We start from the raw sequence: 115,343 nt of genomic DNA, 5'->3' as shown, positions 1-115,343 counted from the left end.
CACGTGCTTCACCCGATGATTCGACCTACTTGCCGAACCAGGCGTTGAGGATCCTCAGCGTGGACGTGTTGCCCTGCCGGTCGGTGACCTCGGCGGAGAGCGAGACGGCACTGTCCTTCGCCGGGTTCCGCACGGAGATCCGGCCGTCGACGACCGGCACCGACTGCCAGGTCTTGCCGTCGTCGTAACTCACCGACACCGTCAGCGACTTGAGGTTGCGGCCGGCCGCCGAGCCCTGCACGGTCACCGGGACGAGGACCGTCCTGCCGGCGGGGGCACGGGTGGAGAGGTCGACGGGGGCGGCGAAGCGGACGGTGGAGACCGGGAGCGCCGTGGTGGCGGCGACCTGCTTCGAGCGGAAGGTGAAGCCGGTCTCGATGCGCGTCGAGACCGGGGAGGCCTTCACCGGACGCTCCACCGTGGTGGTCAGCCGGTACTCGGCGTCGGCGGCGCCGACCGCGAACGGCTGGGAACCGCTCAGCGGGTCGTCGTTCTCGGCGACCTTGACCCCGTCGCGGTACAGCGTCGACGTGACCGAGGTGAACGGCACGGTCCCGACGTGACCCTTGCCGTCGGCGACCAGCGGCACGGCGCCGACGAGGTGCTGCTCGCCCGTGACCGGGTCGGGAGCGGTACGGAAGACGCCCATGCCCTTGCCGAGGCGCGGGCCGAAGACACCCGCGCCGAAGGTCTCCCGGTACGTCCGGCCGGCCTCGTAACGCTTCGGCGTGACCATCTCGTAGGCGCCCTCGAAGGCCGGGTAGCCCCACTCGTCGCGCTCGCCGAGCTGGTTGACGCGGGTGAGCCAGGTGGCGCCGTCGGCGGTGGAGACGTAGAAGGTGCGGATGCCGGGGGCCGGCTGCTGGTCGGAGAAGCCGTTGCCCTCCGGTGCTCCCGGCAGGTGGGCGTACGGGGAGGCGAGCACGGTCTTGCCGGGGGCGGGGGAGCCGAGGGCGACCTTGACGGTGGCCAGTTCGCCGGCCTTCACGTGCCGGGTGTAGCCGGTCGCGATCGTCCGTGTCTTCCCGCCGAAGGCCACCGCGTACTGGCTGGTGCCGTCCTTGACGAAGTGCGCGTCCCAGGTCTGCAGGAGCGAGTTGTCGGTGACGGCGGGACCGAGGTGCGCGGTGCGGAAGCCGGTGAAGCCCCGCAGGACCCAGCCGTTGCCGACGCGCCCGACGGCGGAGTCGACCTCGTAGTAGGTGCCCGCGTAGTCCGCCTTGTCGATGCCGGGGACGGTGAGGTCCACCGGCTTGGTGGTCCGCGCGTCGGCGACGACCGTGGTGTCGGCGGAGACGTCCAGCTTCGGCTGCGCGATCCAGTCGGTGCCCGCCGCGTAGTCCGACGGGTCCTGGTAGACGGCCGTGTTGAAGGTGTAAGTGCCCTTCGGGACCCGGATGGTGTGGGCGCCCGGCTGGTCGTCGACGCGGGCGCCGAAGCCCGCGGCGAGGCCGCCGACGCCGGTCAGCGTGCTGGAGAAGTTCACGGCGTCGGCGCCGTCACGGCCGAGGGCCCGGATCGTCAGGTCGTACGACTCCGCCTCGCGGACGGCGACCGCCGCGGTGCGGACGGACTGGCCCGCGCCGGTGGCGGTGACATAGCCCGAGTAGGCGCCGTCGGCCTCCCCGATCCTGGTGTCGGCGGTCAGGTCGACCTCGGCCGTGCCGCCGGCGGGCACCGTCACCTTCGGGGCGCCGACCGTGAAGAACCCGGCGGGAGCCGGCTTCCCCGAGGGGTCGAGGGTGGTCACCGACAGGTCGAGGGTGACGTCCGCGGTCCCGACGTTGCGGTACGTGAGCTTCCGCGTGACGGTCTTGTCGTCGGCGTGCGGCCACAGCGCCGTACCGAAGTTCAGTGAGGCCGGCTCGGCGACGACGCTCTGGGAGAGCGCCTTGTCGACCTGCACCCGGCCCGTGCCCTGCTGGAACGCGGTGTACGCGCCGCCCTTGGCGGAGCCGGTCAGCGCGCCCTTGAGCTCGGCGGACTTCCAGGCGGGGTGGCGCTGCTTGAGGAGCGCGGCGGCGCCGGCGACGTGCGGGGTCGCCATCGAGGTGCCGTCGATCTGCAGGTAGCCCGGGGCGGGGTGCGGCGTGCCGGGGCGGGTGTCGATGAGGCTGCCCGCGGCGGCGGCCGCGGTGATGGCGACGCCGGGCGCGGTCAGGTCCGGCTTGACGGCGCCGTCGCCGACGCGGGGCCCGATGCTGGAGAAGGACGCGAGCTTGTCGTCCTGGTCGACGGCGCCGACCGTCAGCGCGGAGTCCGCGCTGCCCGGCGAACCCACCGACGAGGCGCCGTACGCGCCCTCGTTGCCCGCCGCGATGGCGAACAGGATGCCCTTCTCGGCCGACAGCCGGTCGACGGTCGCCTCCAGCGGGTCGACGCCGGGGCTGTCGGGGCCGCCGAGGCTGAGGTTGACCACGTCGGCGCCCTCGGCCGCGGCCCACTCCATGCCCGCGATGACTGCCGAGTCGTCGCCGTACCCCTCGTCGTCGAGGACCTTCCCGCTGATCAGCTCGGCGCCGGGGGCCACGCCCTTGAACCGGCCGCCCGAGGCGGCGCCGGTGCCGGCGGCGATCGACGCCACGTGCGTGCCGTGCCCGACACGGTCCACCGCGTCGGGGGAGGACGAGAAGTTCTTCTCGCCGACGACCCGCGTCCTGAGGTCCTCGTGGGTCCTGTCGACGCCGGTGTCCAGGACGGCGATCTTCACGCCCGTCCCGTCGAAGCCGGACTCCCACGCCTTGTCGGCGCCGATCTGCCGGACGCTGCGGTCCAGGCTCGCGCCGCGCACCCCGTCGAGCCACACCGTGTCGATCCCGGAGGCCGCGACGCGCGCGCCGGTGGCCCGCCGGTCGGTCAGCGCGTCCCACACCCGGGCCACGTCGTCAGGGGACGTACGGATGGCGTCGGCGTTCAGCGTCGGGAACGTGCGCCGCACCTGTGTGTCGCCGGCCGTCCGCACCTCGGCGCGGGCGGCGGCGGCACCTCCGGCGTACCGCACGATCAGTTTGAGCCCGTCCCGGTGGCTCTCGCGCAGCCGCGGGTCGGTGAGGACGTCGAGGTCGAAGAGCCGCTGGTCGAGGCGGCCGGTGGCGATCAGGCGCCGCGCGTCGGCGGGCACCACGAGGGTCCTCCCGCCGGTGCGTTCCACCTGGACGGGTATGTGCTCGCGGCCTTCGGCGGGCTCGAAGCCCACCATCCGGCGCTGGGCGTCGACCCTCACGTGGTCGCCCGTGACGAGCGGGACGCTGAGGTCGCCGTCGAGCGGCGCGGTCCGGGGTGCGGTCGCCGTGGTCGAGGCGATCGCGGTCGTCGGGCCGGTCATTCCCGCGACCAGGGCCACCGAGGTGGCCAGGGTGATGGTGAAGGCGCGTGCTCGCTTCACATGTGCGCGCAAGTCTCCCCCAGGAGCTTGGGTCGTGATCGAGTGGTCGAACCCGGGTAGGCGGCGCGACGGCGCCCGCCTCCGGGTCAGCGCAGTATGTGAGGCGCCGGGTGCGTGATCAACGGCGGTCCGCGCCGGCGAGGCCGAGCCGCCTGGTTTCCGGCCAACTTGCCGCCCCGTTGTGTGATGGGACGACGACAGCGCTGTGACGGCACCACGACACCGCGACGATCCTTCCGCGACGGCGGCGCGGCCCGGACCCTCCGGACCGGGCTCCGCTCCAGGCCCCGCACGGCTTCCGGCGACCGGCGGAGCCGCGGTCGGAGCACGCCCCTCCTCTTGGCCGTATCCGCACCCCCCTAGACTCCGGACCTGTACCCCACCCAGCTCAGGAGCCCCGCATGCGCCACTTCGATGTCGAGACCCTGGCGGCGGGCCGCTGGCGCAACGGCGGTGGGGCCACCCGTCAGATCGTGTCCTGGCCGGCGGGCGCCGAGGCCTTCGCCTGGCGGGCGAGCGTCGCCGACATCGACCGGGACGGGCCCTTCTCGGCCTTCCCCGGCGTCGACCGGACGCTCACCCTCCTCGCGGGCGACGGGGTGCGGCTGACCGCGCCCGGCGTGTTCGACCGGCTTCTGGAGCGGGCGGGCGAGCCCTTCGCCTTCTCCGGCGACCTCGCGCTCGACGCCGAACTGCCGGGCGGCGCCTGCCGGGTGCTCAACCTCATGGTGCGGCGCGGCGGTCCGGCCGTCCGGGTGGACCGGGTCACCGGACCGGTCGAGCCGCCCGCCGGTCACGCCGGCGTGCTCTACGTCCTGGACGGCCGGTGGCGGTCGGAGGGCGACGGGCACGTCATGGCCGCCGGCCAGGGCGTGTGGTGGGCCGGGGACGACGAAGCGCCGGGCGGAGCGTTCGTACCGCTCTCGCCCGACGCCGCCGCCCTGTGGGCGGATGTCGCCTCCGCGTGACCCCTCGTCAGTGTGTCGACGCCTTCGTGAGCGTGCAGACCCCGTCCACGCACTGACGCTCAAGGCGTCCCCGGGACACGGTCTGCGCGAGGCCCACCATCCAGCAGGTGGGGCAGCCGCGGAACGCGATCAGGGCCAGTGGGGCCGCGAGCAGGGTGACCGGTCCCGCGACCGGCACCAGGGCGACCGAACCGACGATCAGGCCGAAGCCGATGGCACCGCGCAGGAGGTGCCGGGCGAGGGACTTGCTGGCGAAGTCGGGGCCGCCGGTGGGCTTCACGGTGTTCATGGTCCTGGGATCCCTTCGGTCGTCGTCAGCGCGTGGCGCAGGGAGATGCGCGCCCGGTGCAGGCGCGACTTCATCGCGGCGGTGCTGAGACCGAGCGCGTGCGCGACGGTCCTGCCGGGCAGCCCCTGCACGTCCCGCATGATCAGGACCTGCCGCTGTTCACGGGGCAGGGCGCCGATCGCGGAGGCGATGCGCTCCACTTCGAGGCGGTGGAGGACGGCCTCCTCGGCCGACGGTTCCGCGCCGCTGTCGCGGCCCTCCGGCTGCTCGCCCCCCGCCACGAGCAGCCGTACCTGCCGCAGGCATTCGTTGCGGACGATCCGGAACATCCAGGAGGCGAGCGCGCCGGTGGCCCGCAGGGTGCCGATCTTCCGGTAGAGGATGATCAGCGCCTCCTGAGCCGCGTCCTCCGCGTCCTGCGGAGACGCGCACAGCGACAGGGCGAACTTGCGCACATGAGGCTGGGACTCCAGGACGACGGTGGCGAGCGAGGTGACGTCGCCGTCCTGGGCCGCCTTGATCAGCCGGTCGTCGGGCCAGTGAAAACTCGGGTGCATGGGTGTGTTCCTCGTGTCCGGACGGTTCCGCGCGCGGGTGCTCGTGCTCGTCAGCTTCGGCTCCGGTAGCGCCGCGTCAGGTGCCAGGCGCACGCGCCGACGAGCAGGGCCCCGATCACTACGATGCCGGTGATCATCATGATTACGTCCTCCGGGTTCCGCCGGCCCTTCCGGCCGGTACACGCATAAGAGCCGGGGAGGCCCCGAGAGGATTCGCCTCCGGCCGGTCCTTTCGCCGTGTCACTCCGGATCGTTCCGGATGCCGGGCCCGGCGCGCCCGCCACTACCTTGTCGACGGCCTCCGCAGCGGCACGCCCATCGAGGTACTCGCGACAGAAAGGCTCGTCATGGCAAGAGTTGTGTTACGGCGCGCGCTCACCAGGCTCGCCGTCCTGGCCGGTGTCTGGGCGGTGGTCCTCGGGTTCACCGCCTCGGCCGCCATGGCCAAGGGCGCGCCGGTCCCGGTGCCCGGCAAGGACCGGTCCGGGGTCGCCCGGTACTTCGCGAGCGCGGAGGGCTTCGCCATCCCGACCGTGCCCTGTGACCCGGCGGGGCCCTCGGCGGCCGACGGCGTCATGGCGGACCAGCTCAACCCGCAGCTGAACTCGAAGATGGCCGGCTACCTGGACGCGTACAAGATGTCGTGTGCCCGGATGGTCACGCAGACGGTGAAGGACCGGGGTCTCAACCCGAGGGCCGCCGCCATCGCCCTCGCGACGATCATCGTCGAGAGCAGCATGAACAACTACGCCCAGGCCGTGGACTACACGAGCCTAGGCCTCTTCCAGCAGCAGGACTGGTGGGGCAGCCGCGAGCAGCGCCTGGACCCCGTCTACGCCACCAACGCCTTCTTTGACGAGGTCGAGAACCAGTACCCGGGCGGCTCGTGGAACAACGCCCCGATCGGCGACGTGTGCGCGAACGTGCAGCGGCCCCGGGAGGACCTCCGCTACCTGTACGGCGTCGAGGCCGCGGACGCGACCGTCATCGCCAACGCGCTGTGGGCCGGGACGAGCGCGGGACCGAAGCACCCGTACGGCTCCGGCCGCGTGGTGTCCGGGCGTTCGGCGGACGGCCGCCTGGAGGCCTTCGCCGCCGGTGCCGACGGCGTCTACCACGCGTGGCAGACCGAGGTGAACGGCGGCTGGTCGACGTGGCGGTTCGAGGGCGGACCGCGCGGCGCGCAGCTGGCCGTGGCGTCCAACGCGGACGGCCGGCTCGAACTGTTCGCGCTGTCGGGCAGCACCTTCGACCACATGTGGCAGACCGGGCCCAGTGCCGGCTGGTCCGGCTGGGCGAACTTCGGCGGCGGCGGCTACCGGCTCGCCGTCGGCAACAACGCCGACGGCCGCATCGAGGTCTTCGCCTCCAACTCCAACGGCGTCTTCCACCGCTGGCAGACGGCGCCGAGCGGCGGCTGGGCCAACTGGGAGGGCACCGGCGGCGGTCCGGCCAACGCGCGCCTGGCCACCGAGAACGCGGCCGACGGACGCCTCGAGGTGTTCGCCCTCTCGGACTCCACCTTCGGCCACCTCTACCAGACGGCCGTCAACGGCGGCTGGTCCGCCTGGGAGGACTTCGGCGGTGGCGGCCACGACGTCGCCGTCAGCTACAACCAGGACGGCCGGCTCGAAGTGTTCGCCTCCAATGCCACCGGCGTGTTCCACCGCTGGCAGACCAGCCCGACCGCCTGGTCCGCCTGGACGGGAACCGGCGGCATCACCGACGCCGAGCTGACCACCGCCCGTTCGGTCGACGGCCGGGTCGAGGTGTTCGCGATCAACGCCACCACCGCGAGCCACGCCTGGCAGACCGGCCCGAACGCCGCCTACGAGCAGTGGGAGACCTTCGGCGGCGGCGGTACGGAGATCGGCGCGGCCCACAACGCCGACGGCCGCATCGAGGTCTTCGGCACCAGCCACGCGGGCGTCTACCACCGCTGGCAGACCGGCTTCTCCAGCTGGTCGAACTGGGGCTGGCTGAACGACGGCGGACCCGCGATCGACTAGGGCCCCGTGGGACCGGCGGCGGATCAGGGCCGTGGGCATCTCGGCAGCGCCGGCCGGTCCTTCGTCCGCACGGCCGGCAGCCAGGCGGCCGGGTAGGCCGAGCCCCGGGGGAGCAGGACGCGGAACCAGAGGGTGGACTGGAGGTCCTCCTCGTCGATGACGGGCTGGCCGTCCGGCAGCCGGCAGTCGGCGGTGAGCTCGTCGCCGTGCCACACCCGGGTCGGTACGACGTTCCCCGCCGCGTACGGACGCCCGGGATCGATCGCCAGGCCCAGGCTGCACTGGGGGTCCCGGTCGGCCCGGTCCTGGCAGCCCCGCTCCGCGTTGAACACCCTGACCGTGCCCACCGCCCCGGCCCGCCCGGGGAACGCGGACGCCCCCTCCCGTACCGCGTCCGACCCCAGGGCCGCGCCCACCGTCCCGCACAGCGCCGCGGCGAGGACGGCCGTACGGGCCGGGCCCCGCGTCCTTCGCCTCCCCGTGCCCTGCGCCTTCTCCCCGGCAGCGATGCGGGCGATGAGGCTCTCGGCCGTGTGCGGGGCACGTGCCGCGTGGGTCGGGGCGAGACAGTCGGCGGCCAGCGCGCGCCAGAACGGCGGCACCGCGAGGTCCATGCGCAGCGGGGCGCGCCCCTCGCCGTACTCCTGCACGGCGGCGCCGCGCGCGAGGGGTGTGGCGCCGGGGAACGGGGAGGCGCCGGAGGCGAACACCTCGTGGATGACGACGCCGAGCGCCCAGATGTCGGCGCTCGGCCTGACCTGCACGCCGAGCTCGCCGAGCGGGGCGCGCCACCGCTCCGGCGGCAGGTAGTCGAGGGTGCCGAGGGGCGGCACGTACCCGTGCGTCCCGGTCAGCTCGGTGGCGAGGCCGAAGTCGGAGAGCCGTACGGAGCCGTCGGCGGCGAGCAGGATGTTCTCCGGCTTGAGATCGGCGTGCACCCAGCCCGAGCGGTGGAGATGGGCGAGGCCCTCGCAGATCCCGGCGATCAGCCGGCCGCGATCGGCCTCGGGGACGCCCGCGTCGAGGAGTTCGCGCAGGCTCCCCTCGGCCCGCTCCATGACCAGCACGATCGCGCCGTCGACGGCCGGCAGGTCCGGGGCGGACAGGACGAAGGACTCCCGGAGCCCGATCAGGCGGGGATGCCCGGCCCTGCGTCCGAGTTCGACCTCGCGGTGGGCGGACTCCACGATCCTGCGGGCCTGGCGCGGCGCGAGCCCGGCGGTCGGCATCACCTTGAGCGCCACGCCGGTGTCCCCGGCCGGCCGACCCGCCCGGCCGCGGTCCCGCCGGTCCCGGTGGCCTGCGGCGGGCCCGGCCGCGTACACCGTGGACCAGCCGCCGGACCCGATGAGCTCGGTGACCACCCAGTCGCCCACCCGGCGGCCGGGCGGGAGAAGGTCCGCACGGTCGTGCTCCGCGGTGTCGTCCGGGCCGTGTGCCGTGGTCATCACGACCTCTGCCGCTCCCGCCCGCCGCTCCCGGACAGCGGCGGAAGGAGCGCGAGGTGTTCTTCCCGTACGAGCCCGAAACGCAGCGCGAGCCCGACGATCTCCTCCCGCTTGCCGTTGCGCCGGTCGCCCTTGCCGGGCTCGTGGGCGTCCGGGACGCCGATGCGCAGCTTCTCCTCGGCGAGGTAGTCGATGTGCGAACTGATCGCCCGCGCGGTGGGCGCCCCGCCGGGCGCGTGCCCCTTCAGCCGCTCGACGATCTGCGGGGTGGTCGGGACCGCCACGCGGGACTGGTCGCGCAGCCGGGGCTCGCAGAGCGCGACGAGGACGAGGAAGTACGTGGCCGACTCGTCCAGGGAGTACGCGGTGACGGTACGGCTGCCCCAGGCGCCGCCGGTCGCCTCCGGGTCCAGATAGACGTGGTCGGGCGCGAACACCTGGAAGGACACCGTGAGTTCGCCACGGGTGGGCAGCACCACGCGGGAGAACTCGAAGGGGACGGGCGCCCCGACGCGGCGCGGCGAGACCCGCAGGTACTCGCCCGCCCCCTCCGGGTTCTCCACCAGATAGCTGTGGGTGGTGCTGTGGTTCGTCAGCTGCCAGTGGTCGTCGGTCACCCGGATCTCACCGGCGAGCCGGGAGATCGCCGGATCGTCGAGACGCAGCTCGACCGGGGTCGACGCGGAACCCCGGCCGAACCGGGCGACCTGGCCCGGCCCCAGCCGCAACGTCACCGGGCCGCCCCCGGGTTCGCCGTTGCCGGCACCACCACTTCCGCTCGGCAGATGGACGACTACGCCGCTCACCGCTCCCCCTCGTTCCGTCCCGTCGCCCTTGTCGGAAGTGGAACGATACTCACCAGTCACGTGAGTTCACCGGCGCGCTTCGGCCACTTCGGCCGAGACCCTCCACGGCGGGCCTCAACCCGGCCCCGCGCGCCTCCGAAGACGCCGTACGGGCCTCCCGGGACCTGACGCGCCGCACGTCGCGGCGGTGCGCCGCGCCGTGGCGGGGACGTGGCCCCTTCTCGCAAGGTGGGCAAGATCACCGTGGCCGGAGGGGGGTAAGGGGCGATCCGGGAGGTTCGTGAGGGGGCTCGAACCTCCCCTTCGGCCCCCGTACTTGGCGCAATCCGTACGGAGAGCCGCCGCGCCGGTACTCAGAGTGCGGGCCTGCCCGACACGAGCGGGGCGACCGGCCGGTCGCCGAACGCGGTCCAGGAGCGCCAGCCGCCGCTCGGCCGTTCCTGCACCCGGGTCCGTACGAGACCCTCGGCCGTGACGGCGAAGACGTGCAGCCGCCCGGTCGCGTCGAGCGCCACCGAGGGCGTGGCCGCGTATCGGAGACCGGGCTCGCCGAACTCGCCGCCGGGAGCCCAGCCGCCGCCCGGGGACAGCTGCCAGCGGTGCACGAGCCGCTCACCGCCCGGGGACAGGGAGAACGCCTCCAGACGGCCGTCGGCGTTGGCGGCGAGCGCCGGGGCTGCGGCGCTCCAGTCGAACAGCGGCTCCCAGCCGTCCCAGCCGCCGCTCGGCACGCTCTGCCGGCGGGCGAACGTGCCCACCCCGGACGGGCCGATCGCGGCGACGGTGAGCCGCCCGCTGCCGTCCCCCGCGACCCGGGGCGCCGCACCCGCCGCCGTACCGAAGGCGTACCAGGCACCGGTCCAGGCCCCGCCGGGGGACTCCTGCCAGCGGTGCCGGACCGCGGTGCCGCCGGCCGCGAGGACGAACACCTCAAGGCGGCCGTCGGCATTGGCCGCGACGACCGGGGGTGCGCCCGCGGCCCCGCCGAAGCCGGGCTCCCAGCCGTCCCAGAGGGCCGCACCGGGCGAGGACTGCCGCCGCCGCGCGAAGGAGGCGGCGCCGGGGCTCGCGGCGAACACCTCAAGGCGGCCGGTGGCGTCACGGGCCACGGCGGGCGCGGCGCCCGCCGGGCCGCCGAACTCCTCCCAGTCGCCCCAGCCGCCGTCCGCCCGCTGCGCGCGGTGGTGCAGGTTCACCCCGCCCGGGGCGAGCGAGAACACCTCAAGCCGTCCGTCCGCGTTCCGCCCCAGCGTGGGAACCGCGCCCGCCGGACCGCCGAAGACCTCCCACTCCGACCAGGTGTCGGTGTCCGGGGACAGCTGGACGCGCCGCAGCATCGAACGGTCGCCCGCGTCGAGGGCGAACACGGTGAGCCGGCCGGCGACGTCCAGGCCCGCCGCCGGGTTGTCCGGGCTCTGCCACGGCGGCGGGGTGTCCCGCCACTGGAGGGGAGCCAGGTGCAGACCCCGCTCGAACCAGCCGGCGGCACTCGCGTACCAGGTCTCCCCGTCGGCGAACACCTCCACCGCGTGCCCGGCGACATGCCCCGCGGCGCCGGTGAGGTCGAAGCGGAACGGGTCGCGCGAGGCGAGCACGTCCGTGCCCTCGTAGCCGCCGCGCGGCCCGATGAACAGGTAGTACCAGCCGTCCCGTTCGACGACGTACGGGGACTCGGTGACAGACACGGTCGCGTCCGTGCTCGCGTCGGTGAAGGCGACGCCCGGCTCGCCCCAGCGCAGCAGATCGGACGACCGCCGGTACGCCACGACATGGTGACCGCCCGGGGCCGACAGCTCCGTGTAGTACATGACCCACTCGCCGCCGATCCGCACGACCATCGGGTCACGGGCGGCGAGGCCCCGGAACAGCGGGCCACCGGGCTCGCGGGTCCAGGTGAACAGGTCCGTGGAGGTGGCGAGGTCGATCGCGGCGCCGTCCCGGCCGCCGGCCGCGTAGAACATCCAGTACCGGCCGCCCGCCTCGACGACGTGCGGCGCCCACAGGTGCTCCTCGCCGAAGTACGACGGATCGAGGGTGAGCGCGTCGGCGTGGGCGGTCCAGGGCCCGCGCGGATCGGGCGCCGAGGCGTGGGCGAAGGACACCTCCGCCGCGCTGTCCGGGGCCTCGCCGGGCGGCGCGCCGTCCCCGACGATGCCGAACAGGTGCCAGCGCCCCTGGGCCTTGATCAGCGTGTGGTCGTTGAGATAGCGCGGACCGGTCGCGGTCGAGGGGTCGTACACGCGGGCGAAGGGGCCCGCGCCGATCCACCGAGGGGGCGGCACGGGACCGGCGGCCGCGGCCACGGCCCGGGCGGTGCCCGGTACCGTGAACGCGCCCGCCGCGGCCGCGCCCCGCAGCAGGTTCCGTCTGCTGATCGGGAACATGATTCTCTCCAGGGGGACCGCGGGGCCGTCAGCCGAGGCCGGGGCCCGCGGTGTTGTTGACCCAGCCCCAGGGGGACCAGGAGGAGAAGCCGGTCTGCCAGATGTGGAACGTGCCGGTGGGGTTGGTGCCGAAGACCTCGATCCGGCCGTCGGCGTTGGAGGCCGCCGTGACCTCGGTGCCGCCCCCGCCGAACGGCGTCCAGGCGTCGTAGGGCGCGTTCACCCCGGTCTGCCACATGTGCATGGCCGTCTCGCCGTTCATGGCGAAGACCTCGACCCGGCCGTCCGGCGTGCGCTCACTGCTGAGCTGGGAGTTCGCCGGACCGCCCGTGCCCTCCCACCCCGACCAGCCGGTGGGACTCGTCTGGTACCGGTGGAACACCCCGACCGGCCCCGAGGCGAAGACCTCGATCCGACCGTCCGCGTTGTGGTCGACGGTCAGGTCGCGACCGCCGCCGCCGAAGTCCTCCCACGCGGACCAGCCGCCGTTGACGGCCGTCTGGTACAGATGCTGGAAGGAACTGTCGCCCAGGGCGAAGACCTCCAGACGGCCGTCCGGCGACTTCTCCATCTCGACCCTGCTGTCGGCGGGGCCGCCCCCCGTCGGCTCCCAGCCGGACCAGCCGCCGTTCGGGGCCAGCTGGTAGCGGTGGAAGAGCCCGACCGGGCCCGAGGCGAAGACCTCGATCCGGCCGTCCGCGTTCACCCCGGCCGCGAGGTCACGACCGCCGCCGCCGAAGTCCGCCCAGTCGGACCAGCCCCCCGAAGGGGACAGCTGGTAGCGGTGCTTGAACGTGCTTCCGTTGATCGCGAACAGCTCCAGGCGCCCGTCCTCGTCGGCCGCGATCGCCAGCTGGGCGTTCCCGGGCCCGCCGAGCCGCTCCCACTCCGACCAGTCGCGGTTCGCCTCCCGCTGCCAGGCGTGGTGGACACCGTCCGCTCCTGCCGAGAACACCTCCAGGCGTCCGTCCGCCGACCGCGCCGCCACCACCCGGCCCGACTCCGCCGGATACGCCAACGCCTTGGGCCGCGGACCCGTGCCCGGCTCGCAGGGCAGCGTCACACCGCCCTCCGCGAGGTAGACCTCGGGGTCGATGCCGTACGAGAACGAGTCGTCCGCCCAGATCCGGAGGTGGAGGTGGGGGCCGTCGGACTCGCCCTCGGTGCCCACCAGGGCGATCTGCCGGCCCGCCGTGACCCTGTCCCCCTGGAAGACGTCCCGACGGCTCATGTGCCCGTACTCGGAGACCCTCCCGTCGGGATGCCGGATCTGGATCCACTGGCCGTATCCCTGGGCGGGTCCCGAGTTGATCACGACGCCGTCACCGACCGCGTGGATCGGTGTGCCGATGGGTGCCGCGATGTCGACGCCGTTGTGGCCGGAGTGGAACGGCTGGCTGACGAACCCGGTGGTCGGGCACGCCACACCGGAGCCGGCGGCCCCGGCCTCGGCCGGGGCCGCGACCGCGAGGACCGGCAGGAGGGCGGCGGCCGTCACCGCGAGGACGCGCCGCAGCACGCGGCGGGGGAGTAGTGACACTCTGCTCACGCCTTGCGGAGCCGGTCGATGATGCCGTCGATGTCGCGGCGCATCAGGTCGTGGCGGATGAAGTGACCGCCGGGCTCCTCGTACCACTCGTGCCCGATGCCGGCGTTGCCGAGCAGGGAGCGGAACTCCCGCTGGCCCGCGAGGACCTGCGTCTCGTTGAACGTGTCGAACCAGTTGACCGGGTCGGGGCTGGTGCCGGCCACCAGGAACACGCGCTTGTTGCGGTAGCTCTCGATCCGCTGCACCGGGTTGTCGGCGGTGACCCGGGCCTCGTCCCAGAACGGGGCGCCGTAGACCGTGCCGCCGCCCAGGTCGACGGCGGCCGAGCTGGCGTTGGCCCAGTGGACGACCGCGCCGCCGTCCCGGCGCAGGCTCGCCGGCCCGGAGTGCGAGCTGACCGAGGCGAAGTGGCCCCAGTACTTGGCGGCGTACTTCAGCGCGCCGAAGCCGCCCATGGAGAAGCCGGACACGGCGCGGCCGTCGTACTCGGCGTAGGTGCGGAAGTTCGCCTCGACCCACGGGAGCAGCTGGTTGATGTGGAAGTGCTCCCAGTTCCGGGGGCCGACGTTGGAGCTCACCGGGTTGGAGTACCAGCCCGTCTGGCCGCCGTCGGGCATGACGACGATGATCGGCTTCCCGGCGGTCCAGTCGCGGACGCCCTCGCGGTCGAAGGTGATGAAGTCCTGCTTGCCGCCGTGGAGCAGGTAGAGCACCGGGTAGGTGCGGCCGCTCCAGTGGTAGTCGTCCGGCAGCAGCACGTTGACCCCGGGGTTCCAGCCGATCGCGCTCGTCTGGAAGCGGTAGTACCACATGCGCGCGTCGGCCTCGTTGCGGTCCACGATCCGCAGGCCGAAGCCGTCGCCGGCGGCGGAGGCCGGGGCCGCGGAGCCCAGGACGCCACCGGCGCCCAGGGCCATCGCGGCCGTCAGGCCTCCGGCGGACTTGAGGATGTTCCTGCGAGTGGGGTGCTGCGCGCTCAACGTGGCCTCCAGGTCGCGTGCGTGACGGATCGTCCGGCAGGCCTGGAACGTAGCAACGCGGAGGGGTCCGGGAGACTCCGGAAGATTGCGGACTGACAGGCGGGGGAGGGTGGGCTAGGAGCTCGCTGTGCGGAGGCCGTCAGCGGTCAGCGGTCAGGCGTCAGCCGTCAGCCGTCAGCGGTCAGGCGTCAGCCGTCGACCGGGCGGCCTTCGGCGTCGACGACGATCGAGCCCCAGTAGTGGTCCCACTCGTCGCCGACGTACTCGGGGACCTTGCCGGCCGGGTAGCGGACCCAGCCCTCCGTGGGTTCCTGGCCGTCGGCGACGCAGTCCTGGCCGTCGGGGTTGCCGACCGCCTTGACCGGGTAGTGGCCGGAGCCGCAGACCCGCTCCTGGCCCGCGCAGCCCGTCGCCGTGAGGAGGAGGGCGGCGGCTAGGACGCCGGCGGCGAGGCCGGGGAGGGCGGGGCGGGCGGACGTCGCGCCGGCCGTGGGGCGGGACGGTCGGGGGCGTCGGGTGTGCGGCATGGATCGGGGACCTTTCTCGTCGGTCCCCCCAGTCTCGTCACGGGCGAGGGCCGCGTGATGAGTACGCGTACTCACCCGTCGGTGAGTCGTGCCAGGTGCCGGCGTGGGGTGGCCCCACCGGGCGCCGTGGCGGCGGCGACCGATGGGGCCGGGGGTGTCACGGCTTGGGCAGGGCGCAGCCGGCGCGGTTGAGGTCGATGACGTTGCCGGGGCCGATGCAGGGGACGAGCGTGTAGGTCTGCTGGGCGTAGTTGATGCCCTGGCGGACGGTCACGGTGCCGTTCTGGTCGACCTCGCAGGGGTTGTTGACCGTGCAGCTCTCGCCGCTCTCGTTGCCCGTGTTGTTGACGGCGACGACCTTGCCGGTGGTCGTGTCGATCACGGGGGAGCCGGAGGTGCCGCCGATGGTGTTGCAGGCCGAGGTGTAGCGGAGCGAGTCCTTCCAGGTCCAGTCGCCTTCCTTGAGGCGGTAGGCGAAGCCGTCGACGTTGCAGCTGTAGATCCGCTTCCAGTAGCCGGAGACCACCTTGATCGACGAGCCCTGCACCGGGTGGGCGTCGTCGAGGGTGAGGGCGCTGATGCCGTACTGGCTCTGGATCTGCGCGTAGGTCTTGGTCACCTGGTAGACCGACATGTCCGTGTCGGTCATGGTGGCGTACGCGATCTTGCTGGCCCGCAGCGTGGCGGCCTTGGTGCCGGCCGAGTTGAGCAGGGTGAACGAGCGGCTGGACCGCTGGTCCTTGATGACCTCGCCCGCGGCCGGGAAGCCGGTCTCCAGGCAGTGGCCGTTGGAGAGGACGAGCGCGGGGTCGCTCGGCAGCGAGCCGGGGGCGCGGACGAGTGAGCCGGAGCAGTTGCTGAGCGCGACCGTGCCCGCGAAGTCGACCGTCACGGCGGTCTGTTGCGCCGCGGCGGGGGTGGCCGTCGCGCCTGCGAGGAGCAGGGTGAGCAGGGCGCCGGCGAGAGGCTTGTTCATGTGGGGGTTCCCCTCTGAGGACCGTGCAACCGAAAATCCTTCGGTTGTCATGAGCATTCTTAGAAGGAACCCGCCCCAACCGGCAAGAGGGCGTCACGAGTTGACCGTGAGGTCCGGGTTCCCGAAGAGGTCCACGCGAGCCCTGGTGACTCGTACATGCCAGCGAGTTGATCACTCGTTGGTGAGTTCCGCCACCCCCGCCGACGGCCCGGCCCCAGGCTGGCGGCGACTGATGCCGAAACTGCGGGTTGGGGAGTGGTGTGACGCGAGAAACGGGATCCCGCGAGGGCCTGGACGAGCGTGCGGTGCTGGTGGCGGCGGGTCTCGCGGACCTGGCGGTGAGCGCGGTGGGCTCGGGGATCGGGATCGTACGGGGCCTCCTCAGACGCTCGGACGCCGCCGACCTGGCCACCGACGCCGAACGGGACCTGGAGGCGCGCGGACGCCTCGTCCTCGACAAGTACGCGTCCCCGCCGCCCGCCCACCTGGAGCTCCTCGCCCGGCAGGCCCTCGCCCGACGGGCCGGCGCCGGTGGCTGAGCGATGGGAGGCGGCCGCCTTCAAGGCGCGCGTCGACGAGGTACTGCGGCGGTACGCGGCCGATGAGGCCGACGAACTCCTCGCGGTGGACCCGGCGTTGGCGCCGGTGGCCGAGCAGCTGGAAGCGGCCGTCGCGGACGGTAAACGGCTGCGGGCGGCGTTCTGCTACTGGGGCTGGCGAGCCGCCGGCCAGCCCGACAGCGAAGCGCTGCTGCGCGCCGCGGCCTCCATGGAACTCGTCCACGCCGCCGCCGTCGTCCACGACGACCTCATCGACGACAGCCCCCTGCGCCACGGCAGACCCACCGCCCACCGGGCCCTGCGCGGCGCCGTGGCCCACCACCCCCGGGTCTCCTCTGGCGCGCGGTCCCTCGCGATGCTCGTCGGCGACCTCCTCATGTCGCTCGCCGGGCAACTGTTCGTCACCAGCGGCCTGCCCGCCGCCTACCTCGGCCGCGCCCGACCGCTCTGGGCCGCGCTCGCCCGCGACCTGATCGCGGGCGAGTGCCTGGAGATCCTGCACACCGGCGCCGCCCCCGACACCGACGCCTCGCTGAAGGTCATCCGCTACAAGACCGCCAAGTACACCGTCGAACAGCCGCTCCTGATCGGCGGCGCCCTGGCCGGCGCCGGACGGCGCCTGCGCGAGGGCTACACCGCGTACGGACTGCCCCTCGGCGAGGCCTTCCAGCTGAGGGACGACCTCCTCGGCCTGTTCGGCGACGAGGAGACCACCGGCAAGGCGGGCGCCGACGACGTACGCGGCCGCCGCCCGACCACCCTCCTCGCCGAGACCTGGCGGCTCGCCCACGACGAGGACCGCGACCGGCTGCGCGCCCTCCTCGCCGACCCCGACCAGGACGGAGACGCGCCGGAGGCCGTACGCGAGGTGATGCGGCGGCTCAAGGCACCCGAGCGCGTCGAAACCATGATCGCCGCGCGGGTCGACGAGGCCCTGAGCGCGCTGGACGAACTGAACCTGCCCCCGGCCCCCGCCACCGCGCTCACCGCCCTGGCCCACTCGGCCGCGGTCCGCCGGTACTGACGGAGAACAAGGAGCCCCCCATGACCCACACCGAGGCGTCGATGGACGCCCTCCGGCAGACCGGCGACGCCCTCGCCGACGCCACCGTCGCCACCCTCTTCGAACGCGGCGAGGTGGGCACGTTCAACACCCTCATGCGGTACGTCTCCACCGCGGGCGCCCCGCTCCCGGACGGCCTGCCCGACGTGGCCCGCGCCTACCTGGACGCCACCAGCACCCCGCCGTCCTGGGTGGACTGGGGAGAGATGGAGAAGGCCCGGCTGTTCTTCATCGACAACAACGTCCACATCTCCACCGCCCTCTCCTTCGCCTCCATGCCCGCCTGCTACGTCGTCCCGCACGTCGCGCGACTCCTCTCGGCGACACACGGCCTCAAGTACCCGTCGAAACGCATGGCGGAGACCGGCCAGTTCACCGTCTACCTGATGCAGCCCGACGCCTTCGAGGCCGGCAGCCGCTTCATCCCCGCCGCCCAGAAGGTCCGGCTGCTCCACGCCTCCATCCGCCACCACCTCAAGCGCGAGGACCGCTGGGACACCGCCTCCCTCGGCGTGCCGATCTGTCAGGAGGACATGATCGGCGGGCAGATGTTCTTCTCCATGCTCGTCCTCGACAGCCTGCACCGCCTCGGCATCCACATGTCGACGGAAGGAGCCGAGGCCTACTACTACGCCTGGCGCGTCGTCGGCGCCATGCTCGGCGTCGACCAGGAGGCCGTCCCCAAAACCCTCGACGAGGCACGGCGGTTCCTCGACCTCTACATGATCCGCCACATGGGCCCGTCCCCCGAGGGCGCCCACCTCACCCGCCAACTCATCGACCTGTACGAGGAAGTGGTGCCCGGCACCCTCTTCGACCCGGTCGTCTCCGCCCTCATCCGCTACCTCGTCGGCGACACCTGCGCCGACTGGCTCGACGTGCCCCGCACCCGCTGGGACACCCTCGTCAAGGCCGTCCCCCACCTCCTCGGCGTCCTGGAGACCATCGAGGACCGCTCCCCGCTCGGCGCCTGGGCCCTTGACCGCCTCGGCCACCTGACCACCGTCCTCGAACTCTCCTCCCTCACCCGCGGCCGCGTCATGCACTACGCCATCCCCGAGGACCTGCGAAAGGACTACGGGGTCCCGTCCGGTCCACCGCGCACACGACGCTGGACGCCACCGGCCGTGACGGTCACGCCGTGACGGTCACGCGGTGATAGTCGCGCGGTGGCGGTCGCACGGACACAGGGCGAGCGGGCACAGGGCGAGCGGGCACCTACCCGGCATTAGCCCGGCGTCACGGCCTTCGGTGGGGTGTCCGAGGGCCGGACCGGCGGTAAAGCGCGGGAAAAGTCCGTGGGGGTGAGCTGCGGTTCCCGCACGGAGCGTTTTCGCCGTCTTGACGCGTTCTTGATGCCCCCGGCGTCCGGAGAGGCGTATCGGAACAACGGATTCCGCAGCAGGTGGGCCATTGACCTGCGGTTCTGCCCAGGCTTCCATTCAGCTCGGGAGCCACGGACCCAACCTGATCACCGGCCGCCTCGGAGGCGATACCGCTCCCGCACGGAAACACCTTGCTCACCGATCGGAACCGTCTGATGACCGACACCCTCAGCGCGCCGCACGCGTTGGCCCCGCAGACCGGCCCCGTGCCGCAGAAGCTCAAGCGTTCCATCGGTGTCGTGGGCGGCACCTTGCTCACGCTGTCGTGCGTGACGCCCGCCTCCACCTTGTTCGTGGTCGTACCGGACCTGTTCGACGGGGTCGGCACCTACGCCGCGCTCACCATCGCGATCGGCTCGCTGCTCTGTATCGGCGTGGCGTTCTGCTACTCGGAGCTCGGCACCCTCATCCCGAGCGCGGGCGGCGAGTACGCCATCGTCTCCACCCTCGCGGGCCGCCTCGCCGGCTGGCTGGTGTTCGTCCTCTCGCTGCTCGTGGTGATGATCGTGCCCCCGGTGATCGCCATGGGCACCGCCGACTACCTGGCGCCCCTGGTCCACATACCGGCCCCGCTCGCCGGCGCCGGCGTCATGCTGCTCGCGACCCTCGCGGGCCTGCTCGACCTGCGGGCCAACGCCTGGATCACCGGCATCTTCCTCGTACTCGAGGTCGTCGCGGCCGGCATCGTCGCCGTCCTCGGCTTCTCCCACTCCGAGCGCGGCGTCGGCGCGCTCGTCCACGGCCAGGTCGCCGGCGAAGGCGGCACGCACTCGCTCGTCACCGGCGCCATGGTGGTCTCCGGCCTCGCCATCGCCCTCTTCATCACCCAGGGCTTCTCGACGGCCGTCTACCTCTCCGAGGAGCTGGAGAACCCGCGCAAGAGCGTGGCCCGCACCGTGCTCGCCACCCTCGCCATCTCCACCGTCGTCATCCTGGTGCCCGTCGTCGCCATCACCCTCGGCGCCGCCGACCTGGAGACCCTCACCGGCGGTGACATCAGCGCCATGATCGCCGCCTGGTCCAACTCCGCCGTCGGCACCTTCATCAGCCTCTGCGTCGCCCTGGCCATCATCAACGCGGGCATCGTCATGGTCATCCAGAACTCCCGCGTCCTCTTCGCCTCCGCCCGCGACAAGGCCTGGCCCGAGCCCGTCAACAACGCCCTCTCCCGGCTCGGCCGCTTCGGCTCCCCCTGGGTCGCCACCCTGCTCGTCGGCGTCCCCGGCGCCGCCCTCTGCTTCGTCAACCTCGACACCCTCTACGGCGTCACCGGCGTCTCCGTCACCGGCATGTACCTCCTCGTCGCCGTCGCCGCCCTCTTCAGCCGCCGCGGCACCCACCGCGAGGTGGCCGCCTGGCGCATGCCGCTGTGGCCCGCCGTCCCCGTACTGCTCATCGGCGTCCTCGCCTACGTCCTCTGGATGCAGGACACCGAGTACCTGCTCTGGACCGGCGGCATCACCGCCGTCGCCACCCTCTACTGGGCCCTGTACCTGCGGCCCCGCAAGGACACCCGCTGGCTCGTCAGCATCCCCGAGGACGAGCAGGCCTGATCCCCTCACGACGACGCGTTCCCCGGGGGGGGGGGGGGGGGGGGGGGGGGGGGGGGGGACGGGGGGGGGGGGGGGGGGGGGGGGGGGGGGGGGGGGGGGGGGGGGGGGGGACGTCCNNNNAACAAAACACAAGAACGAGCCCCCCCCCCCCCCCCCCCCCCCCCTCCCCCCCCCGCCCCCCCCCCCCCCCCCCCCCCCCCCCCCCCCCCCGGGGCTTGTCCGCCGGGCGCCCGCCCCTGCAAGATCGTTCCGTGCACGACCGGTGCGGGGACACGAGGGGAAGGAACGGTACGCCGTGGGGGAGATGACCAAGGGCGGCAACGGCTACGTGCCGACCGTGCCACTGAGGATCGCCGTACACGGCGGCGTCGACGCGATGGCGCTGCTGCTCACCGAGAACGGGGTGGTCCGGGGCGACCCCGACGTCGTCTTCCACGGCGCCCCCCTCCACCCCTCCGGCTCCGTCCGCCTCACCGCCGCCGGCGGCGGCACCTCCTGGCTCGACATCGCCCTCCCGACCGTCGAGGACCGCATCACCCGCCTCCTCGTCATCGGCTCCACCGACGGCACCCCCCTCCGCCACACCACCGGCCTCGCCGTCGAGGCCTTCGCCCCCGACGGCACCTCCGTCACCCGCTACGACGTCACCGACGCCGCCGACGAGACCGCCATGGTCATCGCCGAGCTCTACCGCCGCGCCGGCGGCTGGAAATTCCGCGCCGTGGGCCAGGGCTACGCCAACGGCCTCGCCGGCCTGGCCACGGACCACGGGGTGGACGTGGCCGACGAGCACGACACGTCGCGAGCGCCGGGCCCGGGGTCGGCCGTGCCCGCGCCTCCGCCCGCTCCCGCGGCGGCCCCCGCGCCGGCACCCGGGCCGCCCCCGGCTCCGGCGCCCGCGCCGCACTTCGCGCCTCCGCCGGCTCCTGCGCCTGGTCCGGCTCCTGCGCCTGGTCCGGCTCCTGCGCCTGGTCCGGCTCCTGCGCCGCAGTTCGCGCCTCCGCCTGCTCCCGCGCCTCCGCCTGCTCCCGCGCCTCCGCCTGCTCCCGCGCCTCCGCCTGCTCCCGCGCCCCACTTCGCGCCTCCGCCCGCGCCCGCGCCGGCCCCCGCACCGGCTCCGGCGCCCGCGCCGGCCCCCGCACCCGCACCGGCTCCGGTACCCGGGCCGCCCCCCGCTCCGGCGCCCGCGCCGCACTTCGCGACCCCGCCCGTTCCGGTGCCCGCGCCCGGTTTCGGGGCGCCGGTGACGAAGGGCTTCGGGGCCCCGCAGGCTCCGGGGGTGGGTGCGCCGCCGCCGTTCGGGACCCCGGCGGGTCCGGGCTTCGCGCCTCCGGGGGTGCCCGGGGCGGGGGCTCCCGGGATGCCGGTGACGCCCGCCGCGGGGGCGGGGTGGTGGTCGTACGGGCCGGTGTTCGAGCCGTATACGGAGACGGGTCGGGACAATGACGTGATCACGGTCGAGGGGCTGCCGCAGGGGCCGGTGGTGGTCCAGCTGGATGTGGAGGGCGACGGGTACACGGGGCTCGCGGTCCTGAACCGGCGCAACAAGGAGACGGACTCCCTGGTCAGCAGCACCGAGGAGGACTTCAAGGGCCGGGTGCTCGCGCAGGTGCCGAAGAACGGGACGCTGCGGCTGAAACTGGAGGCGGAGGGGCCGTGGCGGGTGGAGGTGTCGCCGCTGGCGTCGGCCCGGCGGCTGACCGAGCAGGAGGCGGACTTCCGGGGGCCGGAGGTGCTGCTGCACACGGGCGGTGTCGCCGACCTCGCCATCCACTACCGGGGTGACGAGAACCTGATCGTCAACGTCTTCGAGCTGTACGGGCACGACGACCACACCGCCCTGCCCGACGACGACAACGTGGTGAACGAGATCGGCAAGCGCCGCGAGACCGTTCCGCTGCCCGAGGGGCCGCTCGTGGTGCAGTTCGAGATGGCGGACGGCCCGTGGCGGGCCCATCTGAAGCGCGTACAGCCGCCGACCCGGCAGGGCCGCTTCAGGTGAGGGTCGGGTAGTCGGTGTAGCCCGTCTCGCCGCCCACGTACATGAGGTGGGCGTCGCGGATCGGGTTGAGGGGCGCGCCGAGGCGCATCCGGGTGACCAGGTCGGGGTTGGCGAGGAAGGAACGGCCGAGGGAGACCAGGTCGGCGCCGGCCGCGAGGAGTCGCTCCGCCGCGCTCCGTCCACCGTCGACCGGCAGGGGGCCGGGCCAGGGCAGGGCAGGGTTCGCGATGAGCGTGCCCGGCCAGGCGGCGCGGAGGGTGTGGAAGAGCGGCCGGTCGGGGTCGGCGAAGACGACGTGCAGATAGGCGAGGTCCAGGTCGCGCAGGGCGTCGAGGAGGGCCGGGTAGACGGCGTCGACGTCGTCCTCCGACATGCCGTTGGCGGTGACGCCGGGGGCGATGCGCACGCCCACCCGCTCGGCGCCGATCGCCTCGGAGACCGCGCGGACCACCTCCACCGTGAAACGGATGCGGTGCGCGACCGAGCCGCCGTAACCGTCGGTGCGCCGGTTGGTGGCGCTCGACAGGAACTGGTGCAGCAGATAGCCGTTGGCGGAGTGCACCTCGACCCCCGCGAACCCGGCGTCCACCGCCCGGCGTGCGGCGGCGGCGAAGTCCGCCACCGTTTCAGCAATCTGATCCTCCGCCATCTCCTCGGGCACGACGGCCTCCTGATGCCCGGAGGGAGTGAAGATCGTGTCGGGGAGCGGCACCGGCGACGGCGCCACCGGGTGGTGCCCGGTGGTCTCCGGGTGCCCGACCCGCCCACCGTGCTGCAACTGCAGGAACATCTGCCCACCGGCCTCCCGCACCGCCTCGGTGACCTGCCGCCAGCCGGCCACGTGCGTGTCGTCGTAGATCGCCGGGATGTTGGGGTACGTGGCACCCACCGCGTTCGGCGTCGCCGCCTCGGCGATGATCAGCCCCGCCGAAGCGCGCTGCGCGTAGTACGTGGCCATGATCGGCTCCGGCACGCCCGTCGCGCTCGCCCGGTTCCGCGTCATGGGCGCCATCACCAGCCGGTTCTTCAACCGCAAGTCGCCGAGGCGGGCGGGCTGGAACAGCGGGGAGTCCGTGTCCTTCGGGTCGAGCGTGTTCGTCGTGGTCGCGGGGGTGGCGGTGGCGATGGCGGTGGCGGTCGTGGTGAGGCTCATGGCCGTGCTTCCTCGTTCCTTTTCCTTCGGGGCCGTGTGCCCCGATGGAACGAATGTCGCGCAGGCCGCTTCGGGATCGCTGACGGTCCGCTGACGGTCCCGGCCCGGAGCCTGATGATCATGGTTGTGTAGGGTTCCTGCCATGAGGTTCGGGGTGCTCGGTCCGGTGGCGGTGTGGGACGCGGACGGCGCGCCGGTACGGGTTCCCGAGACGAAGGTGCGCGCGCTCCTCGCCGACCTCCTCGCCCACGAGGGCCACCCGGTCTCCGTCGACCGCCTCGTCCACGACATCTGGGGCGACGCCGTCCCCGGCAACCCCGCCAACGCACTCCAGGCCAAGGTCTCCCAGCTCCGCCGTGCCATCGGCCGCGACCGCGTCACCCACCAGCCGGCCGGCTACCGCCTGCGCCTCGACCACGACGGCGACGCCGACGGCGACACCTCCGCCGAGGTCGACGCCGACCGCTTCCGCGCCCTCGCCGCCCGCGCCCGCCTCGAAGCCGAACCGCACACCAGGGCCGCCCTGTTCAAGGACGCCCTCGACCTGTGGCGCGGCCCCGCCTACGCCGACTTCGCCGACGAGGAGTTCGTACGCCCGGCCGCGCGGCGCCTGACCGAGGAACGCCTCGCCGTCGTCGAGGAACGGGCCGAGGCGCGCCTTGAGTTCGGCGACCCCACGCTCCTCGGCGAGATCGCCGCGCTCGTCGCCGACCACCCCTTGCGCGAACGTCCGCGCGCCGTGCTGATGCGGGCCCTCTACGCCGCCGGGCGGCAGAGCGAGGCCGTCGCCGCGTACACCGAACTCCGCACCCTCCTCGCCGACGAACTCGGCCTCGACCCCAGCCCCGAACTGGCCACGCTGTACGAGGCGATCCTGCGGCACGACACGGGGCTGAACCCCGTGACCCCGGATCCGGATCCGGCCCCGGCCCTGGCCCCTGCCACGGCCCCGGCCCTGGCCCCGGGCCTGGCCCCTGCCACGGCCCCGGGCCTGGCCCCGGGCCCCAGCCTGATCCCGGGCCTGGCCTCGGCCCCCGGCCTGGTCCCGGGCCTGGCCCCGGCCCCCGGCCTGGTTCCGACCCCGGCCCCGGACCCGGTTGCGGCCGAGGCTTCGCCCAGCCCGCCCCCGCAGGCGGCCAGCCGGCAGGTGGCCGGTCCGTACGCCACCGATCTGCGGGCGGCCGGTCGGCAGGCGGCCGGTCCGTACGCCACCGATCTGCAGGTGGCCGGTCGGCAGGCGGCCCGTCCGTACGCCCCGGACCCGCACGCGCCGGACCCGCACGCGCCCGACCCGCACGCCCCGGCCCCGTACGGCTTGCCGCGCCAGAACCTGCCCGTGCCCGCGACCGGGCTGGTCGGCCGGGAGGCTGAGCTGGGGGAGGTCGTCAGGCTGGTCGGGGTCGAGAGGCTGGTCACGCTGACGGGGCCCGGAGGGGTGGGGAAGACGCGGCTGGCCTTGGCCGTCGCGGAACGGCTCGTGCGGGATCAGGTCGGTGGGACGCCTGATGGGGTGTGGCTGGTGGAGCTCGGGGGGCTGCCCGCGGGGACGGCCGGGACCGCCGAGCTCGTCCAGGCGGTGGCCGTTGCGCTCGGGGTCCGGGACTCGGTGTCGCCGGGGCGAGGTGCGGCCGGGCCGGTCGAGGCGCTGCGGGCGGCGCTCAGGGGGCGTGAGGCACTGCTCGTGCTGGACAACTGTGAGCATGTGATCGATGCGGCTGCCGAGTTGGTGGGATCGCTGTTGCACGGCGCGCCGGGGCTGCGCGTCCTGGCCACGAGTCGCGAGTCCCTGCGGCTGCCCGGGGAGGTGGTGTTCGCGGTCGATCCGCTCGAACCCGAGGATGCTGCCCGGCTTTTCGTCGAGCGGGCCATGGCGGCGGCGCCAGGGTTCACGCCGGACGCCGAACAGGGGGAGGAGGGCGGAGGTGGGAGTGACCGCGACGCCATCGCGGAGATCTGCCGTCGTCTCGATGGCCTTCCCCTCGCCCTGGAGCTTGCCGCCACGCGCGTACGGGCGGTGGGGGTACGGGAGTTGGCGGCGCGGCTCGGGGACAGGTTCCGGCTTCTCGCGTCGGGGCGGCGGGGGCTGCCGGCGCGGCAGCAGACGCTGCGGGCGGTGATCGACTGGAGTTGGGACCTGCTCGACGAGGAGGAGCGGGCCGTGTTGCGGAGGCTGGCGGTTCCGGCCGGAAGCTGTGCGCTGGAGGCGGCGGAGACGGTGTGCGCGGGCGAGGGCGTCGCTCGGGAGGACGTGCTCGACGTGGTGGGGCGTCTGGTCGACCGTTCCCTGGTGATGACGGTCGGGTCGGCCGCAGGGCCGCGCTACCGGCTCCTCGAATCGGTCGCCGTCTATGCCCGCGAGCGGCTCCACGAGGCCCGGGAGTGGGAGAGCGCGGCGGCTCGCCACGTCGGGTACTACCGCGACCTCGCCGAGCGCGCGGAGCCTCGTCTGCGGGGCGCCGGGCAGCGCTCCGGGCTGGCCGGTCTGGACGCCGAGTCCGCCAACACGCGCGCGGCCCTGGACCACGCCCTGCGCACGGGTGACCTGCTCAGCGCCGAGCGACTGGCCGCCGCGCTGTGCCACTGGTGGCTGTTGCGCGGGCGCCTCCACGAGGCGCGCCGTACCCTCGCCGCCGTTCTGGACGCGCACCCCGACGGAGGCCCCGCGGAACTGCGGGTGCTCTACGGGGCGTTCGTGATGATGACCGGGGGACGCGCGCCCGAGACGGACTGTCCCGAGGCCGGCATCGTCGATCCCGTACGGCGTGGCCGGGCGCTCTGGCTCTTCGCGTACAGCAGGTATCACGCGGGGGATCCGGTGGGCGCGCGGGACGTCAACGCCCGTGCCCTCGAACGGTTCGCGGCGGCGGCCGATTCGTGGGGGATCGCCGCGAGCCGGGCTCTGCGCGCGCACACGGAGTTCCTCGCCGGAGAGCTGCGGACCGCGCGGGAGGAGGGGATCGGCGCGGTCGAGGCGTTCAGGGAACTGGGTGACGGCTGGGGTGAGTTGCAGGCCGTTCCCGTTCTCGCCGCGCTCGCCGAGGTCGAGGGGGACTACGCGGCCGCCACCGCCCGGCAGACCGACGGGCTCCGGCTCGCCGAAGGCCTGGGGCTGCCCGTCGAGGCCTCCGCGCGCCTCGCGGGCCTCGGCCGGCTCGCGCTCCTGGACGGGGAATGGGAACGGGCCCGTGTGCTGCACGAGCGGGCGCGGCGCGCGGCGGCCGAGCAAGGCCACATGTTCGGCGAGGTGTTCGCGCTGATGGGGCTCGCGCTCGGTGCGCGCAGGTCGGGTGACCTCGACGCCGCCGAGCACCATCTGCGGACGATGCTGGACTCGTACCCCTCGTCGACGGCCGGAAAGCACCTGATCCACGTGGAGCTCGGCTTCACCGCCGAACTCCGGGGCCAGGCCGAGCGGGCCGCCGACTACCAGGTGCGGGGCCTCGCCTTCGCCCGGGAACTGGCAGAGCCCCGCGCCCTCGCTCTCTCCTTCGAAGGGATCGCGGGCGCCGCCGCCGCCACCGGCACCGCCCCGGGCTTCACGCGGGCCGCACTGCTCCTCGGCGCCGCGGACGCGGCACGCCGCAGCGCGGGAGGGCCGCTGCCCCAGGCCGAGCGGGGCGATGTGGACCGCGTCGCGGCGGCCGCCCGTGCGGGCCTCGGGGACTCCTCGTACGAGCAGTCCTTCGGCGAGGGCGCCACCTTGTCCCTGGCGGAGGCGGTGGAGCGGGCGGCGGGGGTCTGAACCGGGCGGGACCCGAGCGGGAGGGAAACGGGATCGGAGGGTCCGACCCTGACGGAGTAGTTCTCTGCATGAGGAGTCTCCGATGAAGCATCCCCCGGACCGGATCGACGTGGCCGAGGGGCTACGCCACATCCTTCAGGAGCTGTCCGCGATCGAGCGGTCGGTCGACGCCGACCTGCCCGAGCGGACGGCCGTCCCCGCGGACGTGGAAGAGCCCTGGGACGGGCCCGAGTTCGTGGTCGAGACCGTGAGCGACAACAGCATGCACACGGTCGTCGACATCAGAGCCCGGCGCGGCCCCGCCCAGTCCCCGCCCGACCGGGCCGGTCCGGACGAGGCCGACATCGCCGCCATGCGCGCCACCGTACGCGCGCTGCTCGACCTCGCGGACGTCGGCTCCGGGCGCGTCAGTACCACCGTGGTCCTCACCAAGAAGGGCCCACGGGTCAGCAGTTGTCGGCTCGGCAGCGGAGCGACCGTCTTCGCCCGGGAACAGGAGTCCGTCACGGAGTGATCGAGGTGTGCCCCGGTAGCCCGCTGCACGTGGGCTGACCTGGCGTTCCCTTTCGCGTTCCCGTGCCGTCCCGCCGGGCGGTATCGGCTCGGGAACGGTCCGGGAACGCGTCCCCGGAAGGTACGTGGTGTCGGGAAGCAGGAACCACGAAAACCACGCAAAGGGGATAGGTCATGGGACGCAAGTCGACTGGGATCGTCGGGATCGTCGCCGCTGCCGCTCTGGCCCTCGGCCTGGGAGCCACGGCCGAAGCGGGACTCTCCCTGATCCAGCCGACCGCCGTCCAGACCGTGGCCGACGACCAGGGCCCGACCGTCATCGGCAAGGGCGGCGTGGTCCAGGCCGGCGCCACGGATGACCAGGGTCCGACGATCATCGGTAAGGGTGGGGTCGTTCAGGCCGGGGCCACGGATGACCAGGGCCCGACCGTCATCGGCAAGGGTGGCGTGGTTCAGGCTGGGGTCACCGACGACCAGGGTCCGACGATCATCGGTAAGGGTGGGGTCGTCCAGGCCGGGGCCACGGATGACCAGGGTCCGACGATCATCGGTAAGGACGGAGTCGTTCAGGCCGGGGCCACGGATGACCAGGGCCCGACCGTCATCGGTAAGGGTGGGGTTGTCCAGGCCGGGGCGACGGACGACCAGGGTCCGACCGTCATCGGCAAGACCGGTGTCACCGTCCTCGCCGCCTGATCCCCCACGGACGACCGGCTTCCCCCCCCGCAAGCCACGGTGCCCCGCATCGGGTCTCGGAAGAGACCCGGTGCGGGGCACCGGTGTGTGCGGAGCGTCAGGTGCGGCGGCGGTCGGCGGGGACGCCCATCTGGTCGAAGAGGTCTTCGGCGGAGCGTTCGTTGCGGGAGGCCGCGTCGGTGAGGCCGAGGGCGGCCTGGGCGTGGGCCATGCCGGAGAGGGCGTAGGCGATCTCGATGCGGAAGTCGAGGGAGTCGGCCACTTCGTGGGCGCGCTCGTGGAGGTCGAGGGCGGCCGCGTACTCCTTGCGCTTGTACAAATAACGGCCGACGGTGTTTTCGACCTTGGCTCGGCGCAGTAGAGAAACGTTTGGCCCAATGGTTTCGATGGCGCGGGCCGCGTAGTGGGTGGCCTGCTCGTCACGGCCGAGCCGTTGCGCGACCTCGGCGAGGAGGGCGAGGGCGAGGGCCACCTGGCCGGGGTCGCTGTTCTCGCTGCAGAGCTCGCGCGCGCGGGCGAGGCAGGAGTCGGCCTCGTCGTCGTCGCCGAGGCAGGCGTGGGCGAAGGCGAGGTCGGTGAGGGCGACCAACTTGCTGGCGTGCTGGCCGAGTTCGTCGCAGAGGGTGATGGCGCGGCGGGCGGCGGATGCGGCCTCCTCGTGGCGGCCCCACTGCTCGTACAGGGTGCTGAGGAGGGTGAGGCTCTCCGCCTCGGCGCGGCTGGCGCCCAGTTCGCGCTGGTGGGCGATGGACTTCTCCAGGTGGGAGAGCGCCTGGGGGAAGCGGCCGAGGAGGCTGTTGAGCTGGCCGAGGGCGCTCTCGCTGTGGGCGAGGGTCTGGACGTCGCCGAGTCGTTCGGCGACGTCGCGGCCTTCGGTGGCGACCTCGATGCCCTCGGCGAAGCGGCCGAGCTTCCAGCAGGCGACGCCGAGATTGGACAGGCTGACGCCGAGCAGCGGGAGTTCGCCTAGCCGGCGCGCGGCGGCGACGGCCAGCAGGCCCATCGAGCGGAACTCCTCGAGCTGGCCGCGGGCGCTGAGCTGGAAGGCGAGGTTGCGGGTGAGGAACACGGTGTGACGGTCGTGGCCGAGCCGGTCGGCGAGTCCGACGGCGCCCAGGATCGAGCCCTGTTCCCGCGCGAACCACTGCTCGGCCTGTCCGCTGTCCCCGAACCAGGGCAGTCGCGAGGCCCACGCGTCGGTGTCCTCCACCTCGGGCACCTCGGTGGGGATGCGGCGCCGGCCGGGGAACATCACGCGGCAGGCCGATTCCGTGGCGGCCAGGTAGTAGTCCAGCATCCGGCGGGCGGAGGCGGAGTCGTCGTCCGCCGTCGCCGTGGACCTGAGGCTCTGGGCGAAGCTGCGTACCAGGTCGTGGAAGGTGTAGAGGCCGATCTCGGGCTGCTGCAACAGGTGGACGTCCAGGAGGAGTTCGAGGATGTCCTCGGCCTCGGTCGGGTCCGTGTCGAGCAGCGAGGCGGCCGCGTGCACGTCGAGGTCGCCGCCGGGGTGCAGCGCCAGGCTGCGGAACGCGGTCCGGCAGTCCTGCGGCAGCGACTGGTACGACAGGCGGAGGGTGGCGGCGACGCTTCGCTGGCCCGAGCTCAGCTCGTCGAGCCTGCGCGTCTCGTCGCGCAGCCGGTCGGCCAGATAGCGCAGCGTCCAGCGCGGCCGGTTGCGCAGCCGGGCGGTGGCGATCCGCAGGGCGAGCGGCAGGTGGCCGCAGAGCCGGGCCAGTTCGGCCGCGGCCTCGGGCTCCGCCGCGTACCGCTGCTCGCCCAGGGTCTCGGCGATCAGCGCCGCGCACTCCGGCGGTGACATCACGTCGATGGAGATCCACTGCGCCGAGTCGAGGTCGACGAGGCGCGCCCGGCTGGTGACGAGCACCAGGCAGCCGGGGGAGGTGGGGAGCAGGGGGCGTACGCCGTCGGCGTCGGCGGCGTTGTCGAGGAGGAGGAGCAGTCGCTTGCCCGCGATGGTCGACCGCCACAGGGACGTACGGCCGGCGAGGTCCTCCGGGATGCGGGCGCCCGGGACGCCCAGGGCGCGGAGCAGGGTGTCGAGCGCGCCGCTCGCCGTGACCGGCTGCTCGCCGGGGGTGTAGCCGCGCAGGTCGATGTAGAGCCGGCCGTCGGGGAACTCGCCGGCCAGGGTGTGCGCCGCGTGCACGGCGAGGGAGGTCTTTCCGCTGCCGCCCATGCCGTCGAGGGCGACGATGCGGGAGTGGCGCGCGGAGGAGCGGCCCGCCGAGTCGAGGAGCTCCTGGAGCTCGTCCTCGCGGCCGGTGAAGTCGGCCAGGTCGTACGGAAGGGTGGACGGGGCCTCGGCCGGGGTGACGGACGGGGCGAGGGGGGCGACGGCCGGGGCCGCCGGGGGAACGGGGACGGCGAGTTCGGGACTGTCCCGCAGGATTCCCTCGTACACCTTGGTCAGGCGAGGTCCCGGGTCGACGCCGAGCTCCTCCACCAGGAGTTCGCGGACCCGGCTGTACTCCTCGAGGGCCTCGGCCTGTCTGCCCGAGCGGTACAGGGCGAGCATCAGCTGGGCGCGGAGCGACTCGTGCAGGGGGTGTTCCTGCACCAGGTCCCTTAAGTCGACGACGAGTTCGGCGGTCTCGCCGAGGCCGAGGCGCAGTTCGAAGAGCTGTTCCGCGGCGGCGAGTCTGCGTTCCTCGAAGGCGGTGGCAGCGGCCTCGATCACCGGGCCGCCCGCCCCCGCCAGGATCGGGCCGCGCCACAGGCCGAGCGCCCGGCGCAGGGCCTCCACCGCGTCGATGGCCCGCCCCTCGGCCGGTGCTTCCTTCGCCGCCCGCACGAGCGTCGCGAACTCTGTCAGATCGAGCTGTTCGGCGCCGAGGACCACCCGGTAGCCGGGGCCGTCGGTGACGATGACCTCGCTGCCGGCGGGGATGCGTCTGCGGAGGTCGGCGACGGCCTTGCGGACCTGGTGGGAGGCGGTGGCCGGCGGGTCCTCCGCCCAGGCGGAGGCCACGAGACGGCCGACCGTCAGGACGCGTCCGGGTTCGAGGAGCAGCGTGCCGAGCACCCGTTCCTGGATCAGTCCCCCCAGCCGCAGCCGGGTACCGTCCGCCCACCCCTCAAGGGGGCCCAGCACATTGAAACGCAGCGATCGCGCCACGGCAGCGGTCATTGCCGTAAGCACCCCCCCAGGTCACTTGTCCCAGCCACTGCGCCGGTGAATGCGGATCCTAGCCCGTTCCCGTGACGCTCGGGAACGAGGCGGTACGGGAACGGTAAGCACCGCCCTCACAGTACGAGTCACGAGGCCGACTCCTTCGCGGCCCTCGCAACCGAGGACCCCCCCACGGAACCCAAGGAGACTGGTCATGACCGAGCAGGCAGCGCCGGACGGGCTCGCCGCACAGCTGCGGGCCGCACGTCAGTGGGCCGGCATCACCCAGGAACAGTTGGCGGGCCTGTCGACGGTCAGCGTGCGGGCCATCAGGGACCTGGAGCAGGGACGTGTACGGCACCCCCGCCGCGAGACGCTCCGGCTGCTCGCCGGCGCCATGCGGCTGAGCGACGCCCGCCGCGCCGCCCTTGAGCTGGCTGTCGAGGGCGCCGAGGCCGGCACCGTGATGCGCGAGACGTACGGTGCCGAACTCGCGCCGCCGCCCCGGCCGCTCCGCCGGCTGATCGGCCGCACCGAGGAACTCCGGTCCCTGACCGGACTCCTCGCCGCCGAACACGAGCGCCTGCTGAGCGTCGTGGGCCTGGCCGGAGTCGGCAAGACCCGGCTGGCCCAGGAAGCCGCGCTCGCGCTGCACAGCCGTGACCGGCTGCCCGTCGTCTGGGTCGACATGAACGAGACCGCGGCCCCGGCCGCCGCGCAGGCCGCCGCCCGCAGCCCCCGGTCCGCACTCGCCGGCTGGGCCCGCTCGGTGGCCCTCGGCGGCCGCGGCCTGGACGAACTCGCCTCCGTGATCGGCGGCCGCGCCACCCTCCTCGTCCTCGACGGCCACGACGGCACCCCGCACGTCACGGCCCCGCTCCTCGAACTGCTCCACTCCTGCGACCGGCTCAAGGTCCTGATCACCACCCGCGAGCCGCACCGCACCCCCGGCAACCGCCTGCTGCCGCTGGGCCCGCTCCCCGTACCCGCCCCCGAGGGCACCGACGGCACGGTCCCGCCACGCGGCGCGTCCCTCACCGCCGGGCAGCCGGCCGTCGAACTGATGCTGTCGTACGTGGCGCACATGCGGCCCGACCTGCTCCCCGGCGACTCCCTCGTCCGTACGGTCGCCGAGCTCAGCCGGGTCCTCGACGGCGTGCCACGGGCGATGGAGGCGGCCGCCTCCTGGCTGCTGCTGCGCTCGCCCGCGGAACTCCTCGGCATCGCCCGCACCTCCCCGCTCGACGTCGTCGACGACGTGACGGCCGGCGATCCGAGCGGCGACGGACTCGCCGCCCTCATCGGCTCGGCGGTCGACCGACTCGACGAAGGACCGGCCGCCCTGCTCGGCAACCTGTGCCTGCTCGCCGACGGGTGGAGCGCCGCCCAGGCCGCCGCCGAACTGTCCGTCGCCCCGGCCAGCGTCGTCCGCGACGTCCACGCGCTGATGCTCCGCGGACTCGTCCGGCGGCTGCCCGGCGACGAGGACGGCGCGCCCCGGTTCGGGGTGCTCCACCTGGTCAGGCAGCCGGCCTCCGAGCGCGCCGCCGCACTCGTGCACGACGGGGCCCTCGTCTCCTGACGCACGCCGGTCCTCCCACCCGACGCGGTACGGGTCTCCGACGCGCCCCGCCGCACCCATGACTTCTCCCGCCTTCCCCACTTCCTCGCAGAAAGGCCCGTCCGCCATGCGCAACCTCATCTCGCTCGCCGACCTGAAGCCCGAGCAGCTCGCCCGAATCGTCGCCCGCGCCGTCGAGTTCGGCACCGGGAACGTCGACGACAAGCCGCTGGCGGGACGCCAGGTCGGGATCTATTTCCGCAAGTCGTCGACGCGGACCCGGACGTCGTTCTGGAGCGGGGCCAGCCGTCTCGGCGCCGACGTCATCACCTTCGGGCCCGACGAGCTCCAGCTCACCACCGGCGAGACGGTGGAGGACACCAGCCGGGTCCTCGGGCAGTACCTCGACGCGCTCGTCGTCCGCACCAACGGCGACGTGCAGGAGATGCGCCGGCTCGGCGGCAGCCCCGACCTCGCCGTGGTCAACGCCCTCAGCCTGGACGAGCACCCCACCCAGGCGATCGCCGACCTGGCCACGCTCACCGAGCACTTCGGCGGCCTCGCCGGGCGCCATGTCCTCGTCGTCGGCGAGGGCAACAGCTCCGGCGCGGCCCTCGCCCTCGCCGGGGCGCTCACGCCGGGACTGCGGATCACGCTGCTCTCGCCCGAGGGGTACGAGGTCCCCAAGGACACCATGGACCTCGTCCACGAACTGGGCGGCGGACGGCAGCTGGTGAGCCGGATCACCGACCCGGCCGACGTCGAGGGGCCCGTCGACGCGATCTACACGAGCCGCTGGCAGACCATGGGCGTGCCGAAGGCCGACCCGAACTGGCTGGACGCCTTCGAAGGCTTCGCGATCGACCGGGAGTTCTTCGACCGGTACAGCGGACCGCACACCGTCTTCCTGCACGACCTGCCGGCCGTCCGCGGCCAGGAGGTGTCCGACGAGGTCCTCGACGGCGAGCGCAGCCTCGCCTGGCGGCAGGCGTACCACAAGATGACCGCGGCGATGGCGGTCCTGGAGTGGTGCGTGGTCGGCGAGCGCTGACGAAACGGAAACGGGGCGGCGCCGGCACGGCTCTGGAAAGCCCGTACCGACGCCGCCCCGGCGTGTGCGACCCGCGGGTCAGCCGCCCATCGCGGCGACGACCGAACGCGGCCGCAGGTCCGCCCAGTTGGCCTCCACGTACTCGGAGCACTCCTGCTTGCTGCCCTCCTCGCGGACCAGCTGCCAGCCCTCGGGCCGGCGGATCCGGGCGGGCCACAGCGAGTGCTGGCCCTCGTCGTTGGCCAGGACGACGAAACGGCCGTCGGCGTCGTCGAACGGATTGGTAGCCATGGCTTCACCTCTGTTGGGTCCGGGGTTCGGGGATCCGGTGCCGCACCGGTGCCTCGACGTTACGAGGCCGAGCGCGCCGGTTCGGGCAGCCCGTGCGGCAGTTGGGCGGCAGCCCGCCGGCCGGGGCGCGTCACACCAGGACGCGGGAGACCTCGTGGGCGCGCGTGACGGCGATGCCCGCGGCGACCGCGGCGGCGCGCACCGAGCCGAGCGCCTCGCGCAGCAGTTCCGTACGCCGCTGCGGCTGGTCGGCCAGCTCCGGGCGGTCGGCGTCGATCAACTGCATCGCCGCCTCCAGGACGGCGAACTTCGCCTCCCCCAGGGGCTCGTGGCGGTCGGTCTCGGACATGACGTCGAGCAGGGCCGCGGCGAGTTCCGCGGTGGGCGCGATCTGGGACATGGATCCACTCCTCAGGGTTTCTCGGGCGGGTGCTCCCGTATTCCGCTCAGGCCGGTGTCACGGCGGCGGAATTCGACTGTAGGGCGGCCCGGGAAAGGGGAACCGACAGGCAGCGGCAACTGCCGCCCGGCTGCCGCCCCGGGCGCCGGTCGGCCGGTCACCGCGTTCCTACGATCGATGCCGAAGGGAAGTTCCGAGCGGTCCAGGACCTCCTTCTCCCACTTGGCACCCCACGATGTGGACGAAGTGATGATGCAGCCTGCGGAATTGGCGTCCCGAGCTCGATCCGGGCCGCTGGACGTGATGGTCACCGGACTACCGTCCGATGCCCACACCTGGAATCTCGTGTTCATTCAATTGCTGATCGAAGACCTGGGACACCACGTCGTCAATCTGGGCCCGTGCATCCCCCAGGACGAGATCGTGGAGTCCTGTGACAAGTACCGGCCCGACCTCCTCGTGGTCAGCAGCGTCAACGGCCACGGGTTCCAGGACGCCGAGCAGCTGATCCGGACGATCCGCTCGCGCTGGGAGCTCGCCGGCCTGCCCGTCGTCATCGGCGGCAAGCTGGGCGTCCTCGGCGCCGAGGGCCGGGCCGGCAACGGCCGCCGCCTCGTCGAGGCGGGCTTCGACGCCGTGTACGAGGAGGACCAGGGCCTCGGCGCCTTCGAGGAGTTCATCGCGGCCCTGGCCGCGAACGGCGGCGGCCGGCCCGTGCACGCCGGCCGCGCCGCGAGCGCCGGCCGGACCGTGGACGCCGCCCGGCACCCGCGTACCGCTCAGGCAGGGTCGCCGGCACCGGTCGCCGTCCCCGCCGCCCCGCTGGAAGGGGTGGCACGGTGACCTCCTTCGGACGGTTCGTCGCCGCCGCCCGCGCCAGGGGCGCCCTGGTGGTCCAGCCCCGGATGGGCTTCTCCGAGCCCGCGCGGATGCGGGCCGGACTGCGGGCCACCAAGAGCGCCGCGGACGCGGTCGCCGGCACGCTCACCATCGACAGTTACACGCGGGTCGGCGACGAGCCGTCCGCGGTCCGGGCCCTGGGCCGGGGAGTGCCGCTCAACGGCTACCCCATCACCTCCTACAGCCCGGACACCTCGCGCTGGGTGCTCGACGGCCTCGCCGACCCGAGCTTCCCCGTGCAGGTCAGGCACGGCTCGGCACGCCCGCAGCGGATCGTCGCCGCGCTCGCCCGGCTCGGCCTCACCGCGACCGAAGGAGGCCCGGTCTCGTACTGCCTGCCCTACGGCCGCACCCCGCTCGTCGACTCCGTCCGCAACTGGCGGGAGACCTGCGAGCGGCTGGCCGAGCTGCGCGCCGACGGAGCCGAACCGCACCTGGAGAGCTTCGGCGGCTGCATGCTGGGCCAGCTGTGCCCGCCCGGACTGCTCGTGGCGATCAGCGCCCTGGAAGGAGTGTTCTTCCACCGGGCGGGACTGCGGTCCGTCTCGCTCAGCTACGCCCAGCAGACCAGCCCCGAGCAGGACCGGCAGGCGGTGCGCGCGCTGCGCCGCCTCGCCGCCGAACTGCTGCCGGACACCGACTGGCACGTCGTCGTCTACACCTACATGGGCGTCTACCCGCGGACCACCCGCGGCGCCCACGCCCTCCTGGAGGACTCCGCCGAGCTCGCGGTCCGGGCCGGAGCGCAGCGCCTCATCGTCAAGACGGCGGCCGAGGCGCACCGCATCCCGACCGTCGCCGAGAACGTCCGCGCCCTCGGCATCGCCGCCGACGCGGCCGCCCGCGCCGCCGCCACGGCGGAGCGGGACGAGGAGGACACCGCGGACAACCCGGTGTACGCGGAGGCCAGGGCCCTCGTGGACGCCGTGCTCGACCTGGACGACGACCTCGGCACCGCCCTGCTCAAGGCCTTCGAACGCGGATACCTCGACGTGCCCTACTGCCTCCACCCCGACAACGCGGGCCGCGCCCGCAGCCACATCGACGCGACGGGCCGGCTGACCTGGTCGGACATCGGCGCCATGCCCATCGGGCGGGTCGCCGCCCGGCGCGGCCGCCGGCTCACCGCGACCGGCCTGCACGACGCGCTGACCTTCGTACAGCGCCGCTACGACCACCCCGACGACGGCGCCCACCGCACCCGGGCCGCCGCCCCGCTCCTCCAGGAGGTATGACCGTGACCGCCACCATCGCCGAGGCCGTGGACGAGGCACTCCTGCCCTTCCCCGCCTCCCCCGACGCCCACCTCACCGACCCGCTGACCCGGGCCACCCTGCGCGTGCAGAGCCGGATGCTCGCCGCCACCCGCGCCTTCCTGACCGGCCGCGGCTTCCAGGAGCTGCTGCCGCCCATCATCGGTCCGGTCACCGACCCCGGCATCCGCGGCTCCAAGCAGGTGGACGTCGACTTCTACGGCCACAAGTACAAGATGATGACGAGCGCGATCCTCTACAAGCAGGCCTCGCTGCTCGCCTTCGACAAGATCTTCTACATAGCGCCGAACGTCCGTCTCGAACCCCTGGAGACGGCCGTCACCCACCGCCACCTCGCCGAGTTCCACCAGATCGACGTGGAGATCCGCGACGCCCGCCGCGAGGACGCGATGGACCTCGCCGAGCAGCTCGTCAGCCATGTCGTCGCCGACGTCGTCGCCGGAGCGCAGGCCGACCTCGACCTCCTCGGCCGCGACACGGCCTCGCTGCGCGAGGCCGTCGCCGGCGCCTTCGGCCGGGTCGGACACCACCAGGCCACCGCCGGACTCATCGAGCTCGGACACCCGCAGGACCCCGCCGCCGAGATCGACTGGCAGGGCGAGGAGATCGTCTCCGCCCGCGCCGAGCGCCCCTTCTTCATCACGGACTACCCCAAGGGCTCCCGCGGCTTCTACGACAAGGAGAACGCCGAACAGCCCGGCGTCCTGCGGAACTTCGACCTCATCGCCCCCGAGGGCTACGGCGAACTCGCGAGCGGCAGCGAGCGCGAGCACGACTACGCCACCCTCGTCACCCGCATGCGGGAGACCGGCGAGAACCCCGCCAAGTACGGCTGGTACCTCGACCTCGCCCGCCGGGGCATCCCCGCCAGCTCCGGTTTCGGCATCGGCCTGGAGCGCTTCACCCGCTACGTCACCGGCCGCCAGGCCGCCTGGCAGGCCAGCGCCTACCCGAAGGTCCCCGGGGTGGTGTCGGCATGAGCGGCGCACTCGTCGCCGACGGCTTCCCGGAGGAGCAGGTCCGGCTGCGCGCCCGCCGGGGCGCCGGCGCGGTCTTCCCCGCGGAGACCGGCTACGGCAGCGGACTGCTCGGCGCCGTCCCCGCCCGGGCGGCCGCCCCGGCCCCGCACGACCCGGACGACGTCCTGGAGCGGACGCGGATCGTCCCGCCGGTGTTCATGCCGGAGCGGCTGAAGAAGCTCATCGACCTCGCCCGCGAACCGCTGTACACGGACGTCGAACTCGACACCGTCATCGGCGGGTTCACCAGCAGGCTGCCGCTGTACGTCTCGGCCTTCGGATCCACCCAGGTGGCGAGCCGCGACCTCGGCGAGGCCGCCGGCCGCCAGGCCGGGGCGCTCGGCATCCCGCTGGTCATCGGGGAGAACATCGTCCCCGTCAACGGCTACCGCAGCGCCGGCGAGCACGGCGTCTCGCCGCTCCTCGGCCGGATCGCCGCCTACGCGGAGGCCGCCGACGACGAGCACGGCGGAGTCGTCGTCCAGCAGTCCACCGAGGACGCCGACGCCGAGGTGTGGAACCTCGTCTACAGCGACCCGGTCACCGAGCCCCTCCTCGCCACCGGCCGCCTCGCCTTCGAGCTGAAGGTCGGCCAGGGCGCCAAGCCCGGCCTCGGCGGCCTCACCCTGCTCGGCCGCGAGACCGCCGGCCAGGTCGCCGAGCAGTTCGCCCTCGACGAGGTGTACGGCCCCGGCGCCGACAAGGTCCTGCGGGTCGCGAGCCCCGGCACCTTCACCGAGGAGATCCTGCGCCAGCAGATCCGGCTGATGCGCAACAACTTCCCCCGCGCCCGGGTGTGGGTGAAGCTCCATCCCGGCCGTGACGTGGCCTCGGCCGCCGCCACTGCCTGGGCGGCCGGCGCGGACTCGGTCACCGTCGACGGCGCCGAAGGCGGCACCGCCTGGGCCCCCACCGCCTTCCTCGGCCACGTCGGCCTGCCCCTCGCCGACTGCCTGCACCGCATCGGCCGCACCGACCACTGCCTGCTCGCCAGCGGCCGCATGTGGGAGGGCACCCGCGCCGTCAAGGCCCTCGCCCTCGGCGCCCGCGCCGTCGGCCTCGGCCGCGCCGCGCTCCTCGCCGTCGACGAGGACCGCGAGGCCGGCCTGACCCGCCTGGTCGAGGCCCTCGCCCTGGAACTGCGCATGCTGACCAGCGCGGTCGGCAAGTACCACGTGAACGCCCTGGCCCCGGAGGACCTCCTCCTCCCCGCCCAGTGGCAGCCGGCGCCCGGCGCCGCCTAGCCCCGCCTCAGCACCACACACGCGATTCCCAGTCGTGGCCGTACGGGATGTCCGGCACGCCGCGAGACCCGTGCACGCCCGAACCTTCGAGAATGGTGTCGAGAAGATGTCTCACCAGCACTCCGTCCAGGCCCCCGCCGTCGACATCGACGCGTACAACAGCACCTCGGTGCGGCTCCCCGAGGGGCCCCTGCACGAGCTGTTCGCCGCGCAGGCCGCCCGGACCCCGGACGCCGTGGCGCTGGTGTGCGGGGACCGCGAACTCTCCTACCGCGACCTGGACTCGGCCGCCACGGCCCTGGCCCACGTCCTGCGCGACCGGGGTGTGCGGCCCGGGGACGCCGTCGGCCTCTTCCAGGACCGCTCCCTCGCCTACGTGGTCGCCCTCCTCGCCGTCCTCAAGGCCGGCGGCGCCTACGTCCCCCTGGACCCGCGCCAGCCCGAGGAGCGGCGGGCCTTCATCCTCGCGGACACCGGCGCCGTCCTCCTCGTCACCGACCGCGAGGAGGCGGACGTCGCCTTCGCCGGCGACCTGCCCGTCATCCGCCTCACCGAGGACGTGACCGTCCCGAAGCGGGCCATGGGCTCCCTCGAAGTGCCGGTCCATCCTGACCAGTTGGCGTACGTGATGTACACCTCGGGTTCGAGTGGTACGCCGAAGGGTGTCGCGAACACCCACCGGAACGTCGTGGAGTTGGCGCTCGACCCGTGGTGGGGTGCGGGGGAGCGGCACCGCCGGGTGCTCGCGTACTCGCCGCTGGCCTTCGACTCGTCGACGTACGAGCTGTGGGTGCCGCTCCTGAGCGGCGGCACCGCTGTCGTCCTGCCCGCGCCCAAGCTGGACATCGCGGAGCTCGGTGACGCGCTGGTGCGGCACGGGATCACGGCCGTGTACTTCACGACGGCTCTGTTCGACGCGATGGCGTCGGAGGCGGTGGAGTCGCTGGCGGGTCTGGCGGAGATCTGGACCGGTGGTGACGTGCTTTCGCCGGTGGCGCTGCAGAAGGTGCTGGACGCCTGCCCGGAGACCTCGGTGGTCCATGCCTACGGGCCGACGGAGTCCACCGTGTTCTGCAGCTACCAGGCCTTCGGGCCGGGCGAGCGGACCGTCGAGCGACTGCACCTCGGCGTGCCGATGGCCAACACGCGGATGTACGTCCTCGACGAGGAACTGCGGCACGCGAAGACCGGGGCCGTCGGCGAGCTGTACGTGGCCGGCAGCCACCTCGCCTGGGGGTACGTGGGGCGCTCCGCCGTGAGCGCGGAGCGGTTCGTGGCGGATCCGTTCGGTCCGGCGGGGGAGCGGATGTACCGGACCGGGGACCTGGCCCGGTGGAACGAGTACGGCGAGATCGTCTTCGAGGGGCGCGCGGACCAGCAGGTGAAGCTGCGCGGCTTCCGCATCGAACTCGGCGAGATCGAGGGCGTGTTGGCGGAGCACTCCGCTGTGGCGCAGGCAGCCGTGATCGTCCGGGAGGACCGGCCCGGCGACAAGCGGCTCGTCGCCTACGTCGTCCCGGCGCCGGGGACCCGTGCCGACGGCGACGAGCTCCGGGCCCACGCCGCCGCGCGGCTCGCGGAGTACATGGTGCCGTCGGCGTTCGTCGAGCTGGCCGTGCTCCCGCTGACCGCCAACGGGAAGCTGGACCGGCGGGCGCTGCCCGCGCCGCTCGTCGGCGGCGCCGAGGGGCGGGCGCCCCGGACCCCGGCCGAGGAGGTGCTGTGCGGGCTGTTCGCCGACGCCCTCGGGCTGCCGGCGGTCTCCATCGACGACGACTTCTTCCGCCTCGGCGGGCACTCCCTGCTCGCCACCCGCCTCGTCGGCCGGGTCCGTACGGCCCTGGCCACCGAGCTCTCGCTGCGGGACTTCTTCCAGGAGCCGACCGTCGCCGGGCTCGCCCGGCTGATCGCCGCCGGAGCCGGTCAGGCGCTGCGGCCCGCGCTCACCGCCGCGGGCCGCTCCGACGACGACCTCCCGCTCTCCGCCGCCCAGCGGCGGCTGTGGTTCCTCGACCAGATGGAGGGGCCGTCCGCCACGTACAACATCCCGCTCGCCGTCCACCTGACCGGCGCCGTCGACCGGGAGGCGCTGCGGCAGGCCCTCGGCGACGTGATCGCCCGCCACGAGGTCCTGCGGACCAGCTACCCGGTCCACGAGGGCGAGCCCCGGCAGCACATCGCCGACGCCGCCGAGGTGGCCGTGCCGCTCACCGTCACGGCCGTCACCGAGGACGAACTGCCCGAGCGGCTCGCCGACGTGACCGCCCACCTCTTCGACCTGGCGACCGAACTCCCGCTGCACGCGGTCCTGTTCGAGCTCGCGCCGAACCGGTCCGTGCTCGCCCTGGTCGTGCACCACATCGCCTCCGACGGCTGGTCCAACACCCCGCTCATGCGGGACCTCGGCGCCGCCTACACGGCCCGCGCCGAGGGCGCCGCGCCCGAATGGGAGCCGCTGCCCGCCCAGTACGCCGACTACGCCCTGTGGCAGCGCGACCTGCTCGCCGACCACGAGGAGGGCCAGCTCGCCCACTGGCGCGAGGCGCTGGACCGGCTGCCCGCGGAGGTCACCCTGCCGACCAGCCGGCCCCGCCCGGTCGTGGCCTCCTACCGCGGCGCCACCCACGCCGTGCACTGCCCGGCCGACACCCACCAGGCCCTGTCCGCCCTGGCCAGGGAACACGGCGTGACCCTGTTCATGGTCGCGCAGGCCGCCACCGTGGCCCTGCTGTCCCGCTCCGGCGCGGGCACCGACATCCCGCTCGGCTCGCTCGTCGCCGGCCGCACCGACGAAGCCCTCGAAGACCTGGTCGGCTTCTTCGTCAACACCCTCGTGCTGCGCACCGACGCCTCCGGCGACCCGACCTTCCGCGAACTCCTCGACCGGGTCCGCGAGACCGACCTCGCGGCCTGGGCCCACCAGGAGCTGCCCTTCGACCGGCTCGTCGAGACGCTCAACCCCGAGCGCTCCGCCGCCCGCCACCCCCTCTTCCAGGTCATGCTCACCCTCGCCGAGGCCTCCGAGGCGGCACCCCGGCTGCCGGGCGTGCGGGCCGAGACACGGCAACTCAGCGCGGGCATCGCCAAGTTCGACCTCACCGTCAACTTCTACGAGCACCGCGACCGCGTCGGCCACCCGAGCGGCCTCGACATCGTCCTGGAGTACGCCACCGACCTCTACGACGCCGAGACCGTCGAGGCGGCCGCCGAGCGGCTCGCCCGGGTCCTGGACGCCGTGATCGCCGACCCGGACGTCAAGGTCGCCGACATCGAACTGCTCTCCGCGGAGCAGCGCCGCGCCCTGCTCGCCGACTACAACGACACCGCCACCGGCCTGCCCGAAGGTGCCCTGCACGAGCTGTTCGCCGCCCAGGCGGCCCGGACCCCGGACGCCGTGGCGCTGGTGTGCGGGAACCGTGAGCTCACGTACCGCGAGCTCGACCTGGCCTCCGACGCCTTCGCCCACCGCCTGGCCGGCCACGGCGTCCTGCCGGGTGCCGCCGTCGGCCTCTACCTCGACCGCTCGCCCGAGTTCATGGTCGCGGTCCTCGCCGTCCTCAAGGCCGGCGGCGCCTACGTCCCCCTGGACCCGCGCCAGCCCGGGGAACGCCTCGCCTTCATCCTCGCCGACACCGGCGCCCCCCTCCTGATCACCGACCGCCCGGCGGCCGACGTGGCCTTCGCCCGCGCCCTGCCGGTCATCGCCGCCCCCGACGTGCCGGCGCTGCTCGCCGAGCCCGTCGACGGTTCCTTCGAACTTCCGGTTCACCCGGACCAGTTGGCATACGTGATGTACACCTCGGGTTCGAGTGGTACGCCGAAGGGTGTCGCGAACACCCACCGGAACGTCGTCGAGTTGGCGCTCGACCCGTGGTGGGGTGCGGGGGAGCGGCACCGCCGGGTCCTCGCGTACTCGCCGCTGGCCTTCGACTCGTCGACGTACGAGCTGTGGGTGCCGCTCCTGAGCGGCGGCACCGCCGTCGTCCTGCCCGTCGCCAAGGTCGACGTCGCCGAGCTCGGTGACGCGCTGGTGCGGCACGGGATCACGGCCGTGTACTTCACGACGGCGCTGTTCGACGCGATGGCGTCGGAGGCGGTGGAGTCGCTGGCGGGCCTCGCGGAGATCTGGACGGGCGGTGACGTGCTTTCGCCGGTGGCGCTGCAGAAGGTGCTGGACGCCTGCCCGGAGACCTCGGTGGTCCACGCCTACGGGCCGACCGAGTCCACCGTGTTCTGCAGCTACCAGGCCTTCGGGCCGAGGGAACGGACCGTCGAGCGACTGCACCTCGGCGTCCCCATGGCCAACACCCGGATGTACGTGCTCGACGCCCGGCTGCGCCCGGTGGTCCCCGGAGTGGTGGGCGAGCTGTACGTGGCCGGCAGCCACCTCGCCTGGGGCTATGTGGGGCGGGCCGGGCTGTCGTCGGAGCGGTTCGTCGCCGACCCGTTCGGTCCGGCGGGGGAGCGGATGTACCGGACCGGGGACCTGGCCCGGTGGAACGAGTACGGCGAGATCGTCTTCGAGGGGCGCGCGGACCAGCAGGTGAAGCTGCGCGGCTTCCGCATCGAACTCGGCGAGATCGAGAGCGTGCTGGCGGAGGGCGCCGCCGTGGCCCAGGCCGCGGTGATCGTCCGCGAGGACCGCGCCGGGGACAAGCGGCTGGTCGCCTACGTGGTCCCCGCGCCGGGGGCCCGGGTCGACACCGACGGGCTGCGCCGGGAGTGCGCGCGGCGACTCGCCGAGTACATGGTGCCGTCGGCCTTCGTCGAGCTCGACGTCCTGCCGCTGACCGCCAACGGCAAGCTGGACCGGCGGGCGCTGCCCGCGCCGAGGCTCGGCTCCGGGCCGGGCGGGCGTCAGGGCCGTACGCCCGTCGAGGAGGTGCTGTGCGGGCTGTTCGCCGACGCTCTCGGGCTGCCGGCGGTCTCCATCGACGACGACTTCTTCCGCCTCGGCGGGCACTCCCTGCTCGGGACGCGGCTCGTCAGCCGCATCCGGCAGCTCCTCGGCGCGCAGGTGTCCGTGCGGGACCTGTTCCGCTGCCCGAGCGTCGCCCGGTTCGCGGAGTTCCTCGCCGAGAGCGACGGGGAGGACCGGCGCCCGGCGCTGGCGGCCGGGGTACGGCCCGAGCGGGTGCCGCTCTCCGCGGCCCAGCGGCGGCTGTGGTTCCTCGACCAGATGGAGGGGCCCTCCGCCACGTACAACATCCCCCTCGCCGTCCGTCTCACCGGCGCCCTCGACGCCGAGGCGCTGCGGCTGGCCCTGGTCGATGTCGTCGGCCGGCACGAGGCGCTGCGGACCGTCTTCCCGGCCGTCGAGGGCACGCCGCACCAGGTGGTCGTGGCGGCCGACGCGGCGCGCGTCGAGCTTCCCGTCATCCCGGCGACGAGCGAGGCGCTGGCCGCCGTGCTGCGCGACCTGTCCGCGACGACCTTCGACCTCTCCCGCGAACTGCCCTTCCGCGCCGACCTGGTGAGGATCGCCGACGACGAGCACGTGCTGCTCCTCGTCACCCACCACATCGCCTCCGACGGCTGGTCCAACACGCCCCTCATGCGGGACCTCGGCGCCGCCTACACGGCCCGCGTCGAGGGCGAGGCACCCGACTGGGAGCCGCTGCCCGTCCAGTACGCCGACTACGCGCTGTGGCAGGAGGCGCTGCTCGCCGCCGACGAGGAGCGTCAGCTCGCCTACTGGCGCGGCGCCCTGGAGCGGCTGCCGGAGGAGGTGACGCTGCCCGCCGACCGGGCGCGGCCGGCCACCGCCTCCTACCGGGGCGCCTCGCTCACCGTGCAGTGCCCCGCCGACCTGCACAAGGCGCTCACCCGCCTGGCCAGGGAGAACGGCACGACGCTCTTCATGGTGGCGCAGGCGGCCACCGCCGTCCTCCTGTCCCGCTCGGGCGCCGGGGCCGACATCCCGCTCGGCTCGCCGGTCGCGGGCCGCACCGACGAGGCCCTGGACGACCTGGTCGGCTTCTTCGTCAACACGCTGGTCCTGCGGACCGACGTCAGCGGCAACCCGACGTTCCGGGAGCTCCTGGAGCGGGTGCGGGCCACCGACCTGGCGGCCTGGGCCCACCAGGACGTCCCCTTCGACCGGCTGGTCGAGACCCTCAACCCCGAGCGTTCGGCGGCCCGCCACCCGCTCTTCCAGGTCATGCTGTCCGTCACCGACGCGGCCGGCCCGGTGCCCGAACTCGGCGGCCTGCGCGCCGAGTCGGAGTTCACCACCCTCGACATCGCCAAGTTCGACCTGACGTTCACCTTCCACGAGCACCGGGCGGCCGACGGCGGCCCGGCCGGCCTCGGCATCACCGTCGAGTACGCCACCGACCTGTACGAGGCGGCCGGGGTCTCGGCCGTCACCGCCCGCCTGGTACGGCTCCTCGAAGCGGCGGCCGGCTCCCCCGACATCCCGATCGCCGACCTCGACGTCCTGGCGGCCGACGAGCGCAGGCAGCTCCTCGACACCTGGCACGGCACCCCGCACGCCCGCCCCGCCGCCTCCCTGCCGGAGCTGTTCGCCGCGCAGGTCGCCCGCACCCCGGACGCCGTCGCCGTCACCCTGGGCGGACAGCGCCTGACGTACGCGGAACTCGACCGGCGCGCCAACCGGCTGGCCCACCGGCTGATCTCCGAGGGCGTACGGCCCGGCTCGCGCGTGATCCTCTTCCTGGAGCGCTCGCTGGAGGCCGTGGTCGCGATCCTCGCCGTGGTGAAGGCTGGCGCGGTCTACGTACCGCTGGACACCCGCTATCCCACGGACCGCATCGAACTCATCGTGCGCATGTCCGGCGGCAGCCTCTTCCTCACCGACCGCGAGCTCGCCGGCCTCGAACTGCCCAAGGGCGCCACGGCCTTGAGTGTGACGGACGCCACCGACGGACTGCCGGACACGGCACCCGAGGTCGTCGTCCACCCCGAGCAGCTCGCCTACGCGATGTTCACCTCGGGCTCGACCGGTGTGCCGAAGGGCGTCGCCGTCACCCACCGCAACGTCGCCGAGCTGGCCGCCGACACCCTCTTCACGACCGACGTCCACCGCCGGGTCCTGCTCCACTCGCCGCTCGCCTTCGACGCCACGACGTACGAGCTGTGGGCCCCGCTGCTCTCCGGCGGCACCCTGGTCGTCGCCCCGCCCGGTCTCCTCGACACGGCCGCCCTCGCGACCGTCCTCGCCGAGGAGTCGATCACCGGCCTGTGGCTGACCGTCGGCCTGTTCCGGCTCGTCGCCGAGGAGAACCCGGCCGCCTTCGCGGGCCTGGGGGAGGTGTGGACGGGCGGTGACGTCGTCCCGCCGGAGGCCGTACGGCGGGTCATGGACGCCTGCCCGAACCTGACCGTGGTCAACGCCTACGGACCCACCGAGACCACCACCTTCGCCACCTCCCACACCCTGCACCGGCCCTTCGACTACGACGGCGCCCTCCCCATCGGCCGCCCCCTCGACAACACCCGCCTCTACGTCCTCGACGAGCACCTCGGGCTGCTGCCCGCCGGCGTCCAGGGCGAGCTGTACATCGCGGGCACCGGACTCGCCCAGGGCTACCTGGACCGGCCGGCGCTCACCGCCGAACGGTTCGTCGCCGACCCGTACGGCCCCCCGGGCTCACGGATGTACCGCACCGGCGACCTGGTCCGCTGGTCCCGGGACGGCGAGATCGAGTACCTGGGCCGCGCCGACCAGCAGGTGAAGCTGCGCGGCTTCCGCATCGAGCCCGGCGAGATCGAGTCGGCCCTCCTGGCCCACCCGTCCGTCGGCCAGGCCGCGGTCGTCGTCCGCGAGGACCGGCCCGGCGACAAGCGCCTCGTCGCCTACGTCGTCGGACACGGCGACACCGCCCCCGACACCGACGCCCTGCGGGCGCACGCCGGGGAACTCCTGCCCGACTACATGGTCCCGTCGGCCTTCATGGCCCTCGACGCCCTGCCGCTCACCGGCAACGGCAAGATCGACCGCCGCGCCCTGCCCGCACCACCGGCCCCGGCCGCCGCCGGCGGACGCAAGCCGCGCAACCCGCGCGAGGAAGTCCTCTGCGGCCTCTTCGCCGACGTCCTCGGCCTCCCCACGGTCTCCATCGACGACGACTTCTTCCGCCTCGGCGGGCACTCCCTGCTCGCCACGCGCCTCGTCAGCCGGATCCGCACCGCCCTCGGGGCCGAACTCCCGGTCCCCGCCCTCTTCGAGAACCCGAACGTGGCCAGCCTGTCGGAGCGGCTCGACCGCGCCCAGAGCGCGCGCCCGAAACTGCGGCCGATGCGCCGGATGGGAGCCTCCCAGTGATCCCCCTGTCATACGCCCAGCAGCGCCTGTGGTTCCTCGCCCAGCTCGAGGGCCCCTCGGCCACCTACAACATCCCGCTGGCGCTCCGCCTCACCGGCGCCCTCGACACCGACGCGCTGACCCTCGCCCTCGGCGACGTCGTCGCCCGCCACGAGAGCCTGCGCACGGTCTACCCCGAGCGCGACGGCACCCCCCACCAGGAGATCCTCGCCGCCGGGGACGTCCGGCTCGACCTGCCGGTCCTGCCGGCCACCGAGGCCGGCCTCGCCGACGTCCTCGCCGCCGAGTCCGCCCACGTCTTCGACCTCGCCACCGACCTGCCCGTCGAGGCCCGCCTGATCCGCCTCGACGACGAGGGACGCGGCGAGGAACCCGAGCACGTGCTCCTCGTCGTCATGCACCACATCGCCTCCGACGGCTGGTCCATCGCGCCCCTGCTCCGCGACCTCGCCCACGCCTACCGGGCACGCACCGCGGGCCACGCCCCCGAGCAGGAGCCCCTGGAGATCCAGTACGCCGACTACACCCTCTGGCAGCACGAACTGCTCGGCGACGCCGACGCCGAGGACAGCGTGATGGCGCTCCAGACCGCCTACTGGCGCGAGCGGCTCGCCGGCCTCCCCGCCGAGGCCACCCTGCCGGCGGACCGGCCCCGCCCCGCCGTCGCCTCCTACCGCGGCGACACCCGCGGCCTGCACTGCCCGCCCGCGACCCACGCGGCGCTCGTCGACCTCGCCAAGGAGAGCGGCGCCACCCTGTTCATGGCGGCGCAGGCGGCCCTCGCGACCGTCCTCGCCGCCTCCGGCGCCGGCACCGACGTCCCCGTCGGCTCCCCGGTCGCCGGCCGCACCGACGAGGCCCTCGACGACCTCGTGGGATTCTTCGTCAACACGCTGGTGCTCCGCACCGACGTGAGCGGCGACCCGACGTTCCGCGAGCTCCTGGAGCGGGTCCGGACCACCGACCTCGGCGCCTGGGCCCACCAGGACCTGCCGTTCGACCGGCTCGTCGAGGCCCTCAACCCGGAGCGCACCGGCGACCGCCACCCCCTCTTCCAGGTGATGCTGACCCTGGTGCAGGCCGGAGCCGCCGACGCCGGAGCCGACTTCCCCGGCCTGCGGACCCGCGCCGAGTACTCGCCGACCAGCACCGCCAAGTTCGACCTCACCGTCGGCTTCGACGAGCACCTCACCCCCGACGGCCGGCCCGGCGGCATCGACATCACCGCCGAGTACGCCACCGACCTGTACGACCCCGAGACCGTCGAGGCCCTCCTCGCCCGCCTCGGCCGCCTGCTCACCGAGGCCGTCGCCCACCCCGACACCCCGCTCTCCGGGCTCGACCTGCTCGACCCCGCCGAGCGCACCCTGCTCCTCGACACCTGGACCGGCCGCGCCACCCCCGTGCCGGAGGCCTCGATCGCCGAACTGTTCGCCGCGCAGGCCGCCCGCACCCCGGACGCCGTCGCCCTCACCCAGGGCGCCCGCAGCCTCACGTACGCCGAGGTCGACGCCGTGACCAACCGGTTCGCCCACCACCTCGGCTCGCTCGGCGTCGGACCCGAGACCGTCGTCGCCGTCCTGATGGAACGCTCGGCCGACCTCGTCCTGTCCCTGCTCGCCATCACCAAGGCCGGCGGCGTCTACGCCCCCCTCAACGCCGTCGACCCGGCCTCCCGGCTCAGCCGCATCCTCGCCGACACGGCCGCGCCCGTCCTCCTCGTCGACCCGGCCCTCGCCGACCACGAGATCCTCGCCGAGGCGACCGGCGTGCGCACGGTCCTCGTCGACGGACTCGACCACGACCCGGCGCTCGACGCCCACCCGGCGACCGCCCCCGAGGTCCACACCCACCCCGACCAGTGGCTGTACGTCATGTTCACCTCGGGCTCGACCGGCGTGCCGAAGGGCGTCGCCATCACCCACCGCAACGTCGCCGAACTCGCCCTCGACCACCGCTGGACCCGGCCCGCCCACACCCGCGTCCTCTTCCACTCCCCGCACACCTTCGACGCCTCGACCTTCGAACTGTGGGTGCCCTGGCTCACCGGCGGCACCGTCTCCGTCGCCCCGCCCGGAGTCCTCGACACGGCCGCCCTCGCGAACGTCCTCGCCGAACAGTCGATCACCGGCCTGTGGCTGACCGTCGGCCTGTTCCGGCTCGTCGCCGAAGAGGACCCGGCCGCCTTCGCGGGCCTGGGGGAGGTGTGGACCGGTGGTGACGTCGTCCCGCCGGAGGCCGTACGCCGGGTCATGGACGCCTGCCCCGACCTGACCGTGGTCAACGCCTACGGCCCCACCGAGACCACCACCTTCGCCACCTCCCACCCGCTCCACCGGCCCTTCGACTACGACGGCTCCCTGCCCATCGGCCGCGCCCTCGACAACACCCGCCTCTACGTCCTCGACGACCACCTCGGACTCGTCGCCCCCGGCGTCCCCGGCGAGCTGTACATCGGCGGCGCCGGACTCGCCCGCGGCTACCTCGGCCGCCCCGCCCAGACCGCCGAGCGCTTCGTCGCCGACCCCCACGGGCCCGCCGGCTCCCGCATGTACCGCACCGGCGACCTCGTCCGCTGGTCCCGGGACGGCGAGATCGAGTTCCTCGGCCGCGCCGACCAGCAGGTGAAGCTGCGCGGCTTCCGCATCGAGCCCGGCGAGATCGAGTCGGCCCTCATGGCCCACGGCTCCGTCGGCCAGGCCGCGGTCGTCGTCCGCGAGGACCGGCCCGGCGACAAGCGCCTCGTCGCCTACGTCGTCGGCACGGGCGACGGCACCGGCGCCCTCGACGTCGCCGCCCTGCGCCGCCACGCCGGCGACGCCCTGCCCGACTACATGGTCCCCTCCGCCTTCGTCGTCCTCGACGCCCTGCCGCTCACCACCAACGGCAAGCTCGACCGCCGCGCCCTGCCCCAGCCCGTGCTGAGCGGCGAGAGCGACGGCCGCGCCCCGCGCAACCCGGTCGAGGAGGTGCTGTGCGGACTGTTCGCCGACGTCCTCGGCCGCCCGTCCGTCACCGTCGACGACCACTTCCTGCGCCTCGGCGGCCACTCCCTGCTCGCCACGCGCCTCGTCAGCCGGATCCGCGCGGCCCTCGGCGCCCGCATCACCGTCCGCGACATCTTCCAGCACCCGACCGTCGCCCAGCTCGCCGAACTCGTCGCGGCCGGCAGCGGCGAACCGGCGCGCCCCGCGCTCACCGTCCAGGACAGGCCCGAGCGCATACCGCTCTCCTCCGCCCAGCAACGCCTCTGGTTCCTCGACCAGTTGGAAGGCCCCTCGGCCACCTACAACATCCCGATGGCCCTCCGCCTCACCGGCGCCCTCGACGCCGAGGCCCTGCGCCGCGCGCTCACCGACGTCGTCGTACGCCACGAAGCCCTGCGGACCGTCTTCCGCACCGCCGACGGCGAGGCCTTCCAGCACGTCCTGCCCGCCGACGGCATCGACGTCCCGCTGCCCACCGTGCCGGCCACCGAGGAGACCCTCGCCGCCCTGCTCGCCGACGAGAGCGCCAAGGTCTTCGACCTCACCGCCGAACTCCCGCTGCGCGCCGCCCTCCTCGCCCTCGCGGACGACCGGCACGTCCTGGTGGTCGTCGCCCACCACATCGCCTCCGACGGCTGGTCGAACGCCCCCTTCTTCGCCGACCTCGCCCGCGCCTACCAGGCCCGCACCGAGGGCACGACCCCCGAGTGGGCGCCGCTCCCGGTCCAGTACGCCGACTACACCCTCTGGCAGCGCGACCTGCTCGACTCCGAGCAGCTGCCCCAACTCGACTTCTGGCGCCAGGCCTTGGACGGCCTCCCCGAAGAGGCGACGCTCCCCGCGGACCACCCGCGGCCGGCCGTCGCCTCCTACCAGGGCGCCACGCTCACCGTGTCCTGCCCCGCCCCGGTCCACCGGGCGCTGACCGGGCTGGCACGCGAGACAGGCACCACCGCCTTCATGGTCGCCCAGGCGGCCGTGGCGACCGTCCTCGCGCGGTGCGGTGCCGGAACAGATGTCCCGATCGGTTCGCCGGTCGCGGGGCGGACGGATCAGGCTCTCGACGATCTCGTGGGCTTCTTCGTCAACACGTTGGTTCTGCGTACGGATGTGGGTGGTGATCCCACCTTCCGTGAGGTGTTGGGCCGGGTGCGGGAAACGGATCTTGCCGCATGGGCTCATCAGGACCTTCCGTTCGATCGGCTCGTCGAGGTGCTCAACCCCGAGCGCTCGGCGTCCCGGCATCCGTTGTTCCAGGTGATGCTCACCGTGGGTGACACGGCGGTGGGCGCACCTGGACTCGGAGACCTCCGGGCCGAGTTCGTGGCACCGGAGCTGCGGATCGCCAAGTTCGACCTGACCTTCGCCTTCGGCGAGCGCCGGACGACCGACGGCACTCCCGACGGACTCGACATCACCGTCGAGTACGCCACCGACCTCTACGAGCGCTCCACCGCCCAGGCCGTCGCCGAGCGCCTCGTCCACCTCCTCACCTCCGCCGTCGCCGACCCCGACCTCCCGGTCTCCCGCCTGGCCCTCCTCACCGACGACGAGACCCACCGCCTCGCCCTGTGGTCCGGCCCCGCCACCGAGGCCCCCCGCCTCGGCCTCGACGGCCTCTTCTCCGGCCAGGCCGCCCGCTCGCCGCAGGCACCCGCGCTGCTCTTCGAGGACCAGGTGATCTCGTACGAGGACCTGGACGTCTGGTCCAACCGCCTCGCCCGCCACCTGACGGACCGCGGGGTACGCCCCGGGGACCTGGTGGGCATCCACGTGGAGCGCTCGCCGCACATGGTGGCCGCGCTGCTCGCCGTACTGAAGGCAGGCGCCGGCTACACGATGCTCGACCCGCAGTTCCCCGTCGAGCGCCTCAACGGCGTCCTCACCCAGGTCGCTCCGTCGGCCCTGATCACCCAGACGCACCTGGCGCGCCTCCGTACGGACGCGGTCGTCGTGGACCTGACCGCCGAGGCCGGCGAGATCAGCGGACTGCCGGGCGCGGCGGTGGAGACGGGCGGTACGCCGGAGTCGGTGGCCTGCGTGATGTTCACGTCGGGCTCGACCGGCCTTCCGAAGGGCGTCATGGCGTCCCACCGGGCGCTCGCGGCGACGTTCGTCGGCCCCGCCTACCTGGCCTTCGGCCCGCAGCAGACGTTCCTGCAGTGCTCGCCGGTGTCCTGGGACGCCTTCGCCCTCGAAGTCTTCGGCCCGCTCCTGCACGGCGGTGTCTGTGTCCTCCAGCCCGGTCAGCACACCGACCCGAACCTGATCGCGGAGCTGGTCGAGCAGCACCAGGTGACGACCCTCCAGATGTCCGCGAGCCTCTTCAACCACATGCTCGACGAACACCCCGCCGTCTTCCGGGAGATCCGCGAGGCCATGACCGCCGGCGAGGCCGCCTCGCCCGCGCACGTCACCCGCGCCCTCACCGACCACCCCCAGCTCCACCTCCTCAACGGCTACGGCCCCGCCGAGAGCATGGGCTTCACCACGGCCTTCGTCATCGAGCGCGAGGGCGCGGCCGGTGCGGCGAGCATCCCGGTCGGGGGTCCGCTGTACGGCAAGCACGCCTATGTCCTGGACGAGAACCTGGAGTTGGTGGCACCCGGGGTGCCCGGTGAGCTGTACGTGGCCGGTCACGGTCTCGCGCACGGTTACATCGGTCAGCCGGCCCTGTCCGCCGACCGGTTCGTGGCCAACCCGCACGGTCCGGCCGGCGCCCGGATGTACCGCACCGGTGACCTGGCCCGCTGGAACAAGCAGGGCGCCCTGGAGTACCTCGGCCGCGGCGACGAGCAGATCAAGCTGCGCGGCTTCCGGATCGAACCGGGCGAGATCGAGGCGGCGTTGATGGCCCACGACGCCGTCGTCCAGGCGGCTGCCGTCGTACGGGAGGACCAGCCCGGCGACAAGCGCCTGGTCGCCTACGTGGTCGCGGCGGCGACGTCCGAGGAGCTGCGCCGGCACGTCGTCGCGCGCCTCCCCGAGCACCTGGTGCCCTGCGCGTTCGTGGTCCTGGACGAGCTGCCCCGTACCGTCAACGGCAAGCTCGACCGGCGCGCACTGCCCGCCCCCGAGACCGGCGGCACGTCCGAGGGCGGACGGGCCCCGCGCAACCCCGCCGAGGAGATCCTCTGCGGACTCTTCGCCGACACCCTCGGCCTGGACGCGGTCGGGCTCGACGACAACTTCTTCCACCGCGGCGGACACTCCCTGCGCGCCACGAAGCTCACCTCGAAGATCCGCGACGCGTTCGGCGTACGGCTCGGAGTGCGGGAGATCTTCCAGCACCCCACCGTGGCCCGGCTCGCCGAGCTGATCGCGGTGAGCGGCGGCGAGGAGGAGCGCCCCGCGCTGACGGCCGGCGAGCGGCCCGAGCGCCTTCCGCTCTCGTCCGCCCAGCAACGGCTTTGGTTCCTCGACCAGTTGGAGGGGCCTTCGCCCACGTACAACATCCCGCTGGCCGTACGGCTGACCGGCGCCCTCGACGTGGACGCGCTGCGTCGCGCGCTCGCCGACGTCGTCGTACGCCACGAATCCCTTCGGACTTCCTTCCCCTCGGAGGGAGGACTGCCTCACCAGGCGGTCCGGCCTCTCGCGGCGAACGGCCTCGCGCTCCCGGTGACCCCGGTGACGGAGGAATCGCTGCCCCAGGTGCTGGCCGGACTGTCCGGCACCACGTTCGACCTCTCCACGGATCTGCCCATCCGCGCCGATCTGCTGGAGCTGTCCCCCGGGGAGCACGTGCTCCTGTTGGTGATGCACCACATCGCCTCCGACGGCTGGTCGAACGGCCCGCTCCTGCGGGACCTCGCCGCGGCGTACACGGCCCGCGGCGAGGGAGCCGCCCCCGAGTGGGCGCCGCTCCCGGTCCAGTACGCCGACTACACCCTGTGGCAGCGGAGTCTCCTCGCCATCGATGAGGAGCGCCATCTCGCCTTCTGGCGCGAGCGACTGGCCGAACTGCCCGAGGAGGCGACGCTCCCGGCCGACCGGCCGCGGCCCGCCGTCGCCTCCTATCGCGGGGCCACCCACGAGGTGACCGCCCCCGCCCATACGCACGCCGCCCTGACCGGGCTGGCGCGTGAGACCGGAACCACCCTGTTCATGGTCGCCCAGGCCGCCGTCGCCACCGTGCTCGCGCGGTGCGGCGGCGGGGTAGACGTCCCGATCGGTTCGCCGGTCGCGGGGCGGACGGATCAGGCTCTCGACGATCTCGTGGGCTTCTTCGTCAACACGTTGGTTCTGCGTACGGATGTGGGTGGTGATCCCACCTTCCGTGAGGTGTTGGGCCGGGTGCGGGAAACGGATCTTGCCGCATGGGCTCATCAGGACCTTCCGTTCGATCGGCTCGTCGAGGTGCTCAACCCCGAGCGCTCGGCGTCCCGGCATCCGTTGTTCCAGGTGATGCTCACCGTGGGTGACACGGCGGTGGGCGCACCTGGACTCGGAGATCTTCAGGCCGAGTTCGTGGCACCGGAGCTGCGGATCGCGAAGTTCGACCTGACCTTCGCCTTCGGCGAGCGCCGGACGGCCGACGGCACTCCCGACGGACTCGACATCACGGTCGAGTACGCCACCGACCTCTACGACCCCAGCACGATCGAGCGCCTCGCGGAGCGCATGCTGCTCCTCCTGGACGCCGCCGCCAGCGCCCCCGACACGGCCGTCGGCTCCCTCCCGATCCTTCCCGAGGAGGAGCGCGACCAGCTCGCCCTGTGGTCCGGCCCGGCCACCGAGGCCCCCCGCCTCGGCCTGGACGGCCTCTTCTCCGAGCAGGCCGCCCGCTCGCCGCAGGCGCCGGCCCTGGTCTTCGAGGACCAGGTGATCTCGTACGAGGACCTGGACGTCTGGTCCAACCGCCTCGCCCGCCACCTGACCGGCCGGGGAGTCCGGCCGGGCGATCTCGTGGGCATCCACGTCGAGCGTTCGCCGCACATGGTGGCCGCGCTGCTCGCCGTACTGAAGGCGGGCGCCGGATACACGATGCTCGACCCGCTGTTCCCGGTGGAGCGCCTCAACGGCGTCCTCGCCCAGGTGGCGCCGGCCGCGCTCCTCACCCAGACGCACCTGGCGAAGCTGAGCACCAGCGCCGAGGTCGTGGACCTGACCGCCGAAGCGGCCGAGGTCGGCGGCGTATCGGGCGCGGCGGTGGAGACCGGCGGATCGCCGGAGTCGGTGGCCTGCGTGATGTTCACCTCCGGCTCCACGGGCCGCCCGAAGGGCGTCATGGCGTCCCACCGGGCCCTTGCGGCGACGTTCGTCGGCCCCGACTACCTGGCCTTCGGCCCCGAGCAGAGCTTCCTGCAGTGCTCCCCGGTCTCGTGGGACGCCTTCGCCCTGGAGGTCTTCGGGCCGCTGCTCCACGGCGGTGTCTGTGTCCTCCAGCCGGGCCAGCACACCGACCCCAACCTCATCGCCGAGCTGGTCGAGCAGCACCAGGTGACCACGCTCCAGATGTCCGCGAGCCTCTTCAACCACATGCTCGACGAACACCCGCGGACCTTCTCCCACCTCAAGGAGGCCATGACCGCCGGTGAGGCCGCGTCCCCGGCCCACACGGCCCGCGCCCTGGCCCACCACCCCGGCCTGCACCTCCTCAACGGCTACGGTCCGGCCGAGAGCATGGGCTTCACCACGGCGCACGTGATCGAGCCGGGCGTCGCCGCCGGTGCGGCGAGCATCCCGGTCGGCGGTCCGCTGTTCGGCAAGCACGCCTATGTCCTGGACGAGAACCTGGAGTTGGTGGCCCCGGGCGTGCCCGGTGAGCTGTACGTGGCGGGCCACGGTCTCGCGCACGGTTACATCGGCCAGCCGGCCCTGTCCGCCGACCGGTTCGTGGCCAACCCGCACGGTCCGGCCGGTGCCCGGATGTACCGCACCGGTGACCTGGCCCGCTGGAACAAGCAGGGCGCCCTGGAGTACCTCGGGCGTGGCGACGAGCAGATCAAGCTGCGCGGCTTCCGGATCGAACCGGGCGAGATCGAGGCGGCGCTCCTCGCGCACCCGGCGGTGGCGCAGGCGGCGGCGGTCGTACGGGAGGACAGGCCCGGCGACAAGCGGCTCGTCGCCTACGTCGTGGCGGCGCCCGGCGAGGCCCCGACGGTGGAGGAGCTGCGGAGGCGGGCGACGGTCCGGCTGCCGGAGTACATGGTGCCGTCGGCGTTCGTGGTCCTGGACGAGCTGCCCCGTACCGTCAACGGCAAGCTCGACCGGCGGGCGCTGCCCGTACCGGACACCGGTGCCGGGGCCGAAGGCGGACGTGCCCCGCGCAACCCCGCCGAGGAGATCCTCTGCGGACTGTTCGCGGACAACCTCGGTCTGGACTCGGTCGGCATCGACGACAACTTCTTCCACCGGGGCGGCCACTCGCTGCGCGCCACGCTGCTCATCAGCCGCATCCGGGCCGTCTGGGACACCCGCATCACCATCAGCGACCTGTTCCAGAGCCCCACGCCCGCCCTGCTCGCCGAACACATCGCGGCGGGCAGCGGAGGCGACCCGATGGGCACCGTGCTGCCCATCAGGGCCGTCGCGGAGGCGAACTCCGGCGAACCGCCGCTGTTCTGCGTCCACGCCGTGTCCGGGATGAGCTGGGGGTACGCGGGGCTGCTGCCGCACCTCGACCAGGACCGGCCGGTCATCGCCCTCCAGGCCCGCAGGCTGAGCGGCCCGGAGGGGGCGCCGGGGTCCATCGAGGAGATGGCCGACGACTACCTCGCCGAGATCCGCGCGGTCCAGCCGCACGGCCCGTACCACCTGCTCGGCTGGTCCTTCGGCGGGCTCGTCGCGCACGCCGTCGCCGCCCGGCTCGAAGCGGCCGGGGAAGAGGTCGCGCTGCTCGCCCTCCTCGACTCCTACCCGCTGCCCGACGGGTTCCGCGCCCCGGAGATCGACGGCCGGCACGTCCTGACCGCCCTCCTCGGCACCGCCGGCGAGACGCTGCCGGTGCGCTGCGCGGACACGGCGCCGGACATCGCGGAACTCGCCGAGGCGCTCCGGGCGGCTGACCCCGTCCTCGGCGCCCTGGAGCACGCTCAGGCCGCGGCCGTCGTCGCGGCCACCCTCGACAACCTGCGGCTGCGCTACCGGTACGTGCCCGGCGTCGGGTTCGGCGGCGACGCGGTGTTCTTCGACGCCACCGGCACCCCCGCGCCCCTGTCCGGGGCCGAGGCCTGGGCACCGTACATCGCGGGCCGCGTCGAGGAGTTCGCCGTCGACTGCGAGCACGCCCGGATGACCGAGGCGGAGCCGCTGCGGGCGATCGGCCGGGTCCTGGCCCGCAGGCTGCGGCCCGCGCGCATCTGAACCAGCGGCGCGACCCGGGGCCCGTACGGCGGAACCACCGCCGTACGGGCCCCGGCGCGTGCAGCGCGGGGGAGTGCCGCCGGCGGGCCGCCGGACGGGACCGCCCCGTGCCCGCCGTCCGTGGCCCCCGCCTGTACCGCGTCGCCGAACTGCCCGCATACTGCCGCCTGACCAGCCGGGTCGGTGCCGCCGTGCTGCTTAGCGTTGGGGATGTCCGCACGATCGGCCAGGCCTCGTGAGTGGTGCGGTCCGGCCCCCAGAGGAAGTCAAGGACATGGTGGATCATTCCGGTTGGCGGGTCGGCGTCGCCTCGGCCCCCATACATCACGGCGAAATTCTCCAGGGCGTCTTTCCCCACCAGGGCCAGCTGACCCGGGGGCTGGTCACGCTGCCCTGCACCGTGCATACGACCCGCGCGTCGTTCATCCCGGCGCGGGGCGAGGAGCTGACCGTCTCGCCGGCGTGGAAGACCAAGGCGATGCGCGCCGCGCAACTCACGGCGGAGGCCTGTGTCCCGCCGGGCGAGGGACCGGTCGGCGGGCACCTGGAGCTCACCGGCGACGTGCCGCTCTGCCGCGGCTTCGGCTCGTCCACGAGCGATGTCCTCGCCGCCGTCTGGGCCGTACAGGACGCACTGGTGAGCCCGCTGCCGCCCGAGGAGGTCGCGCGGATCGCGGTGCGGGCGGAGACGGCGTCGGACTCGCTGATGTTCAACGAGAGTTCGGTGCTGTTCGCCCAGCGCGAGGGCAAGGTCATCGAGGACTTCGGATACCGCATGCCCGCGGTACGGGTCCTCGGCTTCGGCTCACGGCCCGAGAACGAGGGCAAGGGCATCGACACGCTGGCCTTCCCGCCCGCCGAGTACGCCGGCGAGGAGCTGGAACTCTTCGCCGAACTCCAGGTGATGCTGCGCGAGGCCATCCACACCAAGGACGTCGCCCTCATCGGGGCGGTCGCCTCCGCCAGCACCGACATCAACCAGCGCCACCTGCCGATCCCCCGCCTCGACGGGCTGCGCGCCATCGTGCGGGAGACCGGCGCCCTCGGCATCCAGGCCGCGCACAGCGGGGACATCGCCGGCCTCCTCTACGACCGCGACGACCCGGACGTCGAGGCCCGCACCGAGCACGGCAAGCGACTGCTGCACAACATCGGCATCCACGAGCAGTGGATCTTCACGACGGGTGACTGACATGACTACGACCACGATCGCGGGCGCCGTCAAGCTCCACGACTCGGTGGTGGACGCCACCGAACTGCCCCGCATCATCCAGGTGACCGACAACCTCTACGCCGCCGCGTTCAGCCTCATGAAGCTGCTGCCCGCGCGCTACATCGTCGACCGCGCCGAGGCCGCGGGACTGCTGCGCCCCGGCACCCGGGTGATCGAGACCTCCTCCGGCACCTTCGCCCTCGGCCTGGCGATGGTGTGCCGGCTGCGGGGCTACGACCTGACCATCGTCGGCGACAACGCCATCGACCGCGACCTGCGCAACCGCCTCGAAATGCTCGGCGCCACCGTCGAGATCGTCGAGTACGCCGGTCAGGACGGCGGCATCCAGGGCGCCCGGCTCGCCCGCGTCGCCGAACTCCAGCGGCTCCACCCCGACAGCTTCGTCCCCGGCCAGTACGACAACCCCGACAACCCCGGCGCCTACTCCGTGGTCGCCGACCTCATCGGCGAGACCGTCGGCTCCGTGGACTGCCTCGTCGGCCCGGTCGGCTCCGGCGGCTCCACCGGCGGCCTCGCCGCCGCCCTGCGCCCCGCCGACCCGGCCCTCCACCTCGTCGGCGTCGACACCCACGGTTCGATCATCTTCGGCACCCCCGACGGCTCACGCACCCTGCGCGGCCTCGGCAGCAGCATCCACCCGGGGAACGTGCGGCACAGCGCCTACGACGAGGTGCACTGGGTCACCGCCCCCGAGGCCTTCCACGCCACCCACGAACTCTTCCGCAACCACGGCCTGTTCATGGGCCCCACCAGCGGCGCCTCCTTCCAGGTCGCCTCCTGGTGGGCCGCCCGCAACCCCGGCAGCGAGGTCGTCATGGTGCTCCCCGACGAGGGCTACCGCTACCAGTCCACCGTCTACAACAACGAGTGGCTCCGCGCGGAGGGCATCGTGCCCGCCCCCACCGCCGGCCCGGTCACCGTCGACCACCCGCTGGACGCCCCCGCCTCCTGGACCCGGCTGATCTGGGCCCGCCGCGGCTTCGACGACGTCATGACGCCGGAGGCCCAGGCATGAGCACCCCCCTCCTCCTGCTCGTCGAGTCCAACACCACCGGCACGGGACGACAGTTCGCCCAGCGGGCCCGCGCCCTCGGCGCCGAACCGGTGCTGCTCAGCGCGGACCCGGCCCGCTACCCGTACGCCGCCGAGGACCGGCTCCGCACCGTCGTCGTCGACACCGCGGACGGCGAAGCCCTCTGGGCCGCCGTCACCGGCCTCGCGGCCGAGGCGCCGATCGCCGGGGCGCTCTCCAGCTCCGAGTACTACGTGGCCACCGCCGCCGACCTCGCCCGGCGGCTCGGCCTCTCCGGGCCGTCCGCCGACGCCGTACGGGCCTGCCGCGACAAGTCCGTACAGCGCCGCACCCTGGCCGAGGCCGGCGTGCCGGTCCCGCTCTTCTCGGTCGCCGGCGACGTCGGCGAGGCCCTCGCCGCCGCCCAGTGGATCGGCGGCCCCGTCGTCGTCAAGCCGGTACAGGGCTCCGGAAGCCTCGGCGTACGCCTCTGCCGCGACCGGGACGAGGTCGCCGAACACGCCGGCGGGCTCCTCGCCGCCACCGTCAACGAACGCGGACTCAGCACCCCCGGCCTGGTGCTCGTCGAGCAGTACCTGACCGGACGCGAGTACTCGGTCGAGGTCTTCGGCGAGCAGGCCGTCGTCACCGTCGCCAAGTACGTCGGCGCCCCGCCGGTGTTCGTCGAGACCGGGCACGACGTCCCCGCCCGACTCCCCGACGTCCAGGCCGCCGCGCTCGTCGACACCGCCGTCCACGCCGTCAAGGCACTCGGCCTCGGCTGGGGCGCCGCCCACGTCGAACTCCGGCTCGACGGCGACACCGCCCGCGTCATCGAGGTCAACCCCCGGCTCGCCGGCGGCATGATCCCCGAGCTCGTACGCCGGGCCCGCGGCGTCGACCTCGTCGGCGCCCAGGTACGGGCCGCGCTCGGCGAGGACGTCGACCTCACCGGCACGGCGGACGCCGCGGGCGCGGCATCCATCCGCTTCCTCACCGCCGGCACCGACAGCGTCCTCACCGACGTCACCGGCGCCGAGGCCGCGGCCCGCGCCGTGCCCGGCGTCGTCGACGCCTCCCTCTACCGGGAGGCCGGAACCGTCCTCGCCCCCGCGGAGGACTTCCGGGGCCGGGCCGGCCACGTCATCGCCGCCGGACCGACACCGGAGTCCACCGCCGAGGCCGCCGGGACCGCCCTCGCGCACGGCCTCGCCACCGCCCTCGCGCCCCTGGCCGCCCAGCCGCTCAGGGAGGCGGTGCCGGCATGAGCACCGCGATACCCGGGCAGCCGGAGGCCGGCGTCGACACCGGACGGCTGCGCACCGGGCTCGACCCGCGCGCCCACCACATCGTCTACGACCAGTACCGGCCCGACGCCGGCGACCCCGTCGGCGGCGAACTGCGCCTGATCAGCGAGGTGGACCGGGCCCACCTCGTGATGCTCACCGAACGCGGCATCGTCGACACCGCCCGCGCCGGCGCGCTCCTCGACACCGTCGAAGCCCTGCGCGCCGACGACTTCGCGCCCGTACGCGAACGGCCCATGCCCCGGGGCCTTTACCTGGCCTACGAGGGCTGGCTCGTCGACGAGCTCGGCCAGGAGACCGGCGGCGTCCTGCACACCGGGCGCTCCCGCAACGACCTCAACGCCACCACCGTACGGCTCAAGGTCCGCGGCCCCTACGCCGAACTCCTCGACGAAGTGGCCGCCCTCGCACGGGTCCTCCTGGAACAGGGCGAGGCGTACCAGGACGTCACCATGCCCGCGTACACCCACGGCCAGCCCGCCGTGCCCATCAGCTACGGCCACTACCTCACCGGCGTCGCGGGAGCCGTGCTGCGCTCGCTCGCCGGACTCCTCGACGCCGGGCGGGAGATCGACGTCAACCCGCTGGGCGCGGGCGCCGTCGGCGGCACCTCCGTGCCCGTCGACCCGGCCCGAACCGCCGACCTGCTCGGCTTCACGGCCGCCGCACCCCACTCGGTCGACGCCGTCGCCTCCCGCGACTTCGCGCTCCGCATGCTGTCCTCGGCCGCCGTCCTCGGCGTGCTCCTGGCCCGCGTCGCCCGCGACCTGACCTGGTGGACCACGGAGGAGTTCGGGCTCCTGCGGATGGCCGACGACCTCGTCGGATCCAGCTCGATGATGCCGCAGAAACGCAATCCCTTCCTGCTCGAACACATCCAGGGCCGCTCCACGTCCGCGCTCGCCGGCTTCACCGGCGCCGCCGCGGCCATGTCCACCGCCGGCTACACCAACGCCATCGCCGTCGGCACCGAGGCCGTACGCCACCTGTGGCCCGGCCTCGCCGACACCACCCAGGCGGTCACGCTGCTCCGGCTCGTCGTCGCCGGAGCGCGGCCCGACCGCGAGCGCATGCGCGCACGCGCCAGGGACGGCTTCACCTCCGCGACCTACCTCGCCGAACGCCTCGTCGTCGACGGCACGCCCTTCCGCACCGCCCACCACATGGTCGGCGAGACCGTCCTCGCCGCCCTCGACAACGGCACCTCCCTGGCCGACGCGGCCCGCGCCCACCCCGGCGTGGCCGAGGCCGCCGCCGGATACCCGGCCGACTGGCTCGACCCGGAGACCGTGGCCGCGGCCTGCGCCCACGGCGGCGGCCCCGGCGGCACCGCCCAGACCGAGGCGCTCGCCCGGGCGCGGGCCGAACTCGCCGCCCTCACCGCCGAGTCGGACGCCCGCCGGGCCCGCTGGGCCGACGCCGCCGAACGGCTCGGCAGCGAGGTCGCCAAGGTGGTGGCCGCCCGATGAGCGAAGGCCCGCCGGGCGGGCTGCTGCGGCAGCGCGACTTCCGGCTCCTATGGGCGGGGGAGACCACCAGCCGCTTCGGCAGCAACATCACCGGCGTCGCCATGCCGCTCGTCGCCGTCGTCACCCTCGACGCGAGCACCTTCTGGGTCAGCGCCCTGGCCGCCGCCGCCTGGCTGCCCTGGCTCTTCCTCGGGCTGCCCGCCGGCGCCTGGGTGGACCGGCTGCCCCGCCGCCCGCTCATGATCGCCTGCAACCTCGCCTCGCTGGTCCTGCTGCTCAGCGTGCCGGCCGCCGCCTGGCTCGACGTGCTGACCATGACCCACCTGCTCGTCGTCTCCCTGCTCACCGGCCTCGCCAACGTCTTCTTCTCCATCTCCTACCGGGTCTACCTGCCCGCCGTCGTCAGCCGCGAGCACCTCACCGAGGCCAACGCCAAACTCCAGGGCAGCGAATCGGCCGCGCAGCTCGCCGGACTCGGCGGCGGCGGCCTCCTGGCCGGCGCGTTCGGCGCCGTCACCGGACTCCTCGCCGACGCCGCCACCTTCCTCGCCTCCACCCTGTGCCTGCTCGGCATCCGCGCCGAGGAACCCCCGCCCAGAAGACCCGAGAAACCCACCGCCCTCCGCCAGGACGTCGCGGAGGGCCTGCGGCACACCGTCCGCGACCCCTACCTGCGCGTCCTCACCGCCTACGGCACCGTCACCAACCTGCTGCTCACCGGCTACCAGGCCATCCTCACCGTCTTCCTCGTCCGCGAACTCCACGTCGGCGAGGCCATGGTGGGCTGGCTCCTCGCGGGCAGCAGCGTCGGCGGCCTCCTCGGAGCCGTCGTCGCCACCCCGATGGCCCGACGCTTCGGCACCGCCCGCGGCATGCTCCTCTGCAAGTTCGCCACCGCCCCCTTCGGGCTGCTCATCCCCCTCGCCGAACCCGGCTGGCGGGTCGTGCTGCTCCCCGTCGGAGGCGCCGTCCTCGCCCTGGGCGTCGTGTCCGCCAACGTCATCCAGGGCTCGTTCCGCCAGCAGTACTGCCCGCCGCGGCTCCTCGGCCGCGTCACCGCCAGCGTCTCCGTCGCCAACTTCGGTGCCATCCCCATCGGTTCGCTCCTCGGCGGGGTGCTCGGCGGCGTGCTCGGGCTGCGCCCCGCGCTCTGGCTGCTCACCTGCGGCCTCGCGGTCAGCTCCGCCCTGCTCCTCGCGGGCCCGCTCCGGTCACGGCGCGACCTGCCCACCGAACCGCCCGGCGACTCCGACGACCCCGCCGAGCCGGCGGGCACCCACCAGTACTCCACACCCGAACAAGGCTGATCCGTCCCGACGGCCATCCGCGTCCGCGCATCCGTCACCGAACAGGAGGGGTCCCGTGAGTGATCCCAGAAGCGGTTCCAGGAGTCCCGCGAGCGGCATCCTGCTGCCCGCACCCGCGCCACCGCCGCGTGCCCTGCCACGCCCCGGGTCCCTCGACCTGTGGCTGCTCAGGGTCTCCGACGCCCGGGGCACCGGGCTCGACACGGCCGTGCTCGACGCCACCGAGCGGCAGCGCGCCGCAGGCCTCGCGTACGCGGAGGACCGGGTCCGCTTCACCGCCGCACATCTGGCCCTGCGCCGGCTGCTCGGCACGTACCTCGACATGCTGCCGCAGGACATCCACTACGGCCGGGAGACCTGCCCCTGCTGCGGCGGCCCGCACGGACGGCCCACCGTCCTCGGCGCCACCCGCGGCCTGCACTTCTCCCTCTCCCACCGGGGCGACCTCGTCCTCGTGGGAACGGCGGTGGCGCCCATCGGCGTCGACGTCGACCTCGTCGCCGACCCCGGCGGCGCCGCGGAACTCGCCGCCATGCTGCACCCCGCCGAACAGCGCGAGATCGAGGCCCTGCCACCCCCGCGCAGGCCTCGCGCGCTGGCCCGGCTCTGGACCCGGAAGGAGGCCTACCTCAAGGGGCTCGGCACCGGCCTCGGCCGCGACCCGGCCGCCGACTACGTCGGCTCCGGCAGCCCCGAAGGACCCATGCCCCCCGCCGGCTGGACCCTGCTCGACATCCCCGTCGACCGCGGTTACGCGGCGGCCGTCGCCGTCCACGGAGAGCTGACCACGCCGTCCCCGCGCGTCAACCGGCTCTCCGAGAGCGACATCCGCGGAGACCCGCCGGACCGGTAGGGAGACGGGCGGGCGCCGGCCTCACCAGCCGAAACGGCGGTCCACCAGAGCGGCGAACTCCGCGAAGCTGAGGACACGGTCGCCGTTCAGGTCGGCCTCGTCGAACAGCGCCGAGGCGGCGTCGTCGTCCCCGACGCCCCAGACCGGGATCACGCCCTGCGCGGCCAGGGTCGGGCCCTTGGCCCGCAGGGCGCTGATGACCTCGGCCCGCGTCAGGGTGCCGTCCCGGTCGAGGTCGAGCGCGTCGAAGAGAATCCGGGCCTTGTCGCTCATCACGTGTCCTGTCCGCCGTCGGCGCCGGATCGGCCGACGCGTGCCGTACGGAAGGACGCGGGAACCGGCCCGCGAGTTGCCTGGCGGAACCCCGTTGTCGACAGCGTCTTCCCAGGTTAGGGTCCCCGGGCACGCATCGGGGGATCACCGCAGGTGGGGGACATGGCACACGACATCGACACGCTTCCGAAGGGCGCGGGGGTCTGGGGGCAGGCCATCGCGGCCCTGGTCCTCGGAGGAGCGCTCGCCGGCGGCTTCTGGCTGCTGGCCAAGACCGGCGACGCGGACGGCGGCCCGGCGAAGCCCGTCGCCTGCTCGCAGGGCGAGCCCGCCAAGACGCCCGGTCAGGTCTCGGGGACCCAGCTGTGCCGGACGCTCCACCGCCCCGACCTCGCCGCGCTGCTCGGCACCCCGACGGAGATCGCGAAGGGCACCGGCCACAGCGACGGGTCCTTCAGGCTCGGCGGCGGCAAGGAGACACCGCACCCCTCCGGCCAGGTCGAGTTCGACACGTACACGGTGGTCCTCGCCGCCACGTACGACCGCCTCCCCGTCGGCGAGTCCGCCTCCTACCTGGGACCCGACGCGCGGAAGACCACCCTCGGGGGCCGCCCGGCCGTCCTCTACTCCGACGAGACGCTGAAGATCAGCTTCCGGCTCGACGGCGGCGACTCCAAGAGCGGCCCCGGCGTCCCCGCCCGCGTCCTCTCCGTCGCCCAGGACCCGAAGGACGGCGGCGGCTCCTACGAGCTGACCCTGTGGCGCACGGACGGGGGCGTGCCCGACGACGACGTACTGCTCCGCGTCGCGAACACGGTCCTGCCCACGATCCCGGGGTGGCGGACCGCCGGATAGCGCGTCCAGGCCCTCCGCCGGGAGGTTTTCCACAGGTTGCCGCCGGCGGGACCAGGGTGTCGGTGGGGGCGGCTAGGCTTCGGGAATGGTCCTTTCCGACGAATCCACCGAGATCTCCGACGCCGCGCGGGTCCTTCAGCGCGTCTTCGGATACAGCTCCTTCCGGGGCGAGCAGCAGGAGATCATCGAGCAGGTCGTCGGTGGCGGCGACGCGCTCGTGCTGATGCCGACCGGCGGCGGCAAGTCCCTCTGCTACCAGATCCCGGCGCTCGTCAGAGACGGCACCGGCGTCGTGATCTCGCCGCTGATCGCGCTGATGCAGGACCAGGTGGACGCGCTCAGGGCCCTCGGCGTGCGGGCCGGCTTCCTCAACTCGACCCAGGACCCGTACGAGCGGCAGGCCGTCGAGCAGGCCTTCCTCGCCGACGAGCTTGACCTCCTCTACCTCGCACCCGAGCGGCTGCGCACCGAGGGCACGCAGCGGCTGCTCGACCGGGGCACGGTGTCGCTCTTCGCGATCGACGAGGCGCACTGCGTCGCCCAGTGGGGCCACGACTTCCGGCCCGACTACCTCGCCCTGTCGATGCTCCACGAGCGCTGGCCCAAGGTGCCGCGGATCGCCCTGACCGCCACGGCGACCGAGGCCACCCACGCCGAGATCGCGGCGCGCCTCGGCCTCGAGGACGCCCGGCACTTCGTCGCGGGCTTCGACCGGCCGAACATCCAGTACCGCATCGTCCCCAAGAACAACCCGCTGAAGCAGCTGCTCGACCTGATCAGGACCGAGCACGACGGGGACGCCGGAGTCGTCTACTGCCTCTCGCGCTCCTCGGTGGAGAAGACCGCCGCCGCCCTCGTCGAGCACGGCATCGACGCCGTGCCGTACCACGCGGGCATGGACGCCCGGGCGCGAGCCGCCAACCAGTCCCGCTTCCTGCGCGAGGACGGCGTCGTGGTCGTCGCCACCATCGCCTTCGGCATGGGCATCGACAAGCCCGACGTCCGCTTCGTCGCCCACCTCGACCTGCCGAAGTCCGTCGAGGGCTACTACCAGGAGACCGGCCGCGCGGGCCGCGACGGGGAACCGGCCACGGCGTGGCTGGCGTACGGCCTCCAGGACGTCGTCCAGCAGCGCAAGCTCATCGACGGCTCCGAGGGCGACGAGCAGCACCGCCGCGCCCTCGGCATGCACCTGGACGCCATGCTCGCGCTCTGCGAGACCGTCGACTGCCGCCGGGTCCGGCTCCTCGCCTACTTCGGCCAGTCCGGCGAACCGTGCGGCAACTGCGACACCTGCCTCACCCCCGCCGAGTCCTGGGACGGCACCGTCGCCGCCCAGAAGCTGCTGTCCACCATCTGGCGGCTGGCCAAGGAGCGGCGCCAGAAGTTCGGCGCCGGCCAGATCATCGACATCCTCCAGGGCAAGCGCACCGCCAAGGTCATCCAGTTCGACCACGACGCCCTGTCCGTCTTCGGCGTCGGCGCCGAGCTCGGCACCGCGGAGTGGCGCGGCGTCGTCCGCCAGCTGCTCGCGCAGGGCCTGCTCGCCGTGGAGGGCGACTACGGCACCCTCGTCCTCACCGAGCAGAGCGGCGACGTGCTCGGCGGCCGCCGCCCCGTCCCCCTCCGCAAGGAGAAGGCCCCCGCGGCGGCGTCCCGCAAGGAGGCCCGCTCCGGCAAGAGCGCCCGCGTCCCGGTCGACCTTCCGGCCGCCGCCATCCCGGTCTTCGAGGCCCTCCGCGCCTGGCGGGCCGCGACCGCCCGCGAGCAGGGCGTTCCGGCGTACGTCGTCTTCCACGACGCCACCCTCCGTGAGATCGCCACCGTCTTCCCCGGCACCGTCGAGGAGCTCGGCACGGTCGGCGGCGTCGGCGAGGCCAAGCTCGCCAAGTACGGCGAAGGCGTCCTCGCCACCCTGGCGGAATGCGAGTCGCCGGGCGCGACGGCGGCCCCGGACCCGGCCTCGGCTCCGGCCGCCGGCCCGGACGCGGCGCCGGCCCCGGCGCCCGCACCGGCCAAGACGCCCGCACCGGCCAAGACCCCTGCGCCGACCCGGGCCCTGGCCCCGACGTCGGCCCGGGCAGCGGCCCCCGCCCCCGCCCCGCACGACGAGGGCCCGGTCTGGGACGAGAGCGAGACCGAGCCGCCGTGGGACGAGTGGGAGTAGAAGCCGGGTGACGGCGGGCGGAGAGGGGGCATCACTCTCCGTCGCCCTCCGTTTGCGAAGAGCCAGGGGCCGCGTTTCAGTGGGAGCGACCCCCACGCGGCTCTGGAGCAGACAATGTCGATGGCGTTCGGTTCCCCCTTCGGTTCGTCCGACCCGTTCAGCGACATGCTGAACAGGTTCTTCGGCATGTCACCGGCGTCGTCGCCACCAGCGGTGCAGCGCGTCCCCATCGGGCGGCTGCTCACGGAGTCGTCGCACGAGCTGCTGAACACGGCGACCCGCAAGGCGGTCAGCGACGGCACGCAGGACCTCGACACCGAGCACCTGCTGTGGGCGGCGACCCAGGTCGACCCCGCCCGCAGGCTGCTCGCGCAGGTCGGCGTGGACCCGGACGCGCTCGCCGCGCAGCTCGAGAAGGTGCTGCCGAGGGAGTCCGGCGAGCCGTCCGCGGAGCCCGGTCTCACCCCGGCGGCCAAGCGCACACTCGCCGCCGCCTACGGGCATTCGCAGGCCGGGGGCGTCTCGTACATCGGCCCCGAGCACATCCTCAGCGCCCTCCTCGAGGACCCCGCGTCGGGTGCCATGAAGCTGCTGCGCGCGGACGACGTCGACGTACAGAAGCTGCGCGGGCTCTCGGAGCAGTCGGGCCGGGCGGAAGGCGGCGCACCGGCGGCGGCGAAGCAACAGCAGCAGCCGGCGACGAGCCTCGACGAGTACGGCAGGGACCTGACGGAGGAGGCGCGGGCCGGGAAGCTCGACCCGGTGGTCGGGCGGGCCGAGGAGATCGAGCAGACCGTCGAGATCCTCTCCCGCCGCTCCAAGAACAACCCCGTGCTCATCGGCGAGCCCGGTGTCGGCAAGACCGCCATCGTGGAGGGCCTGGCGCAGCGGATCGTCGCGGACGAGGTGCCCTCGACCCTGAAGGGCAAGCGGGTGATCTCCCTCGACCTGTCCGGGATGGTGGCCGGCGCGCAGTACCGCGGACAGTTCGAGGAGCGCCTGAAGAAGGTCATCGAGGACGTCCAGAACGCGAGCGGCGAGATCATCCTCTTCCTCGACGAGCTGCACACGGTCGTGGGCGCGGGCGCCACCGGCGAGGGCGCCATGGACGCGGGCAACATGCTCAAGCCCGCCCTCGCCCGCGGTGAGCTCCAGCTGGTCGGCGCGACCACCATCGACGAGTACCGCAAGCACATCGAGAAGGATGCCGCCCTCGAACGGCGCTTCCAGCCCGTGCTGATCCCGGAACCGACGGTCGAGGAGACCGTGCAGATCCTCGAAGGGCTCCGGGACGCGTACGAGGCCCACCACCAGGTCCGGTTCGCCGACGGGGCCCTGACGGCGGCCGCGGAGCTCTCCGACCGGTACATCAGCGACCGGTTCCTGCCCGACAAGGCGATCGACCTGATGGACCAGGCGGGCGCCCGGGTACGGCTCCGCGGCGCGGGCCGCTCCACCGAGGTGGTCAGCCGCGAGGACCGCCTCGCCAAGCTGCGGCGCGAGAAGGACGAGGCCGTCGCGGGCGAGCAGTTCGAGAAGGCCTCGGAACTGAAGCGGCAGATCGCCGAGGTGGAGGGCGAGCTCGCGGGCATCGAGGAGCGCCGTGAGGGCGTCGTCTCGGTGACGGCCGCCGACATCGCCGACATCGTGTCCCGGCGTACCGGCATCCCCGTCTCGCAGCTCACCGCCAGCGAGAAGGAGAAGCTCCTCCACCTGGAGGAGGAGATGCACGCCCGGATCGTCGGCCAGGGCGAGGCTGTCACCGCGGTCTCCGAGGCCGTGCGCCGCAACCGCGCCGGCATGGGCGACCCCAACCGGCCCGTCGGCTCCTTCCTGTTCCTCGGCCCGACCGGCGTCGGCAAGACGGAGCTCGCCAAGACGCTCGCCGAGCTGCTGTTCGGCGACGAGGACCGGATGATCCGGTTCGACATGAGCGAGTTCCAGGAGAAGCACACGGTCGCCCGGCTCGTCGGGGCTCCCCCCGGATACGTCGGGTACGAGGAGGCCGGCCAGCTCACCGAGAAGGTCAGGCGCCAGCCGTACAGCGTGGTGCTGTTCGACGAGGTGGAGAAGGGGCACCCGGACGTCTTCAACACGCTGCTGCAGATCCTCGACGACGGGCGCCTCACCGACGGCCAGGGCCGTACGGTCGACTTCCGCCACTGCGTCGTCATCATGACGTCCAACATCGGCGCGCACCGCATCCTCGCCCACGAGGGCGACGCGGCCGAGCTCAAGGACGAGCTGATGGAGGACCTGCGGGGACGCTTCCTGCCGGAGTTCCTCAACCGCATCGACGACATCATCGTCTTCCACAGCCTCACCGAGGACGACCTGTCCGAGATCGTCGAGCACCTCCTGGACCGCAGCAAGCACCGCGTCCACGCGCAGGGCATGACCCTGGAGGTCACCGAGGCGGCGAAGAAGCTGCTCGTCGCCCACGGCTACCAGCCGGCGTTCGGCGCCCGCCCGCTGCGCCGCACCATCCAGACCGAGCTCGACAACCGGGTCGCCTCGCTCCTCCTCGGCGGCGAGGCCGACCCGGGCGACACCATCGTCGCCGACGTCGTGGACGACTCGCTGCACTGCACCGTCCGCAAGGCGGAACCCGGCGCCGCCGCGGACACCGCGTCCTCGTCCGGCGACGACGCCTGAACGACCGGCGGGTGTCGGCCGGCCGGTGGCGGGCGGCGGGGCGTGCCCTGTCGCCCCGGGGCGCCCTCGCGCTGCAGAGCGTCGACGGCGCCCTGTCCTTCGCCGCACGCGCGGCGCTCGCCATGGCCCTGCCCGCCGTGCCGATGGCGCTGGCGGGACGGGCCGACGAGGCCGTCTACGCGATGCTCGGCTCGTTCACCACCACCTTCGGCCGCAACCTGCCGTACCGGCGCAGGGCCCGGGTCCTCGCGGTCGTCGCGGTGGCGATGACCGCCGGGGTGGGCTGCGGTGTCGCGCTCGCCGCCTGGGCGCGGCCGTGGAACGGGGGAGCGGGCGCCGCCCTGACGGTGGGCGCCATGGCGGTGGTCGCGGGCGCGGCGAAGTTCGCGTGCGACGCGGCCCTGCTGCGCGGCCTCGGCGCCGTCCTGCTGCTGTTCTCCTTCGCCGTGGCGGCCAACGGCGCCTCCGCCCCGGGTGACGTGCTGCCCCGTACCGTGCTGGCCGCCACCGGCGCCACCGTCGCCTGGATCCTCGCCATGGCCGGCCGGTTCACCCATCCGGACCGGCCGCAGCGGCTGGCCGTCGCGGCGGCGCTCCGGGAGCTCGCCGACCTGTGGGAGGCGAGCGGTACGGGGGCGGGCAGCGGGCTCGTACGGCACCGGGCGACGGCCGCCGTCCTCCAGGCGTACCGCACGCTCGGCCGGCTGCCCCCGACCTCGGCGGCCCGGCAGGGCCGGGGCGACACCTGCCTCCGGCTCACCGACCTGTGCTGGTCGCTGCTCATCGGCTCGCCGAGCCGGCCGCCGGACGACCCCGAGGCCCTGGCCGGGCAGCTGCGCCGCCAGGCCCGGCTGCTCGCGAGCCGCCGCCGACGGCTCCCGGGCGTCCTGCCGGAGCTCGCGGACCCGTCCCCGGCCTCCCGGCCGGGACGCCGGGGACGGGGTCCGGAGCGGGTCGGTCCGGGCAGCCGGGCGGCCGCCGAACTGCGGGCCGCCGAACTGGTGACGGGAGGGCGCCACGGCCGTGCGGCGGTCCTCCTGGTGCCCGCCCTGCGGATGACCCTCGGCACCGGCCTCGCGGGCGGGACGGCGCTCCTCCTCGGCCTCGGCCACGGCTACTGGGCGGCCATCTCGGCCGCCGCGGTCCTCCACTCGGTCAACGTGCGCACGGCGACCCAGCGGGCCGTGCAGCGCACCCTGGGCACGGTCGCGGGCCTGTTCCTCGCCCTGGGGGTGCTCGCCGCGGACCCCGGTCCCGTGGTGCTCGTCCTGGTGATCGTGCTGCTCGAGTTCCTCCTGGAGTACGTGGTGGCCCGCAACTACGGCCTCGGCGTCGTCTTCCTCACGCCGCTGGCCCTGCTCCTCTCCGACCTGGCCGCGCCCGCGCCGGCCGGGGTCCTGGTCGAGGACCGGGCGCTGGGCAGCGTCCTCGGGGTGGGCATCGCCCTGGGCTGCGCGCTGCTGGTGGTGCACGACCGGGCCGCCCTGCGGGCGCAGCGCGCGCTCGCCGCCTGCTCGGCCGTGTCGGACGAGGCCGAGCGGGTGCTCGCCGAGCGCGCTGCGCGGTCGTTCCCGCTGGTCCAGACGCGGCTCGCGGCGGCGGTGGTGGAGCTGCGGGAGGCCGACGACGCCGCGGCGGGCGAGCTGTGGCCCGCCGAGATCGACCCCACCGAACTGGCGGCGGCGGAGCGGCGGGCGTACCTCCTCCTGGAGCGGTTCCTCCGGTGGCGGTGAGCGCGGTCAGCCGGCGGGGGCGATCGTCACGCTGACGTGCTTCATGATCGGCTGGTCGCTCTGGGTGCTGTAGTCGCCGAGGGCGCACAGCACGTTCATCTCGGGCATGTAGCCGGCGGCGCAGCCGCGCGGGATGTCGTACGGGACGGCGAGGTAGCCGTTGAGGGAGCGGTGGGTGCCGTCCCGCGCGGTGCTGGTGATGTCGACGGGGCCGAGGTCGGCGATCCCGCGTTCCCGCATGTCGGCGCGGTTCATGAAGACGAGGGTGCGCAGGTTCTTGACGCCCCGGTAGCGGTCGTTGTCGGAGTAGATGGTGGTGTTCCACTGGTCGTGCGAACGCATGGTGCCGAGGGCGAGGGTGCCGGGCGCGGGGACGACGTCGGGGAGTGCGGCGGCGGAGAACTCGGCGCGTCCGGAGGGGGTGAGGAAGACGAGTTCGCGGGCGGGCTGCTTGATGCGGAAGCCGAGCGGCAGCCGTACCCGTCGGTTGAAGTCCTCGAAGCCGTCGAGGACCTTGGCCATGGTGTCGCGGACGCGGTCGTAGTCCTCGACGTACCACTCCCAGGGCGTCGCGCTGTCGGGCAGGGCGGCGCGGGCCATGCCGGCGATGATGGCCGGTTCGGAGAGCAGATGGGGCGAGGCGGGGCGCTTCATGCCGAGGGAGAGGTGGACCATGCTCATCGAGTCCTCGACGGAGGTGCTCTGGACGCCCTTGCGCTGGTGGTCCTTCTCGGTGCGGCCGAGGCAGGGGAGGATGAGGGCCCGGGCGCCGTGGACGATGTGGCTGCGGTTCAGTTTGGTGCTGACCTGGACGGTGAGGTCGCAGGTGCGCAGCGCCGCGTAGGTGACGGGGGTGTCGGGCGCGGCGAGGGCGAAGTTGCCGCCCATGCCGACGAACACCTTGATCTCGCCGCGGCCCATCGCCTCGATGGTGCGGACGGTGTCCAGGCCGTGGGCGCGGGGCGGTTCGATCGCGCAGACCTCGGCGAGCCGGTCGAGGAAGGCCTCGCTGGGGCGGTGGTCGATGCCGCAGGTGCGGTTGCCCTGGACGTTGCTGTGTCCGCGTACGGGGGAGGGGCCGGCGCCTTCGCGGCCGAGGTTGCCGCGGAGCAGCAGCAGGTTGACGATCTCGCGGACGGTGTCGACGCCGTGCTCGTGCTGGGTGACGCCCAGGCACCAGCTGACGATGGAGCGGTCGGCCTCGCCGTACACCCGGGCGGCCTTGAGGATGTCGGCGCGGGTGAGTCCGGACTGTCTCTCCAGCTCCTCCCACGGCGTGCCCTCGCACAGGGCGCGGTAGGCGTCGAAGCCGGTGGTGTGACGGTCGATGAACTCGCGATCCAACGCCTTGGGGTCGGTCGCCGAGTGCTCCAGGATCGCTTTGGCCATGCCGCGCACCAGCGCCATGTCGCCGCCGATGCGGGGCTGGAGGTTCAGGGTGCTGGTCCTGGTGGACTTGAACAGGGCCATGTCGGTGAAGTCGTGCGGGACGATGGTGCGGGTGGCGGCGGCCTCGACCAGCGGGTTGACGTGCACGATCTGTGCGCCGCGGTGGTAGGCCTCGGCGAGGGCGGTGAGCATACGGGGCGCGTTGGAGGCGGCGTTGACGCCGAAGATGAACAGCGCGTCGGCCGTCTGCCAGTCGACGAGGTCGACGGTGCCCTTGCCGGTGCCCAGGGAGGCCGTGAGGGCGCGGCCGCTGGCCTCGTGGCACATGTTGGAGCAGTCGGGCAGGTTGTTGGTGCCCAGTTCGCGGGCCATCAGCTGGTAGAGGAACGTGGCTTCGTTGCCGAGCCGGCCCGAGGTGTAGAACGACGCCTGGTTCGGGTCGTCGAGGTCGCGCAGGGCCCGGCCGACGAGCTCGAAGGCGTCCTTCCAGGCGATGGGGACGTAGTGGTCGGACGCGGGGTCGTAGACCATCGGTTCGGTCAGCCGGCCCTGGTTCTCCAGGTCGTAGTCGCTCCAGCCGGCGAGTTCGGTGACCGAGTGGGCGGCGAAGAACTCCCGCCCGACCCGTTTGCTCGTCATCTCCCAGGTGACGTGCTTGATGCCGTTCTCGCAGATGTCGAGATGCAGGCCCTTGGTGTCGTCGGGCCACGCGCAGCCGGGGCAGTCGAAGCCGGTGTTCTCGTGGTTCATCCGCATGATCGCGCGCGGGCCGTCCACCAGGGCCTTCTCGCGCAGCAGGAAGCTCGTCACGCTCTTGGCGGCGCCCCAGCCCGCCGCGGGGTGGTGGTAGGGCTCGAAGTGGGGCTCGCCCTCGGGAGCGGGTCCCACGGGGGCTCCGGACCGCTGCGGGTCCTGTCCGTCCCGGGTGGTGTTCTTGTCCTGGTCGGTGCTCAAGGCGCTTCACCCTTTCGCCCGGCGCGGGCGCGCGGGCACGGTGGCACGAGGACCCCTTCGGGCAGGCTAAGCCCGCCGTCCGGAGCCTGCCACCGGGCACCGGGGGACCCGCGCCGGGCTGCGTGAGGGATCATGCGCCCCTACGCTGGCGCTGTCCCTTTCCTCCGCATTTCCGGTCTTCGTGGGAGCGTCATGGTCGTACCCCAGCCCGTCGTCGCCTCGCCGCCGCGAGCCGCCGTGTTCCTGGTGGTCACGGTCAACCCGGGCGGCGAGAGTGTTGTACGGGACGTTCTCCAGGACCTGACGGGCCTGACCCGTTCCGTGGCGTTCCGCGCCCCCGACGACCGCCTCACCTGCATCACCGGCATCGGCTCCGGGGCCTGGGACCGGCTCACCGGCGGGCCGCGCCCCCGCGACCTGCACCCCTTCGTGCCGCTGCGCGGCCCCCGGCACCGGGCGCCCGCCACCCCCGGCGACCTCCTGTTCCATCTGCGCGCCCGCCGCATGGACCTCTGCTTCGAGCTGGCCCGGCTGATCGTGGACGCGCTCGGCGCCGCGGTGACCGTCGTCGACGAGGTCCACGGCTTCACCTACTTCGACCAGCGCGACCTGCTCGGCTTCGTCGACGGCAGCGAGAACCCGACCGGCACCACCGCCCTCGAAGCGGTCCACATCGGCGACGAGGACCCCGACTTCCGGGGCGGCAGCTACGTCATCGTGCAGAAGTACCTGCACGACATGGCCGCCTGGGGCGCCCTCGGCGACGAGGAGCAGGGCAGGGTCATCGGACGCGTCAAGGCGTCCAACGTCGAACTCCCCGACGACGTCAAACCGGCCGACTCCCACGTGGCGCTGAACACGGTCGTCGACGACGACGGCGTCCAGCAGCAGATCCTGCGCGACAACATGGCGTTCGGACAGGTCGGCGGCGGCGCGTTCGGCACCTACTTCATCGGGTACGCGCGGACGCCCGCCGTCACCGAACGGATGCTGCGCAACATGTTCCTCGGCGACCCGCCGGGCAACACCGACCGCATCCTCGACTTCTCGCGCGCCGTGACCGGCTGCCTCTTCTTCGTGCCGAGCGCCGACCTCCTCGACGACCTTCCCGCCGCGCCGCCGGCCGCCGTCGCCGTCCATGGGGACTCCCTGGGCATCGGCGGCATGAAAGGAGCCTGAGCCCCATGACGACCCCCGACGTCACGAACAACCTGCACCGCGAGCTCGCCCCCATCACCCCGGCGGCCTGGGCCGAGATCGAGGAGGAGGCCCGCCGCACCTTCCGGCGCCATGTCGCGGGCCGCCGCGTCGTCGACGTCCCCGAACCGGCCGGCCCCGGGCTCGCCGCCGTCGGCACCGGGCACCTCACCGCGATGGAACCCCCGGCGCCCGGCGTCACCGCGCGGCTCCGCGAGGCGAAACCCCTCGTCGAGCTCCGCGTCCCGTTCACCGTCGACCGGGCCGCCGTGGACGACGTCGAGCGCGGCTCCAAGGACTCCGACTGGCAGCCCGTCAAGGACGCCGCGAGGACCATGGCGTTCGTCGAGGACCGGGCCATCTTCGACGGGTACGCGGCCGCCGGCGTCGAAGGACTGCGCGCCCGCAGCTCCAACCCGGTGGTCCGGCTGCCCGAGGAGCCCAGCGACTACCCGGACGCCGTCAGCAGGGCCCTGACCTCGCTGCGCCTGGCCGGCGTCGACGGCCCGTACGCGCTGCTCCTCGGAGCCGACCAGTACCGGGCGGTCAGCGAGACCTCCGACCACGGCTACCCCATCGCGGCCCACCTCGGCCGGATGCTCGACGGCTCCCCGATCTGGGCGCCGGCCCTCAGCGGCGGCTTCGTCCTGTCCACCCGCGGCGGCGACTTCGAACTCCTCCTCGGCCAGGACGTGGCCATCGGCTACACGGGCCACGACGAGAACAGCATCCACCTCTACTTCCACGAGACGCTGACCTTCCGCACCTACACGGACGAGGCCGTGGTCGTCCTGGAAGCCTGAGCGGTGAACCGCCTGTTCGCCGGCGCCGTGTCGCGGCTGGCCGCCTCGGCGGTCGCCGGCGTCGCGACCGGCGCCGTCGTCGCCGGACTGACCCACACCCCGCTCGGCGTCCTCGCCGGCATCGCCGCCTCGGAGACCCTCTTCGTCGTCACGGGCTGGCTCGTCCTGTGGCCCATGGACGCCGCCACCACCCACCGCAACGTCCGCCGCGAGGAGTTCCGCCCGGTCGTCGAGGAACTCGCCGTCGTCGCGACCGCCGTCTGCGGCCTCGTCGGCATCATCGTGATGCTGATCGTCGGCCACTCCGACCTCAGCCACGCCGCGGCCGCCACGGCCCTCTGCGGCGTCTTCATGGGCTGGGCGGCGCTCCACCTCACGTACGCCACCCGGTACGCGTACCTCTACTACGCCCTGAAGCCCGGCGGCGGGATCGACTTCAACTCGTCGGTCCCGCCGCGCTACAGCGACTTCCTGTACTTCAGCTACAACCTCGGCATGACCTACCAGGTCTCCGACACGAACGTGTCCAGCACCGGCATCCGCGCGGTCGCCCTGCGGCACTGCCTGCTGTCGTACGTCTTCGGCGCCAGCATCCTGGCCACCACCATCAACCTGGTCACCGGCGTCGTCACCGGCTGATCAGGTGCGCCACCACGGTTCGCGGACGTAGCGGCTCTCCTCGCTCGTGCAGCCCAGGCCGTTGGAGATCTGGCCGGTGTCCAGGTTCCAGCCGACGACGCCGTCCCCCTCGCGGCCCAGTTCGATCAGCCGGTCGGTGACGGTCTCGGTGCCGGCCGTCACCCGGCAGGTGACGATGGTCGTCCACGACTGCCCGTCCAGGGCCGAGGCGAAGGCGAGCAGCGGGAGGACGATCACGGCGAGGCAGCCGGCCGCCCACTGCTCGACGGAGGCGGCCCGGCGCAGCCAGGCGGGCGGCCGGTAGTCCTCGTCCCGTGCGCTCTCCGGGCGGCCGTGCCCGTGGTGCGTCCGGCGCCGGCCGGTGCGGTACTCGACGACGACGCCCTGGCGGAGCGCGTACGCGGCGAGTCCGGTGGCCAGGCCCCACCAGGGGCCGAAGAAGCAGGCGTCGATGACGCCCACCGCGACCGGGTTGACGACGGTGAGGGCCGCCCGGCGGGCCGCGCCGGCGAGTCCGCCGTGCGAAGGGATGGCGCCGCGCGCGGCGAACAGGGCGAACACCACCCGGGAGGCGACGACGCCGAGGACCGAGCCGAGCAGCGGATCGGTGATCACCATGCCGAGCAGCACGTCGGGCCAGTTGCCCGGCTCCATGCCGACCAGGACGTCACGGACCGCGTCGCCGCCGCCCACCGTGTACGCCACCTTGGCGATCGGCAGGGCGAGCGCCAGGGCCATCAGGACGGTGTGCCCGGGGCCGCCCTTGCGGTCGACCTCGCGGGCCTGGGACTCGTACCGCGTGTCGGCGGCGGCCTCCGGCACGGCGGTCAGCCGAGCGAGAGCACGACCGCCGTGGTCCGCCCGGCGGGCGTCGCGTACGTCACGGTGTCACCGGTGCGGTGGCCGAGGAGCGCGCGGCCGAGCGGGCTGTCCGCCGTCACGAGCCCCGGGTCCCCGGCGTCGGCGATCTCACCGATGTGGAAGTCCGACTCCGTGCCGTCCGAGAACCGCACCGTCACCGAACTGCCCACGCCGATCGAGTCGGTGGGCGGGGCGCCCGCCGCGGCACCCTCCTCAAGTCGTCCGTCGATCTCGGCGATCCGGGTGTCGAGCCGGTCCAGATCGTCGGCGCGCTGGAGCTCGTCGGCCTGGTCCGCCCGGTCGCCGACCTCGTCGTCGGAGCCGCCCAGCGTGGCGGCCACGCTGTCGCGCTCGGTACGCAGTTCGGCGAGCTCCCGCCGGAGCGCCTCACGGGCCGCGTCGCTGATGGGCTCGGGTCCACCGGTCATGGATGCTCCCTGTTCTAGGAGAGGGCATTACAAGACATAACGAGACAATCTAGGACGTGTCGAGACTAACAGTGGATCACCGGCGCCGGTACTCGCGCGCCGCCTTCCGGTTCCGGCCGCACTGCCACACGCCGTGGGGGCAGTAGTCCGTCAGCGACTCGTACACCGGCCGGTGCGTCGCGAACCACTGCCGCATCCCCCGGACGTACGCGGGATCGTCGCCGTTGCGGAACAGACCCCACTCCGGATACGACACGGGCTTGCGGTGCTGCCGGGCGAACGTGACCTGGGCGCGCAGGCCGTACGGTTCCTCGACCTGCTGCCGGAAGGTCAGCCGGCGCGGCTGGTCGTAGCTGTCCATGCCGATGATGTCGACGTACCCGTCACCCGGGTAGCAGCGCGTCCACGGGACCGCGTCCCGCCCCCGGCTGGGCGCGAAGTCGAAGCGGAACCGCTGCCCCGGCACGGAACGCATCGCGGTCACGATCCGCCGCCAGTAGGCGCGCCAGGCCGCCGGCGCCGGCCCGCAGCGATGGGTGTACGTGATCCCGTTCATCTCCCAGCCGAGCACGATCACGCTGTCGCCCAGCTTCGCCGCCACCAGACGCCGGGCCAGCGTCCTGAAGTGCCGGTCGTAGCGCCCGCGCCCCCCGGCCCGCAGCATCAGGGCCACGTCCCGGTCGGCGACCCGCGCCTCACTGCGCTCCAGCATCGGCACGTTGAGCACGAGCAGCCGGTCGCGCCGCCCCGCCCGCCAGCGCGCCCACGGCGCCAGGAACGCGGCGGGACCCTCGATGCTCTCCCAGTCGTCGCCCGGCAGATACGTCCGCCCGGCGAGCAGCGGCCCCCGGCCCCGCCACTTCTCCACCCGGGCGATCCTCGCCACCCCCGCCGCACCCGAACCGGTGAAGACCCCCGCGAGCGTCGTCCGCGCCGCACCGCCCTTCCCCTCGGTCCGGGGCGCCGGTTCACCCGGCACCCCGAGCAGCAGGGCGAGCAGAACGGCGACCACGGCGGCACGCGACAGCGCGGCGCGGGCGGAGAGAGCGGTGAGGGCGGTGAGGCTGGGACGCACGCTGCCGATCCTCGCGGCACTTCCCGTCCTCCCCGCGCCGCCACCAGCGGGGAGCCCGACTGTCACCCCTTCGGCGGGGGCACGTCTGTTACCTTGCGGCTCGCCGGGCCCCAGGTCCGGCGAGCGTCCCGACCGAGAGGAAGAAGCCCGCGATGGCCGTCATCCACCACACGACGATGCAGCCCACCAAGCTGGAGCTGCTGACCGAGTGGCTGCCCACCCGCGCCTGGTACACCGAGGGGAAGGGCGGGCCGAGGCCGGCCAAGGCGGGCGGGTTCCGGCTCGACGACCCCGAGGGCGAGGTCGGCATCGAGTTCATGGCGGTGGCCGACGGCCCGGAGGACGAGGCGGTCGTCCACCTGGTCCCCATGACCTACCGAGGCGCTCCGCTCGAAGGCGCCGAGCACGCCCTCATCGGGACCTCCGAGCACGGCGTCCTCGGCACCCGCTGGATCTACGACGGCACCCACGACCCGGTCCTCGTCGCCCAGTTGTACGCCCTCCTCGCCGGACGGGCCGTCGCGCAGCACCAGAACGTGGACGACACCCCGGACCCCACCGTCGCCGCCGACTACACCCCCGCCGCCGACGCCGCCGAACTGGTACGGGTCACCGACGGCTCCGGCCACACCGACATCGTGGTACGCACCCTCGGCACCCCCGAGGCCGCCGAACTCACCCTCCGTGTACGGCGCGTGCTGCGACCCGGACCCGACACCGCCCCCGCGGCCGGCCGCCTCACCGCCACCTGGCTGCTCCCCGACGGCACCACCGCGCAGGGCGCGTACGCCGACGTCCTCGGCGCCTGAGGCGCTCCCGGTCACACCCAGTTGACCTCGGCCGCGGCGAGCAGCGGGTCGTCGATCAGCTCCCACAGCGGGACGGCGAAGTTGCCCGTTCCGTAGCGGCCGCCGAAGTGCAGGCCGAGGACGCGGTGGTCGTCGAGGTCGAAGACGGGGGAGCCGCTGTTGCCGCCGAGGGTGGAGCAGTCGTGCTTCATCACCAGGCCGCCCGGGGTGAACTCGGTGGCGACACCCGGCTGGAGACGCTTCACGTTGTAGACGTCCATGAAGATCCGGCGCATCGACTCGGGCTCGTTGCGCCGGCCGTCCCAGGCCGGGTACCCCACCACGTACACCGGGCGGCCCGGCAGGCTCGCCGGGGCGTCCGCCGCCACCGCGAGCGGGCCGGGCAGCGTGCCGTCCGCGGCCGGCTCGATCCGCAGCAGCGCCATGTCGACATCGGGGTGGATCCCGATGACCTCGACGATCTCGTACGGGACGCTCGCCGCGTGCGGTTCGCCCGCCACGGGCAGCTCCTCGGCCGGGTCCACGCGCGCCGACATGCCGTACTCGAAGGCCCAGCGGCTCAGGCCGTCCTCGAACCGGCTGAACTCCACCGCCACATGACGGTTCGTCATGACCGTGCGCGGCCCGACGAGGAACGCGGTGCCGATCCAGTCGAGCCGGGGATGCCCGGTGACCTCGACCCGGCCGACCCGCAGCAGGGACTCCCGGATCGCCTGCCGGTGCCTGTCGAGGACCGCCCACTCGTCCCGCTGCGGGGCGAAGTCCTGGCGCTGCACCAGGATCGCCGGACGGCCCTCCAGGAGGACGATCGCCTCCACGCCGAAGGACTCGTCCGGGGCCAGCTCGTCCTCGCGGTGCTCCGCCAGCTTCTCCAGGCCGCTGACCCCGGCCTCCAGGACACGGGCCCGCTCCTCGCGGGCGAACCGCGAGATCTCCGCCGCCGGTGCCACGTCGGCCGGGAGCTCCAGCGCGGACTCGGCGATCTCCGCCTCCAGATCCGCGCGCACCCGCGCCGCGACCTCCCGCAGATCACCGAAGATCCGCTCGGTGGCGGTCGCGACCGGGGACACGCCCCGCGATCCGTTCGCCATGCTCCCTCACCTCGGCTTCCCGTTCGTGCGCTCGCCGGAGGCCGGCCGGCCCGACTGGGCGGCCATGACCTCCTCGTACAACTCGGGCCGGAACTCCCGGAGATGGGCCAGGATGCTGCTCATCTGGGTGCCGACGTTCACGAACCGGGTCTTCCCGCCCTGGAACTCGACCTCGTCGACCTTCCGCGTCCCCCGGTGCAGCCCCACCACCGTCCAGTCGTCCAGACAGACAGGGGAGCCCGACGAGCCGCCCCGGGTGTCGGTGAAGTACAGGATGTCGTGCTCGTCGGCCCGGTAGACCAGGTTGTTGCGCAGCGCGACCCGCTTCGGCAGCCCGCCCGGGTGCTGGATGATGTTGACCGGCACGCGCTGCCGCTCCCGCACGAGCAGCGGCCGGGTGGCGATCCGCAGCGTCGGCCGCGCCTCCTGGTCGGGCGCGAGCCGCACGATGGCGTAGTCGAGCCCCGCGTCCCAGGCCGCCAGTTCACCGGCCGTCGCCTCCGGCGCCGCCGCCGCGTTCTCGACGAAGTCGAAGCGGGAGCGTGACATCAGCGCCTGGAGCCGCAGGTCCTCGTCGCTCACATAGGGGCGCACGCCCGACTCCCACGAACGGGCCATCACCACATGGTGGTTGGTGATCAGCAGCCCCGGCGCGAGCATCCAGCCCGTGCCGCCGTGCGGATACGAGGGGAGGAGCGGCGCGCCCGACTCGTACGGCGGGATCCGCAGCAGTGCGACGGACGCCCCGGCCCGGATGCCGCCGTGCAGGAACTCGTACGGCACGGTGTCGTCCTGGAGGACGATCTCCTCCTTCATCTCCCCGGGCATCATGTCCGCCGGGAGCTCCGCCTCGCCGGTGATCTCGCGGGACACCGCGTCGAGGGCGCCCTGGAGCACGGCCCGCGGACCCGGCTCGTGGACGTGCTCGATCGCGTTGTGCAGCCAGATCTCCAGCGGCACGAGACCGTCGAGCAGCCGCTCCACGTGGTTCATCGCGTTCAGGTCGGCATGCGCCTGCTCGCGGGGGTCGTCCATCGGCTCCAGCGTGGCCGTGAAATAGCCCGGGATGCCCTTGAGCAGCGCCGGGCGCAGGGCGCGGTCGGCGAGCCCCGCCTCCATCGCCGCGTTGCGTATCCGGATCAGCTCGACCTGCGGCAGGAACGGCACCTTGCGCAGCGCCGCCCCGGCGGCGTTCGGCGGCGGCCGCGTCCACAGTCCGGTGCCGCCGTGCCGGGGGCGCGGACCGGCCGGCGGCCCGGCCGGACCGCCTCGCTCCGGCACCGGACCGTGCGGGCCCGCGTCCATCGCCGAGGCGACCCCGAGGAGGAGGTCCCCGCTGCCGTCCCGCAGGGTCAGCACCTGCCGGGCGACGCCGTCCAGGGTGCCCCGCCGCCGCGCCTCCCGCAGATCCCGCTCGATCCGGTCGAGGTCGGGACGCTCCGCGCCCGGCGGCGGACCGGCCTCGCCCGCCGCCGCCTCCAGGATCCGGGTCAGCGGCCGGCGCAGCGCCGGCTCGTCGGTCATCGTCGTGTCGATCCAGCGGGCCAGCTCGGTGATGACGGCCTCCTCGTCCGCCGGCAGCCCCACCAGACGCAGGGTGTGCTCCAGGAGCCGCGGGTCCGCCTGACAGGCCGTGGCGGCGGCCGTACGGGCCAGCGACGGCTGCCGGGCCAGATCGGCGTCCGGCATCCCGCGCAGCGTCCGGGCGAGCCGCTCCTGGGCCGGGGCGGCGTCGACGTCGGCCAGCGCGGCCAGCCGGGACCGCGCCACCAGGACGCCCAGGGACTCGTACCGCAGCCCGAGGCCCGCCGCGAGCTCCTCCGCCTCCTGCAGATCGCGGTCCGCGTCCGCGAAGTCGCCCGCGTCCTGCGCGAGCCGCGCCGACAGCTGGAGCAGTTCGAGCTGCGTCTCGGCGCAGCCCGCCTCCTCCGCCCGGTCCACCGCCCGCTCCGCGCCCTCCCGCGCCTCCGCCGACCGGCCCGAGCGGGCCAGGGTCTCGGCGAGCAGCGCGTGCAGTCTGCTGCACGGCGTCCACGGCCGCCGCTCGGCGAGCCGCTGGGCCGCCGCCTCCACGTACCCCTGGGTGAGCAGGTCCTCCACCTCGCGGGCGGCGATCCGCTCCCAGTCCTCCTGGTCGGCCTCGGTCATGATCTGGTCCGGCACGTGCCCGCCGATCCGGCCCAGGAGGAAGGCGGCCGAGCGGTGCGACATCTCCCGGTGCGTCGACCCGCCCAGGTACGGGGCCACGCCCGACTCCCAACGCGACTCCACCGTGCGGGGGTTCTCGCCCAGCCGCAGCCGGTGGTAGATCTCCTCGGCACGGTCGCGGGCACCCTCGCGGGCCGCGTAGTACGCGACGGCCCTGCGGTCCACCGCCCGCATCAGATCGGTCCGCGCCCGGTCCGAGAGCCGCAGCATGATGGCCCGCAGATCCGCCCGGTGCCGGATGGCCTCGGGTCCCGCCGACTCCATCAGATCGACCCGCGAGGTCAGCAGCCCGTACAGCCGGCGTGCCTCCGCCGGGGTGTCCACGCGCAGCCCCGCCGGGCCCGCGAGCACCTCGCGGACCAGGTCGGGGGTGATGAACCGGAGCGCCAGGCCCGCCTGGACGAGGGCACGGACGTCGTCCTCCGCGATGTGCTTGAGGAGCCGGTCGTACAGCGTCCCCTGGATCAGCATCTGGTCGACCTGCCGGTCGAAGTACCGTCGCCGGGACGGCAGTCCGCGCAGCAGCTCGCCGAGCGAGGGCGAGTCCGTGCCGAGCGCCACCGCCGTGCGGGCCGCGAGGCGCAGGCTCAGCGGATGGCCGCCGATCCGGTCCGCGAGGTCCTCGGCGAGCGGCTCGTCGTCGACCCCGGAGGACATGAGCAGGTCCACCGACGCCCGGTGGTCGAGCTCGGTGAGCTCCATCGTGCGGGGGGTCAGGACGCGGGCCGGATGGTCGATCGGCGCCCGCCCGCAGACGATGAACCGCAGCCGTGAGTAGGCGGCCCGCAGCGCGGTCCAGATCGCCCACATCCGCGCGATGACGGGGGAGCCCCGGTACTGGGCCTCCTCGAAGGAGTCGACGACCACGAGCAGCGGCGGGGCCGTGCCGCCCGGCGCCGGCCGCACGGCCTCGGCGGCCAGCGACGCCGCCCGGTGGGCGAGCTCCTGCTCGCGGGCACTGGCCCGGGCGTGGAAGTCCGCCGAGTAGTCGCGGCCCATCGTGGCCCGGGTGCCGGCCAGCTGGTACAGCTCGTCCAGCTCGTTGCGCTCGCCGCGCTGCACCGCCGCGGTCCGCTCGCACTCGTCCGCCAGCGCGTCGAACTCGGCGCGGTACGCGGGATGGTGGACGCCCAGCTGGCGGGCCACCTCCGCGATCACGGTGGCCGGTTCGTGGATGGACAGCGTCGGCCGGGCGAAGTCGATGTAGGCGAAGGGGAATCCGGTCGGCGCGGCGGCCAGCGCGTCCACCAGGAACTTCGCGAGCAGCGTGCTCTTCCCGATACCGCCCACGCCGTGGATGAGCACGGGAGGCTCCGCCGGCTCCTCGGGCAGGGCCAGATAGGCGTGCAGGGCGTCGAGTTCGGCGGTGCGGCCGTGGAAGGTCCCCCGGATCAGCCGGTGCATCGGCTGCAGCATCCGGGCCTTCTCCAGCCGGTGCTGCACGTCGTCCACGGCCGGCAGCCCGCTCACCCCCGGCACCCGGCTCAGCCACAGCACGGCCTGCAGCGTGTCGGACAGCTCCTCGACCGGATCCTGGGCCGACGAGGCCGACAGCCCTTCGAGGGGCCCGTCCGGGGGCCCGTCGAGCCTCCCGTCGGCGGGCGGCAGGCCGCCACCGCCGAGCAGCGCCAGCGCGGTCCGCTCAGGTCCCGGGCCGTCCGGACGCAGCCCTATGTTGGCCTCCAGGGCGCGCGCGGCGGCACCCGGGCCGGCCAGCTCCGCGAGCGTCGCGTCACGGACCTCTGGCTTGAGCGTCCACACCGTCGCCGGCGCCCCCGCCGGGGCCGGCAACCCCGTGCAGTCGTCGACGAGTTCGAGGACCGCCCGCCCGGTGGGCCGCTCCTCGCCCGGCAGCCGCAACAGCGCCGGATCGAACTCCTGCAGCAGGCACGCCGCCTCGCGGTACGCCCTGCGCAGGTCCGGCAGCGCGGCCGCGGGCGCGGCGAGACCGGTGCGGAGCGCGTCACGGAGCAGCGGTCCGGCCGCCCCGGGCGCCGGTGCCGGAGCCGGCGGCAGCGCCCGGCGGAGCCGTACGACGTCCTCCACCGCCGTGCACACCCGGCGCATGTAACTGTCCCCGTCCGAGGCTTCCTCCACGGCCCTCAGCACCTCGGTGACGGCCGTCTCTGTCAGCTCGCCGGCCGCGCCCTCCTGCCCGGCGGGAAGCGTGTCGACGAAGAACTCCATGAAGAAGTCCCGCAGATCGCCCTCGTCGACCAGCCGCGTCGTGTCCCGGCACTCGTTCTTGCGTATCTCGTACGGGAGTTGGCGCATCGTGGACGAGTAGCCGAGCAGTACGAGGCGCGGCACCGTCTCCGAGCGGACCGGGGTGTACTCGTACACGGCGCGGGCCAGGACGCCGATGCAGTCCCACACGTCCGACTGCGGGTCGAGCCGGTCGCAGTCGTCGAGCACCAGCCAGAACCGGTCCTCGGCCGCCGTCGCGCGGGCGACGATCCGGTGCGCCGCGTCCTCGAAGCACGGCAGTGGATCGTTCAACCGTGTGGGATTCAACAGGACCGCGTCGGCCCCCGGCCCCGACACGAACGCCGACAGCCGCTCCATCAGCCGCGCCGCCGTCGACGTCCGCGACAGCGTCACCCGCACCGGCCGGAAGTCGCAGTGCTGCCCCAGATGCCGGATCAGCTCGTACGTGTACGACCGCCCGCTGTCCGGCGGCCCGTCCACCACCAGGACCGTCTGCTCCGGATCGGCCAGGAACCCCCGCAGCTTCTCCCGCAGTTCCCTCCGGTCGAGGAACACCTCCGTACCGTGCTTCAGCAGCCGGCTCTCGAACGGATCCAGCGCCGACCGCCGCACCCGCTCGTCCTCCCTCAGCCGCGTCAGCAGGTTCCGCGCCTCCGCCCCCTGCCCGAACGCGTGCGGATCATCGATCGCCCCCAGCTCGTCCAGCCCCGCCAGCACCGCCAGCAACCGCCGCTGATGCGCGACATCCCTCCGCGCCGCCCCCACCACCAACAGCGCGTTCCGCTCGGCGTCCGGCGTCAGCCCCAGATCCTCCACGAAATCCGCCGGCAACCCCGCGCGCAGCAACCCCTCCCTCGGCTCAGCTGTGTCGAGAAGATGATCCCGCACCCAACTGGCGACAAGCCCCCACTCCGTCTCGGTGAGCGGCATACCGCACCTACCCGGCGCTTCGCGCAGCGCCGGTCGCTCCGGCGCCGGAGGTGATCCCTTCCATCGTTCCACCGCCCGAGAACCCCCGCAATCGCTGCTCCGCGGCAAGGGGCGGCGGGGCGGAAGGGTTCATAGGATGTAAGTACCGCGTGGAGAGGGTTGCGTTCGGTGGTGGGGCACAGGCCACTCGATCAGACGCCACCGGGACCCCTCCGCTGGTGGTGAGGAGGCGTCTCATGGCCACCGGAATGTCTTTGCATGTGGGGCTGAACAAGGTCGATCCGGCCCGTTACGAGGGGTGGGACGGGGAGCTGGTCGCCTGTGAGAACGACGCGCACGACATGGCGCGGATCGCGAGGGCGGCGGGGTTCGAGACGACGACGCTGCTCACGCCGGAGGGGACCGTGGCGAACGTGACCTCGGTGCTGGGGGAGGCGGCGGCGCGGCTGGGGCCGGGGGACATCCTGTTCTTCAGCTACTCGGGACACGGGGGGCAGGTGCCCGACGACTCGGGAGACGCGGACGGTGAGACGGACGCGCTCGACGAGACGCTGGTCTTCTACGACCGGCAGTTCCTCGACGACGAGGTGCAGCGGGCGTTCCGGGCGTTCGGGGACGGCGTGCGGATCGTCGCGCTCTTCGACTGCTGCCACAGCGGCAGCAGCATCGAGGTGCCCGGCGGAGCCGAGGACGGCACCCGCGGGCGCTACATGCCGGAGCCGAGGCAGCGGCAGCTGTACGAACGCGACCGGGCGTTCCTCGCCGAGCTGCGCGGCTCGCTCGCGGCCTCGGCGGCCACGGACGGCAAGGGCCCCGCGGCCGTCCTCGTATCGGCCTGTCAGGACGACCAGGTCGCCGCCGACGGCGACGTCAACGGGGCTTTCACCGCGGCCGTCCTCGACGTGTGGGGCGACGGCACCTTCCAGGGCGACTACCGGGCGTTCCACCGGGCCGTCCAGAGCGAGCTGCCCCGCACCCAGCGGCCGAACCTCTATCTGACCGGCTCGCCCGACGAGGCCTTCCTCGGCCAGCGGCCCTTCACCATCTGACGGCGTACGGGCCCGACACCCCCTACGGCCGGAGCGCCGTCGCCAGCTGCGCGCGGGAGCGGACGTCGAGCTTCTGGTAGATCCGGGTCAGCCGCGCCTCGACCGTCTTCACGCTGAGGTACAGCTTGGCCGCCGCCTCCTGGTTGCTGGCGCCCTGGCAGACGAGCCGCGCGAGCCGCAGCTCACCCTCCGTCAGCGAGGAGAGCGCCGGCAGCGCCTCCTCGGAGCCGGAACCGGACCCGGGCCCGTCGCCCGCCCCCACCGCCGGCGTCTCGCCCGCGAGCGCAAGCCACGGCGCCGCACCGGCCCGCTCGAAGACCGCCGCGGCCTCGTGCAGCGCGCTCTGCGCCGCCGACCTGCGCCGTCTGCGCCGCTCCACCCGGGCCAGCGCGATCAGCGCCCGGCCCCGCTCCAGCGGCAGCCCCGCCCGCCCGAACCGGTCGGCCGTGCGGGTGAGCAGCTCCGCCGCCTCGTCCGTACGCCCCTCCGCCGCGAGCCACAGCGCGTACGCCCGGTCGCAGCCGAGCAGGACCGTGGAGCGGCCGAGACGCTCCGCCACCGGCCGCACCTCGGAGAGCACCGCCAGCGCCTCGTCGGCCGCGTCCTGGGCCAGCAGCGCCTCGGCCAGCTCCTCGTGCCAGCGCAGCATCGAGGGGTCCACGGTCGACTGCGCGCGCTCGTCGGCCTGGACCCGGCGCAGCGTCTCCAGGGCGGCGGCCACGTCCCCGTTGATCAGCTGCACCCGCCCGAGCGCGTACCGGCTGCGGGACAGGAAGACCCGGTCGCCCTCCTCCTCCGAGGCCTGCACGCTGCGCCGCGCGTAGCTCGCCGCCCGCGCGAAACTGCCGCCCGCGGTCTCCGCGAGCGCCAGCGCGTACCAGGCGGGACCGGGGGAGAGGCCCGCTTCCAGGGTGAGCGCGAGGGACTGTCCGGCATGGGCGAGGGCGGCGCCGCAGGGCCCGATCCGCGACTCGATCTCGGCGAGCGTGCTGAGCAGTTCGATGGCGTCCTCGACGGAGCCGCGCCGCTGCACCAGCGGGAGCAGCGCGCCCAGTTCGTCGCGGGCCTCCGTGAGCCGCCCGTCGAACAGGGCGTGACGGATCGTCAGGATCTGGGCGGCGTTGCGGATTCCCAGCGGGCGTTCCGCCAGCTCCAGGGCGCGGGCCTGGGCGAGCACGGTCTCCGCGTCCGGCGAGCCGAGGGCCCGCTCCATGCGCGCCTGCACGGTCAGCGCCTGCGCCGCCGTGCGCGGGTCGCCCATCGAGGCGGCGAGCGCGGCCGATTCGACCGCCGCCGCCCGGGAGCGTTCCGGATCGCCGTCCGCCAGCACGTACTTGACGGCGAGCCGCAGCTGTACGGCGGCCCGCAGCGCGGTGTTCCCCTCGGAGTCCTCCATGGCGTGGACGTACATCTCGTCGAGCCCGGTGAGTCCCTGGCCGGCCGTGTCGAGCACGGCGAGCCGCGCGCGCACCCGGTCGGCGGGCACGGCGTCGCGGGCGAGCAGATCGGTGGCGGCCCGCATCGCGAGGTCGGCGCGGGCGGCGCGGGCGGCCTCCTCGGCGGCCTCGACGAGCCGCGTGAGCCGGCGCCCGCCGTGCCGTCCCGGCGTCGACTCGGCGGCGAGCAGGGCGAGTTCGGCGGCGAGTGCGCTGTTCCCGCGCCGTCGGGCCAGATCGGCGGCGGCCGCGACCTCGGCGGCGAGCTCCTCGTCGGGGGAGTCGGTGGCCAGCGCCCGGTGGCGTACCGCCTCCACGGGGTCGTCCACCACTCCGGCGAGGGCCGCGTGCCCGGCGCTCCGCTCCGCCCAGCAGGCGTCGTGCACCAGCGTGGACGGCAGCAGTCCGGCGGTAAAGGTCACCGAACCGTCCTCGGCGAGCGACACCAGGCCGGCCCGCTCGGCCGCGGCGAGGTCCGCCTCCGCGTTGGGCCGCCCGGCCCGGCGCACCAGGGTCGCCGAAGGGCGCAGCGCGAGCGCGGCGAGCAGCAGCGTCTCGCGTACGGCGGCGGGCGCGGCGCCGAGGAGCTGGCGGGCGAGGTCGCGGGCGCGGCCGGAGAGGGTCAGCGCCTCCGCGTGGTGCAGTGGCGTCCGCGCGTCGGCGAGGGAGCGCCCCACGGCGAGCGCGAGCCGCGGATTGCCGCCGCTCGCCCGGTGGATGCGGCCGGCCATCCGGGAGGGCAGCCGGTGGTGGATGAGCAGTTCGGCGATCTCGTCCGCGGCCAGCGGCGGGACGAGCAGCACGTCGGCCTCGGACGGCACCCACAGGTGCGTGGCGTGCGGGTCGTCCGTCCGGTGCGGCTCGCGGTAGGGCTCGTAGGTCTCGCCGTACGGCTCGGGGGTCTCGACGGTGACCACGCGGAGCGCGGGCGGCGCGAGATGGAGCGCGAACCGCAGCAGGTCCGCGCTGTCCGCGTCGACGTGCTGGACCCCGTCGACGACGAGCAGGACGGGCCCGCGGGTGGTCAGGGCGCGCAGGATGCGGGCGATGCCGAGGCGCAGGGCGATGGGGTCCCAGCCGCCCGCGTCGATCGGCGCCTCGCGGCAGAGCATGGCGACGGCGGTGCGCTGGGGTCCCGGCAGTTCGTCGAAGACGCCGGAGGCGAGGATGCCGGGGTCGGGTGCCGTCTGCGCGGGCACGGCGGCGGTCACCGTCGCCGCGACGGAGGCGACGAGCGCGGCCGCGGCGGCGCCGGGTATGTCCCGGTCGGAGGGGAGCGGTGCCAGCCACAGCACCGTCTCGCCGCGCGCCTCGGCGCGGGCCGCCTCGGCGAGGGCGAGTTCGGTCTTGCCGACGCCGGCGGGTCCGGTGAGCAGGGCGCGGCCCCGTGCGTGCAGGGCGCGTTCGAGGCGGGTGAGGAGTTCCTCGCGGCCCACCGGAGCAGCGCGGTGCGGTGCTGTCGTCACTGTTCACCACCTCCGGCCCTCGGGTCCCGGCCCATGAGCCCCGTGCGCAGAGAATACGGAGCCCACCGGAGGAGTCCAGGCCCCGTGTCCGGCATACGGACAGGGGGCGGTGGCGGAGCGTGCCCGCCGCATGCCAGAACGCGCTCGTGGTCTATACCACGAGCGCGTCGCTGACCAGCAAGGATGCTGATGTGGGGGGTGGTTCAGTGAGGTGTCACCGGTGGATCAGAAGGTGAGGCTCCACGAGTCGATGTAGCCGGTGTCACCCGAGGCCACATCGCGGACCTGGAGCTTCCAGGTGCCGTTCGCGACCTCGCTCGACGCGTCGACCGTGTACGTGGTCAGGACGTTGTCGGCGCTGTCCGAGGAGGAGGACGCCTTCAGGTTGCGCACCGTGCCGTCGGGGGCGATCAGGTCGATGACCAGGTCCCCGCGCCAGGTGTGCTTGATGTCCACGCCGACCTTGAGGGTGGCGGGGGCGTTGCCGGTGCGGCCGGTGACGGCGATCGAGGACGACACGGTGGTGTTGTCGGCGATCGTGACGTCGGTCGCGTTGGTGAAGACGTTGCCGCTCGGCGGGGTGGTGCCGAGGACGGCGTCCACGGACTTCGCGGAGTCGGCGATGCCGGTGCCGCAGCCGCCGGAGCAGGTGCCGGGCAGCGGGCGGGCGTTGGTCTTGATCGCGGACTCGATCTCGGCCGGGGTGAGCGTGCTCTTGGCCGACTTCAGGAGCGCGGCCAGGCCGGCGATGTGCGGCGCCGCCATCGAGGTGCCCTGGTAGGGCTTGTAGTTCTCGGCCGACTGGATCGTCGTGCCCGAGTTCAGCGTGGAGTAGATGCCGTTCTCGGGGGTGGTGACGGTGCCGGGCGTGTCGGTGGAGCGGCGGGTCTCGCCGCCGGGCGCGGCCACGTCCACGATGGTGCCGAAGTTCGAGTAGTACGACCGGTTGCCCTCGCGGCTGGTCGACGCCACGGTGATGACGTTCGAGCAGTTCGCGGGAGTGAAGCCGGAGGCGTTCGCGTTGCTGTTGCCCGCGGCGACGACGACGGTGGTACCGCGCGAGACGGCGCCGTTGATGGCGGTCTGGTAGACGCTCGGGCAGGAGGCGCTGGCGCCGCCCAGGCTCAGGTTGATGACCTTCGCGGGGTTCGCGTTGGCCGGGACGCCCGGCACGGAGCCGCCGGAGGCCCAGGTGATGGCGTCGGCGATGTCGGAGGACGAGCCGCCGCACTTGCCGAGCACCCGCACGGGCTGGATCTTCGCGTTGTACGCGATGCCCGCGATGCCCTTGGTGTTGTTCGTGGTCGCGGCGATGGTGCCGGCCACGTGGGTGCCGTGCCAGGAGGAGTTGGAGGCGGTGGAGCCGGTGCCGCACTCGCCGGCGGTGGCGTTCCAGTCGCCCTCGTCCTTCGGGTCCGCGTCACGGCCGTTGCCGTCGCGGGCGTCGGCGGAGGTGGAGATGAAGTCGTAACCGGCGACGATGTTGGACGCCAGGTCGGTGTGGGCCGCGTAGCCGGTGTCGATCACGGCGACGGTGACGCCGGTGCCGGTCGTCTTGTCCCAGGCCGCAGGAACGTTCATGCCACCGGTGGCCTCGAAGAGGTCCCACTGCTTGGCGTAGTCGGTGTCGTCCGGGGTGACCGCCATCGCGTACGCGCGGATGTCGGGCTCGACCGAAGCGACGGACGGGTCCGCGCGGAACGCGGCGATGACCTCGTTCACGTCCTGCTTGGTGGCGCTGCCGCCCAGGTCGACCAGGGCGGCGCCGCCGGCGAGGCGGCGCTCGAAGGAGAGCTTCTCGCCCGTCTTCGCGGCCTTCTCGGCCGTGTCGCTCTTCGCGGCGGTGTTGGAACCGGCCTCGGCGGCCTGGTTCTTGTAGGTCACGATGACCTTCTCGACGGGGGCGCTGGGCAGCGCACGCATCGTCTGCGAAGCCGGGGCCGGCTTCGGGGTGGCAGCGCTCGGGGCGGCGGCGATCGCCCCGGTCGTGGCAGCGGCGCCGAGGATCGCGGCGCTCGCGACCACGGATATGACTCTCCGCCTGGAACCGTTCAAGGTGTGGCCCTTTCGAGTACGACGTAACTGCGGAGCAGTGGCGGCGGCGCGGGTCACAAGGGGCGAAGTGGGGTCGCGTCCGAGGTTCCCTGGGCTTGGGGGGCCCGTGCGCCGCCACCGGCGCGACGGCCCGGGTCAAGGCCGTCGCCGGCGGACATCACCCTCCGCATGCACCTGTCAGGGTGCGCTGGGGGGATGATATCTGCCGGTGCGGAGGACAGTAGGGAACGGGGGGGTGAACCCGATACGGGGAAAACCCTTGTCACCCCTCACAGGGCCGCGGGGGTGCGGCGAGGGGAGAGGGCCGGAGCTTCGCGCCTGCTGGGTTATGTGCCGGTACGGGACTTCCCGCCTGCGCGGTTATGCCCTGTTACGGGGCGAGTTGTGCCTCAGCCCAGTTCGAGGGTCGTGACGCCGAAGACGCGCCGCGCCGCGACCGGGCGGACCGGACCCGTGTACATCCGGGCGGTCTCGAACGTCGGCTGGAGACCGCGCTCCACGGCGATCCGGGCCGCGGCCGGGTTCGCCTCCGGCATGTCGACCGCGATCCGGTCGGAGCCGAACTCCCGCGCGGCGGCCGCGAGGGCGTCGAGCAGCGCGGCCGCGTCCTCCGGGGTGTCCGCGAACAGCGGCCCCACCCGCGCCTCGTCCTGCGCCGGGCGGATCACCCCGTACCCGGCCGGACGCCCGTCGACGACCCGCACCAGCGCGCGGTGACCGGGCGTCGCCAGCCACGCCGAGAGGAAACGCGGCCGGTCCGCGTGATGGCACCCGGCGTCGTACGCGGCGAGCGCGGCCGGATCCACCAGCCCGGCGTCCACCACCCCGGCCACCGGCCCGTCAGGCACCGGCACCTCGCCCACGTACCGCGCCGTGCGGTACGCCGTCACGAACCCCGAACGCCGGTAGTTGTCCTGCTGCGCCGGCACCCCGTCGAGCCCCACCGCCCGGCCGCCCGCGTGCGCGAGCGCCGCCCGCCACGTGGTCAGACCGTGCCCGAGGCCCCGGAATTCGGGTCGTACGAGATAAAAGCCGAGGAACGCGTACGACTCGTCGTAATTCACCACCGAAATGGCCGACACCGGCTCCCCGTCGACCCTCCCCAGGAAGAAACCCCCGGGGTCCTGCGCGAAGAACGCCCGCGCGTCCGCGAGCCCCGGATTCCATCCCTCCGCCGCCGCCCAGGAACGCACCAGCTCCCAGTCCCGCTGCGTGGCGACGGCGACGGACAGCGGACCGGACGATGCGGAGGTCATGGGATTCCTTCGGCGGCCGAGAGCGGATCGGACGGACGGAAACGGCACAAAGCGCGCCGAGCATAGCGCCGGTGGAGGCCACCCCCGAGCGACGCCGATCGATTTCGGCCGGGACTCCCCGGCGTCAGCCCACCAGGCGCAGGCGGGCGGCGGCGACGGTCAGACGGACGGTCTGGCCCCAGGTGAGTTCGAGGGCGTCGGACTCGACGCCGTCGCCGAAGGCGACGAGGCGGTCGGACTCGACGGTGAGGCGGAGGCCCTCGCCGGCGGCGAGCAGGCCTTCGACGCGGGTCGTGCCGGTCGTCGGCGACGGCCAGGCCTCCCGGACGAACCAGGCGAGCCGCGCGTCGGAGGGCGAGGGCAGCGTCAGCGCGCTGGAGCGCTGTTCCCACAGGGACCGCAGCCAGCCGGTGGCCCCGGTGCCGGTGCCGACCAGGACGCCCGAGGAGGCCTGGGGCTCCGGCGGGGCGTCGGTGCCGTCGAGCCCGAGGGTGTAGCGGGCGGTCTGGTGGCCGCGCGGGCCGACGTAGATCTCGTTGAGCGCGAGCAGGCGTTGCGCGTCGTCGGTGACGGCCTCGACCATCGTCAGCTCGTCGACGGCCGCGCCGGCCCCCGCCGCGTACGGAAGGAGCCGGCGCGCCTGCCCGGCGCGGTGCCGCACGAGGACGCCCGGATTGCGCCCGGGGTCGGCGTCGACGCCGACGACGGGCTGCCCGGTCAGGTACTTCGCCGCGTTGGCGACCAGACCGTCCTGGCCGACCACGACGACCACGTCCTCGGGCCCGAAGAGGAACCGGTCCAGATCGGCCCGCTCCACCCGGGTCTGCCGCCACGTCAGCGGGACCGCGCCCGCCACCTCGGCGAGCGCCCGCCGGGCCCGCTCGTGCCGTTCCCGCACGTCCTCGACCGAGCGGCCGCGCGCGGCGAGGAAGAACGCGGCCTGGCCGTGCGTCCCGTGCCGGGCGAGCAGCTCCTCGTACTCCGTGGTCCGGTGCACGAGCACCGCGCGCGGCGCGAGACTCACGACCGGCCCCCGCCTTCGCCCAGCTTGGCGAGCAGCCCGGTCAGGACGTCGGGGGAGAGCGTGAGGTGCTCGATCCGGGGGAGGTTCTCGGCGGCCCGGTGCGCGGCGAGGGCGTGCAGGGTGGCGGGGGTGGCGTCCGAGTGCGCCCGCAGCCAGGCGGACTGCGCCCCGGCGCGCGCCTCGCCGACCTCGCGCGCCGCCTCGGCCTCGGCGCGCGCGAGCCGGACCTTCCGCAGCGCTTCGGCCTCGGCCCGTACGGCGTCGGCGGCCGCGTTCTCCTCGGCCTCGCGGCGCGCGTTGGTGCCGCGCTGCTCGACGAGCCGTTCCTCCTGGCGGGCGAGCTCGATCTTGCTGGCCAGCTCGTTCTCGGCGATGGCCCGTTCGCGCTCGACGGCGACCGCCCGGCGCTCGTAGGTGGCGCGGTCGGCCTCCTGCTGGATCTGCTCGCGGGCGGGGGTGCGCAGGGCGCGCTCGACCTCCGGTTCGGGGCGGATCGCCACCACCCGGACCGCGACCACCTCGATGCCGGTGGCGGGCAGGCGCGGTTCGGCGGCGAGTCCGGCCGTGATGCGGTCCCGTACCGCCGCCACGCCGTCGACGAGCGCCGCCGCGAGCGTGGTGCGGGCCAGGACGTCGAGGGCGTGCTGCTGGGCGGTCTCGGTGAGCAGCGTGGCGATCTGCTCAAGCGGCGTACCCCTCCAGGCGCCCGTGTCGGGGTCGATCGAGAAGTCGAGCCGCGCCGCCGCGGTCCCCGGGTCGCCGATCCGGTACGTGACCGTGGACTGCACGCTGACGTCCTGGAAGTCCGCGGTACGGGCGTGGAACGCCATCGCGAGCTCCCGGTCGTTCACCGGCACCTCGGACAGGGCGGCGCTCAGCGGCCGGAACCAGAAGCTCAGCCCCTCGCCGTCGTGGACGAGCTTTCCCCGGCGCTGGTGGCGGATGTGCGCGGTGGGCGCGGAGCGCAGATGGCGCCAGCCGGCCCGCCGGGTGATGTCAGCCATGGAACCCCCTTGTCGTCACATTGACGATAGGGGGTTCCGGTCATTGTCGTCAAGGTGACGAAAGGGAGCCTCGCCCTCCGTATCAGCCCGCCAGCCGTGCGGGAACGGGCTCGGCCGTGGGTACGGAGGCGGGCACGGTCGCGGAGCCGCGTACGGGTGCAGGGATCGCGTCGAGCATGGCGGTCGCGTCGGGCGCGCCCGCGGCCCGGGAGGTGGCGCCGGCGGCCTGGGCCGTGACCCGGGGCGCGGCGCCGACGGCCTGGGCCGGAACCGGCGTGGCCTCCGCCCCGCCCTTCGTTAGCAGCACCACGCCCCGCGCCGCGACGAGCGAGGCGGCGCCCGCGATCAGCCAGCCCCACGCGCCCGCGCGGAAGGTCTCGCCGAGCAGGGCGACGCCGATGACCGCGGCGGCGGCCGGGTTGGAGAGGTTGACGACGGCCAGCGGTGCGGCGAGCCCGCCTCGGTAGGCGGCCTGCGACAGGAGCAGGCCGCCGGTCGCGAAGCCGGAGATGAGGACCGCGAGCAGGGCCGTCTGCCACCAGGTGGGTTCGGTGCCGGGGAGTTCGAGCGCGAACGCGGCCGTCAGGGTCTGGGTGAGCGCGGAGGCGACCCCGGACGCTATCCCGGAGGCCGTGGCGTGCCCGAGACCGCGCCCGCCCCGCCCCTTGGCCGCCGGGCCGCCGCGCCCGGACAGGCGGCCGGAGGCCAGCGCGGCTATCAGGAGCGCCGTCGCGGCGGCGACGACCAGGGACTCGCGCAGGCTGAGCGCCTCGCCGGGCGCCGTCGGGCCGGTCACGGCGACCAGTCCGACCAGGCCGCCGAGCGTCCACAGGGCGCCCCGCCACTCGGTGCGGGTGACCCGCCGGTGCGCGAGGTACGCGCCCATCGGCAGCGCCGCCACCAGGGTGAGCGCCCCGAGCGGCTGGACCAGGGTCAGCGGCCCGTAGTGCAGGGCGGCGACGTGGGCGAGCGCGCCGGCGGCGTTGAGGCCGACCGCCCACCACCACTGCCCGCGCGCGAGCAGGGCGCGGAGCGCGCCCCGCCCGTCGTCGGCGGCGGGGGACGCGGCGGCGAGCCGGGACTGGGCGACGGCCGCGAGGGCGTACCCGGCGGCGGAGACGAGGGAGAGCAGCACCGCGAGCACGGTGCCGGTGGCGGGGCTCATCGGAGGGCTCCCGCCGGGAGCGCGGAGGTGCCGAGCGCGCGGCCCACCGGCGGCGGCGCGGTACCGCGATGGCCGGGGGCGCGTACGGCGAGCAGCGCGAGGCTCAGGAGTACGGCCGCGGCGAGCGCGTCGAACCAGTAGTGGTTGGCGGTCCCCACGATGACGAGCAGCGTGAGCAGCGGGTGCAGCAGCCACAGCACCCGCCAGCGCGAGCGGGTGGCGGCGATGAGCCCGATGGCGACCATCAGTGCCCAGCCGAAGTGCAGCGACGGCATGGCCGCGAACTGGTTCGCCATCGAGTCGGTCTCCGGCGTCGCGCCGTACACGGAGGGCCCGTACACCCGGGCGGTGTCGACGAGGCCGGACGCGGCGAGCATCCGCGGCGGGGCCAGCGGTAGGAGCAGGTGCAGGGCGAGGGCGGCGCCGGTGACGAGGGCGAGGACGCGGCGCGACCACAGGTAGTGCGCGGGGCGGCGCCAGTACAGCCAGACGAGGAAGGCGATCGTGGCCGGGAAGTGCACGGCCGCGTAGTAGGTGTTGGCGGCCTTGATCAGCGGCTCGCCGTGCAGCAGCAGCTGCTGGATCGTCTCCTCACCCGGCAGGTGGAGCGCCCGCTCGGCGTCCCAGACGCGGTCGGCGTTGCGGAAGGCGCGGCCCTCGTGGCCGTTCGCGAAGAGCCGGCCGAACTTGTAGACGAGGAAGAGCGCGGTGACCAGCACGAGCTCGCGCAGCAGCGGGGGTCTGCCGGACTCTCCGGGGCTCTCGTCGCCCGCAGGACGTGGTCCTCGTATCCCGCTCAACCCGGCAGCCATCGTGCGGCCCTCTAATCCGTCAAATCGCCAACAAACGGAGTGAGCCTAGATCCGATTTCATCGAGACGCAAGCGTCTCGATACGTTTGCGTCTCGATTGTGCACCCCCTACTCTCGTATGTGCAGAGACAGAGGTGTCCAGGAGGGTTCGATGTCCACTCAGGCCGCGAGCGCCGCCGCCCGTCGCAGCAAGATCACGCCCGAGCGTGAGACGGAGCTGTACGACGCCGTGCTCTGCCTCCTGCGCGAGGGCGGCTACGACTCCGTGACCATGGAGGGCGTCGCGGCCCGCACCAAGTGCGGCAAGGCCACCCTCTACCGCCAGTGGGGCACCAAGCCCCAGCTCGTCACCGCCGCGCTCGCCCAGCGGCGCTGCACCGTCTTCGCCGGCATCGACACCGGCTCCCTCGCCGAGGACCTCCGCGAGGCCGCCCGCATCGCCGCCTCCCACCGCGAACGGGACGCCGAACTCATGGAGGCCGTCGCCCAGGCCTTCATCCAGCACCCCGACCTGCGGGCCGCCCTCCGCGAGACCGTCATCGCCCCCGAGGTCGCCGCCATCGACGCCGTCGTCGCCCGCGCTGTCGAGCGCGGCGAAGTCGCCCCCGGCAACCCGGCCATCGGCTTCGTCGCCCCCTGCTTCATGGGCATGCTCCGCATCGAGCGCCTCTTCGAGGACCGCTTCGCCGACGCCTCCACCATGCGGACCTTCGTCGACTCCGTCCTCCTCCCGGCACTGCGCGTCGCCCCCTGACCCCGCCCGCCGTCCGGCACCCTGTCCCCATGGCCGCCAGCACCCCCACCATCCGCGTCCGCCGCGTCTACGACCCGCCGTCCCCCGACGACGGCATCCGCGTCCTCGTCGACCGCCTCTGGCCCCGCGGCCTCCGCAAGACCGACGCCCACATCGACGAATGGCCGAAAGCCCTCACCCCGTCGACGGAACTCCGGCACTGGTACCACGGCCCCGACGCCCCCTACGACGAGTTCTGCCGCCGCTACGAAGCCGAACTCGCCGCCCCCGACGCGGCCGCCGCCCTCACCCGCCTCAAAGACCTCGCCGCCGCCGCGACCCTCACCCTCCTCACGGCCACGAAGGACCCGACGTACAGCCACACGTCGGTGCTCCAGCGCGCGCTCGAACGGTAGGGGACCCCAGACCGCCTCAGGCGGCGTCGCCGCGCAGCCGAGGTGCCTCGGCGACCGGGTCGACGCCCTCCGCCCGGTCCGCCAGCTCCTCCGCCCAGGTCACGAGTCCCACGGCGTCGACCCCGTACGCGCCGGCCGCCGGCGTCGCGACCGCGAGACGGGCGGCGCCCCGGCGCAGCAGCCGGGCACCGCCGGCGGTGTTGCCGCGGGCGGCGTGGGTGAGGCCCACGGCGAGCTGCGCGAGGCCCTGCCACAGGTCACGCTCCGCCTCGGGGCCCGACTTCCAGGCGTCCTCGAACACCTCGTGCGCGTGGAAGGGCATCCCGGCGTCGAGCAGCCGCTGCGCCTCGCGCAGCGTCTCGGCCGGCTCCCGGACCACGCCCTCGGGCTGGCGCGGCACTCCCTCCGCCCCGTACGGCAGCGGCCGCCCGAGACCGTCGCGCGGGCGCGCGCTCCGGGCGCGCCCCTCCGCGTCGCGATCCCTGCCGCCGTCACTCGCTGTCCGGTTCACCCGCCCATTGTCACCCCCCGGACGATCAGGAACGCTAGGCTCGTCGGTCCAGTACCGGCCTGGTCCGCGAAGGCGGCGGAGGGCCGCACACGCGCGTGGGGGAGTGAATCGACCGATGCCGCCGGAAGCCGGACAGCCCACTCCCGCGACACCCTGCACGGAGCCCGCGGACTCCGGCGGTCTGCTCGAACGCGACCCGGAGCTCGCCGCGGCGGCCCACGCCGTCGACGCCCTCGTGGCAGGCGCGGCGGCGGGCGGCCCCGCGCGCGGCGGGATACTCGTCTACCGGGGCGAGCCGGGCATCGGCAAGACGACCCTCCTCGGCGAGATCCACCGCGGCGCCCGCGACCGCTGCACGGTACTGACCGCACGGGGCGGCGAGACCCTCGCCTCGGTCCCGTTCCACCTCACCCGGCAACTCCTCCAGCCCGCCCTCGACCGGTTCGGGCCCGAGGACGTCCGAGGCCTCCTCGGCGACCACTACGACCTCCTCGCCCCCGCACTCGGGATCGCCACGACCCCGTCGCCCCCGGCCGCGCCGGCGGACCCGCAGGGCGTACGGGACGGGCTGGCGGGGCTCCTCGGGCGGCTCGCCCTGCGCCTCGGGGACCGGCCGCCGCTGCTGCTCGTGGACGACGCGCACTGGGCGGACGCCGAATCGCTGGCATGGCTCGACGCCTTCACGCACGACGGGCAGGACCGGCGGCTGCCCGTCCTCGTCGTCCTCGCGCACCGGCCCCCGGCACCCCACCCCGCCGCGCCCGACGCGGCGGCCACCCTCGCCGCGCTGGCCGACCGCGCGGTCCTCACCTTCGGCCTGCACGCCCTGACCCCCGACGCCACGGCGGCACTCGCCCGCGAGACGCTCGGCGGCCACGCGGACGAGCCGTTCTGCCGCGAACTGTGGACGGTGACCTCGGGGAACCCGTACGAGACGGTCGAACTCCTCGCCAAGGCCCGCGACCGGATGCTCGCACCCGTCGCCGGCTCGGCCGCCCTCCTCCGCGACCTCGCCGCCGGAGCCCGGGGCGGCGGCCTCGTCGCCCGCCTCGAAGCGCTCGGCAGCGGACCGACCCGCCTCGCCTGGGCCGTCGCGGTCCTCGGCGCGGACAGCACCCCCCACCTCCTGGCCACCCTCACCGGAATGAAGCCCCAGGAGGTCGCCGACCACACCGCGAGCCTCCACCTCGCCCGCATCACCACACCCCCGGCCCGGCCCACCACCCCCCTGGAGTTCGCCCACCCCCTCATCGCCACCGCCGTCTACGGATCGGTACCCGCCGCCGTACGCACCGCCCTGCACGGCCGGGCCGCCTGGGCGCTCGCCGAGGCGGGGCACGGCCCCGCGGCGATCTCCCGGCACCTCCTCGAGGTGCATCCGGACGAGGACGAGGACGTGGTGCGGCGGCTGCGGGAGGCGGCCGGCGAATACCTGGCCGTCGGGGCGCCCGACGCCGCCCGGCGCTGCCTGGAACGGGCGCTCGCGGAACCGCCGCGGCCGGAGACGTACGCCAGGGTCCTGTACGAACTGGGCTGCGCGTCCCTCCTGACGTCACCCGCGGCGACCGTACGGCACCTGCGCTCGGCCCTCGACCTGCCGGGTCTCGACGACGCCCTCCGCATCGACGCCACCTACCGGCTCGCCCAGGCACTCGCCCACAACAACCAGCTCCAGGAGGCCGCCAGGACCGTCGCGGCGGAAGCGGAACGGACGCCGCCGGGGACGGGCCGCCGCCGGCTCCAGGCCGCGCACTTCATGTACGAGGGCTTCCAGGCCGCCGAGGACGACGGCGAGCGCCGCTCACGGAGGCTCGCCGAGCTGGCCGAGGCCTTCACCGGCGCCGACAACTCCGAACGGGCCCTCATCGCCGTCCGGGGCTTCGACGCGATGCTGCGGGGCGAGCCCGCCGACGAGGTCGTACGGCTCTGCGACCGCGCCCTGGTCGACGGCGCACCGGCCCGAGGCCTGGGCTGGACCGACCTGACCTGGGGCTTCGAGCTGCCCGCGCTCACCGGGATCGCCTACGTCTTCGCCGACCGGCCCGACCGCGGCGAGGCACTCTTCGGCGAGGCGGTCCGGGCCTTCGAGATCTCCGGCTGGAGCGGCGCGCACCTGGCCTTCGCGCACACCCTGCTCGGCCTCGTCCACCGGCGCCGCGGCGACCTGCCCCGCGCCCAGCACCACTTGGAGAAGGGGCTCCGCCTCGCCGACCGCGTCGGCGGCGGCCTCCCCGTGCACTGGGACACGGCCTGCCTGCTCGTGGACACGCTGCTCGCCCGGGGCCGCACGGCCGAGGCCCGTGCCGTCGCCGACCGCTACGCCTTCGGCCCGCCCTGGCCGGGGGCCATCGTGCTACCCGACGGGCCGAGCGTCCTGGGGCGCCTCCTGCTCGCCGAAGGCCGCCGCGAGGAGGCCGTCGACACCCTCGAAGCGGCGGCGGAATCCCTCACCGGCCGCGGCCGGCACCACGTCGTCTGGGCCCCCTGGCCCTTCGACCTGGCCCGCGCCCTCGCGCCCACCGACCCCGACCGCGCCGCCCGCGTCGCCGCCGAGGCCCACGCCCACGCCGCACGCCTCGGCACCCCCACCGCCCTCGGCGAAGCCCTCCGCTGCCTCGCCCTCCTCGCCGACCCACCCGAGACCACCCGCCTCCTCACCCGGGCCGTCACCCACCTCGCCGCCTCCCCCTCCCGCTACGAAGAGGCCCGCGCCCGCCTCGACCTCGCCCACGCCACCGGCTCACCCACCGACCTCGCCCACGCCACCGCCCTCGCCGCCACCTGCGGCGCCCACCCCCTCCCCGCCACCCCGTGACCCCCCGTGCGTCATCCCACCCCTCCCGGTGAGGTAATGTTTCCCCTGCACGCCACCGCAGGGGAAACCCCACGGCGACGAGCACCGGGACGTGGCGCAGCTTGGTAGCGCACTTGACTGGGGGTCAAGGGGTCGCAGGTTCAAATCCTGTCGTCCCGACTCGAAAGAGTCGCAGTTCAGGGGCCGTTTCAGAGCAATCTGAAACGGCCCCTGACTCGTTTCCGGGGACCGCCTGGGGCCCAGCCCACCTCACCGCCCGGGGGTGCGGGTGGAGCTCAGGGGCGCAGGAGGGCCTTGACGGCGCGGCGCTCGTCCATGGCCTTGTAGGCCTCGGCGGCCTGTTCCAGCGGGAGTTCGAGGTCGAAGACCTTGCCGGGGTCGATCTCGCGGTCCCAGATGAGCCGGATCAGTTCGGGCAGGAAGCGGCGGACGGGGGCGGGCCCGCCTTCCATGTGGATGCCGGCGAGGAACAGCTCGAAGCCGGGGATGTGGACGTCGTAGTTGACGCCGACGAAGCCCATGTGGCCGCCGGGGCGGGTGGCGCCGATGGCCTGCATGGTCGATTCGCGGGTGCCGACGGCCTCGACGACCGAGTGGGCGCCGAGGCCGCCCGTGAGCTCCTTGATCTTCGCCACGCCCGCGTCGCCGCGTTCCTCGACGATGTCGGTGGCGCCGTAGTAGCGGGCCAGCTTCTGCCGCTCGGGGTGGCGGGACATCGCGATGACGCGCTCCGCGCCCAGCTGCTTGGCGGCCAGGACCGCCATCAGGCCGACGGCGCCGTCACCGACGACGGCGACGGTCTTGCCGGGGCCGGCTTCCGCGGCGACGGCGCCGTACCAGCCGGTGCCGAGTACGTCGGAGGCGGCCAGCAGCGAGGGGATCAGGTCCTCGTCCGGCTGCCCGGGGGTGGCGACGAGGGTGCCGTCCGCGTACGGGATGCGGGCCTTCTCGGCCTGGGTCCCGATCGTGCCCGCCACGAACTGCCGGTGCACGCAGCCGGACTGGTAGCCCGAGCGGCAGATCTCGCAGGTGTTGTCCGAGATGACGAACGACCCGACGACGAAGTCACCGGCCTTGACGGTCCTGACCTCGGATCCGACCTCCTCGACGACGCCGACGTACTCGTGACCCATGAGGGTCCGGTCGGCGGGCTCGATGCCACGGTAGGGCCACAGGTCGGAGCCGCAGACGCAGGTCGCGGTCAGCCGGATGACCGCGTCGGTCGGCTCGATGATCCTCGGGTCGTCGCGGTCCTCGACCCGGACGTCTCCGGCGGTGTGCATGATTACTCCACGCATGGTGGCGCTCCTTGCTTCGGTGTGTGTCGTGGGTGGTGCCGTCGCGCGGCCGTCTCGCCGCCGGCCGCTCTAGCCCAGGGCCGAACGGCCGCGGCGGCCTTGGACCAGCGCGAGGGTGATCGTGGGGACGAGGGCCAGAGCGGCCATCGCGGCGCCGGCCATGGCCGGTCCCGCGGCCCGGAAGGGCGAGTCGAGGGTGAGGCCGGCGATCCAGGAGCCGGCCGCCGTGCCGAGGTTGAACGCCGACACGGTCAGGGCCGAGCCCAGGGTGGGGGCCTTTCCGGCGAAACGGACACCGAGGGCGATCAGGACCGGAGTGCCGAGGAAGCCGGCGAGACCGAGCAGGACGACGAGCACCATGGTCGGGACGGCGAAGGCGGACAGCAGGCCGAGCGCCGACAGGACCACCGCGGCGGACGCCGCGGCCTTGATCGTGGTCGCGTACGGTCGGGCGTCGCCGGCTCGGCCGCCGAAGAGGAAGCCGGCCAGGGCGCCGGCACCGAATCCGACGAGGACCAGCGGCACGAGGCCCGCGGCGATCCCCGCCCGGTCGGTCAGCAGCGGAGCGATGTAGGTGTACGTGCCCAGCACGCCGGCGCTCATGGTGGCGCAGGCCGCGAGGACCAGCCAGAGCCGGCCCGAGCGCAGCGCGGACAGTTCCGAGCGGATCGACACCGCCTGCCCGCCGCGGGGCTCGTCGGGGACCGAACGCGCGATCAGCGCCATCGCGGCCAGCGCCAGGGCGGCCATGATCCAGAAGGGTCCGCGCCAGCCCATCAGCTGCCCGGCGAACGCGCCCAGCGGTACGCCGACGACGTTGGCGAGCATGGCACCGGAACCGACCACGCCCACGGCGCGCGAGCTCGCGGCCGGGCCGGCCGCCCTGGTGGCGACGACGTTCGCCACCGCCCAGAACGCCCCGGTCGCCAGCGCGGTCAGGAACCGCGCTGCCAGCAGCAGCCCGAAGCCCTCACCGACAGCGGCGATCACATGTCCCGCGGCGAAGACGCCCAGGGCCAGCACCAGGGTCCACCGGGTGGGCAGCCGCAGGGTCAGCATCGACATCAGCGGCGCACCGATGATCATCCCGAGCGCGAACACGGTGATCGCCAGACCGGCACGGGCCACGCTCACCCCCAGGTCGCCCGCGATCTCCGGCAGCAGACCCGCCACCACGAACTCGGTCGTACCCATCAGGAACGTCCCCAGGGCGAGCACGTAGACCACGCCGGGAAGCCGGCGCGAGGCGGGTGGCCGTTCCCCGACGCGTCCGTCGACGGGGGCCTGGAGGGTCGCTCCTTGCATGATGAAGCTCCAAAGGGATGTCCGGGTGTCACTGCGGGGTCGCACATCCCAGAGAACCCGTATCCGCGCAGGTCAGGAAGGTCGCGGTGATAGGGGGTACAAGCTCCACCTCCCTTGTCCACGCCGCGCGCCTACCGTGGAAGGCATGGACAAGCGCCCCGACAACGCCTCCGACATCCGGGACTTCCTCGCCACCCGCCGAGCCAGGATCACCCCGGCCCAGGCCGGCCTTCCCACCAGCGGTCGGCGCCGTGTCCCCGGCCTGCGGCGGGAGGAAGTCGCCGTGCTCGCCGGCGTCAGCACCGAGTGGTACACGCGTCTGGAGAAAGGCCACATCAACGAGGTGTCCGAAGACGTCCTCGACGCCGTCGCCCGCGCACTCCACCTCGACGACGACGAACGCACCTACCTCTTCGACCTCGCCCGCGCCGCCCGGCCCGCCACCCGCGCGCCCCGCCGCCGCAAGGCCGTCGACGTCCCGCCCCGCGTCCAGTGGCTGCTCGACTCCATGACCCTGTCCGCGGCCTTCGTCACCAACGGCCGCCTCGACATCGTCGCCGCCAACGCGCTCGCCCGTGCCGTCCTCTCCCCCCTGTTCGCCAGCGACACCGCCGACGACCACGGCCGACCCAACTGCGCCCCGCTACTACTTCCTCGACCCGGGAGCGAAGGACTTCGTCGCCGACTGGAACCAGGCCGTCACCATCACCGCCGCCCTGCTGCGCGCCGAGGCCGGCCGCTACCCCCACGACAAGGCCCTGCGCGAACTCATCGGCGAGCTCTCCACCCTCAGCCCCGAATTCCGCACCCTCTGGGCCGCCCACGACGTCCGCATCCACCACGGTGGCGTCAAGACCTTCCACCACCCCGACGCCGGCCCCCTGGAACTCACCTACCAGCCACTCGACCTCCCCCTCTCCACCCGCGAGGCCCACTCCCTCACCATCTACACCGCCGAACCCGGCTCCCCCCACGAAGACCGCCTCAAACTCCTCGCCAGCCTGACGGCGACGTCCACCGCCTCCGCGAGCTGATCAGTCCTCGTCACCACCTGAACGACGCCGTCACCGCACAGGAGACAGAAGGCTGTCGAAGGAGGTGCGGAGGGAGGTCCAGGTGGTGGGGTCGGCGGAGTGTTCGGTGTCGGTGAGGAGGCAGGAGTCGAGGAGGTGTTCGAGGGCGGGGCGGTCGAGGTGGGGGGAGGTGAAGACGAGGTGTTGGCAGCGGTCGCCGTGGTCGGGGTGCCAGTCGAGGGAGGCGGCGGCGCGGCGGTGGGGTGGGACGAGGTCCCAGGCGGCGTCGGGGAGGGAGGCGAGCCAGGGGCCGGCGTTCTCGACGCAGAGGGCGCCGCCGGCGGCGCCCCAGGAGAGGAGGGTGTCGGGGCGGTGGGCGAGCCAGAAGCGGCCGCGGCTGCGGGTGGCGGCGCAGGAGAGCTCTTCGAGGGCGTCGTAGAGGCGTTCGGGGTGGAAGGGGCGGTGGCGGTGCCAGACGAGGGTGGTGACGCCGGCTTCGTCGGCTTCCTGGGGGAGCAGGGCGCAGGCGGGGTGCTGGGCGGCCGCGGCGGCCTCGACGTCGAAGCCGGCGAAGGCCGCCCGGGCGAGTTCGGCGGAGCCCGCGGCGAGGCGGTGGGCGGTCGGGTGGAGCTGGGTCAGGAGGGCGTGGTCCTCCTCGTCGGCCGCCGGGCTGTCCACGAGGGCGAGGACGGGAGCGTATTCGAGCTGGCGCGCCCAGGTGTCGCCGATCGTGCGCTGGTCGGAGGCGGCGGCCGCGAGGCCCGCGTCGGCCAGGTCGTCGCTGTTGGCGAGGCAGGGCAGGACGAGGGCCGGGTCGACGGCCGTGACGACGCCGGTGAGGTCGAGTTCGCCGGCGCCGTGCGCGGCGATGACCTCGGCCATCGCCTTGGGTTCGACGGAGTCCCAGAGCTCGACGACGGCCAGGCGGTGCAGACCGCCCGCGGCCAGTCGCCTCAGCTCCGGGACCAGGTCCTCGCGCAGGGCGCAGCAGGCGCAGTCGTCGACGAGGGGCGTTTCGCCCCGGGACAGCTCGCGCGAGGCGTCGCGCACGACGCGGAGCACCGTGCCGGCCGGCGCCGTGGAGAGGTCGTGGTGGAGGCAGACGCTGCCGGGGACGGTGCGCAGCAGCCCCTCCACGACCTCCCCGCGGGCGTCCGCGTGGAGCCCGGCGACGATGACGACGGGCAGGGTCACGCGGTGCTCCCGTAGCGGCGCTCGAAGCGCTCGACGCGGCCGGCGGTGTCCAGGACGCGGGCGGTGCCGGTGTAGAAGGGGTGGCTTTCGGAGGAGATCTCCACGTCGACGACGGGGTAGGTGTGGCCGTCCTCCCACTCGACCGTCTTGTCGCTGGTGGCGGTCGAGCGGGTGAGGAAGGCGAAGTCGGCGGCCTTGTCGCGGAAGACGACGGGGCCGTAGGCGGGGTGGATTCCGGGCTTCATGACGTGTCTCTCAGGCAGGAGGGGAGGGAGGGGCCGGGGTCAGCGCTCTTCGCGGAAGTCGACGTGACGGCGGACCATCGGGTCGAACTTGCGCAGGACCATGCGGTCCGGGTCGTTCCGCCGGTTCTTGCGGGTGACGTAGGTGTAGCCGGTCCCCGCGGTGGAGCGGAGCTTGACGATCGGGCGTACTTCGTTGCGTGCCATGACGCTAGTATACGACAATGGAAATCGTTTCCAATAGTGACTTCCGTCCAGAGAGGGTCAGGTAGCACCTTGTCCGCGCACTGCCAGCTGACCGGGGCCCAGCCGGGCTTCGGCAACACCGTCTCCCACTCCCATCGGCGCACCTCCCGCCGCTTCGACCCGAACATCCAGCGCAAGCGCTACTGGCTGCCGAGCGAGGGCCGCCACGTCCGCCTCACCCTGAGCGCGAGGGCGATCAAGACCGTCGACACCATCGGCATCGAGGCCGCGGTTGCCCGGATCCGGGCCCGGGGAGGGAAGGTCTGATGGCCAAGAAGAGCAAGATCGCGCGGAACGAGAGGCGCAAGGCGATCGTCGAGCGGTACGCGGCGCGCCGCGCCGAGCTCAAGGAGATCCTCCGGCGGCCCGCCTCCACCGAGGCCGAGCGCGACGCCGCGCTCGCGGAGCTGCGCCGGCAGCCCCGCGACGCCAGTCCGACCCGGGTGCGCAACCGTGACAGCGTGGACGGGCGCCCGCGCGGCCACCTGCGGAAGTTCGGTCTCTCGCGGGTGCGGATGCGGGCGCAGGCGCACGCCGGAATGCTGCCGGGCGTCACCAAGTCGTCCTGGTAGCAAGGGCTTTGGGCGCCCCCTGGCCGTCCGCCCGCGAAGCGTGAAGAGGGGCCGTCCCGGATGATCCGGGACGGCCCCTCGGTGCCTTTCGGGTGACCGCCCCTTCAGTGGCGGTCGGTGGGTGGCCGGTTCAGGAAGCGTCCCTCACCGTGCCGGTGAACTCCGGTCCGGGGACCGGCTCCCAGGAGCCGTCGTAGGTGGTGAGGACGGCACGCAGGGACTCGGTCGGCTCGGCTGTGGTGTCCCGGAGCGTGGGGACGGTGACCTCGACGGAGGTCTGGCCGGCCGGTACGGAGACGCCGAGGGCGAGGCCCTCCTTGCCGGCCTCCGAGAGGGGGAGCGGCGGGTCGGGCACGTGGCCGAGCTGCTGTTCGAGCCAGCTGGGGTCGACATCGGCGGTGGAGAGCTCGGGGCCGCCGGTGACGGGGAGGAAGGAGAGGCCGCCGTAGATCTCGGCGTCGGCGGCGGCCGAGAGGGAGACGCGCCAGGTCAGCGGGGTGCCCTCGGTGACGTCGTCGGCGACGGGGGTGAGGGTCACGGTGGGCATGGCGTCGTCGTTGAGGGCGGTGACGCCGCCGCGGTGGGAGCCGACGACGGTTCCGCGCACGGCCTTGACCAGGGCGTTCTGCCACAGGTCGGAGCCGTAGCGGGTGTTGCCGCGGACGGTGACGGGGATGTCGATGGTGTTGCTGCCGGGGCGGACGGTGACCATGCGGGAGGTGACCTCGCCGGAGTCCGGGTGGGGCAGGAAGAGGCGCACCTGGCCGCTGCCCTGGCCGGAGACCCGCACCGGTACGCGATACGTACGGACCCCGGAGTCGCCCTCCTTGACCGTCAGGCGGCCGAGGTCGACGCGGGTGAGCGGGGCCGGGCGGGCGTCGGGGGTGCCGGGGCGCCAGCCCCAGGCGTCCATCAGCCAGGCGCGGCCGGTGCCGCCGCCGGGGGCCAGTTCGAGGGCCGTGATCCGGCGGAGGTCCAGGCCGTGGCGGGCTGCGGCGGACAGCGGGACGCGGACCTCGCGCGCCCAGTAGGAGGCGGTGCGCTCGGTGCCGGGCAGGCCGTCGACGCGGGTACGGCCCAGGGACGCGCGGCGGCCCTTCGCGTCGGTGACGGCGATGTCGAGCGAGGTGCCGGTGCTGTTGGGCGGGACGATGACGCGGAGGGCCAGGTCCTTGGCGCCGGACAGGGAGACCGGGCGGGCGGCGCGGACCGTGGCGCGGGAGCCCGGGGCCGTCCACGCGAGGGCGATGGCGTTCCGGCCGGGTTCGGCGGAGGTCTCCCAGTTCGCGAAGTGCGGTGACCTGCCGCTCTCCTCGGGGGAGAGGCAGGCGCGGGTGGCGTCGGGGTCGACCTGCGCGCAGATCCGGCCGGCGCCGGAGGCGGTGACCCCGGAGTCGGGCAGGAAGGCCGGGGCGCGGTGGGCGCCGACGGCGTGGGCGAGGACGCGGACCGGGCCGGCCGAGGGGGCGCGGCGGCCGGTGCCGTCGACGAGCGGGCGGACCCGGTCGTCGCCGCCGACGAACAGCCGGGCGGCGGCGGCGATGTAGGTGGCGCCGGCGGTCTGCTGCCGGGTGGCGGTGAGGCGGGTCGGGGTGCCGGGGGAGCAGACCGGGTCGGTGCCGTCGTCGGACGAGAAGTCGTCGAAGGCGGGAGCCTTGGCCTGGCCCGGAGTCCATTCGCTGTTGAAGTAGTTGTGGTTGGCGCCGACCATGTAGACGGCGCTGTGCAGCGCGGTGCCCCGGCTGACGCCGCGGGTCCCGTCGACGAAGTTCTGGCCCTGGAGGTCGGACACGTCGCCGTCGCAGCCCGGCAGGATGGTCAGCGAGGGCACGTCGGCGGCCGGGTTGTGGCCGAAGATGGTGGGCCCGATGGGGACGGTGCCGCGGATCTTCCACCGCACGGGTCCCCGGTAGCCGTCCTGGTCGGCGGGCGGCGGGTTGAGGCTGTCGACGGCGGCCCGGTTGACGCCCTCGCCGCCCCGGGAGTGGCCGACGAGCAGCACGCGGGAGAGATCGGCGGGCGAGGTGGCGCGTACGGCCGCCGGGGCGGTGGCGCGGTGCGCGGACCAGTCCGCCCAGCGGGCCAGGTGCAGGCGTATCAGGGACGAGCGGGCCTGCGCGCCGCCGTCCTCGGCGCTGTCGTCCTGGCCGTTGATGCCGTTCGCGGAGATCGAGAAGGTGACGTACCCCTGGGAGGCGAGGAGTTCCTGCGCCTTGAGGTACCCCTCGTGGCTCGGTATCGGCACCGTCCCCGCGGCGCAGGGCCAGGCGCCGCTCATCTCGTCGGTCCCGGGGGTGTAGCAGGTGGCGTGGCGGCCGTGCAGGAAGAGCGCCACGGGCCGCTTCCCGGGCGCGCCGACGGGCCCCACGACGGTGGCGCGCATCTCGACGGGCTCGGGATAGCCCGGCAGGCGTACGGAGGCGAGGTCGTACGAGCCGCGGACCGTGCGGTACTTCCCGCGCACGCCGGGGTCGACCGCGTTGGCCGGAAGCGGTGCCTCCGGCAGGGCGGCCGGGGCTTCGGGGCGCAGTCGCGCGGAGCGGGCGGGCGCGGCCGCGTCCAGGCGCCGGCCGCCGGCCGTCACCCGCAGCTCGGTCCCCTCGGCGAGGCGGGCGGCTCCGAGGGCCAACCGGAAGGTACGGCCGTCCGGTTGGGCCGTCGGCAGGCCGAGCAGCCGCTCGCCCGCGCGGAACTCGACCCGGGCGTCGCCCATCGGTACGGGCTCCGGTGACGTCCAGACGAGCTGCCGGCCCGCGCCGGTCCCCGTGACCGTCCAGCCCTCGGGGAGTTCGAGCCCGCCGAGGCGGCTCCCGGGTGACGTCGTCGACGGCTCTCCGGGGGCCGGCTGCGCGAGCGCCGTCCCGGGCGACGCCGCCGCCAGAGCGATTAACGCCGCGGCTGCGGCCGCCGCGCGTGTGACACGTATCAAAGCGGTCTTCCTCACGATCGGTCCTGTCCGGACACCGGGAAGCGGCTCGGCACGCGTCCCCCGAGCGCCCCGCGCCTCCCTGGCGCCCCTCTCGTCACCGGAGGACGGGAACAGGGCCACGGAGGTTGCCTTTTGACGTACAAGCGGATCATCCGAGAAGGCCGGGCGGGCCTGACGGGTGATGTTCGCGCGGGTCGCGAGCGCCCCGGCCGCCCCGGGAAAGGGCCCGGCCAATACTCCGACCATGAGCCCAGCCCCCCGTACCACCACGCGGACGCGTCTCGCCGCGCTCACCGCGCTCCTCACCCTCGGCGCCCTCACCGCCCCCGCCGCCGCCGGCACCCCGGCGGCCGAGGGCGCCCACCGGCGGCCCTGCGTCGCCTCGAAGGCCCCCGGTCATGGCCCGGCCCGCGAAGTCCTGCGCATCGCCGAGCGGGCCAAGGCCGACATGGGCCTGAAGTCGGTCATCGTGCGGGTCACCGTCGACGGCCGCGAGGTCGTCACCGGAGCGCTCGGCGAGTCGATGACCGGGGTGCCGGCCACTCCCGCGATGCACTTCCGCAACGGCAACGTGGCGATCAGCTACATGGGCACCGCCCTCCTGCGCCTCGTCGACCAGGGCAGGGTGCAGCTCGACGACCCCGTCGCGCGCTGGCTGCCCGGCCTGCCGCAGGGCGAGAAGATCACGCTGCGGATGCTCGCCGCCTCCACCACCGGCCTCGTCGACTACGTCCGCCTCCCCGCCTTCCAGCAGGCCGTGGAAGCCGACCCGTTCCGGCACTGGACGGCGAAGGAACTGGTCGCCCTCTCGACGAGCAAGGAGCGGTGGTACGAACCCGGCACCAACTGGAGCTACTCGCACGCCAACTTCGTCCTCCTCGGCGCCGCCCTCGAGAAGATCACCGGCACCCGGCTCGACGTCCTGATCGAGGAAGAGGTGCTGCGTCCGCTCGGACTGCGCGAGACCCGCAACAGCTTCACGCCCGACATCCCCGAGCCCGCCCTGCACGCCTTCTCCTCCGACCGGGGCACCTACGAGGAGTCCACCTTCTGGAACCCCTCCTGGACCACCGCCCCCGGCGCCGTCGAGACCACCGACATCTGCGACCTGGCCCGCTCGGCCGGCGGCATCGGCTCGGGCCGGCTGCTCTCCCCGGAGTCCTACCGGGAGCTCCTGAACCCGGGCACGGTCGGCCTCGGCCACCCCACCCGCACCTGCCCGGCCACCGTCTGCATCGCGCAGACCGAGGCCACCCACTACGGCATGGGCCTGCTCGTCCTGGGCGACTGGGTCTCCCAACACCCCCTGTTCTTCGGCTACTCCGCCTCGATGGCCTACCTGCCGTCCGAACGCCTTTCCCTCGCGGTCTCCACCACGAACGGCCCCGCCGCCGCGGCCGGCCACTCCGCCCACACGATCGCCCAGCGCATCGCGGCCGCCCTCGCCCCCGACCACCCCATCCCCGACTTCGGCTGACCGGCCTCGCCGGGCCGCGCGCTCAGGGCCCCTGGACGACGACCTTCCCGAAGGCCCCGCCGCCCGCGTAGTACGCGTAGGCCTCGCGCGCCTCGTCGAAGGCGAAGACGCGGTCGATGACGGGCCGCAGGCCCCGGGCCGTGATCAGGTCGTTCATCGCGAGGAACTGCGCGCGGCTGCCGACCGCCACCGCGCGCACGGTGGCCCCCGAGGCGAACAGGGCGCGCGGGTCCAGCGGCGGGGCGCTCCGGCCGACGAAACCGACGCACGCGACGGTCCCGGCCAGGGCGACGGCTCGGACCGAGTCGTGCAGCAGCCCGGCGACGTCGACGACCCGGTCCGCGCCCCGCCCGCCGGTCAGCCCGCGGACCTCCTCCGCCCAGTCGGGCGTGGCCCGGTAGTCGACGACCTCGTCGGCGCCCAGCTCCCGCAGCCGCGCGGCCTTGCCGGGACCGCTGGTGGTCGCGATCACCCGCGCCCCCAGCGCCTTGGCGAACCCGAGCGCGAATAGCGAGACCCCGCCGGACCCCTGCACGACGACGGTGTCACCGGGCCCGACGCCCGCCCCGTCACCGGTCAGCGCGTTCCACGCGGTCACCGCCACACAGGGGAGCGTCGCGGCCTCCTCGTACGACAGATGCGCGGGTACGGGGACCAGCGAGGCGGCCTCCACGACGGCGAGCTCCGTGAGCATCCCGTCCAGCGAGCCGCCCCGCTGCGCGAGGTGCTCGACGCCGAACGGGCCGTCCTGCCAGGACGGGAAGAGCGTGGCCATCACCCGGTCGCCGACGCGCACCGAGTCGACGCCAGGACCCAGCGCGACGACCTCGCCCGCGCCGTCCGACACGGGCACCACGTCCGGCTTCACCGGCAGGACGTAGGTCCCGTCCAGGACCATGAGTTCGCGGTAGCTCAGGGAGGTCGCCCGCACCGCGACCAGCGCCTCGCCGGGCCCGGGGACGGGGGTGTCGTGCGTGCGGACGGTGAGACCGGCCGGACCGGCACCGCTGTGCGACAGGTGGTAACTCCGCATCGGAGGACAGCCTTTCGGGAGGTGGGGTGGGAGTGGGACGGGAGTGCTGCGGGAGTGGGACCGGGAGGTGGGACGGGAGTGGTGCGGGAGTGGGACAGGAGTCGTGCGGGAGTGGTGCGGGGTGTCGGAGAGGGGGCGGTCAGCTTCCGTCCGTCTCGGAGGCCAGCGGCACCTCGCCCGCCGTCTTGCTGAAGCCCAGTGCCTCGGTGATGCGCCCGTCGGCGATCCGCATGACGTTGACCCCGCGGACCCACTGGTCGGGGCCGTCGCCGAAGCGGTAGGTCCACAGGATCGTGGCGCGGTCGCCCGCGACGACCACCTCCCGCGGGGTGAACCGCGTCGTGCGGTCCTCGGCGAGCGCGGTCCACCAGGCCGTACAGGCTTCGCGGCCGACGACCCGCTCGCCGGCGGGCGCGGGCTGGACGCTCTCCATGACGCAGTCGTCCGCGACCAGATCGGCCAGGAGGTCGGCCTCGTGCTCGACGAACGCGCGGTTGAACCGGTCGATGACCTCGGCGGTGGTGCGTACGGACATGAACGCCTCCCTCGGAAGAGCCCGCGGACGGGGCTCGGCGGAGGCCCTGGAGCGAGCCTCGCAGTAGATAGACCGGTCGGTCTCCTGACTCCATAGATAGACCGGTTGATCTACCGCGTCAAGGGGTGGCACACTCGACGCCATGACGACCACCGCGAAGCCGGGCCCCCGAGAGCGGCTGCTGATCGCCGGCCAGGAGCTCACGTACACCCAGGGCGTCGGCGTCGGCGTGGACGCCCTGCTCAAGGCGGCGAACGTGGCCCGCCGTTCGCTGTACGAGCACTTCGGAGGCAAGGACGGACTC

The 115,343-nt window shown here is 73.8% G+C and carries 77 protein-coding genes, 1 tRNA gene and 1 pseudogene (1 of these 79 running past the window's edge); 42 read left to right on the top strand and 37 right to left on the bottom strand.

Translation table 11 applies throughout. The features are described 5' to 3' along the window. Positions 1-25 precede the first annotated feature (25 nt). Positions 26-3,385, bottom strand: a complete 3,360-nt coding sequence (locus ACZ7G1_RS29590) for a S8 family peptidase (protein WP_470873870.1) — start codon at positions 3,383-3,385, stop codon at positions 26-28. Positions 3,386-3,786: 401 nt separating this feature from the next. On the opposite strand from ACZ7G1_RS29590, the gene ACZ7G1_RS29585 reads away from it, so the two are divergent. Further along, on the top strand, positions 3,787-4,353 hold the full coding sequence (locus tag ACZ7G1_RS29585) for a HutD/Ves family protein (protein ID WP_470873872.1): 567 nt from the start codon (positions 3,787-3,789) through the stop codon (positions 4,351-4,353). A gap of 7 nt (positions 4,354-4,360) precedes the next feature. On the opposite strand, the gene ACZ7G1_RS29580 is transcribed toward ACZ7G1_RS29585, so the two are convergent. Both ACZ7G1_RS29580 and ACZ7G1_RS29575 read right to left on the bottom strand, forming a co-directional pair. Next, a complete protein-coding gene (locus ACZ7G1_RS29580; RefSeq protein ID WP_470873874.1) occupies positions 4,361-4,642 on the bottom strand; it encodes a hypothetical protein in 282 nt (93 codons plus the stop codon). Further along, positions 4,639-5,199 (bottom strand): RNA polymerase sigma factor, encoded by a 561-nt coding sequence (locus tag ACZ7G1_RS29575; RefSeq protein WP_470873876.1) that lies wholly within the window; start codon positions 5,197-5,199, stop codon positions 4,639-4,641. Before ACZ7G1_RS29575 ends, ACZ7G1_RS29580 begins: the two co-directional genes overlap by 4 nt. A gap of 347 nt (positions 5,200-5,546) precedes the next feature. On the opposite strand from ACZ7G1_RS29575, the gene ACZ7G1_RS29570 reads away from it, so the two are divergent. Next, positions 5,547-7,208, top strand: a complete 1,662-nt coding sequence (locus ACZ7G1_RS29570; protein ID WP_470873877.1) for a PLL family lectin — start codon at positions 5,547-5,549, stop codon at positions 7,206-7,208. A gap of 23 nt (positions 7,209-7,231) precedes the next feature. Here ACZ7G1_RS29570 and ACZ7G1_RS29565 read toward each other — a convergent pair whose 3' ends face one another. The 7 genes from ACZ7G1_RS29565 to ACZ7G1_RS29535 all read right to left on the bottom strand — a co-directional run bounded on the left by ACZ7G1_RS29565 (position 7,232) and on the right by ACZ7G1_RS29535 (position 15,878). After that, on the bottom strand, positions 7,232-8,656 hold the full coding sequence (locus ACZ7G1_RS29565; RefSeq protein WP_470873878.1) for a serine/threonine-protein kinase: 1,425 nt from the start codon (positions 8,654-8,656) through the stop codon (positions 7,232-7,234). Then, the gene (locus tag ACZ7G1_RS29560) at positions 8,656-9,462 is read right to left on the bottom strand and encodes an FHA domain-containing protein (RefSeq protein WP_470873880.1); all 807 of its coding nucleotides are present in this window, start codon (positions 9,460-9,462) and stop codon (positions 8,656-8,658) included. The genes ACZ7G1_RS29565 and ACZ7G1_RS29560 overlap by 1 nt, the downstream gene beginning before the upstream one ends. A 353-nt stretch (positions 9,463-9,815) precedes the next feature. Continuing rightward, positions 9,816-11,846 (bottom strand): DUF8189 domain-containing protein, encoded by a 2,031-nt coding sequence (locus ACZ7G1_RS29555; RefSeq protein WP_470873881.1) that lies wholly within the window; start codon positions 11,844-11,846, stop codon positions 9,816-9,818. A 28-nt stretch (positions 11,847-11,874) separates the two neighbouring features. Beyond that, a complete protein-coding gene (locus ACZ7G1_RS29550; protein WP_470873882.1) occupies positions 11,875-13,386 on the bottom strand; it encodes a DUF8189 domain-containing protein in 1,512 nt (503 codons plus the stop codon). A gap of 5 nt (positions 13,387-13,391) precedes the next feature. Then, positions 13,392-14,375 carry an alpha/beta hydrolase-fold protein gene (locus ACZ7G1_RS29545; RefSeq protein WP_470873884.1) on the bottom strand — a complete coding sequence of 328 codons (984 nt, stop codon included), beginning with the start codon at positions 14,373-14,375 and terminating at the stop codon, positions 13,392-13,394. Positions 14,376-14,563: 188 nt separating this feature from the next. Continuing rightward, entirely contained in the window at positions 14,564-14,902 is a 339-nt protein-coding gene (locus ACZ7G1_RS29540; protein ID WP_470873886.1) for an SCO0607 family lipoprotein, read from the bottom strand. Positions 14,903-15,059: 157 nt separating this feature from the next. Beyond that, complete coding sequence (locus ACZ7G1_RS29535; RefSeq protein ID WP_470873887.1) at positions 15,060-15,878, bottom strand: S1 family peptidase; 819 nt, start codon at positions 15,876-15,878, stop codon at positions 15,060-15,062. 260 nt (positions 15,879-16,138) lie between these two features. Between ACZ7G1_RS29535 and ACZ7G1_RS29530 the strand changes: the two genes are divergently transcribed. From ACZ7G1_RS29530 to ACZ7G1_RS29510, 5 genes are all read left to right on the top strand, one after another. Beyond that, entirely contained in the window at positions 16,139-16,417 is a 279-nt protein-coding gene (locus ACZ7G1_RS29530; protein ID WP_470873889.1) for a polyprenyl synthetase, read from the top strand. After that, positions 16,410-17,462 carry a polyprenyl synthetase family protein gene (locus tag ACZ7G1_RS29525; RefSeq protein ID WP_470873891.1) on the top strand — a complete coding sequence of 351 codons (1,053 nt, stop codon included), beginning with the start codon at positions 16,410-16,412 and terminating at the stop codon, positions 17,460-17,462. The genes ACZ7G1_RS29530 and ACZ7G1_RS29525 overlap by 8 nt, the downstream gene beginning before the upstream one ends. Before the next feature lie 20 nt (positions 17,463-17,482). Further along, positions 17,483-18,646 carry an oxygenase MpaB family protein gene (locus tag ACZ7G1_RS29520; RefSeq protein ID WP_470873892.1) on the top strand — a complete coding sequence of 388 codons (1,164 nt, stop codon included), beginning with the start codon at positions 17,483-17,485 and terminating at the stop codon, positions 18,644-18,646. Positions 18,647-19,041: 395 nt separating this feature from the next. Beyond that, positions 19,042-20,439 carry an APC family permease gene (locus ACZ7G1_RS29515; protein WP_470873893.1) on the top strand — a complete coding sequence of 466 codons (1,398 nt, stop codon included), beginning with the start codon at positions 19,042-19,044 and terminating at the stop codon, positions 20,437-20,439. Between the two features lie 304 nt (positions 20,440-20,743). Next, positions 20,744-22,441, top strand: coding sequence for a TerD family protein (locus ACZ7G1_RS29510; protein WP_470872011.1), 1,698 nt, complete (start codon positions 20,744-20,746; stop codon positions 22,439-22,441). Here ACZ7G1_RS29510 and ACZ7G1_RS29505 read toward each other — a convergent pair. Then, entirely contained in the window at positions 22,434-23,594 is a 1,161-nt protein-coding gene (locus tag ACZ7G1_RS29505) for an alkene reductase (protein WP_470871971.1), read from the bottom strand. The two genes, ACZ7G1_RS29510 and ACZ7G1_RS29505, sit on opposite strands and share 8 nt — an antisense overlap. A 142-nt stretch (positions 23,595-23,736) precedes the next feature. Here ACZ7G1_RS29505 and ACZ7G1_RS29500 point away from each other — a divergent pair, with 142 nt between their 5' ends. From ACZ7G1_RS29500 to ACZ7G1_RS29490, 3 genes are all read left to right on the top strand, one after another. Next, entirely contained in the window at positions 23,737-27,336 is a 3,600-nt protein-coding gene (locus tag ACZ7G1_RS29500; RefSeq protein WP_470871969.1) for an AfsR/SARP family transcriptional regulator, read from the top strand. Between the two features lie 82 nt (positions 27,337-27,418). Further along, positions 27,419-27,850, top strand: a complete 432-nt coding sequence (locus ACZ7G1_RS29495) for a hypothetical protein (RefSeq protein ID WP_470871967.1) — start codon at positions 27,419-27,421, stop codon at positions 27,848-27,850. 173 nt (positions 27,851-28,023) lie between these two features. After that, positions 28,024-28,545, top strand: a complete 522-nt coding sequence (locus ACZ7G1_RS29490) for a hypothetical protein (RefSeq protein ID WP_470871966.1) — start codon at positions 28,024-28,026, stop codon at positions 28,543-28,545. Between the two features lie 97 nt (positions 28,546-28,642). Here ACZ7G1_RS29490 and ACZ7G1_RS29485 read toward each other — a convergent pair whose 3' ends face one another. Then, positions 28,643-31,693 carry an AfsR/SARP family transcriptional regulator gene (locus ACZ7G1_RS29485; protein ID WP_470871964.1) on the bottom strand — a complete coding sequence of 1,017 codons (3,051 nt, stop codon included), beginning with the start codon at positions 31,691-31,693 and terminating at the stop codon, positions 28,643-28,645. 196 nt (positions 31,694-31,889) lie between these two features. Between ACZ7G1_RS29485 and ACZ7G1_RS29480 the strand changes: the two genes are divergently transcribed. Both ACZ7G1_RS29480 and ACZ7G1_RS29475 read left to right on the top strand, forming a co-directional pair. Next, the gene (locus ACZ7G1_RS29480) at positions 31,890-33,257 is read left to right on the top strand and encodes a helix-turn-helix domain-containing protein (protein WP_470871962.1); all 1,368 of its coding nucleotides are present in this window, start codon (positions 31,890-31,892) and stop codon (positions 33,255-33,257) included. A gap of 106 nt (positions 33,258-33,363) precedes the next feature. Then, positions 33,364-34,287, top strand: coding sequence for an ornithine carbamoyltransferase (locus ACZ7G1_RS29475; RefSeq protein WP_470871961.1), 924 nt, complete (start codon positions 33,364-33,366; stop codon positions 34,285-34,287). 78 nt (positions 34,288-34,365) lie between these two features. On the opposite strand, the gene ACZ7G1_RS29470 is transcribed toward ACZ7G1_RS29475, so the two are convergent. Both ACZ7G1_RS29470 and ACZ7G1_RS29465 read right to left on the bottom strand, forming a co-directional pair. After that, entirely contained in the window at positions 34,366-34,578 is a 213-nt protein-coding gene (locus tag ACZ7G1_RS29470; protein WP_469759520.1) for an MbtH family protein, read from the bottom strand. 130 nt (positions 34,579-34,708) lie between these two features. Further along, entirely contained in the window at positions 34,709-34,978 is a 270-nt protein-coding gene (locus ACZ7G1_RS29465) for a hypothetical protein (RefSeq protein ID WP_384904127.1), read from the bottom strand. 177 nt (positions 34,979-35,155) lie between these two features. Here ACZ7G1_RS29465 and ACZ7G1_RS29460 point away from each other — a divergent pair, with 177 nt between their 5' ends. The 12 genes from ACZ7G1_RS29460 (at position 35,156) to ACZ7G1_RS29405 (ending at position 65,179) form a co-directional block, all read left to right on the top strand. After that, entirely contained in the window at positions 35,156-35,821 is a 666-nt protein-coding gene (locus ACZ7G1_RS29460) for a cobalamin B12-binding domain-containing protein (RefSeq protein ID WP_470871958.1), read from the top strand. After that, on the top strand, positions 35,818-37,113 hold the full coding sequence (locus tag ACZ7G1_RS29455; protein WP_470871957.1) for a methylaspartate mutase: 1,296 nt from the start codon (positions 35,818-35,820) through the stop codon (positions 37,111-37,113). Before ACZ7G1_RS29460 ends, ACZ7G1_RS29455 begins: the two co-directional genes overlap by 4 nt. After that, positions 37,110-38,132, top strand: coding sequence for an asparagine synthetase A (locus ACZ7G1_RS29450; RefSeq protein ID WP_470871955.1), 1,023 nt, complete (start codon positions 37,110-37,112; stop codon positions 38,130-38,132). Before ACZ7G1_RS29455 ends, ACZ7G1_RS29450 begins: the two co-directional genes overlap by 4 nt. Continuing rightward, positions 38,129-39,415: a glutamate synthase-related protein gene (locus ACZ7G1_RS29445; protein WP_470871953.1), complete on the top strand. Its 1,287-nt coding sequence runs from the start codon at positions 38,129-38,131 to the stop codon at positions 39,413-39,415. The genes ACZ7G1_RS29450 and ACZ7G1_RS29445 overlap by 4 nt, the downstream gene beginning before the upstream one ends. Before the next feature lie 106 nt (positions 39,416-39,521). Continuing rightward, complete coding sequence (locus tag ACZ7G1_RS29440) at positions 39,522-47,702, top strand: non-ribosomal peptide synthetase (RefSeq protein WP_470871951.1); 8,181 nt, start codon at positions 39,522-39,524, stop codon at positions 47,700-47,702. Next, a complete protein-coding gene (locus ACZ7G1_RS29435) occupies positions 47,699-57,997 on the top strand; it encodes a non-ribosomal peptide synthetase (RefSeq protein WP_470871949.1) in 10,299 nt (3,432 codons plus the stop codon). The genes ACZ7G1_RS29440 and ACZ7G1_RS29435 overlap by 4 nt, the downstream gene beginning before the upstream one ends. 274 nt (positions 57,998-58,271) lie before the next feature. Further along, on the top strand, positions 58,272-59,189 hold the full coding sequence (locus tag ACZ7G1_RS29430; protein ID WP_470871947.1) for a GHMP family kinase ATP-binding protein: 918 nt from the start codon (positions 58,272-58,274) through the stop codon (positions 59,187-59,189). Position 59,190: 1 nt separating this feature from the next. Continuing rightward, complete coding sequence (locus tag ACZ7G1_RS29425; RefSeq protein WP_470871945.1) at positions 59,191-60,246, top strand: PLP-dependent cysteine synthase family protein; 1,056 nt, start codon at positions 59,191-59,193, stop codon at positions 60,244-60,246. Further along, complete coding sequence (locus ACZ7G1_RS29420) at positions 60,243-61,511, top strand: ATP-grasp domain-containing protein (protein ID WP_470871944.1); 1,269 nt, start codon at positions 60,243-60,245, stop codon at positions 61,509-61,511. The genes ACZ7G1_RS29425 and ACZ7G1_RS29420 overlap by 4 nt, the downstream gene beginning before the upstream one ends. Next, positions 61,508-63,019 (top strand): argininosuccinate lyase, encoded by a 1,512-nt coding sequence (gene argH / locus ACZ7G1_RS29415; protein ID WP_470871942.1) that lies wholly within the window; start codon positions 61,508-61,510, stop codon positions 63,017-63,019. Before ACZ7G1_RS29420 ends, argH begins: the two co-directional genes overlap by 4 nt. Further along, positions 63,016-64,326 carry an MFS transporter gene (locus tag ACZ7G1_RS29410; protein ID WP_470871940.1) on the top strand — a complete coding sequence of 437 codons (1,311 nt, stop codon included), beginning with the start codon at positions 63,016-63,018 and terminating at the stop codon, positions 64,324-64,326. Before argH ends, ACZ7G1_RS29410 begins: the two co-directional genes overlap by 4 nt. 55 nt (positions 64,327-64,381) lie before the next feature. Continuing rightward, positions 64,382-65,179: a 4'-phosphopantetheinyl transferase family protein gene (locus ACZ7G1_RS29405; protein ID WP_470871938.1), complete on the top strand. Its 798-nt coding sequence runs from the start codon at positions 64,382-64,384 to the stop codon at positions 65,177-65,179. A 21-nt stretch (positions 65,180-65,200) separates the two neighbouring features. Here the strand turns inward: ACZ7G1_RS29405 and ACZ7G1_RS29400 are convergent, their stop codons facing one another. Then, positions 65,201-65,452 (bottom strand): EF-hand domain-containing protein, encoded by a 252-nt coding sequence (locus tag ACZ7G1_RS29400; protein WP_470871936.1) that lies wholly within the window; start codon positions 65,450-65,452, stop codon positions 65,201-65,203. A 162-nt stretch (positions 65,453-65,614) separates the two neighbouring features. Here ACZ7G1_RS29400 and ACZ7G1_RS29395 point away from each other — a divergent pair, with 162 nt between their 5' ends. From ACZ7G1_RS29395 to ACZ7G1_RS29380, 4 genes are all read left to right on the top strand, one after another. After that, the gene (locus ACZ7G1_RS29395) at positions 65,615-66,307 is read left to right on the top strand and encodes a DUF6215 domain-containing protein (RefSeq protein WP_470871934.1); all 693 of its coding nucleotides are present in this window, start codon (positions 65,615-65,617) and stop codon (positions 66,305-66,307) included. 85 nt (positions 66,308-66,392) lie between these two features. Beyond that, positions 66,393-68,474, top strand: a complete 2,082-nt coding sequence (gene recQ, locus ACZ7G1_RS29390; RefSeq protein ID WP_470871932.1) for a DNA helicase RecQ — start codon at positions 66,393-66,395, stop codon at positions 68,472-68,474. Between the two features lie 114 nt (positions 68,475-68,588). After that, positions 68,589-71,129, top strand: a complete 2,541-nt coding sequence (locus tag ACZ7G1_RS29385) for an ATP-dependent Clp protease ATP-binding subunit (protein WP_470871930.1) — start codon at positions 68,589-68,591, stop codon at positions 71,127-71,129. Between the two features lie 122 nt (positions 71,130-71,251). Beyond that, on the top strand, positions 71,252-72,862 hold the full coding sequence (locus ACZ7G1_RS29380; RefSeq protein WP_470872010.1) for an FUSC family protein: 1,611 nt from the start codon (positions 71,252-71,254) through the stop codon (positions 72,860-72,862). A 6-nt stretch (positions 72,863-72,868) separates the two neighbouring features. Here ACZ7G1_RS29380 and ACZ7G1_RS29375 read toward each other — a convergent pair whose 3' ends face one another. Further along, a complete protein-coding gene (locus tag ACZ7G1_RS29375) occupies positions 72,869-75,205 on the bottom strand; it encodes an FdhF/YdeP family oxidoreductase (protein WP_470871928.1) in 2,337 nt (778 codons plus the stop codon). A 192-nt stretch (positions 75,206-75,397) separates the two neighbouring features. Here ACZ7G1_RS29375 and ACZ7G1_RS29370 point away from each other — a divergent pair, with 192 nt between their 5' ends. The 3 genes from ACZ7G1_RS29370 to ACZ7G1_RS29360 are packed head-to-tail and all read left to right on the top strand — an operon-like array spanning position 75,398 to position 77,844. Then, the gene (locus ACZ7G1_RS29370; protein ID WP_470871927.1) at positions 75,398-76,384 is read left to right on the top strand and encodes a Dyp-type peroxidase; all 987 of its coding nucleotides are present in this window, start codon (positions 75,398-75,400) and stop codon (positions 76,382-76,384) included. A 5-nt stretch (positions 76,385-76,389) separates the two neighbouring features. Beyond that, entirely contained in the window at positions 76,390-77,205 is an 816-nt protein-coding gene (locus ACZ7G1_RS29365) for a family 1 encapsulin nanocompartment shell protein (protein WP_470871925.1), read from the top strand. Positions 77,206-77,208: 3 nt separating this feature from the next. Then, positions 77,209-77,844, top strand: coding sequence for a DUF1345 domain-containing protein (locus ACZ7G1_RS29360; RefSeq protein WP_470871924.1), 636 nt, complete (start codon positions 77,209-77,211; stop codon positions 77,842-77,844). Here the strand turns inward: ACZ7G1_RS29360 and ACZ7G1_RS29355 are convergent, their stop codons facing one another. The 3 genes from ACZ7G1_RS29355 to ACZ7G1_RS29345 all read right to left on the bottom strand — a co-directional run bounded on the left by ACZ7G1_RS29355 (position 77,845) and on the right by ACZ7G1_RS29345 (position 80,208). Continuing rightward, positions 77,845-78,666, bottom strand: a complete 822-nt coding sequence (locus ACZ7G1_RS29355) for a hypothetical protein (RefSeq protein WP_470871923.1) — start codon at positions 78,664-78,666, stop codon at positions 77,845-77,847. Positions 78,667-78,671: 5 nt separating this feature from the next. Further along, positions 78,672-79,133 (bottom strand): GreA/GreB family elongation factor, encoded by a 462-nt coding sequence (locus ACZ7G1_RS29350; protein ID WP_470871922.1) that lies wholly within the window; start codon positions 79,131-79,133, stop codon positions 78,672-78,674. 76 nt (positions 79,134-79,209) lie between these two features. After that, a complete protein-coding gene (locus tag ACZ7G1_RS29345; protein ID WP_470871921.1) occupies positions 79,210-80,208 on the bottom strand; it encodes a glycoside hydrolase family 26 protein in 999 nt (332 codons plus the stop codon). 152 nt (positions 80,209-80,360) lie between these two features. Here ACZ7G1_RS29345 and ACZ7G1_RS29340 point away from each other — a divergent pair, with 152 nt between their 5' ends. Next, the gene (locus ACZ7G1_RS29340; protein ID WP_470871920.1) at positions 80,361-81,017 is read left to right on the top strand and encodes a maltokinase N-terminal cap-like domain-containing protein; all 657 of its coding nucleotides are present in this window, start codon (positions 80,361-80,363) and stop codon (positions 81,015-81,017) included. Between the two features lie 11 nt (positions 81,018-81,028). On the opposite strand, the gene ACZ7G1_RS29335 is transcribed toward ACZ7G1_RS29340, so the two are convergent. Both ACZ7G1_RS29335 and ACZ7G1_RS29330 read right to left on the bottom strand, forming a co-directional pair. After that, on the bottom strand, positions 81,029-82,108 hold the full coding sequence (locus tag ACZ7G1_RS29335) for a trypsin-like serine peptidase (protein WP_470871919.1): 1,080 nt from the start codon (positions 82,106-82,108) through the stop codon (positions 81,029-81,031). 6 nt (positions 82,109-82,114) lie between these two features. Further along, positions 82,115-87,340, bottom strand: a complete 5,226-nt coding sequence (locus ACZ7G1_RS29330; RefSeq protein WP_470871918.1) for a trypsin-like peptidase domain-containing protein — start codon at positions 87,338-87,340, stop codon at positions 82,115-82,117. 350 nt (positions 87,341-87,690) lie between these two features. Between ACZ7G1_RS29330 and ACZ7G1_RS29325 the strand changes: the two genes are divergently transcribed. Then, positions 87,691-88,503: a caspase family protein gene (locus ACZ7G1_RS29325; RefSeq protein WP_470871917.1), complete on the top strand. Its 813-nt coding sequence runs from the start codon at positions 87,691-87,693 to the stop codon at positions 88,501-88,503. Positions 88,504-88,525: 22 nt separating this feature from the next. Here the strand turns inward: ACZ7G1_RS29325 and ACZ7G1_RS29320 are convergent, their stop codons facing one another. The 7 genes from ACZ7G1_RS29320 to ACZ7G1_RS29290 all read right to left on the bottom strand — a co-directional run bounded on the left by ACZ7G1_RS29320 (position 88,526) and on the right by ACZ7G1_RS29290 (position 98,721). Then, on the bottom strand, positions 88,526-91,405 hold the full coding sequence (locus tag ACZ7G1_RS29320; protein WP_470871915.1) for an AAA family ATPase: 2,880 nt from the start codon (positions 91,403-91,405) through the stop codon (positions 88,526-88,528). Between the two features lie 225 nt (positions 91,406-91,630). Beyond that, on the bottom strand, positions 91,631-93,430 hold the full coding sequence (locus tag ACZ7G1_RS29315; protein ID WP_470871914.1) for a S8 family serine peptidase: 1,800 nt from the start codon (positions 93,428-93,430) through the stop codon (positions 91,631-91,633). A 419-nt stretch (positions 93,431-93,849) separates the two neighbouring features. Beyond that, the gene (locus ACZ7G1_RS29310; protein ID WP_470871912.1) at positions 93,850-94,716 is read right to left on the bottom strand and encodes a GNAT family N-acetyltransferase; all 867 of its coding nucleotides are present in this window, start codon (positions 94,714-94,716) and stop codon (positions 93,850-93,852) included. 124 nt (positions 94,717-94,840) lie between these two features. Then, positions 94,841-95,740: a hypothetical protein gene (locus ACZ7G1_RS29305; RefSeq protein WP_470871910.1), complete on the bottom strand. Its 900-nt coding sequence runs from the start codon at positions 95,738-95,740 to the stop codon at positions 94,841-94,843. Beyond that, positions 95,737-96,744 carry an SPFH domain-containing protein gene (locus ACZ7G1_RS29300; RefSeq protein WP_470871908.1) on the bottom strand — a complete coding sequence of 336 codons (1,008 nt, stop codon included), beginning with the start codon at positions 96,742-96,744 and terminating at the stop codon, positions 95,737-95,739. Before ACZ7G1_RS29300 ends, ACZ7G1_RS29305 begins: the two co-directional genes overlap by 4 nt. Before the next feature lie 82 nt (positions 96,745-96,826). Continuing rightward, positions 96,827-97,909, bottom strand: coding sequence for a DMT family transporter (locus tag ACZ7G1_RS29295; protein ID WP_470871906.1), 1,083 nt, complete (start codon positions 97,907-97,909; stop codon positions 96,827-96,829). Continuing rightward, a complete protein-coding gene (locus ACZ7G1_RS29290; RefSeq protein ID WP_470871904.1) occupies positions 97,906-98,721 on the bottom strand; it encodes a phosphatase PAP2 family protein in 816 nt (271 codons plus the stop codon). Before ACZ7G1_RS29290 ends, ACZ7G1_RS29295 begins: the two co-directional genes overlap by 4 nt. Positions 98,722-98,871: 150 nt before the next feature. Between ACZ7G1_RS29290 and ACZ7G1_RS29285 the strand changes: the two genes are divergently transcribed. Then, a complete protein-coding gene (locus ACZ7G1_RS29285; RefSeq protein WP_470871902.1) occupies positions 98,872-99,474 on the top strand; it encodes a TetR/AcrR family transcriptional regulator in 603 nt (200 codons plus the stop codon). Between the two features lie 29 nt (positions 99,475-99,503). Beyond that, entirely contained in the window at positions 99,504-99,869 is a 366-nt protein-coding gene (locus ACZ7G1_RS29280; RefSeq protein WP_470871900.1) for a DUF488 domain-containing protein, read from the top strand. A 16-nt stretch (positions 99,870-99,885) separates the two neighbouring features. Here the strand turns inward: ACZ7G1_RS29280 and ACZ7G1_RS29275 are convergent, their stop codons facing one another. After that, positions 99,886-100,380 carry a DUF309 domain-containing protein gene (locus ACZ7G1_RS29275; RefSeq protein WP_470871898.1) on the bottom strand — a complete coding sequence of 165 codons (495 nt, stop codon included), beginning with the start codon at positions 100,378-100,380 and terminating at the stop codon, positions 99,886-99,888. Between the two features lie 115 nt (positions 100,381-100,495). On the opposite strand from ACZ7G1_RS29275, the gene ACZ7G1_RS29270 reads away from it, so the two are divergent. Both ACZ7G1_RS29270 and ACZ7G1_RS29265 read left to right on the top strand, forming a co-directional pair. Further along, complete coding sequence (locus ACZ7G1_RS29270; protein WP_470871896.1) at positions 100,496-103,195, top strand: ATP-binding protein; 2,700 nt, start codon at positions 100,496-100,498, stop codon at positions 103,193-103,195. 85 nt (positions 103,196-103,280) lie between these two features. Beyond that, a tRNA-Pro gene (locus tag ACZ7G1_RS29265) sits at positions 103,281-103,354 on the top strand. 116 nt (positions 103,355-103,470) lie between these two features. On the opposite strand, the gene ACZ7G1_RS29260 is transcribed toward ACZ7G1_RS29265, so the two are convergent. Together ACZ7G1_RS29260 and ACZ7G1_RS29255 are read right to left on the bottom strand one after the other, a co-directional pair. Continuing rightward, positions 103,471-104,493, bottom strand: a complete 1,023-nt coding sequence (locus ACZ7G1_RS29260) for a zinc-dependent alcohol dehydrogenase family protein (RefSeq protein ID WP_470871894.1) — start codon at positions 104,491-104,493, stop codon at positions 103,471-103,473. Between the two features lie 69 nt (positions 104,494-104,562). Then, entirely contained in the window at positions 104,563-105,798 is a 1,236-nt protein-coding gene (locus ACZ7G1_RS29255; protein WP_470871892.1) for an MFS transporter, read from the bottom strand. Positions 105,799-105,943: 145 nt separating this feature from the next. Between ACZ7G1_RS29255 and ACZ7G1_RS29250 the strand changes: the two are divergent. Beyond that, a pseudogene (locus ACZ7G1_RS29250) lies at positions 105,944-106,832 on the top strand (helix-turn-helix transcriptional regulator). Positions 106,833-106,862: 30 nt separating this feature from the next. Here the strand turns inward: ACZ7G1_RS29250 and ACZ7G1_RS29245 are convergent. From ACZ7G1_RS29245 to rpmG, 3 genes are read right to left on the bottom strand one after another with little or no spacing between them, the layout of a single operon-like run. Next, the gene (locus ACZ7G1_RS29245; protein WP_470871891.1) at positions 106,863-108,005 is read right to left on the bottom strand and encodes a CobW family GTP-binding protein; all 1,143 of its coding nucleotides are present in this window, start codon (positions 108,003-108,005) and stop codon (positions 106,863-106,865) included. Then, positions 108,002-108,250: a type B 50S ribosomal protein L31 gene (locus ACZ7G1_RS29240; protein WP_470871889.1), complete on the bottom strand. Its 249-nt coding sequence runs from the start codon at positions 108,248-108,250 to the stop codon at positions 108,002-108,004. The genes ACZ7G1_RS29245 and ACZ7G1_RS29240 overlap by 4 nt, the downstream gene beginning before the upstream one ends. Before the next feature lie 39 nt (positions 108,251-108,289). Continuing rightward, a complete protein-coding gene (rpmG, locus tag ACZ7G1_RS29235; RefSeq protein WP_470871888.1) occupies positions 108,290-108,454 on the bottom strand; it encodes a 50S ribosomal protein L33 in 165 nt (54 codons plus the stop codon). Between the two features lie 69 nt (positions 108,455-108,523). On the opposite strand from rpmG, the gene rpmB reads away from it, so the two are divergent. Beyond that, entirely contained in the window at positions 108,524-108,760 is a 237-nt protein-coding gene (gene rpmB, locus ACZ7G1_RS29230) for a 50S ribosomal protein L28 (RefSeq protein WP_470871886.1), read from the top strand. Continuing rightward, positions 108,760-109,065 (top strand): 30S ribosomal protein S14, encoded by a 306-nt coding sequence (rpsN, locus tag ACZ7G1_RS29225; RefSeq protein WP_470871884.1) that lies wholly within the window; start codon positions 108,760-108,762, stop codon positions 109,063-109,065. The genes rpmB and rpsN overlap by 1 nt, the downstream gene beginning before the upstream one ends. 130 nt (positions 109,066-109,195) lie before the next feature. Here rpsN and ACZ7G1_RS29220 read toward each other — a convergent pair whose 3' ends face one another. Beyond that, complete coding sequence (locus ACZ7G1_RS29220; RefSeq protein WP_470872008.1) at positions 109,196-111,994, bottom strand: hypothetical protein; 2,799 nt, start codon at positions 111,992-111,994, stop codon at positions 109,196-109,198. Between the two features lie 244 nt (positions 111,995-112,238). Here ACZ7G1_RS29220 and ACZ7G1_RS29215 point away from each other — a divergent pair, with 244 nt between their 5' ends. Further along, positions 112,239-113,471 (top strand): serine hydrolase domain-containing protein, encoded by a 1,233-nt coding sequence (locus ACZ7G1_RS29215; protein ID WP_470871882.1) that lies wholly within the window; start codon positions 112,239-112,241, stop codon positions 113,469-113,471. Between the two features lie 22 nt (positions 113,472-113,493). Here ACZ7G1_RS29215 and ACZ7G1_RS29210 read toward each other — a convergent pair whose 3' ends face one another. Beyond that, positions 113,494-114,504, bottom strand: a complete 1,011-nt coding sequence (locus tag ACZ7G1_RS29210; protein ID WP_470871880.1) for a zinc-dependent alcohol dehydrogenase family protein — start codon at positions 114,502-114,504, stop codon at positions 113,494-113,496. A gap of 139 nt (positions 114,505-114,643) precedes the next feature. Continuing rightward, a complete protein-coding gene (locus ACZ7G1_RS29205; protein WP_470871878.1) occupies positions 114,644-115,039 on the bottom strand; it encodes a nuclear transport factor 2 family protein in 396 nt (131 codons plus the stop codon). A 142-nt stretch (positions 115,040-115,181) separates the two neighbouring features. Between ACZ7G1_RS29205 and ACZ7G1_RS29200 the strand changes: the two genes are divergently transcribed. Then, positions 115,182-115,343 carry the 5' end (the start) of a TetR/AcrR family transcriptional regulator gene (locus ACZ7G1_RS29200; RefSeq protein ID WP_470871876.1) on the top strand. It continues 417 nt past the right edge of the window, so 162 of the gene's 579 nt are visible here — the first part of the coding sequence; its start codon is at positions 115,182-115,184; the stop codon falls past the right edge of the window.

The organism is Streptomyces sp. NPDC037273, from assembly GCF_055603625.1.
Note: the sequence above shows the minus strand (reverse complement) of the source record. Positions and strands in the feature narration are given on the sequence as shown.

Excerpts from the sequence above, each read along its gene's own strand:
- ACZ7G1_RS29490 (WP_470871966.1), top strand. The coding sequence starts at position 28,024 with ATGGGACGCAAGTCGACTGGGATCGTCGGGATCGTCGCCGCTGCCGCT.
- ACZ7G1_RS29325 (WP_470871917.1), top strand. The coding sequence starts at position 87,691 with ATGGCCACCGGAATGTCTTTGCATGTGGGGCTGAACAAGGTCGATCCG.
- ACZ7G1_RS29450 (WP_470871955.1), top strand. The coding sequence starts at position 37,110 with ATGACCGTGACCGCCACCATCGCCGAGGCCGTGGACGAGGCACTCCTG.
- rpsN (WP_470871884.1), top strand. The coding sequence starts at position 108,760 with ATGGCCAAGAAGAGCAAGATCGCGCGGAACGAGAGGCGCAAGGCGATC.
- ACZ7G1_RS29470 (WP_469759520.1), bottom strand. The coding sequence starts at position 34,578 with ATGGCTACCAATCCGTTCGACGACGCCGACGGCCGTTTCGTCGTCCTG.
- ACZ7G1_RS29290 (WP_470871904.1), bottom strand. The coding sequence starts at position 98,721 with ATGGCTGCCGGGTTGAGCGGGATACGAGGACCACGTCCTGCGGGCGAC.
- ACZ7G1_RS29280 (WP_470871900.1), top strand. The coding sequence starts at position 99,504 with ATGGCCGCCAGCACCCCCACCATCCGCGTCCGCCGCGTCTACGACCCG.
- ACZ7G1_RS29255 (WP_470871892.1), bottom strand. The coding sequence starts at position 105,798 with ATGCAAGGAGCGACCCTCCAGGCCCCCGTCGACGGACGCGTCGGGGAA.
- ACZ7G1_RS29350 (WP_470871922.1), bottom strand. The coding sequence starts at position 79,133 with ATGACCGGTGGACCCGAGCCCATCAGCGACGCGGCCCGTGAGGCGCTC.
- ACZ7G1_RS29240 (WP_470871889.1), bottom strand. The coding sequence starts at position 108,250 with ATGAAGCCCGGAATCCACCCCGCCTACGGCCCCGTCGTCTTCCGCGAC.
- ACZ7G1_RS29425 (WP_470871945.1), top strand. The coding sequence starts at position 59,191 with ATGACTACGACCACGATCGCGGGCGCCGTCAAGCTCCACGACTCGGTG.
- ACZ7G1_RS29205 (WP_470871878.1), bottom strand. The coding sequence starts at position 115,039 with ATGTCCGTACGCACCACCGCCGAGGTCATCGACCGGTTCAACCGCGCG.
- ACZ7G1_RS29585 (WP_470873872.1), top strand. The coding sequence starts at position 3,787 with ATGCGCCACTTCGATGTCGAGACCCTGGCGGCGGGCCGCTGGCGCAAC.
- ACZ7G1_RS29420 (WP_470871944.1), top strand. The coding sequence starts at position 60,243 with ATGAGCACCCCCCTCCTCCTGCTCGTCGAGTCCAACACCACCGGCACG.
- ACZ7G1_RS29555 (WP_470873881.1), bottom strand. The coding sequence starts at position 11,846 with ATGTTCCCGATCAGCAGACGGAACCTGCTGCGGGGCGCGGCCGCGGCG.
- ACZ7G1_RS29540 (WP_470873886.1), bottom strand. The coding sequence starts at position 14,902 with ATGCCGCACACCCGACGCCCCCGACCGTCCCGCCCCACGGCCGGCGCG.
- ACZ7G1_RS29505 (WP_470871971.1), bottom strand. The coding sequence starts at position 23,594 with ATGAGCCTCACCACGACCGCCACCGCCATCGCCACCGCCACCCCCGCG.
- ACZ7G1_RS29310 (WP_470871912.1), bottom strand. The coding sequence starts at position 94,716 with ATGACCTCCGCATCGTCCGGTCCGCTGTCCGTCGCCGTCGCCACGCAG.
- rpmG (WP_470871888.1), bottom strand. The coding sequence starts at position 108,454 with ATGGCACGCAACGAAGTACGCCCGATCGTCAAGCTCCGCTCCACCGCG.
- ACZ7G1_RS29440 (WP_470871951.1), top strand. The coding sequence starts at position 39,522 with ATGTCTCACCAGCACTCCGTCCAGGCCCCCGCCGTCGACATCGACGCG.
- ACZ7G1_RS29510 (WP_470872011.1), top strand. The coding sequence starts at position 20,744 with ATGACCAAGGGCGGCAACGGCTACGTGCCGACCGTGCCACTGAGGATC.
- ACZ7G1_RS29210 (WP_470871880.1), bottom strand. The coding sequence starts at position 114,504 with ATGCGGAGTTACCACCTGTCGCACAGCGGTGCCGGTCCGGCCGGTCTC.
- ACZ7G1_RS29500 (WP_470871969.1), top strand. The coding sequence starts at position 23,737 with ATGAGGTTCGGGGTGCTCGGTCCGGTGGCGGTGTGGGACGCGGACGGC.
- ACZ7G1_RS29575 (WP_470873876.1), bottom strand. The coding sequence starts at position 5,199 with ATGCACCCGAGTTTTCACTGGCCCGACGACCGGCTGATCAAGGCGGCC.
- ACZ7G1_RS29430 (WP_470871947.1), top strand. The coding sequence starts at position 58,272 with ATGGTGGATCATTCCGGTTGGCGGGTCGGCGTCGCCTCGGCCCCCATA.
- ACZ7G1_RS29270 (WP_470871896.1), top strand. The coding sequence starts at position 100,496 with ATGCCGCCGGAAGCCGGACAGCCCACTCCCGCGACACCCTGCACGGAG.
- ACZ7G1_RS29260 (WP_470871894.1), bottom strand. The coding sequence starts at position 104,493 with ATGCGTGGAGTAATCATGCACACCGCCGGAGACGTCCGGGTCGAGGAC.
- ACZ7G1_RS29400 (WP_470871936.1), bottom strand. The coding sequence starts at position 65,452 with ATGAGCGACAAGGCCCGGATTCTCTTCGACGCGCTCGACCTCGACCGG.
- ACZ7G1_RS29215 (WP_470871882.1), top strand. The coding sequence starts at position 112,239 with ATGAGCCCAGCCCCCCGTACCACCACGCGGACGCGTCTCGCCGCGCTC.
- ACZ7G1_RS29445 (WP_470871953.1), top strand. The coding sequence starts at position 38,129 with ATGAGCGGCGCACTCGTCGCCGACGGCTTCCCGGAGGAGCAGGTCCGG.
- ACZ7G1_RS29515 (WP_470873893.1), top strand. The coding sequence starts at position 19,042 with ATGACCGACACCCTCAGCGCGCCGCACGCGTTGGCCCCGCAGACCGGC.
- ACZ7G1_RS29370 (WP_470871927.1), top strand. The coding sequence starts at position 75,398 with ATGGTCGTACCCCAGCCCGTCGTCGCCTCGCCGCCGCGAGCCGCCGTG.
- ACZ7G1_RS29385 (WP_470871930.1), top strand. The coding sequence starts at position 68,589 with ATGTCGATGGCGTTCGGTTCCCCCTTCGGTTCGTCCGACCCGTTCAGC.
- ACZ7G1_RS29480 (WP_470871962.1), top strand. The coding sequence starts at position 31,890 with ATGACCGAGCAGGCAGCGCCGGACGGGCTCGCCGCACAGCTGCGGGCC.
- ACZ7G1_RS29535 (WP_470873887.1), bottom strand. The coding sequence starts at position 15,878 with ATGAACAAGCCTCTCGCCGGCGCCCTGCTCACCCTGCTCCTCGCAGGC.
- ACZ7G1_RS29335 (WP_470871919.1), bottom strand. The coding sequence starts at position 82,108 with ATGGCGAACGGATCGCGGGGCGTGTCCCCGGTCGCGACCGCCACCGAG.
- ACZ7G1_RS29380 (WP_470872010.1), top strand. The coding sequence starts at position 71,252 with ATGGCCCTGCCCGCCGTGCCGATGGCGCTGGCGGGACGGGCCGACGAG.
- ACZ7G1_RS29495 (WP_470871967.1), top strand. The coding sequence starts at position 27,419 with ATGAAGCATCCCCCGGACCGGATCGACGTGGCCGAGGGGCTACGCCAC.
- ACZ7G1_RS29465 (WP_384904127.1), bottom strand. The coding sequence starts at position 34,978 with ATGTCCCAGATCGCGCCCACCGCGGAACTCGCCGCGGCCCTGCTCGAC.
- argH (WP_470871942.1), top strand. The coding sequence starts at position 61,508 with ATGAGCACCGCGATACCCGGGCAGCCGGAGGCCGGCGTCGACACCGGA.
- ACZ7G1_RS29460 (WP_470871958.1), top strand. The coding sequence starts at position 35,156 with ATGCCGAAGGGAAGTTCCGAGCGGTCCAGGACCTCCTTCTCCCACTTG.
- ACZ7G1_RS29565 (WP_470873878.1), bottom strand. The coding sequence starts at position 8,656 with ATGACCACGGCACACGGCCCGGACGACACCGCGGAGCACGACCGTGCG.
- ACZ7G1_RS29410 (WP_470871940.1), top strand. The coding sequence starts at position 63,016 with ATGAGCGAAGGCCCGCCGGGCGGGCTGCTGCGGCAGCGCGACTTCCGG.
- ACZ7G1_RS29340 (WP_470871920.1), top strand. The coding sequence starts at position 80,361 with ATGGCCGTCATCCACCACACGACGATGCAGCCCACCAAGCTGGAGCTG.
- ACZ7G1_RS29580 (WP_470873874.1), bottom strand. The coding sequence starts at position 4,642 with ATGAACACCGTGAAGCCCACCGGCGGCCCCGACTTCGCCAGCAAGTCC.
- ACZ7G1_RS29285 (WP_470871902.1), top strand. The coding sequence starts at position 98,872 with ATGTCCACTCAGGCCGCGAGCGCCGCCGCCCGTCGCAGCAAGATCACG.
- ACZ7G1_RS29295 (WP_470871906.1), bottom strand. The coding sequence starts at position 97,909 with ATGAGCCCCGCCACCGGCACCGTGCTCGCGGTGCTGCTCTCCCTCGTC.
- ACZ7G1_RS29300 (WP_470871908.1), bottom strand. The coding sequence starts at position 96,744 with ATGGCTGACATCACCCGGCGGGCCGGCTGGCGCCATCTGCGCTCCGCG.
- recQ (WP_470871932.1), top strand. The coding sequence starts at position 66,393 with ATGGTCCTTTCCGACGAATCCACCGAGATCTCCGACGCCGCGCGGGTC.
- ACZ7G1_RS29365 (WP_470871925.1), top strand. The coding sequence starts at position 76,390 with ATGACGACCCCCGACGTCACGAACAACCTGCACCGCGAGCTCGCCCCC.
- ACZ7G1_RS29520 (WP_470873892.1), top strand. The coding sequence starts at position 17,483 with ATGACCCACACCGAGGCGTCGATGGACGCCCTCCGGCAGACCGGCGAC.
- ACZ7G1_RS29570 (WP_470873877.1), top strand. The coding sequence starts at position 5,547 with ATGGCAAGAGTTGTGTTACGGCGCGCGCTCACCAGGCTCGCCGTCCTG.
- ACZ7G1_RS29475 (WP_470871961.1), top strand. The coding sequence starts at position 33,364 with ATGCGCAACCTCATCTCGCTCGCCGACCTGAAGCCCGAGCAGCTCGCC.
- ACZ7G1_RS29395 (WP_470871934.1), top strand. The coding sequence starts at position 65,615 with ATGGCACACGACATCGACACGCTTCCGAAGGGCGCGGGGGTCTGGGGG.
- ACZ7G1_RS29485 (WP_470871964.1), bottom strand. The coding sequence starts at position 31,693 with ATGACCGCTGCCGTGGCGCGATCGCTGCGTTTCAATGTGCTGGGCCCC.